Origin of the sequence: Streptomyces sp. NPDC051567 (assembly GCF_044454165.1) — a bacterium.
In the GTDB taxonomy this organism is placed as follows: Bacteria; Actinomycetota; Actinomycetes; order Streptomycetales; family Streptomycetaceae; genus Streptomyces.
The window spans coordinates 55,928-171,270 of the sequence record NZ_JBITDK010000008.1; the positions used below are offsets into that span (position 1 = coordinate 55,928).

The 115,343-nt window shown below is 72.2% G+C and carries 83 protein-coding genes, 2 tRNA genes and 6 pseudogenes (2 of these 91 running past the window's edge); 49 read left to right on the top strand and 42 right to left on the bottom strand.

Annotation, left to right across the window (positions count from 1 at the left end; genetic code table 11):
- A protein-coding gene (locus ACIA5F_RS11900) for a transglycosylase domain-containing protein (RefSeq protein ID WP_399351872.1) crosses the window boundary here: on the bottom strand, nt 1–141 show its 5' portion. The gene continues 2,013 nt to the left of window position 1, outside the view; only the first 141 of its 2,154 coding nucleotides appear in the window; its start codon is at nt 139–141; the stop codon falls past the left edge of the window.
- Between the two features lie 395 nt (nt 142–536).
- On the opposite strand from ACIA5F_RS11900, the gene ACIA5F_RS11905 reads away from it, so the two are divergent.
- Nucleotides 537–887 carry a WhiB family transcriptional regulator gene (locus ACIA5F_RS11905; protein WP_399351977.1) on the top strand — a complete coding sequence of 117 codons (351 nt, stop codon included), beginning with the start codon at nt 537–539 and terminating at the stop codon, nt 885–887.
- 29 nt (nt 888–916) lie between these two features.
- On the opposite strand, the gene ACIA5F_RS11910 is transcribed toward ACIA5F_RS11905, so the two are convergent.
- Nucleotides 917–2,350 (bottom strand): ArsA family ATPase, encoded by a 1,434-nt coding sequence (locus tag ACIA5F_RS11910; protein ID WP_399351874.1) that lies wholly within the window; start codon nt 2,348–2,350, stop codon nt 917–919.
- Complete coding sequence (locus tag ACIA5F_RS11915) at nt 2,347–3,333, bottom strand: ArsA family ATPase (protein WP_399351877.1); 987 nt, start codon at nt 3,331–3,333, stop codon at nt 2,347–2,349. Before ACIA5F_RS11915 ends, ACIA5F_RS11910 begins: the two co-directional genes overlap by 4 nt.
- A 96-nt stretch (nt 3,334–3,429) precedes the next feature.
- On the opposite strand from ACIA5F_RS11915, the gene ACIA5F_RS11920 reads away from it, so the two are divergent.
- From ACIA5F_RS11920 to ACIA5F_RS11935, 4 genes are all read left to right on the top strand, one after another.
- Nucleotides 3,430–3,591, top strand: coding sequence for a DUF4177 domain-containing protein (locus ACIA5F_RS11920; RefSeq protein ID WP_399351879.1), 162 nt, complete (start codon nt 3,430–3,432; stop codon nt 3,589–3,591).
- Entirely contained in the window at nt 3,588–4,061 is a 474-nt protein-coding gene (locus ACIA5F_RS11925; protein ID WP_399351881.1) for a RidA family protein, read from the top strand. Before ACIA5F_RS11920 ends, ACIA5F_RS11925 begins: the two co-directional genes overlap by 4 nt.
- A 188-nt stretch (nt 4,062–4,249) precedes the next feature.
- Nucleotides 4,250–5,155, top strand: coding sequence for an NUDIX hydrolase (locus ACIA5F_RS11930; protein ID WP_399351883.1), 906 nt, complete (start codon nt 4,250–4,252; stop codon nt 5,153–5,155).
- Nucleotides 5,152–5,997, top strand: a complete 846-nt coding sequence (locus tag ACIA5F_RS11935; RefSeq protein WP_399351885.1) for an MBL fold metallo-hydrolase — start codon at nt 5,152–5,154, stop codon at nt 5,995–5,997. Before ACIA5F_RS11930 ends, ACIA5F_RS11935 begins: the two co-directional genes overlap by 4 nt.
- 216 nt (nt 5,998–6,213) lie before the next feature.
- Here the strand turns inward: ACIA5F_RS11935 and ACIA5F_RS11940 are convergent, their stop codons facing one another.
- The gene (locus tag ACIA5F_RS11940; protein ID WP_003981529.1) at nt 6,214–6,888 is read right to left on the bottom strand and encodes a Crp/Fnr family transcriptional regulator; all 675 of its coding nucleotides are present in this window, start codon (nt 6,886–6,888) and stop codon (nt 6,214–6,216) included.
- A gap of 251 nt (nt 6,889–7,139) precedes the next feature.
- Between ACIA5F_RS11940 and nth the strand changes: the two genes are divergently transcribed.
- The 3 genes from nth to ACIA5F_RS11955 all read left to right on the top strand — a co-directional run bounded on the left by nth (nt 7,140) and on the right by ACIA5F_RS11955 (nt 10,135).
- Nucleotides 7,140–8,003 carry an endonuclease III gene (gene nth / locus ACIA5F_RS11945; RefSeq protein ID WP_399351887.1) on the top strand — a complete coding sequence of 288 codons (864 nt, stop codon included), beginning with the start codon at nt 7,140–7,142 and terminating at the stop codon, nt 8,001–8,003.
- A gap of 160 nt (nt 8,004–8,163) precedes the next feature.
- Nucleotides 8,164–8,919, top strand: a complete 756-nt coding sequence (locus ACIA5F_RS11950) for an NUDIX hydrolase (RefSeq protein WP_399351890.1) — start codon at nt 8,164–8,166, stop codon at nt 8,917–8,919.
- A 13-nt stretch (nt 8,920–8,932) separates the two neighbouring features.
- On the top strand, nt 8,933–10,135 hold the full coding sequence (locus tag ACIA5F_RS11955) for a MarP family serine protease (RefSeq protein ID WP_399351979.1): 1,203 nt from the start codon (nt 8,933–8,935) through the stop codon (nt 10,133–10,135).
- A gap of 537 nt (nt 10,136–10,672) precedes the next feature.
- Here the strand turns inward: ACIA5F_RS11955 and ACIA5F_RS11960 are convergent.
- The 5 genes from ACIA5F_RS11960 to ACIA5F_RS11980 form a co-directional block, all read right to left on the bottom strand.
- The gene (locus ACIA5F_RS11960) at nt 10,673–11,620 is read right to left on the bottom strand and encodes an alpha/beta fold hydrolase (protein ID WP_399351892.1); all 948 of its coding nucleotides are present in this window, start codon (nt 11,618–11,620) and stop codon (nt 10,673–10,675) included.
- Nucleotides 11,617–12,075: a phage holin family protein gene (locus tag ACIA5F_RS11965; RefSeq protein ID WP_399351894.1), complete on the bottom strand. Its 459-nt coding sequence runs from the start codon at nt 12,073–12,075 to the stop codon at nt 11,617–11,619. The genes ACIA5F_RS11960 and ACIA5F_RS11965 overlap by 4 nt, the downstream gene beginning before the upstream one ends.
- Before the next feature lie 92 nt (nt 12,076–12,167).
- Nucleotides 12,168–13,589 carry a Na+/H+ antiporter NhaA gene (nhaA, locus tag ACIA5F_RS11970; RefSeq protein WP_399351896.1) on the bottom strand — a complete coding sequence of 474 codons (1,422 nt, stop codon included), beginning with the start codon at nt 13,587–13,589 and terminating at the stop codon, nt 12,168–12,170.
- Between the two features lie 206 nt (nt 13,590–13,795).
- Complete coding sequence (gene acs / locus ACIA5F_RS11975) at nt 13,796–15,793, bottom strand: acetate--CoA ligase (RefSeq protein ID WP_399351898.1); 1,998 nt, start codon at nt 15,791–15,793, stop codon at nt 13,796–13,798.
- A gap of 148 nt (nt 15,794–15,941) precedes the next feature.
- Nucleotides 15,942–18,317, bottom strand: coding sequence for a bifunctional SulP family inorganic anion transporter/carbonic anhydrase (locus ACIA5F_RS11980; RefSeq protein ID WP_399351900.1), 2,376 nt, complete (start codon nt 18,315–18,317; stop codon nt 15,942–15,944).
- Between the two features lie 234 nt (nt 18,318–18,551).
- Between ACIA5F_RS11980 and ACIA5F_RS11985 the strand changes: the two genes are divergently transcribed.
- Nucleotides 18,552–19,865: a hypothetical protein gene (locus ACIA5F_RS11985; protein ID WP_399351902.1), complete on the top strand. Its 1,314-nt coding sequence runs from the start codon at nt 18,552–18,554 to the stop codon at nt 19,863–19,865.
- Here the strand turns inward: ACIA5F_RS11985 and ACIA5F_RS11990 are convergent.
- Nucleotides 19,819–20,841 (bottom strand): ATP-binding protein, encoded by a 1,023-nt coding sequence (locus ACIA5F_RS11990; protein WP_399351904.1) that lies wholly within the window; start codon nt 20,839–20,841, stop codon nt 19,819–19,821. The genes ACIA5F_RS11985 and ACIA5F_RS11990 overlap by 47 nt on opposite strands.
- Nucleotides 20,842–20,950: 109 nt before the next feature.
- On the opposite strand from ACIA5F_RS11990, the gene ACIA5F_RS11995 reads away from it, so the two are divergent.
- Complete coding sequence (locus tag ACIA5F_RS11995; RefSeq protein WP_399351905.1) at nt 20,951–21,772, top strand: oxidoreductase; 822 nt, start codon at nt 20,951–20,953, stop codon at nt 21,770–21,772.
- 514 nt (nt 21,773–22,286) lie between these two features.
- On the opposite strand, the gene ACIA5F_RS12000 is transcribed toward ACIA5F_RS11995, so the two are convergent.
- Nucleotides 22,287–23,153 carry an HAD family hydrolase gene (locus ACIA5F_RS12000; protein ID WP_399351907.1) on the bottom strand — a complete coding sequence of 289 codons (867 nt, stop codon included), beginning with the start codon at nt 23,151–23,153 and terminating at the stop codon, nt 22,287–22,289.
- A 490-nt stretch (nt 23,154–23,643) separates the two neighbouring features.
- Here ACIA5F_RS12000 and ssd point away from each other — a divergent pair, with 490 nt between their 5' ends.
- The 7 genes from ssd to ACIA5F_RS12035 are packed head-to-tail and all read left to right on the top strand — an operon-like array spanning nt 23,644 to nt 28,614.
- Nucleotides 23,644–24,795: a septum site-determining protein Ssd gene (gene ssd / locus ACIA5F_RS12005; protein ID WP_399351981.1), complete on the top strand. Its 1,152-nt coding sequence runs from the start codon at nt 23,644–23,646 to the stop codon at nt 24,793–24,795.
- A complete protein-coding gene (locus ACIA5F_RS12010; protein ID WP_399351909.1) occupies nt 24,792–25,940 on the top strand; it encodes a TadA family conjugal transfer-associated ATPase in 1,149 nt (382 codons plus the stop codon). Before ssd ends, ACIA5F_RS12010 begins: the two co-directional genes overlap by 4 nt.
- A complete protein-coding gene (locus ACIA5F_RS12015; protein WP_399351911.1) occupies nt 25,937–26,821 on the top strand; it encodes a type II secretion system F family protein in 885 nt (294 codons plus the stop codon). Before ACIA5F_RS12010 ends, ACIA5F_RS12015 begins: the two co-directional genes overlap by 4 nt.
- A 44-nt stretch (nt 26,822–26,865) precedes the next feature.
- Nucleotides 26,866–27,615 carry a type II secretion system F family protein gene (locus tag ACIA5F_RS12020; protein WP_399351913.1) on the top strand — a complete coding sequence of 250 codons (750 nt, stop codon included), beginning with the start codon at nt 26,866–26,868 and terminating at the stop codon, nt 27,613–27,615.
- A 36-nt stretch (nt 27,616–27,651) separates the two neighbouring features.
- The gene (locus ACIA5F_RS12025) at nt 27,652–27,849 is read left to right on the top strand and encodes a DUF4244 domain-containing protein (RefSeq protein WP_399351915.1); all 198 of its coding nucleotides are present in this window, start codon (nt 27,652–27,654) and stop codon (nt 27,847–27,849) included.
- 16 nt (nt 27,850–27,865) lie between these two features.
- On the top strand, nt 27,866–28,213 hold the full coding sequence (locus tag ACIA5F_RS12030; protein WP_399351916.1) for a TadE family type IV pilus minor pilin: 348 nt from the start codon (nt 27,866–27,868) through the stop codon (nt 28,211–28,213).
- A complete protein-coding gene (locus tag ACIA5F_RS12035) occupies nt 28,210–28,614 on the top strand; it encodes an Rv3654c family TadE-like protein (protein WP_399351918.1) in 405 nt (134 codons plus the stop codon). The genes ACIA5F_RS12030 and ACIA5F_RS12035 overlap by 4 nt, the downstream gene beginning before the upstream one ends.
- A 64-nt stretch (nt 28,615–28,678) precedes the next feature.
- Here the strand turns inward: ACIA5F_RS12035 and ACIA5F_RS12040 are convergent, their stop codons facing one another.
- On the bottom strand, nt 28,679–31,252 hold the full coding sequence (locus ACIA5F_RS12040; RefSeq protein ID WP_399351920.1) for a DEAD/DEAH box helicase: 2,574 nt from the start codon (nt 31,250–31,252) through the stop codon (nt 28,679–28,681).
- Nucleotides 31,253–31,333: 81 nt separating this feature from the next.
- On the opposite strand from ACIA5F_RS12040, the gene bldG reads away from it, so the two are divergent.
- The 10 genes from bldG to ACIA5F_RS12090 all read left to right on the top strand — a co-directional run bounded on the left by bldG (nt 31,334) and on the right by ACIA5F_RS12090 (nt 48,172).
- Nucleotides 31,334–31,675: an anti-sigma factor antagonist BldG gene (gene bldG, locus ACIA5F_RS12045; RefSeq protein ID WP_399351922.1), complete on the top strand. Its 342-nt coding sequence runs from the start codon at nt 31,334–31,336 to the stop codon at nt 31,673–31,675.
- Between the two features lie 98 nt (nt 31,676–31,773).
- On the top strand, nt 31,774–32,208 hold the full coding sequence (locus tag ACIA5F_RS12050) for an ATP-binding protein (RefSeq protein WP_399351924.1): 435 nt from the start codon (nt 31,774–31,776) through the stop codon (nt 32,206–32,208).
- 299 nt (nt 32,209–32,507) lie between these two features.
- Entirely contained in the window at nt 32,508–34,910 is a 2,403-nt protein-coding gene (locus ACIA5F_RS12055; protein ID WP_399351926.1) for a sodium-translocating pyrophosphatase, read from the top strand.
- 163 nt (nt 34,911–35,073) lie between these two features.
- On the top strand, nt 35,074–35,637 hold the full coding sequence (locus ACIA5F_RS12060) for a small secreted protein (protein WP_399351928.1): 564 nt from the start codon (nt 35,074–35,076) through the stop codon (nt 35,635–35,637).
- A 223-nt stretch (nt 35,638–35,860) separates the two neighbouring features.
- Nucleotides 35,861–37,387 carry a methyltransferase gene (locus tag ACIA5F_RS12065; RefSeq protein ID WP_399351930.1) on the top strand — a complete coding sequence of 509 codons (1,527 nt, stop codon included), beginning with the start codon at nt 35,861–35,863 and terminating at the stop codon, nt 37,385–37,387.
- Between the two features lie 679 nt (nt 37,388–38,066).
- Entirely contained in the window at nt 38,067–40,907 is a 2,841-nt protein-coding gene (gene topA / locus ACIA5F_RS12070; RefSeq protein ID WP_399351932.1) for a type I DNA topoisomerase, read from the top strand.
- Between the two features lie 234 nt (nt 40,908–41,141).
- Nucleotides 41,142–44,663, top strand: coding sequence for a dTMP kinase (tmk, locus tag ACIA5F_RS12075; RefSeq protein WP_399351934.1), 3,522 nt, complete (start codon nt 41,142–41,144; stop codon nt 44,661–44,663).
- 187 nt (nt 44,664–44,850) lie between these two features.
- Nucleotides 44,851–46,062: a DNA polymerase III subunit delta' gene (locus ACIA5F_RS12080; RefSeq protein ID WP_399351936.1), complete on the top strand. Its 1,212-nt coding sequence runs from the start codon at nt 44,851–44,853 to the stop codon at nt 46,060–46,062.
- 283 nt (nt 46,063–46,345) lie between these two features.
- Nucleotides 46,346–47,914, top strand: coding sequence for an alpha/beta hydrolase (locus ACIA5F_RS12085; RefSeq protein ID WP_399351938.1), 1,569 nt, complete (start codon nt 46,346–46,348; stop codon nt 47,912–47,914).
- A 184-nt stretch (nt 47,915–48,098) separates the two neighbouring features.
- Nucleotides 48,099–48,172, top strand: a tRNA-Thr gene (locus tag ACIA5F_RS12090).
- 377 nt (nt 48,173–48,549) lie between these two features.
- Here ACIA5F_RS12090 and ACIA5F_RS12095 read toward each other — a convergent pair.
- From ACIA5F_RS12095 to xerC (ACIA5F_RS12130), 8 genes and pseudogenes are all read right to left on the bottom strand, one after another.
- Entirely contained in the window at nt 48,550–50,742 is a 2,193-nt protein-coding gene (locus ACIA5F_RS12095; protein WP_399351940.1) for a hypothetical protein, read from the bottom strand.
- On the bottom strand, nt 50,742–51,602 hold the full coding sequence (locus ACIA5F_RS12100; protein ID WP_399351941.1) for a hypothetical protein: 861 nt from the start codon (nt 51,600–51,602) through the stop codon (nt 50,742–50,744). The genes ACIA5F_RS12095 and ACIA5F_RS12100 overlap by 1 nt, the downstream gene beginning before the upstream one ends.
- Nucleotides 51,603–51,607: 5 nt before the next feature.
- Nucleotides 51,608–52,450 (bottom strand): vWA domain-containing protein, encoded by an 843-nt coding sequence (locus tag ACIA5F_RS12105; protein ID WP_399351943.1) that lies wholly within the window; start codon nt 52,448–52,450, stop codon nt 51,608–51,610.
- Between the two features lie 229 nt (nt 52,451–52,679).
- Nucleotides 52,680–52,793, bottom strand: a pseudogene (locus ACIA5F_RS12110) (integrase); the annotation flags it as partial.
- 41 nt (nt 52,794–52,834) lie between these two features.
- Nucleotides 52,835–53,878 (bottom strand): hypothetical protein, encoded by a 1,044-nt coding sequence (locus ACIA5F_RS12115; RefSeq protein WP_399351945.1) that lies wholly within the window; start codon nt 53,876–53,878, stop codon nt 52,835–52,837.
- 1,364 nt (nt 53,879–55,242) lie between these two features.
- On the bottom strand, nt 55,243–55,587 hold the full coding sequence (locus ACIA5F_RS12120) for a helix-turn-helix domain-containing protein (protein WP_399351947.1): 345 nt from the start codon (nt 55,585–55,587) through the stop codon (nt 55,243–55,245).
- Nucleotides 55,587–56,711: a tyrosine-type recombinase/integrase gene (locus tag ACIA5F_RS12125; RefSeq protein ID WP_399351949.1), complete on the bottom strand. Its 1,125-nt coding sequence runs from the start codon at nt 56,709–56,711 to the stop codon at nt 55,587–55,589. The genes ACIA5F_RS12120 and ACIA5F_RS12125 overlap by 1 nt, the downstream gene beginning before the upstream one ends.
- Nucleotides 56,712–56,775: 64 nt before the next feature.
- Nucleotides 56,776–58,055, bottom strand: a pseudogene (xerC, locus tag ACIA5F_RS12130) (tyrosine recombinase XerC); the annotation flags it as partial.
- Nucleotides 58,056–58,639: 584 nt separating this feature from the next.
- Between xerC (ACIA5F_RS12130) and ACIA5F_RS12135 the strand changes: the two are divergent.
- The 4 genes from ACIA5F_RS12135 to ACIA5F_RS12150 all read left to right on the top strand — a co-directional run bounded on the left by ACIA5F_RS12135 (nt 58,640) and on the right by ACIA5F_RS12150 (nt 62,191).
- Entirely contained in the window at nt 58,640–58,783 is a 144-nt protein-coding gene (locus ACIA5F_RS12135) for a hypothetical protein (RefSeq protein WP_399351951.1), read from the top strand.
- Nucleotides 58,784–58,827: 44 nt separating this feature from the next.
- Nucleotides 58,828–60,111 carry a serine hydrolase domain-containing protein gene (locus ACIA5F_RS12140; protein ID WP_399351953.1) on the top strand — a complete coding sequence of 428 codons (1,284 nt, stop codon included), beginning with the start codon at nt 58,828–58,830 and terminating at the stop codon, nt 60,109–60,111.
- Between the two features lie 149 nt (nt 60,112–60,260).
- A complete protein-coding gene (locus ACIA5F_RS12145; RefSeq protein ID WP_399351955.1) occupies nt 60,261–60,710 on the top strand; it encodes a SigE family RNA polymerase sigma factor in 450 nt (149 codons plus the stop codon).
- Nucleotides 60,711–60,916: 206 nt separating this feature from the next.
- Nucleotides 60,917–62,191 (top strand): hypothetical protein, encoded by a 1,275-nt coding sequence (locus tag ACIA5F_RS12150; RefSeq protein ID WP_399351957.1) that lies wholly within the window; start codon nt 60,917–60,919, stop codon nt 62,189–62,191.
- Nucleotides 62,192–62,269: 78 nt separating this feature from the next.
- Here the strand turns inward: ACIA5F_RS12150 and ACIA5F_RS12155 are convergent, their stop codons facing one another.
- Nucleotides 62,270–63,889, bottom strand: coding sequence for a bifunctional 3'-5' exonuclease/DNA polymerase (locus ACIA5F_RS12155; protein WP_399351984.1), 1,620 nt, complete (start codon nt 63,887–63,889; stop codon nt 62,270–62,272).
- Nucleotides 63,890–64,278: 389 nt separating this feature from the next.
- Here ACIA5F_RS12155 and ACIA5F_RS12160 point away from each other — a divergent pair, with 389 nt between their 5' ends.
- The 3 genes from ACIA5F_RS12160 to ACIA5F_RS12170 all read left to right on the top strand — a co-directional run bounded on the left by ACIA5F_RS12160 (nt 64,279) and on the right by ACIA5F_RS12170 (nt 68,069).
- On the top strand, nt 64,279–65,496 hold the full coding sequence (locus ACIA5F_RS12160; protein WP_399351959.1) for a DUF2786 domain-containing protein: 1,218 nt from the start codon (nt 64,279–64,281) through the stop codon (nt 65,494–65,496).
- A gap of 174 nt (nt 65,497–65,670) precedes the next feature.
- Nucleotides 65,671–67,716, top strand: a complete 2,046-nt coding sequence (locus tag ACIA5F_RS12165) for an FUSC family protein (RefSeq protein ID WP_399351961.1) — start codon at nt 65,671–65,673, stop codon at nt 67,714–67,716.
- A 107-nt stretch (nt 67,717–67,823) separates the two neighbouring features.
- Nucleotides 67,824–68,069, top strand: coding sequence for a DUF397 domain-containing protein (locus tag ACIA5F_RS12170; RefSeq protein ID WP_399351963.1), 246 nt, complete (start codon nt 67,824–67,826; stop codon nt 68,067–68,069).
- Nucleotides 68,070–68,295: 226 nt separating this feature from the next.
- Here the strand turns inward: ACIA5F_RS12170 and ACIA5F_RS12175 are convergent, their stop codons facing one another.
- Nucleotides 68,296–68,805 carry an ATP-binding protein gene (locus ACIA5F_RS12175; protein WP_399351965.1) on the bottom strand — a complete coding sequence of 170 codons (510 nt, stop codon included), beginning with the start codon at nt 68,803–68,805 and terminating at the stop codon, nt 68,296–68,298.
- Nucleotides 68,806–69,106: 301 nt separating this feature from the next.
- Between ACIA5F_RS12175 and ACIA5F_RS12180 the strand changes: the two genes are divergently transcribed.
- From ACIA5F_RS12180 to ACIA5F_RS12200, 5 genes and pseudogenes are all read left to right on the top strand, one after another.
- Entirely contained in the window at nt 69,107–69,985 is an 879-nt protein-coding gene (locus ACIA5F_RS12180) for a helix-turn-helix domain-containing protein (protein WP_399351967.1), read from the top strand.
- A gap of 89 nt (nt 69,986–70,074) precedes the next feature.
- Nucleotides 70,075–71,532: an aldehyde dehydrogenase family protein gene (locus tag ACIA5F_RS12185; protein ID WP_399351969.1), complete on the top strand. Its 1,458-nt coding sequence runs from the start codon at nt 70,075–70,077 to the stop codon at nt 71,530–71,532.
- Between the two features lie 260 nt (nt 71,533–71,792).
- A complete protein-coding gene (gene cutA, locus ACIA5F_RS12190) occupies nt 71,793–72,131 on the top strand; it encodes a divalent-cation tolerance protein CutA (protein WP_399351971.1) in 339 nt (112 codons plus the stop codon).
- A 55-nt stretch (nt 72,132–72,186) separates the two neighbouring features.
- A pseudogene (gene mrdA, locus ACIA5F_RS12195) lies at nt 72,187–74,265 on the top strand (penicillin-binding protein 2); the annotation flags it as partial.
- Between the two features lie 220 nt (nt 74,266–74,485).
- Complete coding sequence (locus ACIA5F_RS12200) at nt 74,486–75,073, top strand: DinB family protein (RefSeq protein WP_399351973.1); 588 nt, start codon at nt 74,486–74,488, stop codon at nt 75,071–75,073.
- 70 nt (nt 75,074–75,143) lie between these two features.
- Here the strand turns inward: ACIA5F_RS12200 and ACIA5F_RS12205 are convergent, their stop codons facing one another.
- From ACIA5F_RS12205 to ACIA5F_RS12225, 5 genes and pseudogenes are all read right to left on the bottom strand, one after another.
- Complete coding sequence (locus ACIA5F_RS12205) at nt 75,144–75,731, bottom strand: DinB family protein (RefSeq protein ID WP_399351973.1); 588 nt, start codon at nt 75,729–75,731, stop codon at nt 75,144–75,146.
- 220 nt (nt 75,732–75,951) lie between these two features.
- A pseudogene (mrdA, locus tag ACIA5F_RS12210) lies at nt 75,952–78,030 on the bottom strand (penicillin-binding protein 2); the annotation flags it as partial.
- 55 nt (nt 78,031–78,085) lie between these two features.
- Complete coding sequence (gene cutA / locus ACIA5F_RS12215; RefSeq protein WP_399351971.1) at nt 78,086–78,424, bottom strand: divalent-cation tolerance protein CutA; 339 nt, start codon at nt 78,422–78,424, stop codon at nt 78,086–78,088.
- A gap of 260 nt (nt 78,425–78,684) precedes the next feature.
- Nucleotides 78,685–80,142, bottom strand: a complete 1,458-nt coding sequence (locus ACIA5F_RS12220) for an aldehyde dehydrogenase family protein (RefSeq protein ID WP_399351969.1) — start codon at nt 80,140–80,142, stop codon at nt 78,685–78,687.
- An 89-nt stretch (nt 80,143–80,231) separates the two neighbouring features.
- Nucleotides 80,232–81,110, bottom strand: a complete 879-nt coding sequence (locus tag ACIA5F_RS12225) for a helix-turn-helix domain-containing protein (protein ID WP_399351967.1) — start codon at nt 81,108–81,110, stop codon at nt 80,232–80,234.
- A 301-nt stretch (nt 81,111–81,411) separates the two neighbouring features.
- Here ACIA5F_RS12225 and ACIA5F_RS12230 point away from each other — a divergent pair, with 301 nt between their 5' ends.
- Entirely contained in the window at nt 81,412–81,921 is a 510-nt protein-coding gene (locus ACIA5F_RS12230; protein ID WP_399351965.1) for an ATP-binding protein, read from the top strand.
- Nucleotides 81,922–82,147: 226 nt separating this feature from the next.
- Here the strand turns inward: ACIA5F_RS12230 and ACIA5F_RS12235 are convergent, their stop codons facing one another.
- From ACIA5F_RS12235 to ACIA5F_RS12245, 3 genes are all read right to left on the bottom strand, one after another.
- The gene (locus tag ACIA5F_RS12235) at nt 82,148–82,393 is read right to left on the bottom strand and encodes a DUF397 domain-containing protein (RefSeq protein WP_399351963.1); all 246 of its coding nucleotides are present in this window, start codon (nt 82,391–82,393) and stop codon (nt 82,148–82,150) included.
- A gap of 107 nt (nt 82,394–82,500) precedes the next feature.
- Nucleotides 82,501–84,546 (bottom strand): FUSC family protein, encoded by a 2,046-nt coding sequence (locus tag ACIA5F_RS12240; RefSeq protein WP_399351961.1) that lies wholly within the window; start codon nt 84,544–84,546, stop codon nt 82,501–82,503.
- Between the two features lie 174 nt (nt 84,547–84,720).
- Nucleotides 84,721–85,938, bottom strand: coding sequence for a DUF2786 domain-containing protein (locus tag ACIA5F_RS12245; protein WP_399351959.1), 1,218 nt, complete (start codon nt 85,936–85,938; stop codon nt 84,721–84,723).
- A 389-nt stretch (nt 85,939–86,327) separates the two neighbouring features.
- Between ACIA5F_RS12245 and ACIA5F_RS12250 the strand changes: the two genes are divergently transcribed.
- Nucleotides 86,328–87,947 (top strand): bifunctional 3'-5' exonuclease/DNA polymerase, encoded by a 1,620-nt coding sequence (locus ACIA5F_RS12250; RefSeq protein ID WP_399351984.1) that lies wholly within the window; start codon nt 86,328–86,330, stop codon nt 87,945–87,947.
- Nucleotides 87,948–88,025: 78 nt separating this feature from the next.
- Here the strand turns inward: ACIA5F_RS12250 and ACIA5F_RS12255 are convergent, their stop codons facing one another.
- The 4 genes from ACIA5F_RS12255 to ACIA5F_RS12270 form a co-directional block, all read right to left on the bottom strand.
- Nucleotides 88,026–89,300 carry a hypothetical protein gene (locus tag ACIA5F_RS12255; RefSeq protein WP_399351957.1) on the bottom strand — a complete coding sequence of 425 codons (1,275 nt, stop codon included), beginning with the start codon at nt 89,298–89,300 and terminating at the stop codon, nt 88,026–88,028.
- Between the two features lie 206 nt (nt 89,301–89,506).
- A complete protein-coding gene (locus ACIA5F_RS12260) occupies nt 89,507–89,956 on the bottom strand; it encodes a SigE family RNA polymerase sigma factor (protein ID WP_399351955.1) in 450 nt (149 codons plus the stop codon).
- Between the two features lie 149 nt (nt 89,957–90,105).
- Nucleotides 90,106–91,389 carry a serine hydrolase domain-containing protein gene (locus tag ACIA5F_RS12265; protein ID WP_399351953.1) on the bottom strand — a complete coding sequence of 428 codons (1,284 nt, stop codon included), beginning with the start codon at nt 91,387–91,389 and terminating at the stop codon, nt 90,106–90,108.
- A gap of 44 nt (nt 91,390–91,433) precedes the next feature.
- Nucleotides 91,434–91,577 (bottom strand): hypothetical protein, encoded by a 144-nt coding sequence (locus tag ACIA5F_RS12270; protein ID WP_399351951.1) that lies wholly within the window; start codon nt 91,575–91,577, stop codon nt 91,434–91,436.
- Nucleotides 91,578–92,161: 584 nt separating this feature from the next.
- On the opposite strand from ACIA5F_RS12270, the pseudogene xerC (ACIA5F_RS12275) reads away from it, so the two are divergent.
- The 8 genes and pseudogenes from xerC (ACIA5F_RS12275) to ACIA5F_RS12310 all read left to right on the top strand — a co-directional run.
- Nucleotides 92,162–93,441: pseudogene (gene xerC, locus ACIA5F_RS12275) on the top strand (tyrosine recombinase XerC); the annotation flags it as partial.
- A gap of 64 nt (nt 93,442–93,505) precedes the next feature.
- Nucleotides 93,506–94,630 carry a tyrosine-type recombinase/integrase gene (locus tag ACIA5F_RS12280; RefSeq protein ID WP_399351949.1) on the top strand — a complete coding sequence of 375 codons (1,125 nt, stop codon included), beginning with the start codon at nt 93,506–93,508 and terminating at the stop codon, nt 94,628–94,630.
- Nucleotides 94,630–94,974 carry a helix-turn-helix domain-containing protein gene (locus tag ACIA5F_RS12285; RefSeq protein ID WP_399351947.1) on the top strand — a complete coding sequence of 115 codons (345 nt, stop codon included), beginning with the start codon at nt 94,630–94,632 and terminating at the stop codon, nt 94,972–94,974. The genes ACIA5F_RS12280 and ACIA5F_RS12285 overlap by 1 nt, the downstream gene beginning before the upstream one ends.
- A 1,364-nt stretch (nt 94,975–96,338) precedes the next feature.
- Complete coding sequence (locus ACIA5F_RS12290) at nt 96,339–97,382, top strand: hypothetical protein (protein ID WP_399351945.1); 1,044 nt, start codon at nt 96,339–96,341, stop codon at nt 97,380–97,382.
- A 41-nt stretch (nt 97,383–97,423) separates the two neighbouring features.
- Nucleotides 97,424–97,537: pseudogene (locus ACIA5F_RS12295) on the top strand (integrase); the annotation flags it as partial.
- 229 nt (nt 97,538–97,766) lie between these two features.
- Nucleotides 97,767–98,609, top strand: a complete 843-nt coding sequence (locus ACIA5F_RS12300) for a vWA domain-containing protein (RefSeq protein ID WP_399351943.1) — start codon at nt 97,767–97,769, stop codon at nt 98,607–98,609.
- A gap of 5 nt (nt 98,610–98,614) precedes the next feature.
- Nucleotides 98,615–99,475: a hypothetical protein gene (locus ACIA5F_RS12305; RefSeq protein WP_399351941.1), complete on the top strand. Its 861-nt coding sequence runs from the start codon at nt 98,615–98,617 to the stop codon at nt 99,473–99,475.
- On the top strand, nt 99,475–101,667 hold the full coding sequence (locus tag ACIA5F_RS12310) for a hypothetical protein (protein WP_399351940.1): 2,193 nt from the start codon (nt 99,475–99,477) through the stop codon (nt 101,665–101,667). Before ACIA5F_RS12305 ends, ACIA5F_RS12310 begins: the two co-directional genes overlap by 1 nt.
- A 377-nt stretch (nt 101,668–102,044) precedes the next feature.
- On the opposite strand, the gene ACIA5F_RS12315 is transcribed toward ACIA5F_RS12310, so the two are convergent.
- From ACIA5F_RS12315 to ACIA5F_RS12350, 8 genes are all read right to left on the bottom strand, one after another.
- Nucleotides 102,045–102,118 (bottom strand) — tRNA-Thr (locus ACIA5F_RS12315).
- A gap of 184 nt (nt 102,119–102,302) precedes the next feature.
- Nucleotides 102,303–103,871: an alpha/beta hydrolase gene (locus tag ACIA5F_RS12320; RefSeq protein ID WP_399351938.1), complete on the bottom strand. Its 1,569-nt coding sequence runs from the start codon at nt 103,869–103,871 to the stop codon at nt 102,303–102,305.
- A 283-nt stretch (nt 103,872–104,154) separates the two neighbouring features.
- Entirely contained in the window at nt 104,155–105,366 is a 1,212-nt protein-coding gene (locus ACIA5F_RS12325; RefSeq protein WP_399351936.1) for a DNA polymerase III subunit delta', read from the bottom strand.
- A gap of 187 nt (nt 105,367–105,553) precedes the next feature.
- Nucleotides 105,554–109,075 (bottom strand): dTMP kinase, encoded by a 3,522-nt coding sequence (gene tmk, locus ACIA5F_RS12330; RefSeq protein WP_399351934.1) that lies wholly within the window; start codon nt 109,073–109,075, stop codon nt 105,554–105,556.
- A gap of 234 nt (nt 109,076–109,309) precedes the next feature.
- Nucleotides 109,310–112,150: a type I DNA topoisomerase gene (gene topA, locus ACIA5F_RS12335; RefSeq protein WP_399351932.1), complete on the bottom strand. Its 2,841-nt coding sequence runs from the start codon at nt 112,148–112,150 to the stop codon at nt 109,310–109,312.
- 679 nt (nt 112,151–112,829) lie between these two features.
- The gene (locus ACIA5F_RS12340; RefSeq protein ID WP_399351930.1) at nt 112,830–114,356 is read right to left on the bottom strand and encodes a methyltransferase; all 1,527 of its coding nucleotides are present in this window, start codon (nt 114,354–114,356) and stop codon (nt 112,830–112,832) included.
- 223 nt (nt 114,357–114,579) lie between these two features.
- On the bottom strand, nt 114,580–115,143 hold the full coding sequence (locus ACIA5F_RS12345) for a small secreted protein (RefSeq protein ID WP_399351928.1): 564 nt from the start codon (nt 115,141–115,143) through the stop codon (nt 114,580–114,582).
- Between the two features lie 163 nt (nt 115,144–115,306).
- On the bottom strand, nt 115,307–115,343 hold the final stretch of the coding sequence (locus ACIA5F_RS12350) for a sodium-translocating pyrophosphatase (RefSeq protein WP_399351926.1). Its footprint extends 2,366 nt past the window's final position; only the last 37 of its 2,403 coding nucleotides appear in the window; its start codon lies off the right edge, out of view; its stop codon occupies nt 115,307–115,309.

Genomic DNA, 115,343 nt, shown 5'->3' on the forward strand with positions numbered 1-115,343 from the left:
GCCTTTGGCCGCGAGTCCCAGGGCGCCTGCGCCCGGGATCGCCATGCCGGCCAACACAACTCCGGAGAGAACGGACACTCCGAGGAACTTGGCGGCCTGCTGGCTCCCCGTGAGCCCGCCGCCCGAGCGCTTCTTTCCCATGAGGGCAGCCTACGTTCTCATTCACCGGACACACGTGAATGCCTTGGCCTAAGCTGTGCCCAACTGTCACAGCAGTGTGGCGCCGCATCAACCTCGCGGCTTGATTTTCACCCTTCCCGAATGGGTGGACGGATGTCCGAATCTCGTCCATCGCACGGAGTTCGGCCCCTCCACTCTTCGCCGATTTCACCCGAATCGCGCGAATGGTCGGGCATGTCGCCGGATCACTCCGTCGGGTGATCTGCCGCTTACCCATAGTCCGTTCGGACCATTCAAGATTGGGCCCGACGGGGGTGTTGCCGGGTGCTCGCCTTCCGTAACGTCCTCAACTGGCAGCGGTGAATATGCCGCTGCCGCCGTGGGGGAGCCTCGATTCGGGAGAGGACGGCGCCGGGATGGGCTGGGTTACCGACTGGAGTGCGCAGGCAGCCTGCCGCACTACCGATCCGGATGAACTGTTCGTTCAAGGAGCGGCACAGAACAGGGCCAAGGCGGTGTGCACCGGATGTCCGGTGCGGACCGAGTGCCTGGCCGACGCGCTCGACAACCGTGTCGAGTTCGGCGTGTGGGGTGGAATGACCGAGCGGGAACGACGCGCGCTGCTGCGCCGCCGTCCCACCGTCACTTCGTGGCGACGGCTGCTCGAAACCGCCCGCACGGAGTACGAACGCAGTACGGGCATCCTCACCGTGGATGTGGACGTGGAGATCGACGTTCCGTACGAAACCTACGCGGCGGCCGGGTAGACCACCCGCGCACCACGTCGTACGAACGCCTACGCTCCGGCCGGAACCCCGGCCGCGAGTCGCTCTCCGACGGCCCGCAGCCCGGTGAGATCGTGCACGTCGCCGGGCAGGGCGGCCACTTCGGCCACCGCCACCTCCGGATGCAGTGAGGTGAAGCGGTCGCGCGTACGCTGCTCGCGCGCGATCACCCGCATCCGTTCCGCGTGCAGGCGCAGCAGGCCCGCCGTGATCTTGTCCACGTCCGCCGCACGGCCGTCGGCACCGCTGCCGTCGCCGCCCTCGTCATCGCTGTCTCCGTCGTTCCCGCCGTCGGCGCGGTCGGGACGGTCGGCGTGGGGGGAGCCGGTACCGGGAGCGCCCGCGTCGGCGTCACGAAGTTCAGCTTTCCCGGACTCCTGATCGACCATGCCGCCTTCCTCAAGATTCTCTGCGGCGGCCAGTGCCCGCTCGGCGGAGAGCCGGTCGGCGCCGCTGCCGTGCACCCGGTTCAGGACCAGCCCGGCCAGCGGCATCCGCTCCGCGGCCAGCCGCTCCACGAAGTACGCCGCCTCGCGCAGGGCGTCCGGCTCGGGCGCCGCGACCACCAGGAAGGCCGTACCGGGAGCCTGCAGGAGCCGGAACGTCGCGTCCGCGCGGGTGCGGAACCCGCCGAACATCGTGTCCATCGCCGCCACGAAGGTCTGCACGTCCTTGAGGAGCGAGGCGCCCACCAGCTTGCTGAGCGTGCCCGTCATCATCGACATGCCGACATTGAGGAACTTCATCCCCGCCCGGCCGCCGACCTTCGCCGGAGCCGTCAGCACCCGGATGAGCTTCCCGTCCAGGAAGGACCCGAGGCGCTTCGGCGCGTCCAGGAAGTCCAGCGCGGACCGGCTCGGCGGGGTGTCCACGATGATCAGGTCCCAGTCGTCCCGGGCCCGCAGCTGCCCCAGCTTCTCCATCGCCATGTACTCCTGCGTGCCCGCGAAACCGGCCGACAGGGACTGGTAGAAGGGGTTGGCGAGGATGGCCCGCGCCCGCTCGCCGTCCGCGTGCGCCTCGACGATCTCGTCGAAGGTCCGCTTCATGTCGAGCATCATGGCGTGCAGTTCGCCGCCGTCGCGGCCGACACCGGGCCCACCGCCGTCCCGGCCGGCACCCTCACCGTCGCTCCCGGGGCCGCCGCCGTCGTTCCCGTGGCCGCCCCCGCCTGTTCCGTTCACGTCCCGCACCCTGCGCGGGGTGTTGTCCAGCGAGTCGATGCCCATCGACTGGGCGAGTCTGCGCGCCGGGTCGATGGTGAGGACGACCGCCTTCCGTCCGCGCTCCGCCGCCCGGACGCCCAGCGCCGCGGCGGTGGTGGTCTTGCCGACCCCGCCCGCCCCGCAGCACACGATGATCCGGGTCCCGCGATCGTCCAGCAGCCGGTCGACGGCCAGCCGCGGCGGTGTGTCCAGGCCCACGATGTCCCACCCCTCGCTCATGCGGTCCCCGCCCCCGCCTGCTCGCGGAGCGCGGCGGCCAGCTCGTACAGCCCGGCCACGTCCATCCCCGCGCCGAGCAGCGGGAGTTCGTACGCCGGTACGCGCAGCTCCTCCAGCACGGTGCGCTGGGCCCGCTCCAGCTCCACCCGGCCGGCGTGCTCCGCGGCCTGCGCCAGCAGCGGGTCCACCAGCTGCTCGGCCCGCTCGCCCCGGCCCGCGCCGCCCAGCCCGGCCCGGGACAGGGCCCCGGCCACGTCGGCGCGCCGCTCACCGGCCGCCGCGCGCAGGGTCCGCTCGTCGAGGTGGTGCGGCCGGACCATGTTGACGACGACCCGGCCGACCGGAAGCCCGGCCTCCGTCAGTTCCGCGATGCCGTCCGCGGTCTCCTGGACGGGCATCTCCTCCAGCAGCGTGACCAGGTGCACGGCCGTCTCCGGAGACTTGAGCACCTTCATGACGGCCTGTGCCTGGTGGTGGACCGGCCCGAACCGGGCCAGCCCCGCCACCTCGTCGTTGACGTTCAGGAACCGGGTGATCCGGCCGGTCGGCGGGGCGTCCATGACCACGTGGTCGTAGACGTACCGGCCCGTCCTGTCCTTGCGCCGCACCGCCTCGCACGCCTTGCCGGTCAGCAGGACGTCCCGCAGACCGGGCGCGACGGTCGTCGCGAAGTCGATGGCGCCGAGCTTCTTGAGCGCGCGTCCGGCGGAGCCGAGCTTGTAGAACATCTGGAGGTAGTCGAGCAGCGCCCGTTCGGCGTCGATGGCGAGCGCGAACACCTCCCCGCCACCGGGGGCGACGGCGATCTTCCGTTCCTCGTACGGGAGCGCCTGCGTACCGAAGAGCTGTGCGATTCCCTGCCTGCCCTCGACCTCCACCAGAAGAGTCCGCCGGCCCTCGCGTGCGAGGGCGAGCGCGAGTGCCGCGGCGACCGTGGTCTTGCCGGTGCCGCCCTTGCCGCTGACCACCTGGAGCCTGCTCACAGCGTCCGAGCCTAACGACCCGTCCCCGGAGGCGTGCAGGAGCCCCGGGGACGGGTGTGCGTGAGCCCTGCGGGGCGAGGCACTACGCTCGCCCCCATGACCAAGAAGTTCGAATACGCGACGGTCCCGCTGCTGGTCCACGCCACCAAGCAGATCCTGGACACCTGGGGCGAGGACGGCTGGGAGCTCGTCCAGGTCGTGCCCGGCCCGAACAACCCCGAGCAGCTCGTGGCCTACCTCAAGCGGGAGAGGGCATGAGCGGGGCGGTCGAGGCGAGGATCGCCGAGCTCGGCCTGATCCTGCCCGAGGTCGTCCCGCCGCTGGCCGCGTACCAGCCGGCCGTCCGGTCGGGCTCCTACGTGTACACCTCGGGGCAGCTCCCGATGGTCAAGGGCAGCCTGCCCGTCACCGGCAAGGTCGGCGCCGAGGTCTCGGCGGAGCAGGCCAAGGAGCTGGCCGCCACGTGCGCGCTGAACGCCCTGGCCGCCGTCAAGTCCGTGACCGGTGACCTCGACCTGATCGCCCGTGTCGTCAAGGTCGTCGGCTTCGTCGCCTCGGCCCCGGACTTCACGGGCCAGCCGGGCGTGATCAACGGGACGAGCGAGCTGCTGGGCGAGATCCTCGGCGACAAGGGCGTCCACGCCCGCAGCGCGGTCGGTGTGGCGGTCCTGCCGCTGGACGCGCCCGTCGAGGTCGAGATCCAGGTCGAGCTGGTTCCCGGGGCCTGACCTTCCCGATCCGGTGTTCACGGGCCACGGCCGCGCGCGGAGCGCGACCGTGGCCCGTTCCGCGTTCCGGGGGCCGGAGCCCTGGCGGGGCCTGGTCCGGGCCCCGCCAGGGCCGGTCCGGGCGGGTCCCGGGCGGGTCCGGGCGGGGGGCTCTCGAACATCGGGCCGGATGGCCGTAGCATCCCGTCATGCCGCCCCATGCTCAGAACGGTCAGCGACAGCCCTCCCCCGGAGGCCAGTGGTACCCGCCGGAGTGGCCCGACCGCATCCGCGCGCTCGCGGCCGGCTCGCTCACCCCGGCCGCGCCCCGCCGCGCCGCCACCGTCATGCTGCTGCGCGACACCCCTGCCGGACCCGCCGTGCACATGCTGCGCCGCCGGGCCTCCATGGCCTTCGCCGGGGGCGCGTACGCCTACCCCGGCGGCGGGGTCGACCCGCGCGACGAGGACCGTGCCGTCGGCTGGGCGGGTCCGTCGCGGCGGGAGTGGGCCGCGCGGCTCGGGACCGACACCGCCACCGCCCAGGCCATCGTGTGCGCGGCCGTGCGCGAGACCTTCGAGGAAGCGGGCGTCCTGCTCGCCGGGGAGGGCCCGGACACCGTCGTCGGCGACACCACCGGCGAGGAGTGGGAGGCCGGCCGGCGGGCGCTCGTGGCCAGGGAGCTGTCCTTCGCCGAGTTCCTCGGCAGCCGGGGCCTGCGGCTCCGCTCCGACCTGCTCGGGGCCTGGGCGCGCTGGATCACCCCGGAGTTCGAGCCCCGCCGCTACGACACCTGCTTCTTCGTCGCCGCGCTCCCCGGGGGCCAGCGCACCCGCAACGCCTCCACCGAGGCCGACCGGACCGTCTGGATCAGCCCGGCCGACGCCGCCGACGGCTACGACCGGGGCGAGCTGCTGATGATGCCGCCCACCATCTCCACCCTGCGCTCCCTGGAGCCTTACGCGCGCGCCGCCGAGGTGCTCGGCGCCGCCGCCGGGCGGGATCTCGCCCCGGTGCTGGCGCGGGCCGTGCTGGACGGGGACGAGCTGGTGCTCAGCTGGCCGGGCCACGACGAGTTCACCCGGCGGGTAAGCCCCGGAGGTACCCCCTCGTGACCGATGCCGCCGCCCTGCCCGGCCGGCCCCGCGCGGCCGTCACCTCCGGGCCCGCGACCGCCCGCGCGGTCAACGTGCTGGCCCCCAACGCCTCCGCGATGACCCTGGACGGGACCAACACCTGGATCGTCGCCGAGCCCGGCTCGGACCTGGCCGTCGTCATCGACCCCGGTCCGCTGGACGAGGCCCACCTGCGTGAGGTCGTCGCCACCGCCGGGCGGGCGGGCCGGCGGGTCGCCCTCACCCTGCTCACCCACGGCCACCCCGACCACGCCGAGGGCGCGGGCCGCTTCGCCGAACTCACCGGTACGAAGGTCCGCGCCCTCGACCCCGCGCTGCGCCTCGGCGACGAGGGGCTGGCCGCCGGGGACGTGATCCGGACCGGCGGGCTGGAGCTGCGCGTCGTGCCGACCCCCGGGCACACCTCCGACTCGCTCTGCTTCCACCTGCCCGCCGACGGGGCCGTCCTGACCGGGGACACCGTCCTCGGCCGCGGCACCACGCTCGTCGCCCACCCCGACGGCCGGCTCGGGGACTACCTGGACTCGCTGCGCCGGCTGCGCTCGCTCACCGTGGACGACGGGGTCCACACCGTCCTGCCGGGCCACGGGCCGGTGCTGGAGGACGCGCAGGGCGCCGTCGAGTACTACCTGGCCCACCGAGCGCACCGCCTCGCCCAGATCGAGACGGCGGTGGAGAACGGTTTCGTCACCCCCGAGGAGGTCGTGGCCCACGTCTACGCGGAGGTGGACCGCTCGCTGTGGCCGGCCGCGCGGTGGTCCGTACAGGCGCAGCTGGAGTACCTGCGGGAGCACGGCCTGATCCCGGGCGGACCGGAATGACCCGGCGGCCCCGGCCCGGCCCGGGCGGGGGCCTGACCGGCCCCTGACCCGGGGTACGGGCGCTCCGCGGCCTCCCGGGGCCGGGGAGCGGGCGGGGACGCGCGAAAGGGCCCCGCCCATCGGGCGGGACCCTTCACGACGGCCGGCCGGTCTCCGGGCGTCATCCCCCGGCCCTCAGCCGTCAGATGTCACACAGCACACGCCGTACGGCGTGTGTCAGCGGGACCGCTTCGCCAGCCGCTCCACGTCCAGCAGGATGACCGCGCGGGCCTCCAGCCGGAGCCAGCCACGGCCCGCGAAGTCGGCCAGGGCCTTGTTCACGGTCTCGCGGGAGGCGCCGACGAGCTGCGCGAGTTCCTCCTGCGTCAGGTCGTGGACGACGTGGATGCCCTCCTCCGACTGCACGCCGAAGCGGCGCGACAGGTCGAGGAGCGCCCGCGCCACGCGGCCCGGGACATCGGAGAAGACCAGGTCGGACATCTGGTCGTTGGTCTTGCGCAGGCGCCGGGCGACGGCGCGCAGCAGCGCGGTCGCGACCTCGGGCCGGGCGTTCAGCCAGGGCTGGAGGTCTCCGTGGCCCAGGCCGAGCAGCTTGACCTCGGTCAGCGCGGTGGCGGTGGCGGTGCGCGGGCCCGGGTCGAACAGCGACAGCTCGCCGATCAGCTCGCCGGGGCCGAGGACGGCCAGCATGTTCTCGCGGCCGTCGGGGGAGGTGCGGTGCAGTTTCACCTTGCCCTCGGTGACGACATACAGCCGGTCACCGGGGTCGCCCTCGTGGAACAGTGCGTCACCACGTGCGAGGGTCACCTCGCCCATGGAGGCGCGGAGCTCCGCGGCCTGCTCGTCATCGAGCGCCGCGAAGAGCGGGGCACGCCGCAGTACGTCGTCCACGAGTCTCTCTCCTATGTCGACCAGCTCAGGGGAGCGTGCTCCCCATTTTGCCGGACGGCTCAAACAGTGCGATCAGTCACAAGGATGCCGGACGTCAGGGCGTGGTGTGCGGCGAGAGGCCGATCGGGGTGGTGTTACCTGAGGTCCGGGCGGCTGTCGGCGACCGGCCCTAGGCTGGTCGGGTGTCCAATAACCCGGTGAGAGCACAGGCCAAGGGGTCCACAGGAGTGACGAGGCTCCGCGATTCAGCCGTGGGCGAACAACCCCCTGAGAAGGCGTCCACGAAGGCCCCGGCCCGTCCTCAGGGCAAAGGTTCGGCCAAGAAACCGAAGGCGGTCAGGCCCGAATCCCACCTGGCCATGGTCCGCCGGGCCCGCCGTATCAACCGCGAACTGGCCGAGATCTATCCGTACGCCCACCCGGAGCTCGACTTCCGCAACCCCTTCGAGCTGCTGGTGGCCACCGTGCTGTCCGCGCAGACCACCGACCTGCGCGTGAACCAGACCACCCCGGCCCTCTTCGCCGCCTACCCGACCCCCGAGGACATGGCCGCGGCGGCCCCCGAGCACCTGGAGGAGATCATCCGGCCGACCGGGTTCTTCCGGGCGAAGTCCAAGTCCCTGCTCGGCCTCTCGCAGGCCCTGCGGGACAACTTCGGCGGGGAGGTCCCGGGCCGCATCGAGGACCTGGTGACCCTGCCCGGAGTCGGCCGCAAGACGGCCAACGTGGTCCTGGGTAACGCCTTCGGTGTTCCGGGGATCACGGTGGACACCCACTTCGGCCGCCTGGTCCGCCGCTGGAAGTGGACCGGGCAGGAGGACCCGGTGAAGGTCGAGGCGGAGATCTGCGCGATCTTCCCCAAGAGCGAGTGGACGATGCTGTCGCACCGTGTCGTCTTCCACGGACGCCGGATCTGCCACGCGCGCAAACCGGCCTGCGGTGCCTGCCCGATCGCCCCGCTCTGCCCGGCGTACGGGGAGGGCGAGACCGATCCGGAGAAGGCGCGGCTGCTGCTGAAGTACGAGAAGGGCGGCCGTCCGGGCCAGCGGCTGAGCCCGCCCCCGGACTACCCGGGGCTTCCGGCGCCGCCGCTGGGCGGTGCCACGGAGTCCTGACCGGCCCGCGGCCCGCGGCGGACCGGCCCGGTGGAGCGGCGGACCGGAGCGGCGGACCGGCCCGGCGGAGCGGCGGGACAGGTCGGCGGACCGGCCCGGCGGAACGAATCGGTACCCGGACCGCGTTGGGCGGTGTGGGAGAACATGGACAGGGGTGCCTATGACTGGGGCGACGCAGAACCGGCCCACGGAGTTCGCGGGACCGGCCGGGGCCGAGGGGCCCGCCGCGCGCGCGAGACCGGCACCGGCCGCCCCCGCGGTCTCCGTCGCCGGTCTGCCCGGGTGGCTGGAACCGGTCGAGCGGGCCGCCCGGACCGTCGAGCCGCTCCAGCTCAGCAGCTTCCTGCCGCCCGAGGACGGCGGAGGCCGCCAGTCCGCTGTCCTCGTCCTCTTCGGCGAGGGTCCCCGCGGCCCCGAGCTGCTGCTCATGGAGCGCTCCGGGAGCCTCCGTTCGCATGCCGGTCAGCCGTCCTTCCCCGGTGGCGCCCTCGACCCGCAGGACGGCGACCCGCGGACCACCGGCCCGCTCCGCGCCGCCCTGCGCGAGGCCGAGGAGGAGACCGGCCTCGACCCCGCCGGGGTCCAGGTCTTCGGGGTGCTGCCCCGCCTCTACATCCCGGTCAGCGAGTTCGTCGTGACCCCCGTCCTCGGCTGGTGGCGGGCCCCCAGCCCGGTCGGCGCCGTGGACCCGGCCGAGACGGCGCGCGTCTTCACCGTCCCCGTGGCGGATCTCACGGACCCCGCGCACCGCGTCACCGTCGTCCACCCCGCCGGTTACCGCGGCCCGGCCTTCACCGTCGCATCGGCTCTGGTCTGGGGTTTCACCGCCGGGGTGATCGACCGGATTCTGTACTTCGCGGGCTGGGAGCGTCCGTGGGACCGCTCGCGGCAGGTCCCGCTGGACTGGAGCGCGTGAGACGGTGACCCACGTGAACGTGCTGGACATCCTGTTGCTGCTCGCCGCCGTGTGGTTCGCGATCGTCGGTTACCGCCAGGGGTTCGTCGTCGGCATCCTGTCGGTGACCGGCTTCCTCGGCGGTGGCCTCGTCGCCGTGGCCCTGCTCCCGCTGGTCTGGGACCGGGTGACCGACAACGGCACCCAGGTCTCGCCCACGGCCGTCGTCCTCGCCGTCGTCGTGGTCATCGTCTGCGCCTCGATCGGCCAGGCGTTCACCACCCACCTCGGCAACCGGCTCCGTCGCCACATCACCTGGTCACCGGCGCGCGCGGTCGACGCGACCGGCGGCGCGCTGGTCAACGTGGTCGCGATGCTGCTGGTGGCCTGGCTGATCGGTTCCGCGCTCGCCGGGACCTCCCTGCCCACCCTCGGCAAGGAGGTCCGCGCCTCCCAGGTGCTCCTCGGCGTGTCACGTGTGATGCCCAGCCAGGCGAACACCTTGTTCTCGGACTTCAGCTCCACCCTCGCGCGGAGCGGCTTCCCGCAGGTCTTCAGCCCGTTCGCCGACGAGCAGATCACCGAGGTCAAGGAGCCCGATCCGGCCCTCGCGCACGGCTCCGTAGCCGAGCAGGCCAAACGTTCGATCGTGAAGGTCGTCGGCACCGCGCCCACGTGCAGCAAGGTGCTGGAGGGCACGGGCTTCGTCTTCGCGCCCGGCAAGGTGATGACCAACGCGCATGTCGTCGGCGGGGTGATCGAGCCCACCGTGCAGGTCGGCGGCGAGGGCAAGCTCTACGACGGCAAGGTCGTGCTCTACGACTGGGCGCGCGACATCGCCGTCCTGGACGTGCCCAGCCTGAAGGCTCCGCCACTGGAGTTCACCGACAAGGACGCGGTGAGCGGCGGCGACGCGATCGTCGCGGGCTTCCCGGAGAACGGCGGCTACGACGTCCGCGCGGCCCGGGTCCGGGGCCGGATCAACGCCAACGGGCCGGACATCTACCACCGGGACACCGTCCGCCGCGACGTCTACTCGCTCTACGCGACGGTCCGCCAGGGCAACTCCGGCGGACCGCTGCTGGCGCCCGACGGCAAGGTGTACGGGGTCGTCTTCGCGAAGTCCCTCGACGACCCGAACACCGGCTACGCGCTGACGGCGGACGAGATCCGCGACGACATCCGGCTCGGCACGACCGCCGACCGCCGTGTCGACAGCCAGGGCTGCGCCCTCTAGGCCCTGTCGTCAAAGTGATGCCGGTAAGGCCCGTGGCGCCCGGTGCCGTGCATCGCAAGGCGGAGGGGTGCCCGTAGTACTGGAGTACTTGGGCGCTCCGGCAACGCGGTGAGGTGCGGTGCCGGGCGTCGCGGGCCAGGCATCACTTTGACGACAGGGCCTAGGCCCGTCCGACCGGAAAGGTCCACCGGCCCGCGCCGCCCGGTACGGCAGCAGGGCGGGCCGGTGGTGGTCATGTCCGGGTGTGGCGCAGGCGCGCGGAGACCCAGCGGGCCCTGCGGCGCAGGATGCGGGAGATTCCGAGTCGGGGGTCGTGGCCGTGCCGGCCCGCCCTCTCGTGGGGGCCCGGCGGGGTGGCCGGGCGGCTTTCGTGTGCGGTGTCACCGTAGTCGTCGTGCGTCCAGCCCATACATCGAGCTGTGCCCGTGGCCCAAGGTCGGTAATCCCGTCCGGGGCGGCCAATTGGCCTATGCGCGCGGCAAGTGAAGGAGGGCCCGGCGGGCGCCCCGGCGGGCGCCCCGGCGGGCCGACGGGTGGTCAGCGGTCCGGCTCGGAGTCCTTGAGCCAGTTGACCAGCTCGGCGGAGAAGGCCGCCGGGTCCTCCTCGTGCGGGAAGTGCCCCAGGCCGTCGAACAGCCGCCAGCGGTACGGGGCTTCGACGTACTCCCCGGAACCCGCCGCGCTCCGCGTCCGCATCACCGGATCGAGCGAGCCGTGCAGATGCAGCGTCGGCACGCGCACCGGCCGCTTCATGCGCCGGTTGAACTGGAGCCCGTCCGGGCGGGCCGTCGACCGCATCATCCAGCGGTACGGCTCGATCGAACAGTGCGCGGTGGACGGGATGCACATGGCGCGCCGGTAGACGTCGACGTCCTCGTCCTGCGGCGGGCGCGGCCCCGACCACTCCCTGATCAGGCGCCCCACGAGTTCCCCGTCGTCGGCGATGAGCTGCCGCTCGGGGACGAAGGGCCGCTGGAAGCCCCAGATGTGCGAACTCGCCCGGGTCTGCCCGAAGTCCGACAGCATCGCCGAGCGCCAGCGGCGCGGGTGCGGCATGGACGAGACCACGAGCCGGCGCACCAGCTTGGGCCGCATCACGGCCGCCGTCCAGGCGAGGTAGCCGCCCAGGTCGTGCCCGACGAGGGCGGCGTCCGGCTCGCCGAGGGAGCGGATGACCCCGGTGACGTCGAGGGCGAGGTTGGCGGGGTCGTAGCCGCGCGGGGTCCGGTCGCTGCCGCCCACCCCGCGCAGGTCCATCGCGACCGCCCGGTAGCCGGCGTCGGCGAGCGCGGTCAGCTGGTGGCGCCAGGTCCACCAGAACTGCGGGAAGCCGTGCAGCAGCAGCACCAGCGGCCCGTCGCCCAGTTCGGCCACGTGGAAGCGGGCGCCGTTGGCCGCGACGTCCCGGTGCGTCCAGGGGCCCTCCCGCCGGACCACCGAGGCGGCCGTGGGGGGAGTGCTGGAGTCCGGCGTGGGCGCTGTCATGAGGAGGAGCGTGTCACACCCAGGGCCTGCTCACTCACCGGTCGCGGGTGCGGCTTGACGGTCCCTACGATCGCCGCGGTCTGCTTGACCGAGGCGATGGTCCGCTCCGGCGGCTTGACCTTCTTGAACTTCGCCACGGCCAGCAGCACCAGCAGGAGCGCGATCAGCAGGAAGGCCGCGCCCACGATCAGGAAGCACCAGACCAGGCCGAGTCCGGTGCTGTGGATTCCATAGGCCGCGGAGAAGCTCAGCACCGGGAGGGAGAAGAGCGCGAGCACTCCGGCGGCCACGGCCGCGCCGCTGCCGATCCCCGCGCGCCTGACGTCCTGGCGGAGTTCCGCCTTGGCGAGGGCGATCTCGTCGTGCACCAGGGCGGACATCTCGGCGGTGGCCGAGGCGACCAGCTGGCCGAGTGTGCGCTCGGCTCCTCGCGCCTCTTGGTCCACTGCGCTCATCACTCTCTCCCTCTTGTCGTCTGCCGCCGGGGCCGTCCGTGACGTCTGTGCCGTCGGCGGCTTTCGGCGGCTGTCCCGCGTCGTCAGTCAGATCATGCCGGACGGTTGCCCCCGCCGCTGGACCCGGCGGTCGCTTCGGTCGCGGCGGCGGCCCTGCGGCGGTGTTCCGCGGCCTTCTCCTCGTAGATCCTGGCCATCCGCAGGTGGTAGTCGGGCTTGTCCTCCTCGTAGATGTCCGGGATGCCGTCGTGGTCCTCGTCGCGCTCCTCGGCCTCGGTGAGCGCCTGGTAGGTGCGGTTGCGGAGCTTGAGCATGACGGCCGCGAGCACGGCGGCGATGAGGGAGCCGATCAGGACGGCGGCCTTGACCTCGTCGGTGAGGACCTGGTCCCCGGCGAAGGCGAGTTCGCCGATCAGGAGGGAGACGGTGAAGCCGATGCCGGCGAGCGTGGCCACGGCGAAGACGTCGGGCCAGGCGAGGTCCTCGTTCAGTTCGGCCTTGGTGAAGCGGGCGGCCAGCCAGGTGCCGCCGAAGATGCCGACGGTCTTGCCGACGACCAGGCCGAGGACGACGCCGAGGGTCTCGGGCCGGGTGAAGACCTGGGCGATGGCGTGGTCGGAGAGGGAGACCCCGGCGGAGAAGAGGGCGAAGAGGGGCACGGCCAGCCCGGCCGAGAGCGGCCGGACCATGTGCTCGATGTGCTCGCCGGGGGAGTGCTCCTCGCCGTCCTTGCGGTGGCAGCGCAGCATCAGGCCCATGGCGACGCCCGCGATGGTCGCGTGGACGCCGCTGTTGTACATCAGGCCCCAGATGGCCAGGGCCAGCGGGACGTAGAGGTACCAGCCGCGGACGTTCTTGCGGATCAGGAACCAGAAGAGGACCAGGCCCGCGAGCGCGCCGCAGAGCGCCAGGAAGTCGATGTCGCTGGTGAAGAAGACCGCGATGATCAGGATGGCGAAGAGGTCGTCGACGACCGCGAGGGTCAGCAGGAAGGCGCGCAGGGCGGACGGCAGCGAGGTGCCGATGACCGCGAGGACGGCGAGCGCGAAGGCGATGTCGGTGGCGGTCGGGACCGCCCAGCCGCTCGTCGAGCCGTTGCCGAGGGTGGTGACCAGGGTGTAGACCAGCGCGGGCACGGCCATGCCGCACAGGGCGGCGACGACCGGGAGGGCGGCGGCCTTGGGGTCGCGCAGGTCGCCCGCGACGAGTTCGCGCTTGAGCTCGATGCCGGCGACGAAGAAGAAGACGGCGAGCAGGCCGTCGGCCGCCCAGTGCTGGAGCGAGAGGTCCAGTCCGAGGGCGGCGGGGCCTATGTGGAAGTTGCGGACGCTGTCGTAGCTGTCCGAGACGGCGGGGATGTTCGCCCACATCAGGGCGGCTATCGCGGCGACGAGGAGCAGCACACCGCCGACCGTCTCGGCGCGCAGGGCGTCGGCGACGAACCGGCGCTCGGGCAGCGAGAGCCGGCCGAGCAGCTTGCGGCTCTGGGGGTCGGTGGAGCGGGGCGCGGCCACGTGAGGAACCTCCGGGGTGGGTTGGACGGCATGGCGAAGCACTTGCCGACCAGACTTCCCGGCACACCCTGTGGACTTTCTTTACGCTTTCAATATTTTACAGGGTGCACGCAAGGTCGTATCCGGTGATCGTCACTTTATGCGCGAAAGGGGCATCCGGCGCGTTGCGCCGAATGCCCCTGCTCACCGCCGTGGGTGCGGGAGTGTCAGTCCTCGCTGCCCGCGGCAGGAAGCTTGGACTGAATCAGGTCCATGACCGAGGAGTCGGCCAGAGTGGTGACGTCACCGACCGCGCGGTTCTCCGCCACATCGCGCAGCAGCCGGCGCATGATCTTGCCCGAGCGGGTCTTCGGCAGCTCCTGGACCGGCAGAATCCGCTTCGGCTTGGCGATCGGGCCGAGCGTGGCACCGACGTGGTTGCGCAACTCCGCGACCAGGGTGTCGGTCTCGGAGGCGGTGCCGCGCAGGATGACGAAGGCCACGATGGCCTGGCCGGTGGTCTCGTCGTTGGCGCCGACGACGGCCGCCTCGGCGACCGAGGGGTGCGAGACGAGCGCCGACTCGACCTCGGTGGTCGAGATGTTGTGGCCGGAGACCAGCATCACGTCGTCCACCCGGCCGAGCAGCCAGATGTCGCCGTCCTCGTCCTTCTTGGCGCCGTCGCCCGCGAAGTACTTGCCCGCGAAGCGGGACCAGTAGGTGTCGATGAACCGCTGGTCGTCGCCCCAGATGGTGCGCAGCATCGACGGCCACGGCTCGGTGAGCACCAGGTAGCCGCCACCGCCGTTCGGGACCTCGCGCGCCTCGTCGTCCACGACGGTGGCGCAGATCCCGGGCAGCGCGCGCTGCGCGGAGCCCGGCTTGGTCTCGGTGACGCCCGGCAGCGGGGAGATCATCATCGCGCCGGTCTCGGTCTGCCACCAGGTGTCCACGATCGGACAGCGGTCGCCGCCGATGTGCTTGCGGTACCAGATCCAGGCTTCGGGGTTGATCGGCTCGCCGACGGAGCCCAGCACGCGCAGGCTCGACAGGTCGAACTTCGCGGGGATGTCGTCGCCCCACTTCATGAACGTACGGATGGCCGTGGGCGCCGTGTACAGGATGGTGACGCCGTACTTCTGCACGACCTCCCAGAACCGGCCCTGGTGCGGCGTGTCCGGCGTGCCCTCGTACATCACCTGGGTGGCGCCGTTCGCGAGCGGCCCGTAGACGATGTACGAGTGCCCGGTCACCCAGCCGATGTCGGCGGTGCACCAGTAGACGTCGCTCTCCGGCTTCAGGTCGAACACCGCGTGGTGGGTGTACGCGGCCTGCGTGAGGTAGCCGCCCGAGGTGTGCAGGATGCCCTTGGGCTTCCCCGTGGTCCCCGAGGTGTAGAGGATGAAGAGCGGGTGCTCGGCGTCGAACGCCTGCGGGGTGTGCTCGGCGGACTGGCGGCCGACGATGTCGTGCCACCAGACGTCGCGGCCCTCGCTGAAGGCGGTGTCCTGTCCGGTCCGGCGGACGACGAGGACGTGCTCCACCTGCGGACACTTGGCGACGGCCTCGTCGATGGCGGGCTTCAGCGCGGAGGGCTTGCCCCTGCGGTAGCCGCCGTCGGCGGTGATCACCAGCTTGGCGTCGGCGTCCTGGATGCGGGAGGCGACGGCGTCGGCGGAGAATCCGCCGAAGACCACCGAGTGCGCGGCGCCGACACGGGCGCACGCGAGCATCGCGACGACCGCCTCGGGAATCATCGGCAGGTAGACCGCGACCCGGTCACCGGCCTGGACGCCCAGCTCGGTCAAGGCGTTGGCGGCCTTGGAGACCTCGTCCTTGAGCTCCGCGTAGGTGATCGCGCGGCTGTCGCCGGGCTCGCCCTCGAAGTGGATGGCGACCCGGTCGCCGTTGCCCGCCTCGACGTGACGGTCCACGCAGTTGTACGCGACGTTCAGACTGCCGTCCGCGAACCACTTCGCGAAGGGCGGGTTGGACCAGTCCAGCGTCTCGGTGGGCTCGGTGGCCCAGGTCAGCCGCCGGGCCTGCTCGGCCCAGAAGCCCAGCCGGTCCGCGTCGGCCTGTGTGTACGCAGCCTCTGTGACATTGGCGGCGGCGGCCAGATCGGCAGGCGGTGCGAACCGCCGCTCCTCCTTGAGCAGATTGGCCAGGCTGTCATTGCTCACGACATCTCCCTTTCCCAGGGTGTCCGTTGTGTCCCCGGGCATAGCTCATCAGTCAGCGGCCCGGGTGACAAGGGGTAGCCGGAAATTGGTGTAGACCTATACCCCTTCCGGACCGACGCACAGTTGGCCTCCCCCCGCCACCAGGGCGGGAGGAGGCCAACCGATTGCACGGATACGGGAGGGTATCGGTTCAGACGTGCTGTCCCACGCTGTCGAAGACACGGCAGTCGAAGAAGTCCTCGCCCGCGGAGAGCAGGTAGGCCTGGGCCTCGCCCACGTGGAAGTACATCCCGTGCAGCTCCAGCGTGCCCTCGGCGAGCCGCCGGGCCACCGACTCGTGCGCCCGCAGGTGCTCCAGCTGCTGCACCACGTTGGTCAGGCACAACTGCTCCACGGCGTCCGCCGGGAGCCGCCCCGAGATCCGGGCCCAGGCGTGGTGGCGGCTGGCCATCCGTTCCAGGCTGGGCAGGCCGTGGCGCAGCCAGCGGCGCAGCGGGGTCACCGGCGCCCCGGGCACGGAGCTGAGCAGGGCCTGCATCGCCCCGCAGCCCGAGTGCCCGCAGACCGTGATGCTGTCCACCTTGAGCACGTCCACGGCGTACTCGATGGCCGCCGCGACCGAGTCGTCGGTGGACTCGGCCCCCGGCGGCGGGACCAGGTTGCCGACATTGCGGACGGTGAACAGGTCCCCCGGGCCGCTGGCCGTGATCATGCTGGTCACCAGCCGGGAGTCCGCGCAGGTGAGGAAGAGCTGCGAGGGCCGCTGGCCCTCGCGGGCCAGCCGGGCCAGCTCCTCGCGGACACGGGGTGCGGTGTCCCGCTGGAAGGCGCTGATCCCGCTGGCCAGCTGCCCGGCGCCGCGCTTGCGCGATGCGGGCGCCGCCGCCTCCTCGAAGGCGGTCCGCTCCGCCTCCGACGCCGTACGCGCGCCCGTGGGCCGGTGGTCGCAGTGGTTCTGCCAGGGGGTCCAGGGCCGGCAGCAGTGGTGCGCCGCGCGCGGGCTCCCGCCGTGGTCGGGTCCCGGCCCGGACTCCGGCCCGGCTTCGGAGATACGGGCCCCGGAGCGGCCGGTGACTTCGAGGGAGCCCCCGTGCGCCAGATGGGAGTCCTGCCAGTCCTGGAGCGTCTCGTACGCGGCGTGGTCCATGAACGAGCCGTCCAGCTCGACCACCGCGTGCCCGTAGGCCGGGATCTGGTTCAGCACCCGGCTCAGCCGAGGCACCGCCAGGAAGGTCAGCTGCCCGCGCGCGCACACCAGGTGGACCCCGCTGTCCAGTTCCTCCAGGGTGATCCGGGTCCGGGCCACCCGGTGCAGGGCGACGGCCACCGCCACCGCGATGCCGATGGCGACGCCCTCCAGGACCCCGCCGAGGACCACGGCGACGATCGTCGCCCCGTAGACCAGGATCTCCCGGTGCCGGGTGACGTTGCGCAGATGGGTGATGCTGACCATCTGCACCCCCACCGCCATCACCAGCGCGGCCAGCGCGGCCAGCGGGATCAGGTCGAGGACCGGGACGAACAGTCCGGCCGCCAGCAGGACCCAGAACCCGTGCAGCATGGACGACCTCCGGGTGACCGCGCCGGACTTGACGTTCGCCACGCTGCGGACGGCGACCCCGGTGACGGGGAGCCCGCCCAGCGCCCCGGAGACGATGTTCGCCGCACCCTGGCCGCGCAGCTCCCGGTCGAGGTCGGCGCGTGGCGGACGGTTCTCCGTACCCCGCTCGGAGGCGATCAGCTTGTCGGTGGCGACGGCGGAGAGCAGGGACTCCACGCTGCCGACGAGGGTGATGGTCAGGACAGCGGCGATGAGGCCGAGGACCGGCCCCTGGGGCAGCTCGGGCAGGGCGTGGCTGCGCCAGGAGGGCAGGTCCACCCGGGGCAGGGTGAGCCCGGCCAGCGCCGCGACGGTGGTGGCCGCGGTGACGGCGGCGAGCGCGGCCGGCACCTTGCGCAGGGCCCGGCCCGGTTTCCCGGGCAGCCGGGTCCAGCCGAGCAGGACGAGCATGGTCAGCAGGCTGATGCCGAGCGACGCGGGGTGCAGGTCGGCCAACTGGGCGGGCAGCCCCTTGACGTTGGCCACGGCGGAGCTCTGCGGGGTGCCGCCGAGCACGATGTGCAGCTGGGCCAGGGCGATGGTCACGCCGATGCCCGCGAGCATGCCGTGCACGATGGCCGGGCTCACCATGAGCGCCGACCGCGCGGTCCGCAGCGCGGCGAGGGCGAGCTGGCACACGCCGGCGAGCACCGTGATGGCGCACGTGGTACGCCATCCGTAACGCTGGATCAACTCGGCGGTGACGACGGTGAGTCCGGCGGCGGGCCCGCTGACCTGGAGCGGAGCCCCGCCGAGCCGCCCGGCCACGATTCCCCCGACGGCTGCCGCGACCAGGCCGGCCTGGAGCGGGGCGCCGGTGGCCAGGGCGATGCCCAGGGAGAGGGGCAGGGCGATCAGGAAGACGGCGACGGAGGCGGAGAGGTCTGCGGGCAGGTCCTTGCGGGGACGCGTGGGGGAGGTGGCCGTACGGACGCCTGAAGCGGTGTCCGGGGAGGTGGCTGTCATAGGTCCCGTCTCCTCGGTCGGAGGGGTGAAGCGGCGGGAGTCTCAACACTCGGTAAATGAACGGTAATGGAGAGTAAAGATCTGCGGTAGGTAATACGGGCAAATAGCCTACGAATTCCCCCGCAAGGGTGATTAAGTATTTAGTACGGCTTGTCACACCTTCTTCAAAGCAGACCGCATGGGACGTTGCGGCGCGGAAGTCCTGCGAAGGAACTGCGAGGGAGAGGTGGACGGATGATCGCCGCCACGAAGAAGATCGCCGGTGGCCTGGTCGCCACGGCGCTGGTCCTGGGGGTCGCCGGGTGCAGCACCTCGGGGCCCGCCAAGCCCACCGCCCCCGGCGGCCAGGCCACCAAGGAGGGCGCCGGAGCCCCGGAGGCACCCGCCCCCGGCACCGTCAAGCGGCCCATCGGCGACGGCTCGACCGTGTACACCGGCCAGCAGCCCCACGTGCAGAAGGCGCAGAAGCTCAAGCCCGGCGAGAAGCCGCCGCAGTTCGTGGTGTTCTCGTGGGACGGGGCCGGCGAGGACAGCCAGAAGCTCTTCTCGCACTTCCGCGAGGTCGGCAAGAAGTACAACGCCCGGATGACCTACTTCCTCAGCGGTGTGTACCTCCTGCCGGAGGAGAAGCGTTCCCTCTACACCGCGCCGCAGCACTCGCCCGGCCGCTCCGACATCGGCTTCGGCGACCTCCAGGGCATCAAGGACACCGTCACCCAGGTCCGCGGGGCCTGGCTGGAGGGCAACGAGATCGGCACGCACTTCAACGGCCACTTCTGCGGCCCCGACGGCGGCGTCGGCACCTGGTCCGTCGCCGAGTGGAAGAGCGAGATCAACCAGGCCAAGTCCTTCGTCAAGAACTGGAGGACCAACGCCGGCCTCAAGAACCAGGAGCCGCTCCCCTTCGACTACGACAAGGAGCTCATCGGCGCCCGGACCCCCTGCCTCGAAGGCCAGAAGAACTTCATGCTGGCGGCGAAGGACATGGGTTTCCGTTACGACTCCAGCGGCATCAGCAAGCAGATCTGGCCCAAGAAGACGGACGGGCTCTGGGACCTCCCGCTCCAGCTCGTACCCCTGCCGGGCCGCGCCTTCGAGACCCTGAGCATGGACTACAACTACCTCGTGAACCAGTCCGGCACGACGACGCAGGGCGACCCCTCGCAGCACGGTTACTGGGGGGACCAGATGCGCGACGGCCTGCTGCAGGCGTTCGATCGCACCTACCAGGGCAACCGCGCGCCGCTGATCATCGGCAACCACTTCGAGTCCTGGAACGGCGGCACCTACATGCGCGCCGTCGAGGAGTCCATCAAGAGCATGTGCACCCGCAAGGAGGTCCGCTGCGTGCCCTTCCGCGAGCTGGCCGACTGGCTGGACGCCCAGGACCCGAAGACCCTGGAATGGATGCGCACGCTCGACGTCGGCCAGACGCCGAAGGACGGCTGGGCCAAGTTCCTGACCGCGGGGCCGCCGGCCAAGCCGTCCGCCCCCGCGGATGTCAAGCCGGCTGCTGAGCCGGCTGATGCGGGTGCGAACGAGGGCTGACGAGCCCCTCGATCCCCTCGTGCAGGACGAAATCGGGGTCGACCTGGTCCGCCAGGTCGACCCCGGTCTTGGCGTTGCCCCAGCTCTGCGCGTTCCGCAGGTGGAAGTGGACCATCTGCTCCGTGTACCGGGCCCAGTCGCGGTGCGCGTACGAGTCGTCGGCGGCGTTCTGGAGCGTCTGGAGGGCGAGCCGGTTGGTCGCCTCCAGCAGCTCGAAGGCGGCCGGCCGGCCCTTCTCCATCGTCCGCACCCAGTCCGAGTGCCCCACGGTGACGAGCAGGTCCTCGCCCACCTCGTCCTGGAGGAAATCGACGTCCTCCGGCCCCTGGACCTTGTTGCCGACCACCTTGAGCGTGATCCCGAAGTCCCGCGCGTACTCCTTGTACTGGCGGTAGACGGAGACGCCCTTGCGGGTCGGCTCGGCGATCAGGAAGGTCACGTCGAACCGGGTGAACATGCCCGAGGCGAAGGAGTCGGAACCGGCCGTCATGTCGACGACGACGTACTCGTCCGGGCCGTCGACCAGGTGGTTGAGGCAGAGCTCGACCGCGCCGACCTTGGAGTGGTAGCAGGCCACCCCCAGATCGGACTCGGTGAACGGTCCGGTGGCCATGAGCCGTACGGGCTCCCCGTCGAGCAGCAGCGTGCGCGCGCAGGTCTCGTACACCGGGTTGTCCTCGGTGACCCGCAGCAGGCGCGATCCGGTGCCGGGCGGGGTGGTCTTGATCATCGCGTCGGCGGACGGGATGCGCGGGTTGGAGCCCCGCAGGTAGTCCTTGATCAGCGGCAGGTGCGCACCCAGGGCGGGCAGCGCGGCGGCCTCGTCCTCACCGAGTCCGAGCGCGGCACCCAGGTGCTGGTTGATGTCGGCGTCCACGGCGACGACGGCGGCTTCGTTGGCTGCGAGGTGGCGGATGAAGAGGGAGGACAGCGTCGTCTTGCCGCTGCCGCCCTTTCCCACGAAAGCGATCTTCATGTTCACCAAGAGTAGTGGATCGACCGCGTGGTGTGGTCAAGGTGAGTGAAGAAGACCACTCCAAGGAGGGGTCGGTGGCGGGGGTGCGCAGTGCGTAGGCTCCCTACTTATGAGTAGCGCTTCCGACCCGCTGGCCGCCCTGGGCGCCCTCCCGGGCGTCGCCGAGTCCGTGGATTCCGTACGCAAGGCCGTGGACCGGGTCTACGGACACCGGGTGATGCGCCGCCGCAGCCCGGAGATCGCCTCGGAGGCCGCACTGCGCGCCGCCCGCGGGAGCGCGGCGCTCTCCGGGGCGGACTGGGCGCTGGAGGAGGTGCGCCGCCGGACCGACTTCGGCTCGGAACCGCAGGCGCGCACGGTGGGCGCGGCCCTGCGGCTGACGGCGGAGGCCGGTCAGCTGCTGAGCATCTGGCGCCAGTCGCCGCTACGGGTCCTCGCGCGCCTGCACCTCGTGGCGTCGGGTTCGACGGCGGACGGGGACGTGGTGGGCCGTCCCCGGCTGGGCGACGAGCCGGTGGACGAACCCCTGGTGGAGCTGGAACTGCCCGACGCCCAGGAGGTGGCGGGGCGGCTGGAAGGCCTCTCCGGCCTGGTCGTCGCGGGCGGCTCGGCCCCGGCGCTGGTCACGGCCGCGGTGGTGCACGGCGAGCTGCTGGCGCTGCGCCCCTTCGCCTCGTACAACGGGCTGATCGCGCGGACGGCCGAACGCATCGTCCTGATCAACAGCGGCCTGGACCCGAAGGCGGTCTGCCCGGCGGAGGTGGGTCATGCGGAGCAGGGCCGGGCGGCGTACCTGGCGGCCTTCGAGGGCTATGTGTCCGGGACTCCGGAGGGGATGGCCGCCTGGATCGCCCACTGCGGCCGGGCGGTCGGACTCGGCGCCAGGGAGTCGACGGCGGTCTGCGAAGCGCTCCAGCGCGGCGCGGCGTGAGGTTCCTCCCCTGAACGGGGTTGCGGCGACACCGTCTTGCTCTGGTGTCGCCGCTGGCACTTGCGCCCAGGTACCAAGCGTCCTCGATGATTGCCCATCAGGCCGGGAACTCTGCCCGTCACCTGGTGCGGCTGGCCCGTATTCGACGGGTCGACGTCGCGTGGGTCCTCGGCGTTCATGCTTCGGTCCGTGGGCCTTACTGCGTTGTAAAGATGATCCTCTCGGATGTTCTTTGGTCTCGCGGGCCGTTGACTCCTTTGTACTCCGCTTCGGAGGTGAGCGAAAGCCCTGGCCGCACTTCTTTACTTTTCCGGACGAAACCGACTAAACCCGACAGGGTGTCTGTGCGTCACCCGCGCACGGACCCGTACCTGCCCCGACACGCCCCCGGGGTCGTATCCCCCCGCCCTTCCGGCGCCCGGCCAGGGCGCCTGGGCCCCCGCGCCGGGCCCGCCCGGGCGGGCCCGGCGCGGGGAAGCGGCGGAGCCGGACGGTCCGGGCCCGGGAGCGCGGCTCAGGTGACGATCGACGCGTGACCCCGGCGCCGGCTCAGGTACCAGACCAGCCCGGCGGTGGCCGCCGCCGCACCCACGGCCGCCGCGGCGGCCAGCGCGGGCCGGGGCGGCATCGACAGCCCCGGCAGCCGCTGCTTCAGCCGTACCGGCCGGTTGAACACCAGCACCGGCCACTCCCGCGCGACGGCTTCCCGCCGCAGCGCGCGGTCCGGGTTCACCGCGTGCGGGTGCCCGACCGCCTCCAGCATCGGCACGTCGGTGGCCGAGTCGCTGTACGCGTAGCAGCGCGCCAGGTCGTACCCCTCCGACTCCGCCAGCTCACGCACGGCCTCCGCCTTCGTGGGGCCGTAGGCGTAGTACTCGATCTCGCCGGTGAAACAGCCGTCCTCGCCCACCACCATCCGTGTCGCGACGACCCGGTCCGCGCCGAGCATCTCCCCGATCGGCTCGACCACTTCCGCCCCGGAGGTCGACACGATCACCACATCGCGTCCCGCCGTGTGGTGGGCCTCGATCAGCGAGGCCGCCTCGTCGTAGATGATCGGGTCGATCAGGTCGTGCAGGGCCTCCGCGACGATCTCCCGGACCTGCTGCACGTTCCAGCCCTTGCAGAGGGCTGAGAGGTACTCGCGCATCCGCTCCATCTGGTCATGGTCGGCGCCGCCGGCCAGGAAGATGAACTGCGTGTAAGCGGTACGCAGCACGGCTCGCCGGTTGATCAGCCCCCCGTGGTAGAAGGACTTGCTGAACGTCAGAGTGCTCGACTTCGCAATGACCGTCTTGTCCAGGTCGAAGAAGGCAGCGGTGCGGGGCAAGGAGCGCGGCAAGGGCTGATTTTCCACGCCTTGAGCATATGCGCCCACCATTCGGCGTAAGGTGTGGCGCGTGGGTTTGCCTGAGAAGCCTCTCGGGTACACCATGGAAGTCACGGATCGTTCGCGACCGTGCTAACCCGGTCTGGCTCCTCCCCCCCCGAGTCGGACCGTGGGGACGACCCCCGCTCTCCCCCCCGGCGGGGGTCGTCGCATGTCCGGACGCGGTTCGCGTCCCTGCCTTCGGCCCCAAGTGATCATCTCCTGGCCCCTTTCCCGTCCGTGGGCCTGCGTGTCGAAGACCCTCACCTCCCCCAACTCGTGACGCTGCGTAGTGGTTCCGCCGCGCTCCGGAAGTCACCTGTCGGGGTGACGGAGTTATTCACAATCGGCTCGTCGTCCACAGATTTCAAGCAAGATCCACTCCCTTTTCCCGATCACGGCACGGTGATTCCAGCCGCGAAGTCCGCGGTGCTGGATTTGCTGTGAGAAGGGGGCGGAGATCGTGGCTCGATCGAAGTCGTGTGAAGTCCCGAAGGCCCCGGTGACGGGAGCCGCGCCCGGTGCTGGGCGGCCGTTGATCATCACCGAGGACCCGCAGCTGCTCGACGACCTGCTGCGGCTGTGCGCCGCCGCGGGAGCCGAACCGCATGTGCGTCACACGGTGCCGGAGCAAAGCGGAACCGTCGGCGGGCCCGGCGGAGACGGGGAGGAGGAGTCCGCCGGGGACCGGGGCGGCATCGGCTGGGAATCCGCGCCGCTCGTCCTGGTCGGGGACGACGCCGCCCGGCGGGTGCGCGGGGCGCCGCGCAGGAGCGGGGTGTTCCTGGTCGGCCGGGACCTGGACGACCCCCTGGTGTGGCAGCGGGCGGTGGAGATCGGGGCCGAGGAGGTGCTGAGGCTTCCCGACGCCGAGAACCAGCTCGTCGACCGCATCGCCGACGTGGTGGAGGGCGCGGGGCGCCCCGCCCTCACCGTCGGCGTGATCGGAGGCAGCGGCGGAGCCGGAGCCTCCACCCTCGCCTGCGCCCTGGCCGTCCGCGCCGCCCGTGCCGGGCAGCGGACCATCCTCATCGACGGCGACCCGCTGGGCGGCGGCATGGACGTCCTGCTGGGCGGTGAGACCGCCGAAGGGCTGCGCTGGCCGGACTTCGCGGCCTCACGGGGACGGGTCGGCGCCGGAGCCCTGGAGGAGTCCCTGCCCGAACTGCACGCGCTGCGCGTGCTCAGCTGGGACCGCGGGGACCGGGTCGTGGTGCCGCCCGCCGCGATGCGGTCGGTGGTGGCCGCCGCCCGCCGCCGGGGCGGGGTGGTGGTGGTCGACCTGCCGCGGCGGGTGGACGAAACCGTGGCCGAGGTACTGGCGCAGCTGGATCTCGTCCTGATGGTGGTGCCGGGCGAGCTGCGGGCGGTGGCCGCCGCCGGCCGGGTGGCGGCCGGGGTCCGGATGGTGGCCCGGGACGTCCGCGTCGTCGTACGGGGCCGCTGCCCCGGCGGCCTCGACGCCGAGGCGGTGGCCGGACTGCTGGGTGCGCCGCTGGCCGGTGAGGTGCCGGCCGAGGTGGGGCTCCCGGGGCGGGTGGCCGAGGGGGAGCCGCCCGGGTCCCAGGGGCGGAGCGTGCTGGCCCGCTTCTGCGACGGCTTCTGGCAGCGCGCGCTCGGCTCCACCGGTTCCGCTCAGGGGGCGCCGGTATGAGTGCGGTACTCCTGGACGCGGTGCGCCAGCGGCTCGCCGAGAGCGGCGCCGAGCCGACCCCGGCCCGCGTGGCGGCGGCCCTGCGGGCCCAGGGGCGGTTGCTGGGGGACGCGGAAGTGCTCGGCGTGGCGGCCGAGTTGCGCTCCGAGCTGGTCGGCGCGGGCCCGCTGGAAGCACTGCTCCGTGACCCCGAGGTCACCGATGTGCTGGTGGCGGCCCCGGACCGGGTGTGGGTCGACCGCGGCGGCGGACTGGAACTGACCGGGGTGACGTTCGCCGGGGCCGAGGCGGTGCGCAGGCTCGCCCAACGGCTGGCCGCCGTCGCGGGGCGCAGGCTGGACGACGCCCGGCCCTGGGTGGACGCCCGGCTGCCGGACGGGACCCGGCTCCATGCCGTGCTGCCCCCGGTGGCGGTGGGCTCGGCCTGCCTCTCGCTGCGGGTGGTGCGGCCGAAGGCGTTCACGCTGGAGGAGCTGGTCGTGGCGGGGACACTGCCGCCCGGCGGCCAGCGGCTGCTGAGGGACATGGTCGAGGCCCGGCTGTCGTTCCTCGTCTCCGGTGGTACCGGGACGGGCAAGACCACCTTGCTCAGCGCCCTGCTGGGACTGGTCGGACCCGGTGAACGGATCGTGCTGGCGGAGGACTCGGCCGAGCTGCGGCCCGACCACCCCCATGTGGTGCGGCTGGAGAGCCGCCCCGCCAATCAGGAAGGGGCCGGGCTGGTCACCCTGGCGGACCTGGTCCGCCAGGCGCTGCGGATGCGGCCGGACCGGCTCGTGGTCGGGGAGGTCCGGGGCGCCGAGGTGGCGGACCTGCTCGCCGCCCTGAACACCGGGCACGAAGGTGGTTGCGGCACGGTCCACGCCAACGCCGCCGCGCACGTCCCGGCCCGTCTGGAGGCGCTCGGGACGGCCGCGGGACTGGACCGGGCCGCCCTGCACAGCCAGTTGGCCGCCGCCCTGACCCTGGTGGTCCACCTGGTCCGGGACCGGGGTGGACAACGCAGGGTGGCCGAGGTGCACGTGCTGGAGCGGGACGCCGCAGGACTGGTGTTCACCGTACCGGCGCTGCGCTGGGGCGCGCGGGGCTTCGTGCGGGAACGGGGCTGGGAGCGGCTGGAACCGCTGCTGCGAGGTGCGCGGTGAGCGCCGGGACGGTACTGCCGGTACCGGTGTTCGCCGGGGTGCTGTGTGCCGCGGCGGTCGCCGGGGCGCTGGCCGGAGGTGACCGGGCTTCCCGGCGCGCCCGGTTGGTCCTGGCCGGTGGCGGACCGGTGGTCCCGGGCGGGCCGGTCCTCCGGGAGCGGCTCGTGATCGCGGTCCGGGTGCGGGCCGCGCGGTGGCGGGAAGGGGCGTGCCTCGGCGCCGGGCTGGTGGTGGCGCTGCTGGGGTCGTCGGTGATCCCGCTGGTGGTGGGGGTCGCCGCGATGCCCCTGGTGCGGCGGTGGCTGCGGCGGCGCGAACGGGAGCGGGCCCGGACCGCGCGAGCCGCGGAGGTGGTGGCGCTGTGCGCAGCCGCGGCCGGGGAACTACGGGCCGGGGCGCAGCCGGGACAGGCGCTCACCGCGGCGATGCGCCGTACGGCCCCGGGCCCCGGCGGCCCCGGCGCGGCGGAGACGGGGGTACTGGCCGCCGCGGCGTTCGGCGGGGACGTGCCCGGGGCGCTGCGCCAGGCGGCGCGGGAGCCCGGCGCGGAGGGACTGGCGGGAATGGCCGCCTGCTGGCAGGTGTCGGTGGACGGCGGCGCGGGGCTGGCCGCCGGTCTGGACCGGCTGGAGGCCGCGCTGCGGGCCGAGCGGGACCGGCGGGAGTCGCTCCGGGCCCAGATGGCGGGGGCGAGGTCGACGGCGGTGGTGCTGGCCCTGCTGCCACTGGTGGGGCTGCTGATCGGCGCCGGGCTGGGGGCTGATCCGCTGCACGTGCTGCTGCACACCCCGATGGGATGGGGCTGTCTGCTGGCGGGCGGGGTGCTGGAAGCGCTGGGGTCGGTGTGGTGCCTGCGGATCGTACGGGCGGGGGAGCGGTGAGGGGCGGCTTCGCGGTCCACAGCCTGGGGGCGACGCTGTCTCTCGTGACAGCGGTGTGTCTCGCGACGGCGGTGCTGTGCGTGGCGTCGGAGGTGGCGTCCCGGGTCCGGGCGCGGGACGCCCGGCGCCGGATCGCGGTCCTGCTGGCCGTGGAACCGGTGCGCCGCGCACCGGCGCGGGGCAGGCGGAGCCGGGGCGTGGCGGTCACATGGGCGGGCCCGGCAGGGGCTCTGCTGGCGGGCTGGCTGCTGCTCGGCGGGGTCACGGGCGCGGCGGCGGGGTGCGCGGCGGCGTTCGGGGTGCGCCGGTGGCAGGCCAGGGCCCGGCCGCCGACCGGGGCGGACCTGCGGGAGGCGCGGCGGCAGTTGCCGTTCGCCGCCGATCTGCTGGCCGCGTGTCTGGCGGCCGGCGCCGGTCCGGTGGAGGCCGCGGAGGTGGTGGGGGAGTCCCTGGGCGGCCCGGTGGGTGAGCGGCTGACGCTGGCCGGGGCCGAGCTGAGGCTCGGCGGCGAACCGGGCGCCGCGTGGGGGAGGTTGGCGCAGTTACCGGGCGCCGGGCCCCTCGCGGAGTGTCTGGAGCGGGCCGCCCGGACGGGCGCACCGGCCGCGGAACCGGTCTCCCGCCTCGCGTCGGCCCTCCGGGAGGACCGGGCCCGGCGGGCCGGGGCCAGGGCCCAGCGGGCGGCGGTGCTCGTCACCGCTCCGGTGGGTCTGTGTTTCCTCCCCGCATTTCTCGCGATCGGGGTCGCACCCGTGGTGATCGGTATGGCTTCCGGTCTTCTCTCGAACACCTGACATCACTTCAACAACGGAAATCAACAGGAGGTTGCCATGAGGATCATCTGGTTTCGTGTGCGGGCGGTACTGAAGGGGCGTGGCGGTGATGACGGGATGTCGACTTCGGAATACGCCATGGGCACGATCGCGGCCTGTGCGTTCGCCGCTGTTCTGTACAAGGTGGTGACGAGCGAGGTGGTTTCCACGGCCCTTCAGTCGACCATCGGGAAGGCGCTTGATGTGCCGTTCTGAGGAAAAAGCCCGCGTAATGCGGGACCGGGGATTCGTGACGGCGGAGGCCGCCCTGGTGATCCCGGCACTGGTGCTGTTCGCGGCGCTGCTGGTGTGGGCGCTGATGGCGGCGGCCGCGCAGATCCGGTGCGTGGACGCGGCGCGGGCCGGTGCCCGGGCCGCGTCCCGGGCGGAGCCGGTGGAGGTGGCGGTGGCGGCGGCCCGGTCGGCCGCGCCGCCGGGGGCGGAGGTGGAGGTGGAGCGGGTGGGTGACCTGTGGCGGGTCCGGGTGGCGGCGCCCGCGCCGGGGCCGGGCGGGCTGCCCGTACGGCTCGGCGCGCAGGCGGCGGCCCTGGCGGAGGACAGCGTGGGGCCGCCGTCGTGAGCCGGGACCGGGGTTCGGCCACGGTGTGGGCGGCGCTGGTGGCCACCGTGCTGGGCGCGGTGTTCGGCGGGGTGCTTCTGCTGGGCCAGGCCGTCGTGGCCCGCCACCGCGCGGCTGCCGCCGCCGACCTGGCCTCGCTGGCCGCCGCCGCGACCTGGGCCCACGGGCCGGAGGCAGCCTGTGCCGCCGCGTTGCGGGTCGCCCGGGCCCAGAGCGCGACCGTGACGGCCTGCCGCCTCCACGGTGAGGTGGCCGAGGTGACGGCCCGCGTCGCGACGGGTCCCTTCGCTCCCGGCATCCGGGCCCGCGCGGGCCCGCCCCCGGCCTCATCACCGCCCCCGGCCTCATCACCGGCCCCGCCCGAAGGCCGTTCCCGGCCGGCCGGGGACCGGCCGCCCTGAGGCCGGCTGACCGCGTCCGTCGCGTGGCCGCTCCTCCCGGCGGCGGTCGGCCGATCCGCCGGGGTCAGGTCCGGGGCTCCGGAGCACGGGTGTCCGGAGTGCCAGTGTCCGGAGTGCCGGTGTCCAGGGTTTCGGTGTCCGGGGCGGGTACGGCCCCGGACATCCCCGAGGGGCCGGTGGTCGGGGTGGGGTCCTGAGCAGTGGAGAGGAGGTGGGTCAGGAGGCGGACGGCGCCGCGTTTGTGGAGGGGTTCGTTGCCGTTGCCGCACTTGGGGGACTGGATGCAGGAGGGGCAGCCGGCCTCGCATTCGCAGGCGGTGATCGCGTCGCGGGTCGCGGTCAGCCAGGCGCGGGCCGTGTGGAAGGCGCGTTCGGCGAAGCCGGCGCCGCCGGGGTGGCCGTCGTAGACGAAGACCGTGGGGAGGAGGGTGTCGGGATGCAGGGGGACGGAGACGCCGCCGATGTCCCAGCGGTCGCAGGTGGCGAAGAGCGGGAGCAGGCCGATGGAGGCGTGTTCGGCGGCGTGCAGGGCGCCGCCGAGGATCTCCGGGGTGATCCGGGCCTCGTCGAGCTGGTCCTCGGTGACCGTCCACCACACGGCCCGGGTGCGCAGGGTGCGGGGCGGCAGGTCGAGTTTCGCCTCGCCGAGCACCTCGCCGGTGATCAGTTTGCGGCGCAGATAGGAGACGACCTGGTGGGTGACCTCGACGGAGCCGTAGCAGAGCCGGGCCCGCCCCCACGCGACCTCGGTCTCGGTCTCCAGGACGGAGACGGAGGTGATGTCGCGGGCGGTGGTGGAGAAGGGTGGGGCCGCCTCCTCGACGAGGGCGACCGAGTCCTCCAGGTCCAGGCGCTTCACGAGATAGGTGCGGCCCTGGTGGAGGTGGACGGCCCCGTCGTGGACGGCGGTGTGGGCGGCCGACTCCTCGACCGTGCCGAGCAGCCGGCCCGTGGCGGCCTCCACGATCTGCACCGGGCGCCCGCCGTCGCCCCGGATGTCGGTCAGGTCCGAGGCCCGCTCCCGCCGGGTCCAGTGCCAGGCCGTGGCCCGCCTGCGCAGCAGCTTGGCCGCCTCCAGCTGGGGGATCAGCTCCGCCGCCGCCGGGCCGAACAGTGCCAGGTCCGCTTCGGTCAGCGGCAGCTCCGCCGCCGCCGCGCACAGGTGGGGGGCGAGGACGTAGGGGTTGTCGGGGTCGAGGACGGTGGCCTCCACGGGCCGGTCGAACAGTGCCTCCGGGTGGTGGACGAGGTAGGTGTCCAGCGGGTCGTCCCGGGCGACCAGCACGGCCAGGGCGCCCTGGCCCGCGCGTCCGGCCCGTCCGGCCTGCTGCCACAGGGAGGCCCGGGTGCCCGGGTACCCGGTGATCAGGACGGCGTCCAGCCCCGAGACGTCCACGCCCAGCTCCAGGGCGGTCGTGGCGGCCAGCCCCAGCAGCTCCCCGGAGTGCAGGGCCCGCTCCAGGGCCCGGCGTTCCTCGGGCAGGTAGCCGCCCCGGTAGGCGGCGACCCGCCCGGGCAGCGAGCGGTCCACCTCCGCGAGCCGCTCCTGGGCGATCACGGCGATCAGCTCGGCGCCGCGCCGGGAGCGGACGAAGGCGACCGTGCGGACGCCCTGGACGACCAGGTCGGTCAGCAGGCCGGCGGTCTCGGCGGTGGCGGTGCGGCGTACGGGCGCGCCCCGTTCGCCCCGCGCCTCGGTGAGCGGCGGCTCCCACAGGGCGAAGACCACCTCGCCGCGCGGTGAGGCGTCGTCGGTGATCTCGGTCACCGGGACCCCGGTCAGCCGGGAGGCGGCGATGGCCGGATCGCTCGCCGTGGCGGAGGCCAGGAGGAAGACCGGCTCGGAGCCGTAGCGGGCGCACAGCCGCCGCAGCCGGCGCAGCACCTGGGCCACGTGGGAGCCGAAGACCCCGCGGTAGGTGTGGCACTCGTCGATCACGACGTACCGCAGTGCCCGCAGGAAGGAGGACCAGCGCGGGTGGGCGGGAAGGATGCCCCGGTGCAGCATGTCGGGGTTGGTCAGGACGTAGTTGGCGTACTGGCGTACCCATTCACGCTCCTCGACGGGCGTGTCGCCGTCGTAGACCGCGGGGCGGACGGCGTTGCCGAGCGGGGCGGCCAGCGCCCGTACGGCGCGCCGCTGGTCGGCGGCGAGGGCCTTGGTCGGGGCCAGGTACAGGGCGGTGGCGCCCCGGCCGTTCGGGGCCTCGGCGCCGTCCGCGAGGGCCGAGAGGACGGGCGCGAGGTAGGCCAGCGACTTGCCCGAGGCCGTGCCGGTGGCGACGACCACCGACTCGCCGTCCAGGGCGTGCTCGGCCGCCGCGGCCTGGTGTTCCCAGGGATGCTCGATCCCCGCGGCCCGGACGGCGGCCACGACATCCGTCCGGATGCGGTCGGGCCAGACCGCATGACGGCCCTCCCGCGGGGGCAAGTGCTCCGTATGGGTGATGCGCGCAGCCCGGGAAGGCCCCCGTGAGAGCCGGTCCAGGACCGTGCCGGGGGTGGGTCGGAGGTCCGCGGGCGCCGTGGGCCGACCGGGACGGTGAGTATTGGCCATTGGAACCGAGTGTGTCACCGGCGTGCGGGACAATGGTCGGAAGGCGTCGTGCGCGCCTGCCGGTAAGTGATTGAATGCCATCGCGGCAGCCAATCCCTCCCCAACCTTCGGGCGGGGAGGCCCCTGGGGGGCGCCGCTCGATAGCAAGGTGCTGGAGGTTCCGTGGACCTGTCCCTGTCGACTCGCACTGTAGGCGACCGCACGGTCGTAGAGGTCGGTGGCGAGATTGATGTGTATACCGCGCCCAAGCTGCGCGAACAGTTGGTCGAGTTGGTGAACGACGGCAGCTACCACCTGGTCGTCGACATGGAGCGAGTGGACTTTCTCGACTCCACCGGACTCGGGGTGCTGGTGGGAGGTCTCAAGCGCGTCCGTGCGCACGAGGGCTCGCTGCGTCTGGTCTGCAACCAGGAGCGCATCCTGAAGATCTTCCGCATCACCGGTCTGACCAAGGTGTTCCCGATCCACCAGACCGTGGAAGAGGCGGTCAACGCCACCGACTGACGGCTCCGGGCACGTGGAGGAGCCGACGAGAAGCGAGGGGCACCGGGCCATGGCCCGGTGCCTCCGCAAGGCACGCCTGTAGTCCGAGGGGGACGCGCATGGCCACCGTTGAACTGCGCTTCAGCGCCCAGCCCGAACACGTCCGGACGGCCCGCCTGGTGGCGGCCGCCGTGGCGCGCCGGGCCGGGGTGGAGGAAGCCGTCCTCGACGAGGTCCGCCTCGCCGTGGGCGAGGCATGCTCGCGCGCCGTCGGGCTCCATCGCGGCAACGGACTGACCGCGCCCGTCCGGGTCGTCCTGACCGACGAGGAGAAGGTGTTCTCCATCGAGGTCGGCGACGAGGTTCCCGGCCCGGCCGGCGGTCCGGCCGGTGCCGTGCCCGGGAGGGACGCCGCCCTGGACCAGGACGGCGAGGACGAGATGGGTCTCGCCGTGATCAGCGGGCTCGTCGACGACGTCGAGGTGACCCGTGGGGATTCGGGCGGAACCATCCGGATGCGCTGGCCGCTGCACGGCGCCGCCGAAGCGGACTAGTCCGTTCGGGTCAGGCGCCCGTCACCCTGCGCGTGACGGTCCGTCGTATCGTCCGATCTCCACCAAGGCCCTGCTGAGCAGGGCCTTTTTCATGCTTTGCGATAATCCCCCGGCCGGCGACCGGGTGTCACCGGGTGTCAATGGTTTTGCCCCATTACTACTTTCGGGGGTAAAGGAGTGACGTGATCCATTGCTGAGGAGCAGGTGCGAGCCAATTCTGTTTCCGGCGCACTGTTTTGATCAGGATCTGCTCCCTACAATCCGTCCACATCTTGAGCTCATCACGTCAAGGAGGACGAATGACGGGGCTCTTCACCCCTATCGCGCCCGATCGCACCCATGATCTGGCATCCGCAGTACTCACCGATGACAATCGGCTCATCGTGATCGTCATCGCGGCCGTGGCACTCGCCGCGCTCGTCGTCGCGCAGATCCTGGTCCGCCAGGTCCTCGCCGCCGACGAGGGCACCGACTCGATGAAGAAGATCGCCGCGGCCGTCCAGGAAGGCGCCAACGCCTACCTCGGCCGGCAGTTGCGCACCCTGGCGGTCTTCGCCGTCCTGGTCTTCTTCCTGCTCTTCCTGCTCCCCGCCGACGACTGGTCGCAGCGGTCGGGACGCTCCGCCTTCTTCCTCGTCGGCGCCCTCTTCTCCGCGGCCACCGGCTACATCGGCATGCGCCTGGCGGTCCGGGCCAACGTGCGCGTCGCCGCCGCCGCGCGCGAGGCGACCCCCGCGCCGGGCGAGCCCGCCAAGGACCTCACCGACGTCTCCCACAAGGCGATGCGCATCGCCTTCCGCACGGGCGGCGTGGTCGGCATGTTCACCGTCGGCCTCGGTCTGCTCGGCGCCTCCTGCGTCGTGCTCGTCTACGCCGCCGACGCCCCCAAGGTGCTGGAGGGCTTCGGCCTCGGAGCCGCCCTGATCGCGATGTTCATGCGCGTCGGCGGCGGCATCTTCACCAAGGCCGCCGACGTCGGCGCCGACCTGGTCGGCAAGGTCGAACAGGGCATTCCGGAGGACGACCCGCGCAATGCCGCGACCATCGCCGACAACGTGGGCGACAACGTGGGCGACTGCGCCGGGATGGCGGCCGACCTCTTCGAGTCGTACGCCGTCACCCTGGTGGCCGCGCTCATCCTCGGCAAGGCCGCCTTCGGCGACCTGGGCCTGGCCTTCCCGCTGATCGTCCCCGCGATCGGCGTCGTCACCGCGATGATCGGCATCTTCGCGGTCTCCCCGCGCCGCTCCGACCGCAGCGGGATGACCGCGATCAACCGCGGCTTCTTCATCTCCGCCGCGATCTCCCTGGTCCTGGTCGCGGTCGCCGTCTACGCCTACCTGCCGTCCACGTACAAGGAGCTCGCGGGCGTCGAGGACCCCGCGATCGCCAACCACGCGGGCGACCCGCGCGTGCTGGCCGTCGTCGCCGTCGCCATCGGCATCGTGCTCGCGGCCCTGATCCAGCAGCTCACCGGCTACTTCACCGAGACCAGCCGCCGTCCCGTCCGGGACATCGGCAAGTCCTCGCTGACCGGCGCCGCCACCGTCGTGCTCGCCGGCATCTCCGTCGGCCTGGAGTCCGCCGTGTACACGGCGCTCCTGATCGGCCTCGGCGTCTACGGGGCGTTCCTGCTCGGCGGTACGTCGATCATGCTCGCGCTCTTCGCGGTGGCGCTGGCCGGCACCGGCCTGCTCACCACCGTCGGCGTCATCGTCGCCATGGACACCTTCGGGCCCGTCTCCGACAACGCGCAGGGCATCGCGGAGATGTCCGGCGACGTCGAGGGGGCCGGGGCGCAGGTCCTGACCGACCTGGACGCCGTCGGCAACACCACCAAGGCCATCACCAAGGGCATCGCCATCGCCACGGCCGTGCTCGCCGCCGCCGCGCTCTTCGGCTCGTACAACGACGCGATCGCCACCGCCGTCAAGCAGGTCGGGGCCAAGGCCGGGGAGATGAACCTCAGTCTGGACATCGCCCAGCCGAACAACCTGGTCGGGCTGATCCTGGGCGCGGCCGTCGTGTTCCTCTTCTCCGGCCTCGCCATCAACGCGGTCTCCCGCTCCGCCGGGGCCGTGGTCTACGAGGTGCGGCGCCAGTTCCGGGAACACCCCGGGATCATGGACTACACGGAGAAGCCCGAGTACGGCCGCGTCGTCGACATCTGCACCAAGGACGCGCTGCGCGAACTCGCCACGCCCGGCCTGCTCGCGGTCCTCACCCCGATCGCGGTCGGCTTCTCGCTCGGGGTCGGCGCGCTCGGCTCCTTCCTCGCCGGCGCCATCGGCACCGGCACCCTGATGGCGGTCTTCCTCGCCAACTCCGGCGGCGCGTGGGACAACGCGAAGAAGCTCGTCGAGGACGGTCACCACGGCGGCAAGGGCAGTGAGGCCCACGCCGCGGTCGTCATCGGCGACACGGTCGGCGACCCCTTCAAGGACACCGCCGGTCCGGCGATCAACCCGCTGCTCAAGGTCATGAACCTGGTGGCGCTGCTGATCGCTCCGGCGGTCGTGCAGTTCAGCTACGGCGTGGACGCCAACGCGACCGTACGGGCGGTCGTCGCGGGTCTCGCGATCGCCGTCATCATCGGTGCGGTGTACATCTCCAAGCGCCGCGGCATCGTGGTCGGCTCCGACAGCGAGGGCGGAGCCGCCGAGCGGGTGGGCCAGCAGGCCGATCCCGCGCCGGTCTCCTGACCCGGATTCCGGACGAGGGACGGGCGCGGGCCGGGCAGGGCCGGCCGTGCGCCCGAAAGGCGGACAGGCGGTGCGGACCGACGCGCCGTCTGTCCGCCTTTGCGCGTCCCCCGACGGCAGGCGTGTATCTTCCGGGCCGAGAGCCTTCGAAGGGACCAATCCGGTGAACAAGAAGCTTGCTGCCGCGTTGTCGGGCAGTGCGGTACTGATGCTCGTCCTCTCCGGCTGCGGCGGGGACGACAGCGACCAGAAGGCTGACGCCTGGGCCAAGAAGGTCTGTGACAAGTGGCAGCCCGAACTCAAGAAGATCGAGAACGCCAACGCCGACATCAAGCGCGTGGCGACGGAGAGCAGCAAGCCCGAGGAGGTCCAGAAGACGGACTCGGCGGCCTTCGCGACCATGTCCGAGTCCTACAAGGCGATGGGCAACGCCGTTCAGGAGGCAGGGGTTCCGCCGGTCAAGGACGGCAAGGGGACGCAGGACGCGGCGGTCAAGGGGTTCGAGTCGACCTCCAAGGGCTATGCCGACCTGAAGACGAAGATGGACGGGCTCGACGTCAAGGACCAGGGCAAGTTCGCCGAGGGCCTCAAGGAGGTGGCGGGCGGTCTCGACGCGGCGACCAAGGGCGGCAAGGACGCGCTCGGCAAGCTCAACTCGGGTGGTCTGGACAAGGCGATGAACAGCCAGAAGGGCTGCCAGGTCACGACCCAGTCGCCCGCGCAGTGAACTCCGGTGCGGGTGACTCCGGTGCGGTGACGGCCGCGTGGTGACGTCCGTGCGGTGACGTCCGTGCGGTGACGCCGGCGACCGTCCCCGGCCGTGCGCCCGGCCTGCGGTGCGGGCCGGGCACGCCGCTGTCCGGACCGGCCCGGGGACACGGGCGGGGCGGTCCCCACGCCGAGCGCCGCGTGGCGCACGCATTGTCGGCGCGGGCCGACACAATGGACGGGTGAGTACCACCAGCCTTCCCTCGCCCGACCGCGCCGCCGAACTCCGCAAGGCCCTGCTCGCCGCCGGCTTCACCGCCGACGGGCTGCTCGACCTGCTCGGCGCACCCGCCTACGCCGCGCTGGCCCGCAGCGAGACCGTTCCCGCCCTGCGCGCCACCCGTGGCCGCGGGGACGACCCGCTCGCCAGCCTGGTCCTGCTGTTCCTGCTCCAGCGGCCCGTCCCCGCCCGCCGCGCCGAGGCCGCGCTGCCCGTCGGGTCGGCCCTGGCCGACGGCTGGCTGCGGCGCGAGGGCGACGAGGTCCGCGCCACCGTCGACGTACGCCCCTACGGCGGCCCGGACGGGGAGGACTGGTTCATCGTCTCGGACCTCGGCTGCGCCGTGGGCGGGGCCGGCGGGATCGGCAGCCGTCAGGAGGGCGTGGTCCTCGGCGTCGGCGGTGCCTCGACCACCCTGGCCGGGATCACCGTCCGCACCCCGGTCGCCACCGCCCTCGACCTGGGCACCGGATCGGGCATCCAGGCCCTGCACGCGGCCCAGCACGCCACCCGGGTCACCGCCACCGACGTCAACCCCAGGGCCCTGGAGTTCACCCGGCTGACCCTGGCGCTGTCCGGTGCGCCGGAGGCCGAACTGCTCGCCGGGTCGCTCTTCGAACCGGTCGACGGGGCGACGTACGACCTGATCGTGTCGAACCCGCCGTTCGTGATCTCGCCCGGCGCCCGGCTGACCTACCGGGACGGCGGAATGGGCGGCGACGACCTGTGCCGGACCCTGGTCCAGGAGGCCGGTGCCCGGCTCAACCCGGGCGGGTACGCGCAGTTCCTCGGCAACTGGCAGCACGTGGAGGGCGAGGACTGGCACGACCGGCTCCGCTCCTGGGTACCGCGCGGCTGCGACGCCTGGATCGTGCAGCGCGATGTGCAGGACGTGACGCAGTACGCGGAATTGTGGCTGCGGGATGCGGGCGACCACCGCGAGGACCCGGCCGAGTACGCGCGGCGGTACGAGGCGTGGCTGGACGAGTTCGAGGCGCGCGGGACCAAGGCGGTCGGTTTCGGCTGGATCACCCTGCGGCGCAGTGACGCGGCCGAGCCCTCGATCGTGGTCGAGGAGTGGCCGCACTCGGTGGAGCAGCCGCTCGGCGACACCGTCGTGGCACATTTCGCCCGGCAGGACTACCTGCGCGCCCACGACGACGCGGCCCTGCTGGAGGAGTACTTCCTGCTGGCCGGAGAAGTGGTCCAGGAGCAGGTCGGAGCCCCCGGGGCGGAGGACCCGGAGCACGTGGTGCTCCGCCAGAACCGCGGGATGCGCCGCGCCACCAAGGTCGACACGGTCGGCGCGGGCTTCGCCGGGGTGTGCGACGGCTCACTGAGCGCGGGCCGCATCCTGGACGCGATCGCGCAGCTCGTCCAGGAGGACCCGGTCGTCCTGCGCGACCGGACCCCGGAGGCCATCCGGATGCTGGTGGAGCAGGGCTTCCTGGAGCCGCTGCCGAAGTCCGGGGGGCGGCCCAAGCCGTGAGGCACCCCCGGGTCCGCCCGGTGCGTTCCCCTGGCTGACGGGCCCCGGCCAGGGGGCCCGCGCGGGGCGTCCGGCAGGTCCGCGAGGGTCCGCGAAGGTCCGTACCGGCCTGGTGAACGGGTCGGCGCGGGGCCCTGCCGGGTCGTGGCGGGCCGTGGTGGGGGGCGTGCGTCCCGCGTCGCGCGCCGGTTGTCGAAGACGTGCGCCCCGCCGTGGCCGGACCGCTCCCACCGCAGGTCGGCGCGGTCCCGCCGTCCGCCGGCGTCCGTGGCCCCGCGCGGCCCCGACCCGCGCGGGGCCACGGACGGGCGACATGCCGGGCAGCGCCGGGCGGGCGCGGGCGGGCACCGACGGGCGCGCAGGCGCGCGGGAGGTGCCGGAAGGACAGGCCCCGAAGGGCGCGGAGGGGTGCGGAGGGGCGTGGTCCGGCCGGGAAAACCGGTGACGGCACACCGGCGGACCGGCGTACGCGGACGGGGCCAGACGGCCCCCGGGCCACCCGGCCCGGTGACCGGGAACGGGCCCGCGGGGCATCCGGGCGGCAGAAGTGGCACTTGTCGGGTTACCGTTCGAGTGGCCGTTGCGGGCTTGTGCCGTTTGACACGGGGGCGGGTTGTACCGTCACACTCCGCAGCGTCGCCGTACCGCGACCGAGTGCCGACCGGAGAGAAGAGCCAAGTTGTCCCCGACTAGCGAGACCGCAAAGGGCGGCCGCCGACTCGTCATCGTCGAGTCCCCTGCCAAGGCGAAGACGATCAAGGGCTACCTCGGCCCGGGATACGTCGTCGAGGCGAGCGTCGGGCACATTCGCGACCTCCCGAACGGCGCGGCCGAGGTTCCCGACAAGTACACCGGCGAGGTCCGTCGCCTCGGCGTGGACGTCGAACACGACTTCCAGCCGATCTACGTCGTCAACGCCGACAAGAAGGCGCAGGTCAGGAAGCTCAAGGAGCTGCTGGCCGAATCCGACGAGCTCTTCCTCGCCACCGATGAGGACCGCGAGGGCGAAGCCATCGCGTGGCACCTGCAGGAAGTCCTCAAGCCCAAGGTCCCCGTCCACCGGATGGTCTTCCACGAGATCACCAAGGACGCGATCCGTGACGCCGTCGCCAACCCGCGCGAGCTGAACCAGCGCATGGTCGACGCCCAGGAGACCCGCCGCATCCTCGACCGCCTCTACGGCTACGAGGTCTCGCCGGTCCTGTGGAAGAAGGTCATGCCCCGGCTGTCGGCCGGGCGCGTCCAGTCGGTGGCCACCCGCCTCGTCGTCGAGCGGGAGCGCGAGCGCATCGCCTTCCGGTCCGCCGAGTACTGGGACCTGACCGGCACCTTTTCCACCGGCCGCGCCGGTGACGTCTCCGACCCCTCGACCCTGGTCGCCCGCCTGAACGCGGTGGACGGCAAGCGCGTCGCCCAGGGCCGCGACTTCGGCTCGAACGGGCAGCTCAAGAGCGAGGTGCTGCACCTCGACGAGGCGAACGCACGGGCGCTGGCCGCCGCGCTGGAGGACACGTCCTTCGCCGTCCGGTCGGTCGAGTCCAAGCCGTACCGCCGTTCCCCGTACGCCCCGTTCCGCACGACCACGCTCCAGCAGGAGGCCTCGCGCAAGCTGGGCTTCGGGGCGAAGGCGACGATGCAGGTGGCGCAGAAGCTGTACGAGAACGGCTTCATCACCTACATGCGTACGGACTCCACCACGCTCTCCGAGACCGCCGTGACGGCGGCGCGGGCGCAGGTCACGCAGCTCTACGGGGCCGACTACCTGCCGGAGAAGCCGCGCGTCTACGCGGGCAAGGTCAAGAACGCGCAGGAGGCGCACGAGGCGATCCGGCCTTCGGGTGATCGTTTCCGCACGCCCGCCGAGACGAGCCTGTCCGGTGACCAGTTCCGCCTGTACGAGCTGATCTGGAAGCGGACCGTCGCCTCCCAGATGAAGGACGCGGTCGGCAACAGCGTCACCGTGAAGATCGCCGGACGGGCGAGCGACGGCCGGGACGCCGAGTTCAGCGCCTCCGGCAAGACGATCACCTTCCACGGCTTCATGAAGGCGTACGTCGAGGGCGCGGACGACCCGAACGCCGAGCTCGACGACCGCGAGAAGCGGCTCCCGCAGGTCGCGGAGGGCGACGCGCTCGCCGCCGAGGCGATCACGGTGGACGGCCACGCGACCAAGCCGCCGGCCCGCTACACCGAGGCCTCGCTGGTCAAGGAGCTAGAAGAGCGCGAGATCGGCCGCCCGTCGACGTACGCGTCGATCATCGGCACGATCCTCGACCGCGGATACGTCTTCAAGAAGGGCACGGCACTCGTGCCGTCCTTCCTGTCGTTCGCCGTGGTGAACCTGCTGGAGACGCACTTCGGCCGGCTCGTCGACTACGACTTCACCGCGAAGATGGAGGACGACCTCGACCGCATCGCGCGGGGCGAGGCCCAGTCCGTGCCGTGGCTGAAGCGGTTCTACTTCGGCGCCGAGAACGCCTCGGAGGTCGTACCGGCCGACGGCGACGCCCTCGGCGGCCTGAAGGAGCTGGTCACGGACCTGGGCGCGATCGACGCCCGGGAGATCTCCTCCTTCCCGGTCGGCGACGGCATCGTGCTGCGCGTCGGCCGCTACGGGCCGTACGTGGAGCGGGGCGAGAAGGACGCCGAGGGCCACCAGCGGGCCGACGTCCCGGAGGACATGGCCCCGGACGAGCTGACGACCGCGTACGCGGAGGAGCTGTTCGCGAAGCCGAGCGGCGAATTCGCGCTCGGCAAGGACCCGGTCAGCGGGAACGAGATCGTCGCCAAGGACGGCCGCTACGGGCCGTACGTGACGGAGATCCTCCCCGAGGGCACGCCGAAGACGGGCAAGAACGCGGTCAAGCCGCGGACGGCCTCCCTCTTCGCGTCGATGAGCCTGGACACGGTCACGCTCGACGACGCCCTGAAGCTGATGTCGCTGCCGCGCGTGGTCGGCGTGGACGCGGAGGGCGTGGAGATCACGGCCCAGAACGGCCGCTACGGCCCGTACCTGAAGAAGGGCACGGACTCGCGGTCGCTGGAGAACGAGGGCCAGCTCTTCTCGATCACGCTGGACGAGGCCCTCGCGATCTACGCGCAGCCCAAGCAGCGCGGCCGGGCGGCGGCCAAGCCGCCGCTGAAGGAGCTGGGGACCGACCCGGTGAGCGAGAAGCCGGTGGTGGTCAAGGACGGCCGCTTCGGGCCGTACGTGACGGACGGCGAGACCAACGCGACGCTGCGGCGCGACGACGACGTCGAGACCATCACGCCGGAGCGGGGCTACGAGCTGCTCGCGGAGAAGCGGGCGAAGAGTCCGGCGAAGAAGGTGGCCAAGAAGGCGCCCGCCAAGAAGGCCCCGGCCAAGAAGGCGCCCGCGAAGAAGACGGCGACGGCCAAGACCGCCGCCGCGAAGACGACGGCCGCGAAGAAGACGACGACGGCCAAGAAGACGGCCGCCAAGAAGGCACCCGCGAAGACGACGGCCGCCGTGGCCGTGGCCGTGGCCGTGGACGAGTAGCGAGCACGAGAATACGAGCACGAGCACGAGTACGAGTCACATGGGCGTGTGATGCGTGATGTGTGGCGCGTGACATGTGATGCGTGACGCGTGGACCGGCGGCGTCCGGTACGTCCGTCCCGTCCGGCAGGGCCCCGTGCACCGCACGGGGCCCTGCCGCGTCCCGGGCACCCGGCGGCGGGGCTCCGGGGCGGAGGACCGCATCGAGCCGGGCGCAGCGGATAGGCTGGGCGGATGACGCGAGCCGAGCAGCCAACGGTCGTGACCGCCTCCGAGCGCCCCACCTACGACGAAGCCCTAGCCGCGGACTCCCGCGAGCGTGCGGTGCGCGCACTGCTGCGCACCCCCGGGCTGCGCCGTCTGTGGAGCGCCCAGCTGGTGAGCGGTGTCGGCGATGCCCTCGCCCTGCTGGTGCTGGTGCTGCTGGCGTTCCAGGCGGCCCTCTCCGAGGGCTTCTTCGGAGGCCAGGGCGGTGCCCGCGACGCCGCCCTCGCCGTCGCCGCCGTCTTCGGCGTCCGCATCCTCGCCACGCTGGTCTTCGGCGCCGTGCTGCTGGGCCCGCTGGCCCGGCTCACCGCCGCGGGCGGCAGGCTCGACCGCCGCTGGACCATGATCGGCGCCGACGGGGTCCGCCTCGGGCTCTTCGTCGTCGCCCCGCTCTGGCTCGGCTGGCTGCCCGCGCACGCGCTCACCGCCCTGCTGGCCACCGTCCTCGTCTCCGGCGCGGCCGAGCGGCTGTGGACCCTGGCCAAGGAGAGCGCCGCTCCCGCGCTGCTGCCCGCGCCCCCGCCGGAGGGGGCGACCGTACGGCCGCTCCCGGACCACCTGGACACGCTCCGGCGCCTGACCCTGCGGACCGCGTTCGCGGCGATGCCCGTCGCCGCGGCGGTGCTCCTCGCCGCGACCCTGGTCGGCAAGGCCCTCGGGCTCGGCGTCGACTGGTTCGCCGAGAACCAGGCGGCGCTGGGCTCGTACGTGGCCTCCGGGCTCTTCGCGGCCTCCGTGTCGCTGCTGCTCCCGCTGGTCCTGCCCGGTACCCGGACCCCGCGCCCCCGTTCCCCGCTGGAGGGCCTGCGGGCCCCCAGGACGGGCGAGCGGCCCGAGAAGGGACGTACGGGGGCCGTCCGGCTCCTGGTGCTGGCCTGCGCGGCGGTCGCCGCGGCGGTGGCCTGCGCCGCGGCCGTGGCCGTCCTGCACGCCGTGGACCTCGGCGGGGGGCCGGCCGCCTTCGCGCTGCTCGTCCTCGCGCTGGTCGGCGGCACCGCCGCGGGCATCCGCGCCGACCAGGCCGGCAAGGTGCTGCCCGCGCTCTCCCGGCGCCGGATGCTCGCCCTCGCCCTCGCGGTCACCGGACTCGCGCTGCTGCTGACGGGCCTGGTCCCGGACATGGCGACCGTCCTGTTCCTCTCCCTGCTCGCCGGCACCGCCGCGGGCGTCGCGGCGAGCACCGGCCACACCCTGCTGGACCAGGAGACCGAGGAGTTCCGCCGGGCCCGGGTCACCGCACACCTCCAGGCCGTCGTACGGGTGGCCGTGGGCCTGGGCGCCGTCCTCGCCCCGCTCCTGGCCGCGCTGATCGGCCCGCACCGGCTGACCGGCGGCGAGGCCGTCCTCTCGCACGGCGGCGCGGCCTTCACCCTGATGCTGGTCGGCGCCCTGCTGCTGCCCGTCGCCGTGGTCGTCCTGGCCAAGGCCGACGACCGGGCCGGCGTGCCCCTGCGGCGCGACCTGCGCGAGGCGCTGCGCGGCGGGGAGCCGGTACAGGCCCCCTCCACCACCGGCTTCTTCATCGCCCTGGAGGGCGGCGACGGCGCGGGCAAGTCGACCCAGGTCGAGGCGCTGGCCGACTGGATACGGGACAAGGGCCACGAGGTCGTGGTGACGCGCGAGCCGGGGGCGACCCCGGTCGGCAAGCGGCTCCGCTCGATCCTCCTCGACATCTCCTCGGCCGGGCTCTCCGACCGTGCCGAGGCGCTGCTGTACGCCGCCGACCGGGCGGAACACGTGGACACCGTGGTCAGGCCGGCCCTGGAGCGCGGCGCGGTCGTCATCTCGGACCGCTACATCGACTCCTCGGTGGCCTACCAGGGCGCGGGCCGCGACCTCTCCCCGACCGAGATCGCCCGGATCTCGCGCTGGGCCACGGACGGGCTCGTCCCGAACCTGACCGTCCTGCTCGACGTGTCACCGGAGGCGGCGCGCGAGCGCTTCACGGAGGCCCCGGACCGGCTGGAGTCGGAGCCGACGGAGTTCCACCAGCGGGTGCGGGCCGGTTTCCTGACCCTGGCGGCGTCCGACCCCGGGCGCTACCTGGTGGTCGACGCCGGTCAGGACCCGGGCTCGGTGACCACGGTCGTACGGCACCGCCTGGACCGGATGCTTCCGCTCTCCGCGGCCGAGGTGGCCGCCCAGGCGGAGGCCAGGCGCCTCGCCGAGGCCGAGGCCCGGCGCAAGGCGGAGGAAGAGGCCGCGCGCAAGGCCGAGGAGGCCGAACGCAAGGCGGAGGCGGAGCGGCTGCGGGCCGAGGACGAGGCCCGCAGGGCCCGCGAGGCCGAGGAAGCCGCCCGGAAGGCCCGCGAGGCCGAGGAGGCGCGGATCGCCGCCGAGGCGGAGGCCGCGCGGAAGGCGGAGCAGGAACGGCTGCGGGCCGAGGCGGAGGAGGCCCGTGCGCGGGCCGAGGCCGAGCGGCTGCGCGCGGAGGCCGAGGAGCGGGCCCGGGAGGCCGAACAGGAACGGCTGCGCAAGCAGGCGGCGGAGGAGGCCCGGCTGCGGGCCGAGGCCGAGGAGCGGCGGCGGGAGAAGCAGCGGCGCGCGGAGGAGTCCCTGCTGAAGGCGGAGGCGGCGCGCAGGCTGGCGGAGGCCGCCGCGGCCGAGACGGCGGCGGCGAAGGCGAAGGCCGCCGCGGCGGCGGCGGCAGCCGCCCGGGCCGCTGCCCAGGCCGCTGCCCAGGCGGCCCAGGCCCAGGCGGCCCAGGCCCAGGCTCAGGCGGTTCCGGCAGCTCCGGCCCCGCGGGCCGGGACGGCTGGGACAGGCGGGACAGGCGGGACGGGCAGGACGGCCGGGAACCGGTACCCGGACGACGCCGTGACGGTCGAGACCCCGGTGGTCAAGCGGGTCGTCCAGCCGGACGACATCACCCAGACGGTTCCGGTGCCGAAGGTCGACCCGAGGGCGTCGTCCCGGGGGCCGGGTGCTGGTGGGGCCCGTGGGTCTGCCGGCACGCGTGGTGGCTCCAGGGCGGCCGGTTCGGCCGCGTCGGAGGACGCCACGGAGACCGCGGTCCTGCCGGCGGTCCGCCCGGTCGGCCCGGCCGACGAGACGGCCGTCCTGCCGTCCGTCCGCCCGGACGGCGGCCGGTACGAGGTGCTGTCGGACGCCCATCGTGCGGACGCCCACCGTGCGGACGCCGCGCAGGGTGGTCCGGTCCGGTCCTCGTCGCGGCCGACGGCACGGCGGCCGGAGGAGAACCCGGCCGACCGGGTTCCGCCGGGCATCTTCCGGGACGAGTCCGGCCGTGACGCGGGCAACGACGTGACCCGCGAGCTGCCGGTCCTCGGCGCGGACGGCCGCCCGCGCCGCCCCCGCCCGGACTGGGCCGAGGAGACCCCGCTCGACGACCTGCCGACGCTGGCGGACGAACTCCTGGGCCGCCACTGCGAGGACGACGGGGGCGACGAGTACGACGAGGACGGTGCCGGGGGCAACGGCGGCGGCAACGGCGGGGGCAAGGGCGGCGGCCCGCGCCGCCGGCGCTGACCGGCCGGAGCGCCGGTAGCGGGAACGGATTGTCAGTGGGGCGCGCCACACTGTGAACAGGCGCGCGACCCGGGCCGGCCGGGCGACCGGACGGGCCGGTTGCACGGACGGGCCGGGCGCACGGCCGCGCGGATACCCGGTGCGCGGGTACGGACGGAAAACGGAAACGTGAAAGGCGGTGGGCGGGATGCCCGTATGGGACGACCTGGTGGGACAGGAGCGGGTCCAGACGCAGCTGGCCGCCGCCGCCCGTGACGCGGACGCCCAGGTCACGGCCGTCGCGGCCGGGACGGAACCGCCCGCCGCGTCCAAGATGACCCACGCCTGGCTGTTCACCGGACCACCCGGCTCCGGGCGGTCCACCGCCGCCCGCGCCTTCGCGGCGGCCCTCCAGTGCACCAGCCCCGACCGTGCCCTCGGGGGCGAGCCCGGCTGCGGTTTCTGCGACGGCTGCCACACCACGGTGATCGGCACGCACGCCGATGTGGAGATCGTCCGTACCGACCTGCTGTCCATCGGTGTGAAGGAGACCCGCGCGCTGGTCCGCCGGGCCCAGCTCTCCCCGGCGGTCGGCCGGTGGCAGGTCATCGTCCTGGAGGACGCCGACCGGCTCACCGAAGGCGCGGGCAACGTGCTCCTCAAGGCGGTGGAGGAGCCCGCGCCACGGACCGTGTGGCTGCTCTGCGCGCCCTCGCTGGAGGACGTGCTGCCCACGATCCGCTCCCGCTGCCGGCACCTGACCCTGCGCACCCCGCCCGTCACCGCCGTCGCCGAGGTCCTGGTCCGGCGGGACGGCATCGAGCCCGCCGTCGCCGAGGCCGCCGCCCGCGCGACCCAGGGACACATCGGCCGGGCCCGGCGACTGGCCACCGACGCGGACGCCCGCTCCCGCCGGGCCGCCGTGCTGAAGCTCCCGCTCCGGGTCGACGACGTGGGCGGCTGTCTCAAGGCCGCGCAGGAACTCGTCGACGCCGCCGCCGAGGACGCCAAACAGGTCGCGGAGGAGGTCGACACCAAGGAGACCGAGGAACTGCGGGCCGCGCTCGGCGCCGGGGCGGGCGCCGGGAGCCGGATGCCGCGCGGTACGGCGGGCGTGATGAAGGAACTGGAGGACCGGCAGAAGCGCCGCCGCACCCGTACCCAGCGCGACAGCCTCGACCTGGCCCTGACCGACCTCACCGGCTTCTACCGGGACGTGCTGGCCCTCCAGCTCGGTTCGGCCGTGGCCATCGCCAACGAGGAGATACGGCCGGACCTCGACCGGATGGCCCGCGCCTGCGGCCCCGAGCGGACCCTGCGCCGGATCGAGGCGATCATCGCCTGCCGGGACGCCCTGGACCGGAACGTCGCCCCGCTCCTCGCGGTCGAGGCGATGACGATGGCCCTGCGCGCGGGCTGACACCCCGGCCGGCCGCCGGTGGCGGTGGTGCGGCCGGGTGCGGCCTCTGGCGGTGGTGGTGGCGGCCGGGGCCCGGCCCCGGGCGGCGCGTTCACCCGTACGAGCGACCTGGCCGTGTCGTCCGCAGCGGGGGCGGGAGCCGCCGGGGCGGGAGCCGGTCCGGCGGGACCCGGTCCGGGGACCGGCCAGGGGCCACCGGCCGGCCGGGAGACCCGTACCGGAGCGGCCGGGCGGGGGCCGGTTCCCGGATCATCCCGGCCCGCCGGGGCCGTACCCTCCGGGCATGGACACGAGTCGCCTGCTGCGCACCACCGGAACCGTGATCGCAGCCGCCGGGCTGCTGCTCTCCGGGTGCACCTCGGGAAGTTCGGGGGGACCCCGGGCCGCCGCGTCCCCGGCCAAGGGCAGCCCCGCGCAGTCGGCCACGCCCTCCGGTCCCCCGGCCGCGCTCCGCCCGTACTACGGGCAGAAGCCGAGCTGGCGCGACTGCGGTGTCCCGGAGTTCCAGTGCGCCACCATGAAGGCCCCGCTGGACTACGCGAACCCCGGCTCCGGCCAGGACATCGACCTCGCGGTGGCCCGCCGCCAGGCCACCGGCCCCGGCAAGCGGCTCGGCTCGCTGGTCGTCAACCCGGGCGGCCCCGGCGGCTCGGGCATCGGGTACCTCCAGGCGTACGCGGCCATCGGCTACCCCGCGCCCGTGCGCGCCCAGTACGACATGGTCTCCTTCGACCCGCGCGGGGTGGACCGCAGCAGTCCGGTCGAGTGCCTGACCGGACCGGCCATGGACCGGTTCACCCAGGTGGACCAGACCCCGGACGACCCGGCGGAGCGTTCCCTGCTGGTCTCCGCCTTCCAGGAGTTCGCGACCGGCTGCCAGGCCCGCTCGGAGCGCGTCCTGCCGCACGTCTCGACCGTCGAGGCCGCCCGTGACATGGACATCCTCCGCGCGGTCCTGGGCGACGAGAAACTGACGTACGTCGGAGCCTCGTACGGCACCTTCCTCGGGGCGACGTACGCGGACCTCTTCCCCGGCCGTGTCGGCCGCCTCGTCCTGGACGGCGCCATGGACCCCTCCCGGTCGGCCCTCGACCTCAACCGGGACCAGACGGCGGGCTTCGAGACCGCCTTCCGCTCCTTCGCCAAGGACTGCGCGAAGCAGCCCGACTGCCCGCTCGGCCAGGGCGGCCCGGACGAGGTGGCCGCGCGGCTGAAGAGCTTCTTCCGCAAGCTCGACGCCCAGCCCGTGCCCACCGGCGAGACGGCCCGCCCGCTGGGCGAGTCCCTCGCGACGACCGGGGTGATCGCCGCCCTCTACGACGCCGCCGCCTGGCCCCAGCTGCGCGAGGCGCTCACCACGGCGACGAACGGCGACGGGGCCGGGCTGCTGGCCCTGGCCGACAGCTACTACGAGCGCGAGCCGGACGGGAAGTACGCCAACCTGATGTTCGCGAACGCCGCCGTCAACTGCCTCGACCAGCCGCCGGCCTTCCGCGGCCCGGAGGACGCCGCGGCAGCCCTGCCCTCCTTCGAGAAGGCGTCGCCGGTCTTCGGCGCGGGCCTCGCCTGGGCCTCGCTGAACTGCACGTACTGGCCGGTGAAGGCGACCGGCACGGCCCACCCGCTGACCGCGAAGGGCGCCGCGCCGATCGTGGTGGTCGGCACGACCCGCGACCCGGCGACCCCGTACAAGTGGGCCCAGGCCCTGGCCGGCCAGCTCGAATCGGGTGTCCTGCTCACCTACGACGGCGACGGCCACACCGCGTACGGCCGCGGCAGCGACTGCGTCGACACCGCGATCAACGAGTACCTCCTCCAGGGCAGGCCGCCGGTCGACGGCAAGAAGTGCTGACCCACCACGACGACCACCCCGCACGAACCCCTCCCCAGGCCTCCGGACACCCGGACCCCGGCCCCGCCCCGGGCCCCGCCACCACGACATCCCCACGGTCAGGGGCACCCCCCCACACCCTGTAGACTTGGCGCCGCTGCTGATGAGAGCACCTCTCCGGGGGAATGCTTGTCTGACCAGCGGTGCCGCCTTAGCTCAGCTGGCCAGAGCAACGCACTCGTAATGCGTAGGTCTCGGGTTCGAATCCCGAAGGCGGCTCTGTAGAACCCCCAGGACTCACTCGCCGTGACCTGGGGGTTTTGCTATTTCCGGGGTCGGTCGGCGCGTGCGGTGGCTGGGGCTCGAAACCCCGTGCGTGAGCGATGCGTGAGCGGAGGGGGCGTCAGCCCTTCTTCGCGTCCTTCCTTGCCTTGGCCTTCCGGTGGCCTTGCGGGCCCGCTCTTCCTGCTCGGCCTTCCGCTGGAGGGAGACAAGCTTGGCGGTGGCCTCGGCGGCGCTCTTTCCCGGCCTGGGGGAGCACGCTCTGGTAGATGTCGCGCGTGATCCGGGTGTGGCTGTGCCCGATTGCCCGTCACGATCTTCACGTCGATGTCGGCGGCGAGCATGAGAGTGGCCGCTCCGTGGCAGGTGGCCGGTCAGTGTCCCGTCGCGACAAAGCGGAGGTAGCGGCGCAGGCCGAAGGCACGACGGTGCTCCGTGCCGACTGTGGCGAGCTGGGTGACCAGCAGGTCGTGGGTGGTGCTCGCGTCGGTGAGTTGAGCCTGGCGCTGGAGCAGCACCGCGCGCTGGCGTTGCGTGGCCGCCTGGTGCTGTTGCTTCTCCTTGCTGACCTGCTGCTGGCTGGTGGTGATGCGCTGCTGGAGCTGGTCGCGCTTCCGTCGGGCTACTCCCTCGGCCTGAGTGATCTCCGCTTCGTATTTCTTCTTCTGCGCGGCGAACTGCTGGCGGATCGCTGTCCGTTCCTGGGCGCTCACGCTGGAAGGAGCCGAATTCCGGGCACGCTGCTCCAGCGAGGTCCGCCAGCTCTCGAGCGCGGCGGCCCGGACCTCGCCGACACCCGAGACCTTGACCTGTTGACCGTTGGACCGGATGAGATACGCGTCGCGGTTGCTGTACCGGCTGCCCTGGACGTACCGGACCCCGGTGAAGTCATCGGCCGTCCGGATACCGGCGGCGGTCAGGGCCATGACCGTCCCGCTGCCCATGTTGGAGAGCTTCTTGACGTCCTGGATGGGAGTCCGGCGGAGTCTGTCCTGGACGTGCGTCTTGACCGCCGACGCCAGCGCAGCTTCCAGTTGTCTCTGCTCCTTGGCGGCCAGTCCGCTCAGCTTGGTCCTGAGATTGCCGGTCTCCTTGTTGAGTGTGACGGTGATCCGCGACTGCTCGTCGCGCAGTTCGGTCTGGAGGCTCTTGACCTGTTGGCTGATCTGGATGTCCCGGCTCGTGCTGGCCCGTGCCAGGGCTTCGATCTCCTGGCGGATCTTCTGTGCTGCCGCCACGGGGTCCTTCAGCGCACTCACCCGCTGCTGGAGGACCCGCAGCCGGGCCTTCGAGGCCCTGGCTTCTGGGCGGGAACGTCGGGTGGCGTGGAGGGCCCCGCCGGATACCAGCAGAGCTCCCAGCTGGGCGGCGGCCATGTAGCCGGTCGGCAGCACGCTGACGGCGGCCAGTGCAGCCGGTGCGGCAGATCCGGTCAGGGCGAAGACCCCGGAGAAGATGTCTGCGGGGCGCCGGCGTGCAAAGCCCGTACCGGTGGGCGTGCCCGCACTCCCGCTGCCCCCAGGGACGTTCTGCTGCGGCGGAATGTGCCCCGCCAGCCAGGAGGGGGCTCCACCCGCCGTAGCTGCGGCAGGGGCCGGACGCTGAGCCGGGACAGGGACCGGGATCGCCCCGGCCGCGGACAGCGGGGGCACCGTGTGGGCGGCCGTGGCGAGCAGGCCGTGCGTCTGAGCTGCTAGCGCCCGAAGGGCCGGGTCTGCATGGGTCAGCAGCAGACTCCAGGCCAGTGAGGACTGCGGTTCCTTGAAGTCGTCCTCTTTCAGGATCAGGAATTCTCCCTGACCGTCGTGCAGTTGATCCCAGAGGGTGGGATCGGTGGCGACCGCCACGAGGGTGAGGTAGATGACCCACTCCGAAAAGCGGTCCATCGAGGGGCCGAAGTCCGAGCTCGCGCGAGTCGGGGACTGGTAGTTGCGGTGACCGTTCTCCATGGCGCCCTGCCCTTTGAGCTCGGGCACGTACATTCCGTCGTAGTCGACGAGGCGGAGCGTGCCGTCGGCCGCGACCAGGAGATTGCCGTGCTGGAGATCGCCGTGGGCGATGCCGAGCTTCTCCAGATCGGCGGCCAGTGCCGCGAACCGCTCGGCCGCCTTGAGAACGGCCACCGCGTCCCGGACGTTCCGGTCGATCCACGTGATCAGGCTGGTGCCCTCCACCCAGGCCATCTTCAGGGCCGGGTACCAGTAACCGGCGACGAGGACGCCGTGCGGCAGATACTCCATGCCGACCGGCCAGGGCTGGGACAACTTGGCAGGCCTGAGGCCGGCGAGCTGCTTGCTGATGGCCTGGTAGCGGGCCTCCAGGGTGCTGCTGTCGCGGGTGAAGCATTTCAGCGCGTACCGCCGTCCGTCCGGGGCGGTGATGGAGAAGACGCTTGCGAAGTTCCCGGAGATCGCCTTCGGCCCGAGCATGGGGCTCTGCTGGACCGTCCCGTTCTTGAGGTCCGGGTCCTCGAAACACAGCGTGGGGTTCTGGAGGGCTTCCACGTAGTTCGCGCCGGTCGGGAATTTCCGTCCGGCGACAGGTCCGCCAGTGCGGGAGACCGCCATTACCCCTCCGTCTTCACCCGCACGCGAATGAGGGCTACGTCGTCGTTGCGCATCCGGGACCTGTTACGTTCGTTTTGAACCCACTCGGTGAAGCTTTCCTCATCCAGGTCGGCAAGTTTTCCGAGCTGCTTTCCGGCTTGGTCAGAACTGATTTCAGGGTGTGAGAGCAGCCACGCTGCCAGTGCGTCCGTCGAGAGCAGAAGTTCGTCACCCGCGCGCAGTCCACCGGTTGTGGTCGATGCCCGTTCGGTGATCAGCGCGGCGTCCCGGTTGCGGCTGCCGAGCAGCTGAGGGGTGATGCCGAAGCCATGGCCGTCCGTGATGGGGGATGAGGTGATCAGCCGGCCGCCGCGGAGATGGAAGAGACAACTGTCGCCGAGAGCGAAAGCCCGCCAGGTCCAGGGCCGCACAGCCTCCGGGTCTTTCGGATCCGCCGACGCCGCCCGTACGTGGACGGCCGCCAGCGTGGCGAAGGCCCCTTTTTCCAGGCCCGGCTGCTCGTACCAGGCGATTGGCCGACCGTGGGTCGCCCGCTCCTCCTGGTATTCCGCGATGTAGCCGTCCCACTGGTCGACGGTGCGGGCCAGGAGGTCCTCGACGAAGGACCCGGACAGGCCGTCCTGCCCGTCCCCTGGTTCGTCATCGGCAGCCGCCATCGACGCGACGGCGCCGTGTACCAGCTGCCTCGCCCATGCCCCGGCGAGCAGACTCTCGGACGCCCCGTCGGACACAGCGGCGAAGAGCGAACTCGCGTCGGGTGACCACGAGACGCCAATGGCGTCCTCACACTCCTCCGGCGAGTTACCTGTCTTGGGCACGAGGAAGCGCTGGACGTCGAGGGGCGTCGGGTGTGCGCCCATGCCGCTCAGCGCAGTTCCGTGGCGCGCGTACCGATGTCGAGGAACTCGACGATGGAGGTGATGTCGGCGTTGTAGACGAAACCGCGTGTGGCGTCGCTGACCCGGTGGCCCTGCGAAGCGGCGTAGGAACGCATGTGACCGGGCAGCACGCTCGACATGTGGAAGAGCAATCGGGAGTAGGTGTCCGGGAGGTCGCCCTCGCTGTCGGGGAACGTGACGGGAGTGCCGCTCGCCCCGGACACGTGAAGGTTGAAGAGGAGTACCGACCCATCGGCGGTGGCGTGCGAGGCGAGCCCGATGGCCGCACTCGTGGGATCGCCGTCAGTGGACTCGCCGTCGGTCAGGTTGAGGACGATGGGCGGGAAACCTCCCGGGTGCTCGTCGACCCAGCGGGCGACCAGGGAGTCGGCGTAGCCGAGGGCGCGAGTCATCGGAGTTCCGCCGTTGGTGACCGGGTCCATCCAGACCGGGAACTGCACGGTCGTCTCGACGAGACCGCCGGCGCCGTCCGGAACCTTCTTCGTGCGGCTCTCCAGGCGGGCGGGGTTGTTCGCGATGTCGCCCAGCGGTACGAGGTCACGCCCGGCGAGTGCGCCGGTGAAGGCGGAGCCGACCTGGGTGTGGCCGTAGCCGATCACCGCGACGTGGAAGTAGTCGCGGACGCCCTCTTCCTTTGCGCACTTGACCGACAGCTCGGTCAGCAGCCGGTTGATGGCGTCCGACACGACCTGGGCACGCTTCTGGACCATCTCGCCGCTGCCGATGGGATCGCTCATCGAGGCGGACTGGTCCACGAGGAAGATGAAGCAACCGGGGTTGGTGCGACTGATTTCGGCGGCGTACGGCATCTCGGCGACCCGGCTCCTCTTGCGCGACGGGGGACTTGAACGCCACGGCATGGGACGCGCGCGGAAACCTGACCCCCCAGGGAGGCCGATGGTAGCGGATACCGTGCTGCTCAGTGAGTGGCTGAAAAGCTCGACGTTGCGACGGCCTGGGTTCGAGACCTCGTGCGTGAGTGAAGCGGCTGTCAGCCCTTGCGTAAGGCTTTCTTCCCCTTGCCCTTCGTCTCTCGGCTCACCTGGCCTTCGCGGCGGCCTTGCGGGCCTTGTCCTCCTCGGACTTGCGTTGGAGGGGGACCAGCTTGGTGGTGGCCTCGGCGGCGCTCTTGCCGACGTGGGGGAGCACGCTTAATGGTGACGTCGGGTATTCGAACTGTCCGAATGCCTAGGTCATGGGGTGCCTCGGCGGGCGACGTCGGCGGCGTAGTTGGCCCAGTCTCCTGCGGAGAGTCGTTGCCAGGCGACGGCGACGTCGGTGTGGATGCCGAGGGTGCGGGCGAGGATCGCTGCGGGGATTTCGGTGGCGAGCTGGAAGAGCGCGGTGCTGCGGGCCTGGTTGGGTCGGATACCGAGCTGGTTCAACCGCTGGGTCAGCTGTGTGGTGCTGATCGGCCGTCCTGGTTGGCCGCCGGGGAAGAGCCATGGAGACGGGGTCAGGGCCCCGATGGTGGCGTGTCCCTTGCGGTTTGCGGCGACGATGCGGGCCAGTACCGCAACAGGTTCGGGCAGGTGGACGGGCGCATTGCCGAGGCTGATCCGTACCTTCTGAGGGTCGATCTTGACGTCCTCGATGGTCAGACGGCTGATCGCTGCTGGCCCTTGGGCGTAGAGGAGGAGAAGCAGCCCGGCGAGGCGGTCCTCGGGCTTGAGGGTGTCGTCGTGCAGGAGCTGACGTGCGACGTTCCAGCGGTGCTCGTCATCGAGTGGCTGGGTGGGGCCGTTCCAGCGGAGGGCGGGGACGTGGATGGTGGTGAGCTTGTTGGCGCGAGCCCAGCGGATGAAGTGCCCGGCTGTGTGGCGGTAGGTCGCGGAGTCGTCGGTGAGCCAGCGGTCGAGGTCGGCCTGTCGGCAATTGTCCAGCGTGAGGTCGTGTGCCCTCAGCCAGTTCAGGAAGGCGACGGCAGCGTTGGTGCGTTGGCGGATGGCGAGGAACTGCTGCGGGGTGGCGGGTCGGCCGTTGTTGCGTCGACGAAGGCGCCGGACTAGGTGCCAGAGTGTGTAGCGGTGCAGAAGTTTCCGCTGGTCGGGGCACTGCTGGGATGCGAGAAGACTCGTGAGGAAGCGTTCGGCGCGGACCATGTGCTCGTCCCGTTCGGGCAGGGCTCCGACGCCAACGAGAACTTGACGGAGATGGGCGAGGGGAGGACTGTCGGGCAGCTCGTCGAGGGCCTGGTGCGTCAGCGCCCGTCGGCCAGCAGCCAGGTCAGACAGCACAGGGCCGATCGTGGGCTTGTTCAGCCAGCGTCTCGCGGTGATGGGATGTTCGGCGGTGGAGATGTTGCGCCGCAGGGCTTCGATCCCGGGATGGATCGAGTCGGACGGAGGGCCCAGCAGTTCGTTGAGACGCTGGTTGATGAGGCACCGGACGCACTGGCCCGGGTGGGGATAGTCGGGGTCGGTGCAGGTGGAACAGGTGTGCCAGACCTCTGGGGCGGTGCAGTCAGCGCAGAGAGGTCGGGCAGAGGTGCCGGATGTGACCGTTGCGAGGCAGCCGCAGGCCGAGCACGGTGCGGAGTGACGCTGGCAGGAAGGACACCACGGGCGACCGGTGACGCGGGAGGTTCCGCAGGGCTTCCTTTCTGCGCAGATACTGCAGGTCAGGACAGGAAGGGCGGGGCAGCTCGGGCAGAGCGGACCGTCCAGGGTACGGGTGCCCACGGGCCGTCGTCGGCCGCAGTTGAGACAGGACTCCAGGTTCGCCGGGTCGGTGCTCAGGCAGTTCGGACACACAGGCCGCCCTTCAGCGTCGCGCGTGGCCGGCTCGCGGCGAGCTCCGCAGCCCGCGCACTCCTCAATACGGGAATGGGCGATACAGGTGCGGCAGACCCGCTCTCCGTCGAGCGGCTTGCTGATACGTACGACTCTGTGACAGCGGGGGCAGGCAGGCCGGACGACCCCGGCGACTCCGGCATCGACGAGCAGGTCGATCAGCCGCAGGATCACGGGGAACGGCGCGAGGTGCGCGTTGCCGGTCAGCAGGGAGGGGTCGGCTTCGAGAGACCAGGCCACTTTCTGCTGGTTGGCAGGCCGTAGTGCCGTGCGGCGGACCGCGTCAGCGACCATGCTCGTACCGACGTGCGGGTCCAACTTGGCGATGACGCTGTGAATCACCGCGAGCGGATCCCGCCCGTCGGAGTCGGGACACTTCACACAGCGCGGCCTCCCGGTTCGGTCTCGTGTAGTGACACGACGGGACTTTCCGCAGCTGGCGCAGTCCTCTGGCTGCGGCCCGCAGACCGAGCAGTACCAGTCCTGACCACGGCGCTGCATGGTCCGCATCTGCTTGCCGCACTCAGCACAACACGGCGGTGAAACGGTCGTTGCCCCGGCCTCACGAAGAGCGATGAGCAGGTCGCCAGCGGCTCTGGGAGCCGGAGAGCGGCCGTCCTTGATCACGCCGGGATGCTCGGCCAGATACGACGCGAGGCGACGCGACTTCGCGCGCCCGCCCGCGACGCTGGTGACTATGGTGCGGATCCGGTCAGGCTCCAACTGACTTTCGACGGCCGCGACCAGTTCCACGATCAGCCCGACCGGATCAGAGACGGCACGGTCGGGGTGCTCTGGCGCGTTCACGGTCACGACCGTTCGACACCGCGGATGCGGGCCCGCTTGGGCCGCAGATCACCGACACCGGCCTCGGCGCCGACGGCCTTCTTCGTCCGGGACGTGTTTGTTCCGGCACCGGCCGCGGCCATGGGCTCGATGAGGTCGTCCATGGTGCAGTCGAGGATGTCAAGCAGAGCCATGAGGATCTTCAGGCTCAACCGTTCCGGGCGCTCGACGACGAGCCGGTAGACCTGGCTGGAGGACAAGTTGATACCGCGCTCATTCAGCAACGGGATGAGGTCCGTGGTGGAGAACAGGCCCCGGTCGGCCATGATCTTGCGCAGATGCCAGTGGTAGTCGAGCTTGGCAGCCATCAGCGGTCCTTGTCTGCGGAGGAAGTCGCGGCAAGTGCGGGTGCGAGAGCCCTGTGGAGCATGGTGTTCATGAAGTCGTTGCTGACGTGCGTGTAGATGGCCGTGGAGCTGTCGTTCTCGTGGCCGACTTGCTGTTGCAGAAACCGCCGGTCGACTCCGTCCTCCGTCAGGTGGGTGACGTAGGCGTGGCGAGCGGAGTGGACGACCAGCGCCTTCGGGAGCTTCAGCGCGTCCCGGTAGGTGACGAACCTGGCGTTGATCTCCGCCGGCTTGATCCGGCCGCCCCGCTCGGTCACCCACAACGCGGGGTTGTCCTCGCAGCCGAACCGCGGCCTGACGTTCTCCACGTAGTCGGCGACGGCCTCCACTGCCCAGTCCATCACCGACAGTACGTTCCGCCGTCGGGGCGGCTGGCCCTTCTTCGCCTTGCCGTAGCGGACATTCAGCGTGCCGTACCGGCCAAACTGCGGAGCCGACGCGTTGCGTCCGAAGTCCACCAGGTCGAGCTTGGCCGCCTCTGTGCGGCGAAGCCCCCACCCGTAGATCACCTTGAAGAGGGTGGCGTCTCGGTAGGCGGCGAGAGCACCCTTGCGTTTGGACCGTATCGCCCGGTCGACCTGGTCGTCGGCGTAGTCGAGGAAACGCTGGATCTCCTCACGGGTGAACGGTCTCGCCTCCGGGCTGCCCTCATAGTCGTTGAGGTGAGCGATGGTGTTCCACTCATGGCAGATGGCCACCGGATGAGTTCCGAAGGCGTCCTCGCAGGCCACCGCCCAGCCGTACCGGCCATCGATCAGGAATTCACTGAACAGGCGCAGACCGCCCTGGTAGCCGCGGATCGTGGACGGCGCGAGGTGCTTCTCGCTGGTCAGCCAGAGCGACCACTCGTCCACATGCCCTGGCGTCCAGGCCCAGGGGTATTCGTTGGTGTAAGCCATGAATCGGCGCACGAGCCGTTCCCGGGGAGCGACCGTGTCCTCGCGGAGCCCGCGAGCGGCCTGCTGAGCTCGCCAGCCACGCAGCATCGCCTCGACCATCGCGTCCTGCGGACGCAACTGGACCACCCCGGAGACCAGCTCCAGATGAGCTGCCCCAGCCAGGTCGGCACGTCGCTGTAGAGCCACTCCAGCCCTCCCTTTCAGAGGGCAAATCCTGCATCAGACGGGATCTGATTGCCAAACCCCCAGGTCAGACGGCCAGGCGGTAGGTAGGTAGAGTCTCCATAGGGCATCGCCCTGACCTGGTGACCTGCGATTTCTCGCCCATCAGATGCAATACCCGAGGGTTCTGGTAGATGTCGTGCGTGATCCGGGTGTCGCTGTGCCCGAGCCTGTTCGGCACGATCTTGATGTCGGTGTCTGCGGCCAGTATGAGCGTGGCCGCCCCGTGTCGGAGATCGTGCAGCCGGATAGGCGGGAGCCACGAGGCGGCCACCAGCCGCTCGAAGAGATCGGTCACCTTCCCGGGGTGTAGCCAGGATCCGTCCTCCTGTGTGAAGACGAGCCCGGTGTTCACCCAGGCCGAGCCCCACTGGGCGCGGTCGGCTTCTTGCTGCATGGGGTGCCGCTCCAGGACGCCGACGGTGTCGTCGTCGAGCGCGACGACGCGGAAGCCGCTGTCCGTCTTCGGCTCGGACGCCTCGACCTCCCAGCCGTTCTGGACGAGCTGACCGGTCACGGTGAGGAAGTGCCGGTCGAGGTTGGTCTCCGACCAGGGCTGCCCGCACGCCTCCCCGCGCCGCAGGCCGCGGAACGCGATCAGGTGCCACATCGCGTACAGCCGGTCGTCGGCGACAAGGTCGAGGGAGGCGCCTGTCTGTTCCGGCGTCCGGACCATCACCGGGGAGGGCTTCTCGCCGGTCTGCTCCCACTTGACGACCCGCTCGTCCGTCCACACGAGCGCCTTCGGCTTGCGCACCGGGTCGATCTCGACGTGGGCAGCCGGGTTGAACGTGATGATCTGCTGCCCGATCGCGTCGTTCAGGGCCGCGCGGAGCGTGGCCTTCACGTGCTGGCGCGTGGCCGGACCCGTCGCCCGACGGAAGCCCGGCATCGCGTCGGGCGACGCCTTCAGCGCCTTCCGGCGAGCACGGCTCCCCACCCCCTTCTACGGGATCGTCGTCAACTCTTCTACAGCAGAACGTCGCTGGGCGTTCTGCCCCAGGACCTCGGCGTTGACGTCCGCGATGGCCGTGAACATCTCGCTCAGGTGGCTGACCCGCAGCCGGTCGAGGCGCCGGTGCCCGATGTACGGCTTGAGGTGTACGCGGACGTCGGTCGCGTACCGGCTGATACCAGACTTCCGGATCCGCTTGCCCGCCAGCCACCGGTCCAGCCACTCGGCGACGGTCAGGCTGCCGACCAGGTCCTGCCGGCCTTGAGTCGCCGCCGGGTCTCCTCGACGTCGGGCAGGGTCAGCTTCTCGCCGCTGACCTCGGCCAGCATCTCGACGACCAGCGGTATGCCCTCGACCCGGAGGTACTGGACAAGAAGCGAGCTGCCGAGGATTGGGCGCGTTTCGTCCGGGACTTCGGAGCGTTCGGTGTCTGGCGATACATCTTCGCCATGGAGAAGATGATCCAGGATGCTCTCGGTTCTCGGGAGGCCCTCCAGGCGTTCGCTCACCCTGAATGATCAGTGTGGGCGGGTAACGCCCAAGGGAGCCGGCTCGCTCGTTGGGCGTTCTGCCCCCCCCGCGTTGACGTCATCCCTTGGCTATGACCACCAGGGTGGGCTCATGCGTGAGCGGACGGGGTGGCACGGGGTGGATTGGGCGGCACTCAGGGCCCAGGCCGCACCTCGCTGACCTGGGGACTCGGGTTCGAATCCCGAAGGCGGCTCTGTAGAACCCCCAGGACTCACTCGCCGTGACCTGGGGGTTTTGCTATTTTCGGGGTCCGGTCGGGGCGGCGCTCGACGATCGCCGTGTGTCCCCGCGTGCCCATTGCGTGCCCATCTGTTCGCCGGGAACCGGTGTGAGCTCTGTGGCCTCGAACTCGGCTCGGCCACCGCAGGCCGGCCTGCGGCTCCCCTCGGCGGTGTTTCATGCGGCCTTGGGCGTGACCGACCTGGTGACGGCGGGCGCGGTGGAGGCCCTGGGCATCTCCCACTACACCGGCCAGGTCGGGGTGGGCCGCCGTGCCGGCCTCCTCGTCGTGGACGGTGACCCGCTCGCCGGGGGTAGGGGGGCGGGCTAGGTTGGGGGAGTGGGGCCGGGGCGTCGGGTGGCAGGAGGCCGGACATGACGGCACGGTGGCGCACGGTGGCGGCGGGGATGGCCGCGGTGGGGCTGGTGGTGGTGCCGGTGAGTATGGGGAACGGGGCGGTGGCCGCTGTTTCCGCCCCCGTTTCCATCCCTGCCCTCGTTTCCACCCCCGTCCGCGTTCTCGCCCCCGCATCCGTTTCCGTACCCGTCTTCACGCTTCCCCCTCCCGTACCCGTGCCCCTCCCCGCCTCCGGGGAGTTTCCGCAGCTCACCCCGGCTCTGGCGCGGCAGTTGGACGGGGTCGTCCAGAAGGTCATGGCCGAGGCGCGGGTGCCCGGGGTGATCGTGTCGCTGTCGGCGCCGGGCAAGGGGGAGTACGTCCGGGCCTTCGGGGAGGCGGACAAGGTGACGGACGAGCCCGTCCAGCCCGACATGAACATGCGGATGGGCAGCGAGACGAAGACGTTCACGGTGACCGCGCTGCTCAAGCTGGTGGACGAGGGCCGGGTCGGGCTGGACGACCCGATCGGGAGGTATGTGTCCGGGGTCCCGAACGGCGACCGGATCACCCTGCGCCAGCTGGCCGGGATGCGGAGCGGCCTGTTCAACTACTCCGACGACAGGGGCTTCTTCACCGCTCTGGTGAGCGACCCCCAGCGGCCGTTCACCCCGCAGGAGCTGCTCTCGTACTCCTTCCGCCACCCGGTGGAGTTCCCGCCGGGCGCGAAGTTCCAGTACAGCAACACCAACGCGATCCTGCTCGGGCTGGTGGTGGAGAAGGTCAGCGGGGTCGCCCTCGCCGACTACATCGACCGCGAGGTCGTGCGGCCGGCCGGGATGGGGCACACCGTCTTTCCCACGGGGGCGGAGTTCCCCGGTCCGCACGCCCACGGCTACACCCGTCAGACGGCTTCCGGGCTGACGGAGGACGCCACGGACTGGAATCCCTCCTGGGCCTGGGCGGCCGGGGCCATGATCTCCGAGGTCGGCGACCCGCGGACCGTGGCCACCGGGACGCTGCTGTCCCCCGCCACCCAGGCCGAGCGGCTGCGGACCAGCCCGAGCGGGCTCCCGGGGACCGGGTACGGCCTGGGCATCTTCGACGTCCAGGGGTGGATCGGGCACAACGGCTCGCTGCCCGGCTACCAGTCGCTGACCGTGTACCTGCCGGGCCCGCAGGCCACCCTGGTGGTGCTGCTCAACACCGATGTCTCCTACGAGGGAGCCGAGCCGAGCACCCTGTTCGGCAAGGCGGTCACCCAGGTCGTGACCCCGCAGCACGTCTTCGACCTGCCCAGCCAGGCAGCCACCGCCGGCTGAGTGCCGGCTGAGTACCGGCTGTGGCGGTGTGGTTCCGGTGGTTCCAGCTGTTTCCGGTTGGTTCCGGTGGTTCCGGAAGGGGCGGGGGGATGAAACACCGTTGCTCTCCCGTCGCGTCAGTGGGGTGGGGCGGACACGAGGGGGAGGACATGCGGCAGGGTCGCAGGGACGGGTTCCGTGAGTTCGCGGCGGCCCGGTCGGGGCAGCTGTACCGGTCGGCGTGTCTGCTCGCGAGCGGGGACACGCACCTCGCGGAGGATCTGGTCCAGGAGACCCTGGGGCGGATGTACCTGATCTGGGGCCGGATCGCCCGTATCGACAATCCGGCCGCGTACGCGCAGACGGTGCTGGTCCGGGCCTTCCTCACCCACCAGCGCCGCCGGTCGACCGGTGAGCGCCCGCTTCGGGGAGCTCCCCGAAGCGGGCGCGGTGGCGGCCGACGGCGATCCGGTGCTGCGGCTGACCTGCTGGAGGCCCTGGGGCGGCTGCCGCCCAAGGACCGGGCGGTACTGGTGCTGCGGTACGGGGAGGACCGTAGTGTCGAGGAGACCGCTGCCGCGATGAACGCCAGCTCGGCGGCGGTCCGGTCACAGCACTAGCGGGCGCTGGCCCGGTTACGGCAACAACTGGGCGGGAGCCTCGCCGAGTTCGCCGCGCTCTGAGCCCACCGTGTTCCGGGCCGTGTACGGGTGCGGGGGGCGGTGCAGGTCCCTGGTGTTTACTTTCCCGGCACTTTCTCTCCGGTGCCTCCTCTATTTCTCTGCCCTGCCCCCGATCCACCTGTGAACGGAAGGTTTGATTCCGCATGCCCTTCGAAGAGAAACTCGGCGAAGCCCTACGGCGCGCCGGGGACGATTTCACCCCCGACCCGACCGCGCTCGTGGAGGGCGGTGAGCGGCGCGGGCGGCGGATGGTGGCGCGGCGCCGGGCCGCCGTGGCCGGTGGGTCGGTGCTGGTCCTGGCCGTGATCGGGACGGCCGGTGTGTACACCGGCCGGCTCACGGGCGGCGAAGCGTCCCGTCCGGCCGACATGGCGGCCCGGTCCGGTCCGCCGTCGGCCGTACAGGAACCGCCGCCGCCGTTGTCGCCGCGCGAGGCGAGGACGGCGCGGACCGGTTCCGGGGCCGTCGGCGCCGACCAGATGGTCACCACCCTGACGGAACTGCTGCCGGACGGCACGCTGACGGACACGCAGGCGCGCGGTACCGGCGACCCGCTGGGCGCGTACGTCGCCGGGGTCTTCGACGAAGGCAAGGGCGGAGCCGCCGTCAGCGTCGGCCTCCGCCGGATCGATCCGAAGGGCAGGGCCTTCCACCAGGAGACCACCTGCCCCGACAAGAACCTGGTGGAAATCGACCACTGCACGGAGGAGGTCCTTCCGGACGGCTCCCGGCTGCTGTTCCTCCAGGGGTACGAGTACCCCGACCGCCGGGAGCCCACCAAGCGCTGGTGGGCCACGCTGGCCACGCCGCAGGGCTTCCTCGTGACCTTCCAGGAGCACAACGCGTCGGCCGAGAAGGGGGCCCCGGTCTCGCGGACCGACCCGCCGCTGGACCTCGTCCGGTCGAAGGAGCTCGTCCGCTCGGAGAGATGGCACGCGGCCCTGAACGATCTGCCGCCCGCCAAGCCGGACACCCCGACCACCGCACCCGCTCCGCCGGCCGGGAAGCCGGCCGAGGAGACGCTGGAGGTCCTGCTCCGCGCGTCCGGGATTCCGTCCGTCTCCCAGGGCGGCGAGGGCGAGTACGGGTACGCGGTCCTGGACGACGGCAAGGGCCGGTCCCTGGTACAGGTCAACGTCCAGCCGGGCGGCGCGGACCTGGTGGGCGAGCGCTTCACCGGGGCCGCCACGGAGCCGGACGGCACCCAGGTCAAGGAGGAGCAGCAGCCCGGCGAGAAGGGTGGCAAGGGGGTCGTCCGGTGGTCCGTGGACACGCTGCGGCCGGACGGGCTGCGCGTCGTGGTCTCGGCGTTCAACACGCCGAAGCAGTCCGGCGCGGCGACCCGCCCGGCCCCGGCGCTGACCATGGCGCAACTGCGGGAGATCGCGCTCAGCCCGCAGTGGACCACCGCCGACTAGCCCCTGACCCCGGTTCCACCCCTGGCCCCGGCACTAGCCCTGGCCCCGGAACCGGCCCCGCCCCCCGCCCCCGGCGGGTCATTTCGCGTCCGCGTAGCACTCGACCACCGCCGTGGTGAAGGGGAACCGGACCGGGGTCTCGCCGAAGGTGATCCGGCCGGCCAGGTCGGCGGCGGCCCGGATGGCCTCGGCGACCGCCCCGGCCTCCTCGGCGGGGCAGTGCACGATCACCTCGTCGTGCTGGAAGAAGACCAGCTCGGCCCGCATTCCGGCGGTGGCCCGCCGGAGCGCGGCGAGCAGGAGCAGGGCCCAGTCGGCGGCGCTGCCCTGCACGACGAAGTTGCGGGTGAACCGGCCACGGGCCCGCGCGCTCCCGCCGCCCGGGCCGGGGCCCGACCCCGGCCCCGGGCCCCCGCCACCGCCTCCGCCCGGCTCCGGTTCCTCCTCCGGCTCCTGGGGGAGCCCGGCCTCGCCGCTCTCCCCGGAGCCCGCCGGCGGCGGGCAGGTCCGGCCCAGCCAGGTCCGTACGAGCCGGCCCTCCTCCCCGGCGCGCGCCGCGTCGTCCACGTACGCCACGGCCCGGGGGAAGCGGCGGCGCAGCGCGGCCAGGTTCTTCAGGCCGTCCCCGGAGGTCTGGCCGTACACGGCGCCGAGGACGGCCAGCTTGGCCATGTCCCGGTCGCCGGAGAAGCCCTGGCGGGAGACGGCGGTGTAGAGGTCCTCCGGCCGCCCCGCCACCTCCATGAAGGCCGGGTCGCGGGAGATCGCGGCCAGGACCCGGGGTTCCAGCTGGTCGGCGTCGGCGACGACGAGGCGCCAGCCGGGGTCGGCGACGACGGCCCGGCGGATCACCTTCGGGATCTGTAGGGCCCCGCCGCCATGGGTGACCCAGCGGCCGGTGAGGGTGGAGCCGGGGAGGAACTCCGGGCGGAAGCGGCCCTCGTGGACCCAGTTCGCGAGCCAGCCCCAGCCGTGGGCGGTGTAGATCCGGTACAGCTTCTTGTGGGCGATGAGCGGTTCCACGGCGGGGTGGTCGAGCTCCTGGATCTCCCAGCGGCGGGTGGACCGGAGCTTGATCCCGGCCTCGGCGAAGGCGCGGACGACATCGGCGGGCAGGTCGGGCCGGACCCGCCGCCCGAACGCGGCCGAGACCTGGTCGGCCAGCTCGGCCAGGCGCCGGGGCTCCCCGCCGCCGCCGTACCGCTCGCCGAGCAGCTCGGTGAGGAGCGCGCGGTGGACGTCGGCCCGCCAGGGCAGCCCGGCCCGGTTCATCTCGGCGGCGACGAGGAAGGCGGCGGACTCGGAGGCGGTGAGCAGGCGCATCCGGTCGGGGTGGGCGGTGGCGGCGAGCCGTCGCGCCTGGTCGGCGTGGACCGCGAGGAGCGCCTCCAGGGGGAGCGGCGCGGGCTGCGGGTCGAAGAGGGAGGACTGGGTCCCGGGCGCGGCGGCCCGCTGCGGCGGATCGGCCGGTACGGGGCCCCCGGTGAGCCGGGCCCACGCGGCGGCGGCCGAGCGGGGCTCCCCGGAGCGGCCCTCGTGCCCGAGCAGCAGCAGCTCGGCGCCCTCGACGTCGTGGCACCGCTCGACGCGGACGCCCGCCCCGAGCAGCCGGGGGTACACGGCGGCGGTGGAGCGCCACACCCACCGCGTCCCGGCCGGGGCGGCCCGTACGGCCTCGGCGGGGTCGCGGACGACGATCCGCCCCCTGGCCCCGGCCGCCGCGAGGGCGTCACCGCCGGCCCCGGAACCGGCCGCCGCGCCGCCCGTGGGGTGCGCGGAAGCGGCGTACGCGTACCCGGGCGCGGCGGGTACGGACACGGGTGCGGGGGGCACGGGCGCGGGTACGGCGGGTACGGGCGCGGCGTGCCACCAGCCGTCCCCGTCCTCGGCCAGGGCCCACCGCTCCGCGTGGTCGCTCACGAGTACGAGTCTCCCACCGGGGTCTGACAGGGCCGGGGTCTGACAGGACCGGGGAACGAGGACCGGGAACGAGGGCCGGGAGCGCGCCGCCCGGAGCCGGTCGGCGGGCCGCCCCTCGGGAGCCGTGGCGACCGGGCCACCCGGGCGGACATGCCAAGCTGGACGGTGTGAACGAGCCTGCCGAGACCGTCGACCGTGCCTTCGCCGCCGCCCTCTACGCCCAGGACGACACCGGCCTGGACACCGGGGCCTCCCTCCTCGCGGCCGAGCCGGACCGGTGGGCCGGGGTCGGGCGGGAGCTGCTGGCGCGCGGGGAGGCGTACGTACGGCAGGCGTGGGAGCGGGGCTGGCGGCCGGCCGACGTGCTGCGGCTGGTCCGCCGGGACCTCGACGAGCGGCACCTGCGGATCGCCGGGGACGTCATGGCCGCCGAGGCGCGCCGCTACCCCCGGCTCCCCGCGCGGTGGACGGTGACCGTGCCCGGTCCCGGCCACGGCACCGGGGCCTGGTGGGGTGAGGACACGGCCTACGCCGACCGGCTCGCCGGGCGGGAGCGGACGGACCGGTTCACCCTCGCCACCGCCGTCCTGGAGGTGTTCCGGCTGCTGGTCCGGCTGCCGTCGATCGAGCCGGTGGGCCCGCTCCCCGGCGACCCGGCCGACCTGTCGGGCCTGTCGGGCCTGTCGGTGGGGGCCCACATCGAGCCGCGCATGCTGGGCCGGATACGGGCCCTGCTCGCGAAGGCGGAGGCCACCACCTTCCCGGAGGAGGCGGAGGCGCTCAGCGCCAAGGCCCAGGAGCTGATGGCCCGGCACACCGTGGACGAGGCGCTGCTCGCGGCGCGCGGTGGCCGCCCGGCCCAGGTGCCCGGGGCCTGCCGGATCGGCGTCGAGCCGCCGTACGAGGAGGCCAAGGCGGTCCTGCTCGACGCGGTCGCCACCGCCAACCGCTGCCGGGCGGTGTGGAACAGCGGCTTCGGGTTCTCCACCGTGGTCGGCTTCGAGAGCGACCTGGAGGCGGTGGAGCTGCTCCACACCTCGCTGCTCGTGCAGGGCACGGCGGCGATGACCCGCGCGGAGGCGGCGCAGCGCTCCGGCGGACGCAAGCGGACGAAGGCGTTCCGGCAGTCCTTCCTGCTCGCCTACGCCAGCCGTCTCGGCCAGCGGCTCACCGAGACCGCCGCGCACACGGCCGCCGAGGCCCCGGACAACCTGCCCGCCCTGGTCGCCCGCGACGTCGCGGTCACCTCCCGGGCGGACGAGATGTTCCCCCGGACCACCACCACCCGGCTGCGCGGCGCCACCGACCACGCGGGCTGGGAGGACGGCACGGCCGCCGCCGACCGCGCCCACATGGGCGCCGCCCGCCACCCGCTGCCGCGCTAGCCCCCGGCGCGCGCGGGCGGGCGGCGGGTACGGGGACCACCCGCCCGGGGTCGGAGCGGGCCGCCCCCGGCCGGCTGCCCGGCCCGAGTCCGGCCCCGGCCCGGCCCGGGGAACGGCCGCGCGGGAGTGCCGTACAAATCAGCAGAAGTGCCGAAAACAGCTACTCTCGGCGGCATGGGCTGGCTCCGGGCGCTGAGGGACACCACCCGGTCGGGCATGACGGTCGAGCGGGCCCGCCTGGAGCCGCTCGTCGCGCTGCGGTCCGCCTTCGGGCTCGCCCTCGTCATCGCCTTCGGGCTCCTCCTCCTCGGTCCGGCCGCCGCCGCCAGTTCCGCGTTCGGGGCCTTCATGGCCGCCGTCGCCACCTTCCAGAAGAGCTGGCGCCCGCGCCCCGTCCTGGCCCTCGCCGCCGGGCTGACCCTCTCCTTCTCCACCTTCGTCGGCTACCTCGTCGGCTCCTCGCTGACCGTGCTCTTCCTGGCCCTCCTCGCCGTCTGGACCTTCGCGTCGGGGCTGATGTGGGCGGCCGGGCCCACCGCCGGGATGATCGCCTCCGGCAACGTCGCGATCATGCTGGTCACCGTCACCCTGCCCACCTCCGTGCCGCAGGCCGCCGTGCACGCCGCGATGATCGCCGCGGGCGGGGTGGTGCAGGCGCTGCTGATCGTCCTCTTCCCCGTCCGCCGCTGGGGCGCCCAGCGCGACGCCCTCGCCGACGCGCTCGCCGCCGAGGCCGACTACGCCCGCCGTCTGCGCCACGACCCCGTCGCCCCCTTCGACCCGGAGCCCCTGATGCGGGCCCGCGCCGCCGCGACCGTCACCCGGGGCCAGGCCCGGCGGCGCCCCGCCGAGCTGCAAGGGGCGCGCGGGCTGGCGGAACGCGTCCGGCCGGTGCTGGCCTCGCTCGCCGACCCGGCCGTGGGCGCCCCCGCCGAGGGCCCGGCCCGGGACCGCGTACGGGAACTGCTCGCCGCCTCCGGGTCGGTCCTGGACGCCGCCGCGCGGGCGATCCGGCACGGGGAACCCGTACGCCTCCCCGCGCCCGCCCTCGCCGTGCTGAACGCCCCCGACACGGCGGAGCTCCTCCAGGGCGCGCCGCTGCGGGCCGCGCGCCGGCTCGCCGCCCTGCTGGACGACGTCCTGGAGACGGCCGCGCCGCGGTCGGGCCGGACCGCCGATCCCGGGTCGTCGATGCTGCGGCCCACGCTGCTCGCCATGGTGCCGGAGGTCCTGCGGGCGGTCCGGGCCGAGCTGCGCCCGGGCTCGCCCGTCCTGCGGCACGCCGTGCGGGTCACCGCCGTGGCCTGCGCGGGCTACCTGATCGGCCACGCGCTGCCGCTCGGGCACGCCTACTGGGCCCCGATGACCTCCGTCATGGTGATGCGGCCGGACTTCAGCCAGACCTACTCCCGGGCCGTCGCCCGCTTCGGCGGCACCCTGGTCGGGGTCGCCGCCGCCTCCGCCGTCGTGCAGCTCGCCCACCCCGGCACCTACCTGTCGGGGCTCCTCGCCGTGGTCAGCGCCGGCCTGATGTACGTCCTGATGCGCACCGGCTACGCCGTCACCCAGGTCTTCGTCTCCGCCTACGTCGTCTTCCTGCTCGGCATGGGCGGCGCCGACCTGGACCAGACCGTGCCCGACCGGGTCGCCCTCACCCTGGTCGGCGGGGTCCTCGCCATGCTCGGGTACGCCCTCTACCCGGCCTGGGAGACCCCCCGGCTGCGGACCCGGCTGGCCGACTGGGTCGCGGCCGACGGACGGTACGCGGCGGCCGTGCTCGGCCAGTACGCCGACCCGGCCGGGGCCCGTCGCGCCGATGTCCGCGAGGCCCTGCTCGCCGCCCGCGCCGCCCGGATCGCCTGGCAGGACGCGCTGGAGCGGGCCGCCGGGGAGCCGGTGCGCCACCGGGGTCTGTCCCGCGCGGCGGCAGACGGGGCGGGCGAGGCCCTGGCGGCGCTGGGCCGGGGCGCCATGCTCCTCGAAGCCCACCTCCCGGACCGCGCCCACGAGCCGGTCCCGGGCGCGGCACAGCTCGCGGAGGCCCTGCGTACGGCCACCGAGGCGGCGGCGAAGGCGGTGCGCGAACGCCGGGTCCCGGAGTGGGGCGGGGTCCGGTCCCTGCTGGCGACGTGGGAGGCTCCGGAGACGGGTGTGCTGAGGGGGGCGGCGGAGCAGCTCCTCGACTCCCTGGAGGAGGTTTCCGCAGCCCTCCGCCCCTGAGAGTGATCAAGGGAGCACCGCGCGTGCACGTGCATCTGCCCGTGCAGCCCCCTGTGAACACAGCTATGATCCGGTGCAGTTGACATCTGCACTATCGGGGGCTTCCTGTGGACCACGCGTACAACGGGATGGCGGCTGCAGAACTCGCTTCTTTGTTCGGGCTGACCTGGCAGAAGAGCAGACACAGCAACTCGCAGGGTTCTTGTGTGGAGTTCGCGAAGCTGCCGGGCGGAGCTGTCGCCGTACGCAACTCGCGCCATCCGGAAGGGCCGGCGCTCGTGTACACACCGGCCGAGATAGAGGCCATGCTGCTCGGCGTCAAGGACGGCGAGTTCGACCATCTGATCAGCTGACGGGGCCGAAGGCCGAAAGGCCGCAGGAGCCCGGCCGCGCGACGGAACAGTGCGCTGATTCGCGCCATGCACGTGCACTGGCCGGGACTGATCGCAATGATCAACCCCGGCCAGTTGTCCTGATCCCGGTCCTGTCCCGGTCCTGCTTCCCGGTCCTGCCCTCGCCCTGTCCGCCGCCCTGTCCGCGGCGGTTCCCCGCGCGCGGTGGCGGCGGCGGGCGGGCCGCTCAGTCGTGGAGCAGGAAGAGCGCCCAGACCACCTTGCCGGTCAGCCGCCCCGCGAGCGGGTGCCAGCCCCAGTTGTCGCTGTACGCGTCCACCAGGAAGAGCCCGCGCCCCGACTCCAGGTCGACGTTCTCCTCCGTCCGCTCCGGCGAGAAGGACCCGCCGGGCCGGTCCTCGCTGGGGTCCCGCACCGCGCACACCAGCCGGGTGCTCCACCGCATCAAGTGCAGCCGTACCGGCGGTTCCGCCTCGGCGGCGGGCCCCCGGACGTCGTCCGGCAGGGCATGGCGCAGCGCGTTGGTGACGAGTTCCGAGACGACCAGGGAGACATCGTCGAAACGATGGTCCAGGCCCCACTGGGCCAATGTCGAACGCGTGAACGAGCGCGCGCCGCGCACGGCTTCGTAGCGGGCGGGCAGAGCACACGACGCGGACCCGGAGACAGCCGTGGGGTCGACCGGGGGCAGCCCCTGCCGTAACGGCTCAAGCACGGTCGATCCATTCGTCCCCATGCGAGGCACTCCCGGGATTCGCGGACGGAGCGGAACAGCGGGGTGGGTCGGGCCCCGGCGTGAAGTACACGCAGGTGCGCGGCACCATCGTTCCGAATGCCGCAGCCGGATGCAAGGGCAGATGCACGTGCACGCGCCGGACCTGTCCGTTCCCGTGCCGGTTCTTGCTCATTTCTTCCTGCGCAGACTTACGAACTTCTTTTACCGTCGGATGGTTTCCGTTACGGAACGAGTACGGTCAGATGCGTTTTGGTGGCAGACTGCGGCCCTGGGGTACGGGGGCCCCGCGCACACCATTGCGATGGGGAGGGAAGGACAAGTGACCGCAGAAGCCAGCGGTTCCGTGGTGCGTCGCATCCTCCTGGGCTCGCAGCTCAGGCGGCTCCGTGAATCCCGCGGCATCACCCGGGAAGCGGCCGGCTACTCGATCCGCGCATCCGAATCGAAGATCAGCCGCTTGGAGTTGGGAAGGGTGAGCTTCAAGGCCAGGGACGTCGAGGACCTCCTCACGCTCTACGGAGTCACGGACGGCGCGGAGCGCGAGTCCCTGCTGGGACTGGTCCGGGAGGCCAACGCGGCGGGCTGGTGGCACAGCTACGGCGACGTGCTGCCCGGGTGGTTCCAGACCTACGTGGGCCTGGAGGGCGCCGCCTCCCTCATCCGCATCTACGAAGTCCAGTTCGTCCACGGCCTGTTGCAGACCGAGGCCTACGCCCACGCCGTCGTCAGCCGCGGCATGCCGGGCGCCACCCCCGCCGAGATCGACCGCCGCGTCGCCCTGCGGCTGGAGCGGCAGAAGGTCCTCGTCTCCGAGAGCACCACCATCTTTCACGCCGTTCTGGACGAGGCCGCGCTGCGCCGCCCCTACGGCGACCGCGAGGTGATGCGCGGTCAGCTGGAACACCTCGTCGAGATCTCGCAACGGCCCAACGTACGGCTCCAGGTGATGCCCTTCTCCTTCGGCGGACACGCGGGCGAGAGCGGAGCCTTCACCCTGCTGCGCTTCCCCGAGTCCGATCTCCAGGACATCGTCTATCTGGAACAGCTCACCAGCGCCCTCTACCTGGACAAGGACGAGGAAGTGGCGCAGTACGAGAAGGCGATGGAACGGCTCCAGGCGGACTGCCCCGAGCCGGAACAGACCAGGGATCTTCTCCGCGGACTGCTCCAACTGTCTTGATTCGCACGTAGTATGACGTCCGATCAGTGCGTGACGACCGATCGGTCTCCGGTGCAGCGCAAGGGTGCGCGCTCGCAGTAAGGGATGGCATGTCCATATTCACCGACCTGGCTCACCAGTACATCGACGGCGAATGGCTGGCCGGCACCGGTTCGTGGGACATCATCGACGTCAACCCGTACAACGGGGAGAAGCTCGCGGCCATCACCGTCGCCACCGTCGAGCAGGTGGACCAGGCGTACCGCGGCGCCGAGCGCGCCCAGCGGACCTGGGCCGCCACCAGCCCGTACGGCAGACGCGCGGTCCTGGAGCGGGCCCTTCGCATCACCGAGGAGCGCGAGAAGGAGATCGTCGAGGCGATGATCGACGAGCTCGGCGGGACCCGTCCCAAGGCCGAGTACGAGGTCCGCCTCGCCCAGGAGTTCATCCGCGAGGCGATCCAGCTGGCCATCCGCCCCGAGGGCCGCATCCTGGCCTCGCCGGTCGCGGGCAAGGAGAACCGGGTCCAGCGGCTCCCGGTCGGCGTCGTCACCGTGATCAGCCCCTTCAACTTCCCCTTCCTGGTCACCCTGAAGTCCGTCGCCCCCGCCCTGGCCCTGGGCAACGCGGTCGTGATCAAGCCGAACCAGAACGCCCCGGTGGTCGGCGGCGGGGTCATCGCCAAGATCTTCGAGGACGCGGGGCTCCCGGCCGGGCTGCTCAACGTCCTGGTCACCGACATCGCCGAGATAGGCGACGCCCTCCTGACCCACCCCGTCCCCAAGGTCATCTCCTTCGCCGGCTCCGACCGGGTCGGGCGCCACGTCGGCGCGGTCGCCGCCCGCCACTTCAAACGGACCGTCCTGGAGCTCAGCGGCAACAGCGCGCTGGTCGTCCTCGACGACGCCGACATCGACTACGCGGTGGACGCGGCCGTCTTCAGCCGGTTCGTCTACCAGGGCCAGGTCTGTATGGCCGCCAACCGCATCCTGGTCGACGCCTCGGTCGCGCCCGAGTTCACCGAGAAGTTCACGGCACGCGTGCGCGCCCTGAAGACGGGCGACCCGCACGACGCCGACACCCACATCGGCCCGCTGATCAACTCCTTCCAGGCCGACGCCCTGACCGCGCTCGTGGACCGCGCCGTGGCGTCCGGGGCGCAGGCCCTCGTCCGCGGGTCTACGCGCGGCAACCTGGTCGAACCCACCGTCCTGGCCGGGCTCCCCGAGGACTCCCCGCTGCTGGCGCAGGAGATCTTCGGCCCGGTGGCCCTGCTGATGGTCTTCGACGGCGAGGACGAGGCGGTCCGGCTGACCAACGCGACCCCGTACGGGCTGAGCGGCGCGGTGCACACCCGGGACGTGGAGCGCGGCGTCCGCTTCGCGCAGCGGATCGAGACCGGGATGATGCACGTCAACGACTCCACCATCGGGGACGACCCGCTGGCGGCCTTCGGCGGCGAGAAGGCGTCGGGCCTGGGCCGGCTGAACGGCGACGCGACGGTGGAGGCGTTCACCACCCAGAAGTGGATCTCGGTCCAGCACGGCCGCACCCACTTCCCTTTCTAGTGCTGTGACCGGAAAGGTTTGCCGGTAGGCCCGCGGCGTCCGGTGCGGTGGATCGCAAGGCGGAGGGCCACGGCTTGTACTGGACGTACTTGCGTGGTCCGACAACGCGGCGAGGCGCCGTGCCGGGCGTCGAGGGCCGGTGAACCTTTCCGGTCACAGCACTAGACACCGCCCGTTCTGGACACCGCCCGTTCCCGGCACGGGGTGTCCGGCCCGGGCGGATGGGTAGGGTCGGTGCCCACCGACCCGGGAGAGACGCAGTGGCCGCCGACATCGTGATCGTGCAGACGACCATCGACGACGAAGAGGACGCGAGGCACCTGGCCCGGGGCGCGGTGGAGGCCCGGCTGGCCGCGTGCGCGCACATCGACGCCCCTCTCACCGCGGTCTACCGCTGGAAGGGGACCATCGAGACGGCCAAGGAGTGGCGCGTCTCCTTCAAGACCACGCAGGGCCGTCTGCCGGCGCTCACGGAGTGGGTCGGCCAGGAACACGGCTACGCCGTGCCCGAGTGGACCGTCCTCCCGGTGGCCGGTGTCTCCGACGCCTACCGCGCGTGGGTCGTCGAGGAGACCACCGCCGTCCAGCCGGAACTTTGAGGACACGACCTAGACTCGGCCGGGCGTACGGCAGGCTTCCGGGGGAGAGACCGAGTTGAGCAACATACCGGAGACCGGGCGGACCCCTCGGGTCCAGAACCGGCTCGTCGTGATCCAGGTGGTCGTCCTCTCGCTCCTGCTCACCCTCGGCGGGCGCCTCTGGTACCTCCAGATACGCAACGGCCAGGAGTACACGGACCAGGCCCGCGACAACCACCTCCAACAGGTCGTCCAGCCCGCCGTGCGCGGCTCGATCCTGGACTCCCGCGGGGTCCCGCTCGCCGGCAACGAGGCCCGGCTCGTCGTCTCCGCGGGCCGCACCGAGCTGCTCGCCATGAAGGACAGGGGCAAGGCCGTCCTGACCCGCCTCGCCGGGGTCCTGGACCTGAAGCCCGAGGACGTCGTCAACAAGGTCCGGCTCTGCGACGCCAAGACCCCGCAGCCCTGCTGGAACGGCTCCCCGTACCAGCCCATCCCCGTCACCGACGAGGCGACCACCGAACAGGTCCTCCAGATACGCGAGCACGCCGAGGAGTTCCCGGGCATCACCGCCGAACCGGCCGCCCTGCGCCACTACCCCGCGCCCGAGGGCGCCAACACCTCCCAGGTGCTCGGCTACCTCTCCCCGGTCACCGACGCCGAGATCGCCAAGGCCAAGAACTCCGATTCCCCCTACCTCCGCTCCGACCAGGTGGGCCGCTCGGGTCTGGAGCGCACGTACGACAAGGAGCTGCGCGGCAAGGCCGGCATCACCCGCTATGAGGTGGACAACCTCGGCCGGGTCATTGGGCAGGGGGAGAGCGACCCGGCCCGGCCCGGCGCGAACATCGTGACCTCGCTCGACTCCCGGGTGCAGGCGGTGGCCGAGGCCGAGCTGAACCAGGCGATGGTCGAGGCCCGCAAGACGTACGACAAGAACACGAGCCGCACCTACGAGGCCGACTCGGGCGCCGTCGTCGTCATGGAGTCCCGGACCGGCCGCGTCGTCGCGATGGCCTCCAACCCGACCTACGACCCCAACGCCTGGGTCGGAGGCATCTCCGCCAAGGAGTACGCCGCGCTCACCGCCAAGAACTCCAACTACCCGCTGCTGAACCGGGCGATACAGGTCCAGGCGGCGCCCGGCTCCATCTTCAAGGTGGTCTCCTCGACCGCCGCGGTCAACGCCGGGTACCCCTTCCACAGCCGCTACCCCTGCCCGAGCGCGTACTCGGTCGGCAACCAGACCTTCACGAACTTCGAGTCCCAGGGGTACGGGGACATCACCATCGGCCGGGCCCTGGAAGTCTCCTGCGACACCGTCTACTACGCCCTCGCGGACAAGGAGTGGAAGAAGGACGGCGGGATCACCCCGAAGAAGAACCCGGCCGACTGGTTCCTGAGGACCGCCCACGAGTTCGGCCTCGGCCGGCCCACCGGCATCGACCTGCCGAACGAGGTCGCGGGCCGGGTCCCCGACCGGCAGTGGAAGCGGGACTTCTTCGAGGCCAACAAGGCCGCGTGGTGCCGGGACGGCAAGAAGAACGGCACCTTCGCGGAGAAGATCGCCTACGAGAACTGCCGCCAGGGCCACCAGATGCGCGAGGGCGACGCCATCAACTACTCCATCGGCCAGGGCGACACCCTGGTCACCCCGGTCCAGATGGCGTCCGTCTACGCGGCCATCGCCAACGGCGGCACCCTCCACCAGCCCGGCGTCGGCCGCGCGGTCGTCAGCGCCGACGGCACCTCGGTCCGGGAGATCGAGCCGAAGGTCCAGGGCCGGCTGCCGATGGACGGGAGGACCCGCGAGGACATCGAGGGCGCCCTCGCCTCCGTCGCCACCACGGGCAGCGCCGCCTGGCGGTTCGTCGGCTGGCCGCAGAAGCAGATTCCCATGCACGCCAAGACCGGCACGGCCGAGGTGCAGGGCAAGCAGACCACCTCGTGGTTCGCCTCGTACACCGAGGACTACACGATCGTCATGACGATCTCCCAGGGCGGCACCGGCTCCGGAGCCTCCGGCCCGGCCGTGCGCAAGATCTACGAGGCGATGTACGGGCTGGACGCGACGGGCAGGCAGGACCTCTCCAAGGCCCTGCTCCCGCAGCCCCGGACCGCCCTGCCGGCGATCCGCCCGGACGGCACGATCGACCCGGCGGCGTAGGGGCGGAGTAGCGCGGAGCGGGCGGAGCGGGCGGGGCAGCGCGGGGCGGGCCGCGTGGTGTCGGGGCCGTCGGGGGGATTGCGTCCTTCGGAACGCCGAATGCGGACAAAACCTGACCTATTTGCTCCGTAGCGTGGTCTTCGTCAGCAGCACGGGCCGGTGCGAGCCAGCACGAGCCGGTGCGAAGAAGCACGGAAAGGCGGTCGGCATGGTTACTTTTGTCTCCCCGGAGGTCCCCGGGGACGAGCGCGGCGCGCTCCTCTCCTTCGTGGAGTCCCAGCGCGGCGCCCTGCGCCGCTCGGTGCACGGCCTGAGCGAGGCACAGGCGGCATCCTGTCCCAGCGCGAGCGAGCTCACGCTGGCGGGGCTGCTCAAGCACTCCGCCGAGGTCGAGCTGAACTGGCTGCGCCTCGCCCAGCAGCAGCCGAACGAGAGGCAGCGGTCACAGGAGACCTGGGCCGACGGCTTCCGGCTGGTAGGGGCCGAGACGGTCGCGGAGGTCCTGGCCTTCTGGGACGACGTCGCGGCGCAGACGGAGCGGTTCGCCGCCGGGCTGCCCGCCGCGGGCGGCCTGGACCGGACCTTCCCGCTGCCACCGGCGCCGTGGTTCCCCGAGGACGGCAAGGTCTCGGTGCGCTGGATGCTGCTGCACCTGGTCGAGGAGTTCGCCCGGCACGCGGGGCACGCGGACATCGTCCGCGAGTCCCTGGACGGCAGGACCTCGCTGGAGCTGGTGGAGCTGGCCTCGGGACAGTCCTGGGGGCAGTCCGGCGACGCTTCCCCCGGCCCGGCCTGAGGACGGGTACCCAGGTCCCGCCGGGCGTGTTTCACGTGAAACACGCCCGGCGGGACCTGGGTACCCGTCCTCAGGCCGGGCCGGGGGAAGCGTCGCCGGACTGCCCCCAGGACTGTCCCGAGGCCAGCTCCACCAGCTCCAGCGAGGTCCTGCCGTCCAGGGACTCGCGGACGATGTCCGCGTGCCCCGCGTGCCGGGCGAACTCCTCGACCAGGTGCAGCAGCATCCAGCGCACCGAGACCTTGCCGTCCTCGGGGAACCACGGCGCCGGTGGCAGCGGGAAGGTCCGGTCCAGGCCGCCCGCGGCGGGCAGCCCGGCGGCGAACCGCTCCGTCTGCGCCGCGACGTCGTCCCAGAAGGCCAGGACCTCCGCGACCGTCTCGGCCCCTACCAGCCGGAAGCCGTCGGCCCAGGTCTCCTGTGACCGCTGCCTCTCGTTCGGCTGCTGCTGGGCGAGGCGCAGCCAGTTCAGCTCGACCTCGGCGGAGTGCTTGAGCAGCCCCGCCAGCGTGAGCTCGCTCGCGCTGGGACAGGATGCCGCCTGTGCCTCGCTCAGGCCGTGCACCGAGCGGCGCAGGGCGCCGCGCTGGGACTCCACGAAGGAGAGGAGCGCGCCGCGCTCGTCCCCGGGGACCTCCGGGGAGACAAAAGTAACCATGCCGACCGCCTTTCCGTGCTTCTTCGCACCGGCTCGTGCTGGCTCGCACCGGCCCGTGCTGCTGACGAAGACCACGCTACGGAGCAAATAGGTCAGGTTTTGTCCGCATTCGGCGTTCCGAAGGACGCAATCCCCCCGACGGCCCCGACACCACGCGGCCCGCCCCGCGCTGCCCCGCCCGCTCCGCCCGCTCCGCGCTACTCCGCCCCTACGCCGCCGGGTCGATCGTGCCGTCCGGGCGGATCGCCGGCAGGGCGGTCCGGGGCTGCGGGAGCAGGGCCTTGGAGAGGTCCTGCCTGCCCGTCGCGTCCAGCCCGTACATCGCCTCGTAGATCTTGCGCACGGCCGGGCCGGAGGCTCCGGAGCCGGTGCCGCCCTGGGAGATCGTCATGACGATCGTGTAGTCCTCGGTGTACGAGGCGAACCACGAGGTGGTCTGCTTGCCCTGCACCTCGGCCGTGCCGGTCTTGGCGTGCATGGGAATCTGCTTCTGCGGCCAGCCGACGAACCGCCAGGCGGCGCTGCCCGTGGTGGCGACGGAGGCGAGGGCGCCCTCGATGTCCTCGCGGGTCCTCCCGTCCATCGGCAGCCGGCCCTGGACCTTCGGCTCGATCTCCCGGACCGAGGTGCCGTCGGCGCTGACGACCGCGCGGCCGACGCCGGGCTGGTGGAGGGTGCCGCCGTTGGCGATGGCCGCGTAGACGGACGCCATCTGGACCGGGGTGACCAGGGTGTCGCCCTGGCCGATGGAGTAGTTGATGGCGTCGCCCTCGCGCATCTGGTGGCCCTGGCGGCAGTTCTCGTAGGCGATCTTCTCCGCGAAGGTGCCGTTCTTCTTGCCGTCCCGGCACCACGCGGCCTTGTTGGCCTCGAAGAAGTCCCGCTTCCACTGCCGGTCGGGGACCCGGCCCGCGACCTCGTTCGGCAGGTCGATGCCGGTGGGCCGGCCGAGGCCGAACTCGTGGGCGGTCCTCAGGAACCAGTCGGCCGGGTTCTTCTTCGGGGTGATCCCGCCGTCCTTCTTCCACTCCTTGTCCGCGAGGGCGTAGTAGACGGTGTCGCAGGAGACTTCCAGGGCCCGGCCGATGGTGATGTCCCCGTACCCCTGGGACTCGAAGTTCGTGAAGGTCTGGTTGCCGACCGAGTACGCGCTCGGGCAGGGGTAGCGGCTGTGGAAGGGGTACCCGGCGTTGACCGCGGCGGTCGAGGAGACCACCTTGAAGATGGAGCCGGGCGCCGCCTGGACCTGTATCGCCCGGTTCAGCAGCGGGTAGTTGGAGTTCTTGGCGGTGAGCGCGGCGTACTCCTTGGCGGAGATGCCTCCGACCCAGGCGTTGGGGTCGTAGGTCGGGTTGGAGGCCATCGCGACGACGCGGCCGGTCCGGGACTCCATGACGACGACGGCGCCCGAGTCGGCCTCGTAGGTGCGGCTCGTGTTCTTGTCGTACGTCTTGCGGGCCTCGACCATCGCCTGGTTCAGCTCGGCCTCGGCCACCGCCTGCACCCGGGAGTCGAGCGAGGTCACGATGTTCGCGCCGGGCCGGGCCGGGTCGCTCTCCCCCTGCCCAATGACCCGGCCGAGGTTGTCCACCTCATAGCGGGTGATGCCGGCCTTGCCGCGCAGCTCCTTGTCGTACGTGCGCTCCAGACCCGAGCGGCCCACCTGGTCGGAGCGGAGGTAGGGGGAATCGGAGTTCTTGGCCTTGGCGATCTCGGCGTCGGTGACCGGGGAGAGGTAGCCGAGCACCTGGGAGGTGTTGGCGCCCTCGGGCGCGGGGTAGTGGCGCAGGGCGGCCGGTTCGGCGGTGATGCCCGGGAACTCCTCGGCGTGCTCGCGTATCTGGAGGACCTGTTCGGTGGTCGCCTCGTCGGTGACGGGGATGGGCTGGTACGGGGAGCCGTTCCAGCAGGGCTGCGGGGTCTTGGCGTCGCAGAGCCGGACCTTGTTGACGACGTCCTCGGGCTTCAGGTCCAGGACCCCGGCGAGGCGGGTCAGGACGGCCTTGCCCCTGTCCTTCATGGCGAGCAGCTCGGTGCGGCCCGCGGAGACGACGAGCCGGGCCTCGTTGCCGGCGAGCGGGACCCCGCGGGAGTCCAGGATCGAGCCGCGCACGGCGGGCTGGACGACCTGTTGGAGGTGGTTGTCGCGGGCCTGGTCCGTGTACTCCTGGCCGTTGCGTATCTGGAGGTACCAGAGGCGCCCGCCGAGGGTGAGCAGGAGCGAGAGGACGACCACCTGGATCACGACGAGCCGGTTCTGGACCCGAGGGGTCCGCCCGGTCTCCGGTATGTTGCTCAACTCGGTCTCTCCCCCGGAAGCCTGCCGTACGCCCGGCCGAGTCTAGGTCGTGTCCTCAAAGTTCCGGCTGGACGGCGGTGGTCTCCTCGACGACCCACGCGCGGTAGGCGTCGGAGACACCGGCCACCGGGAGGACGGTCCACTCGGGCACGGCGTAGCCGTGTTCCTGGCCGACCCACTCCGTGAGCGCCGGCAGACGGCCCTGCGTGGTCTTGAAGGAGACGCGCCACTCCTTGGCCGTCTCGATGGTCCCCTTCCAGCGGTAGACCGCGGTGAGAGGGGCGTCGATGTGCGCGCACGCGGCCAGCCGGGCCTCCACCGCGCCCCGGGCCAGGTGCCTCGCGTCCTCTTCGTCGTCGATGGTCGTCTGCACGATCACGATGTCGGCGGCCACTGCGTCTCTCCCGGGTCGGTGGGCACCGACCCTACCCATCCGCCCGGGCCGGACACCCCGTGCCGGGAACGGGCGGTGTCCAGAACGGGCGGTGTCTAGTGCTGTGACCGGAAAGGTTCACCGGCCCTCGACGCCCGGCACGGCGCCTCGCCGCGTTGTCGGACCACGCAAGTACGTCCAGTACAAGCCGTGGCCCTCCGCCTTGCGATCCACCGCACCGGACGCCGCGGGCCTACCGGCAAACCTTTCCGGTCACAGCACTAGAAAGGGAAGTGGGTGCGGCCGTGCTGGACCGAGATCCACTTCTGGGTGGTGAACGCCTCCACCGTCGCGTCGCCGTTCAGCCGGCCCAGGCCCGACGCCTTCTCGCCGCCGAAGGCCGCCAGCGGGTCGTCCCCGATGGTGGAGTCGTTGACGTGCATCATCCCGGTCTCGATCCGCTGCGCGAAGCGGACGCCGCGCTCCACGTCCCGGGTGTGCACCGCGCCGCTCAGCCCGTACGGGGTCGCGTTGGTCAGCCGGACCGCCTCGTCCTCGCCGTCGAAGACCATCAGCAGGGCCACCGGGCCGAAGATCTCCTGCGCCAGCAGCGGGGAGTCCTCGGGGAGCCCGGCCAGGACGGTGGGTTCGACCAGGTTGCCGCGCGTAGACCCGCGGACGAGGGCCTGCGCCCCGGACGCCACGGCGCGGTCCACGAGCGCGGTCAGGGCGTCGGCCTGGAAGGAGTTGATCAGCGGGCCGATGTGGGTGTCGGCGTCGTGCGGGTCGCCCGTCTTCAGGGCGCGCACGCGTGCCGTGAACTTCTCGGTGAACTCGGGCGCGACCGAGGCGTCGACCAGGATGCGGTTGGCGGCCATACAGACCTGGCCCTGGTAGACGAACCGGCTGAAGACGGCCGCGTCCACCGCGTAGTCGATGTCGGCGTCGTCGAGGACGACCAGCGCGCTGTTGCCGCTGAGCTCCAGGACGGTCCGTTTGAAGTGGCGGGCGGCGACCGCGCCGACGTGGCGCCCGACCCGGTCGGAGCCGGCGAAGGAGATGACCTTGGGGACGGGGTGGGTCAGGAGGGCGTCGCCTATCTCGGCGATGTCGGTGACCAGGACGTTGAGCAGCCCGGCCGGGAGCCCCGCGTCCTCGAAGATCTTGGCGATGACCCCGCCGCCGACCACCGGGGCGTTCTGGTTCGGCTTGATCACGACCGCGTTGCCCAGGGCCAGGGCGGGGGCGACGGACTTCAGGGTGACCAGGAAGGGGAAGTTGAAGGGGCTGATCACGGTGACGACGCCGACCGGGAGCCGCTGGACCCGGTTCTCCTTGCCCGCGACCGGCGAGGCCAGGATGCGGCCCTCGGGGCGGATGGCCAGCTGGATCGCCTCGCGGATGAACTCCTGGGCGAGGCGGACCTCGTACTCGGCCTTGGGACGGGTCCCGCCGAGCTCGTCGATCATCGCCTCGACGATCTCCTTCTCGCGCTCCTCGGTGATGCGAAGGGCCCGCTCCAGGACCGCGCGTCTGCCGTACGGGCTGGTGGCGGCCCAGGTCCGCTGGGCGCGCTCGGCGCCGCGGTACGCCTGGTCCACCTGCTCGACGGTGGCGACGGTGATGGCCGCGAGCTTCTCCCCGTTGTACGGGTTGACGTCGATGATGTCCCACGAACCGGTGCCGGCCAGCCATTCGCCGTCGATGTACTGGTGAGCCAGGTCGGTGAATATGGACATGCCATCCCTTACTGCGAGCGCGCACCCTTGCGCTGCACCGGAGACCGATCGGTCGTCACGCACTGATCGGACGTCATACTACGTGCGAATCAAGACAGTTGGAGCAGTCCGCGGAGAAGATCCCTGGTCTGTTCCGGCTCGGGGCAGTCCGCCTGGAGCCGTTCCATCGCCTTCTCGTACTGCGCCACTTCCTCGTCCTTGTCCAGGTAGAGGGCGCTGGTGAGCTGTTCCAGATAGACGATGTCCTGGAGATCGGACTCGGGGAAGCGCAGCAGGGTGAAGGCTCCGCTCTCGCCCGCGTGTCCGCCGAAGGAGAAGGGCATCACCTGGAGCCGTACGTTGGGCCGTTGCGAGATCTCGACGAGGTGTTCCAGCTGACCGCGCATCACCTCGCGGTCGCCGTAGGGGCGGCGCAGCGCGGCCTCGTCCAGAACGGCGTGAAAGATGGTGGTGCTCTCGGAGACGAGGACCTTCTGCCGCTCCAGCCGCAGGGCGACGCGGCGGTCGATCTCGGCGGGGGTGGCGCCCGGCATGCCGCGGCTGACGACGGCGTGGGCGTAGGCCTCGGTCTGCAACAGGCCGTGGACGAACTGGACTTCGTAGATGCGGATGAGGGAGGCGGCGCCCTCCAGGCCCACGTAGGTCTGGAACCACCCGGGCAGCACGTCGCCGTAGCTGTGCCACCAGCCCGCCGCGTTGGCCTCCCGGACCAGTCCCAGCAGGGACTCGCGCTCCGCGCCGTCCGTGACTCCGTAGAGCGTGAGGAGGTCCTCGACGTCCCTGGCCTTGAAGCTCACCCTTCCCAACTCCAAGCGGCTGATCTTCGATTCGGATGCGCGGATCGAGTAGCCGGCCGCTTCCCGGGTGATGCCGCGGGATTCACGGAGCCGCCTGAGCTGCGAGCCCAGGAGGATGCGACGCACCACGGAACCGCTGGCTTCTGCGGTCACTTGTCCTTCCCTCCCCATCGCAATGGTGTGCGCGGGGCCCCCGTACCCCAGGGCCGCAGTCTGCCACCAAAACGCATCTGACCGTACTCGTTCCGTAACGGAAACCATCCGACGGTAAAAGAAGTTCGTAAGTCTGCGCAGGAAGAAATGAGCAAGAACCGGCACGGGAACGGACAGGTCCGGCGCGTGCACGTGCATCTGCCCTTGCATCCGGCTGCGGCATTCGGAACGATGGTGCCGCGCACCTGCGTGTACTTCACGCCGGGGCCCGACCCACCCCGCTGTTCCGCTCCGTCCGCGAATCCCGGGAGTGCCTCGCATGGGGACGAATGGATCGACCGTGCTTGAGCCGTTACGGCAGGGGCTGCCCCCGGTCGACCCCACGGCTGTCTCCGGGTCCGCGTCGTGTGCTCTGCCCGCCCGCTACGAAGCCGTGCGCGGCGCGCGCTCGTTCACGCGTTCGACATTGGCCCAGTGGGGCCTGGACCATCGTTTCGACGATGTCTCCCTGGTCGTCTCGGAACTCGTCACCAACGCGCTGCGCCATGCCCTGCCGGACGACGTCCGGGGGCCCGCCGCCGAGGCGGAACCGCCGGTACGGCTGCACTTGATGCGGTGGAGCACCCGGCTGGTGTGCGCGGTGCGGGACCCCAGCGAGGACCGGCCCGGCGGGTCCTTCTCGCCGGAGCGGACGGAGGAGAACGTCGACCTGGAGTCGGGGCGCGGGCTCTTCCTGGTGGACGCGTACAGCGACAACTGGGGCTGGCACCCGCTCGCGGGGCGGCTGACCGGCAAGGTGGTCTGGGCGCTCTTCCTGCTCCACGACTGAGCGGCCCGCCCGCCGCCGCCACCGCGCGCGGGGAACCGCCGCGGACAGGGCGGCGGACAGGGCGAGGGCAGGACCGGGAAGCAGGACCGGGACAGGACCGGGATCAGGACAACTGGCCGGGGTTGATCATTGCGATCAGTCCCGGCCAGTGCACGTGCATGGCGCGAATCAGCGCACTGTTCCGTCGCGCGGCCGGGCTCCTGCGGCCTTTCGGCCTTCGGCCCCGTCAGCTGATCAGATGGTCGAACTCGCCGTCCTTGACGCCGAGCAGCATGGCCTCTATCTCGGCCGGTGTGTACACGAGCGCCGGCCCTTCCGGATGGCGCGAGTTGCGTACGGCGACAGCTCCGCCCGGCAGCTTCGCGAACTCCACACAAGAACCCTGCGAGTTGCTGTGTCTGCTCTTCTGCCAGGTCAGCCCGAACAAAGAAGCGAGTTCTGCAGCCGCCATCCCGTTGTACGCGTGGTCCACAGGAAGCCCCCGATAGTGCAGATGTCAACTGCACCGGATCATAGCTGTGTTCACAGGGGGCTGCACGGGCAGATGCACGTGCACGCGCGGTGCTCCCTTGATCACTCTCAGGGGCGGAGGGCTGCGGAAACCTCCTCCAGGGAGTCGAGGAGCTGCTCCGCCGCCCCCCTCAGCACACCCGTCTCCGGAGCCTCCCACGTCGCCAGCAGGGACCGGACCCCGCCCCACTCCGGGACCCGGCGTTCGCGCACCGCCTTCGCCGCCGCCTCGGTGGCCGTACGCAGGGCCTCCGCGAGCTGTGCCGCGCCCGGGACCGGCTCGTGGGCGCGGTCCGGGAGGTGGGCTTCGAGGAGCATGGCGCCCCGGCCCAGCGCCGCCAGGGCCTCGCCCGCCCCGTCTGCCGCCGCGCGGGACAGACCCCGGTGGCGCACCGGCTCCCCGGCGGCCCGCTCCAGCGCGTCCTGCCAGGCGATCCGGGCGGCGCGGGCGGCGAGCAGGGCCTCGCGGACATCGGCGCGACGGGCCCCGGCCGGGTCGGCGTACTGGCCGAGCACGGCCGCCGCGTACCGTCCGTCGGCCGCGACCCAGTCGGCCAGCCGGGTCCGCAGCCGGGGGGTCTCCCAGGCCGGGTAGAGGGCGTACCCGAGCATGGCGAGGACCCCGCCGACCAGGGTGAGGGCGACCCGGTCGGGCACGGTCTGGTCCAGGTCGGCGCCGCCCATGCCGAGCAGGAAGACGACGTAGGCGGAGACGAAGACCTGGGTGACGGCGTAGCCGGTGCGCATCAGGACGTACATCAGGCCGGCGCTGACCACGGCGAGGAGCCCCGACAGGTAGGTGCCGGGGTGGGCGAGCTGCACGACGGCGGAGGCGGCGGCGACCCCGACCAGGGTGCCGCCGAAGCGGGCGACGGCCCGGGAGTAGGTCTGGCTGAAGTCCGGCCGCATCACCATGACGGAGGTCATCGGGGCCCAGTAGGCGTGCCCGAGCGGCAGCGCGTGGCCGATCAGGTAGCCCGCGCAGGCCACGGCGGTGACCCGCACGGCGTGCCGCAGGACGGGCGAGCCCGGGCGCAGCTCGGCCCGGACCGCCCGCAGGACCTCCGGCACCATGGCGAGCAGCGTGGGCCGCAGCATCGACGACCCGGGATCGGCGGTCCGGCCCGACCGCGGCGCGGCCGTCTCCAGGACGTCGTCCAGCAGGGCGGCGAGCCGGCGCGCGGCCCGCAGCGGCGCGCCCTGGAGGAGCTCCGCCGTGTCGGGGGCGTTCAGCACGGCGAGGGCGGGCGCGGGGAGGCGTACGGGTTCCCCGTGCCGGATCGCCCGCGCGGCGGCGTCCAGGACCGACCCGGAGGCGGCGAGCAGTTCCCGTACGCGGTCCCGGGCCGGGCCCTCGGCGGGGGCGCCCACGGCCGGGTCGGCGAGCGAGGCCAGCACCGGCCGGACGCGTTCCGCCAGCCCGCGCGCCCCTTGCAGCTCGGCGGGGCGCCGCCGGGCCTGGCCCCGGGTGACGGTCGCGGCGGCGCGGGCCCGCATCAGGGGCTCCGGGTCGAAGGGGGCGACGGGGTCGTGGCGCAGACGGCGGGCGTAGTCGGCCTCGGCGGCGAGCGCGTCGGCGAGGGCGTCGCGCTGGGCGCCCCAGCGGCGGACGGGGAAGAGGACGATCAGCAGCGCCTGCACCACCCCGCCCGCGGCGATCATCGCGGCGTGCACGGCGGCCTGCGGCACGGAGGTGGGCAGGGTGACGGTGACCAGCATGATCGCGACGTTGCCGGAGGCGATCATCCCGGCGGTGGGCCCGGCCGCCCACATCAGCCCCGACGCGAAGGTCCAGACGGCGAGGAGGGCCAGGAAGAGCACGGTCAGCGAGGAGCCGACGAGGTAGCCGACGAAGGTGGAGAAGGAGAGGGTCAGCCCGGCGGCGAGGGCCAGGACGGGGCGCGGGCGCCAGCTCTTCTGGAAGGTGGCGACGGCGGCCATGAAGGCCCCGAACGCGGAACTGGCGGCGGCGGCCGGACCGAGGAGGAGGAGCCCGAAGGCGATGACGAGGGCGAGCCCGAAGGCGGACCGCAGCGCGACGAGCGGCTCCAGGCGGGCCCGCTCGACCGTCATGCCCGACCGGGTGGTGTCCCTCAGCGCCCGGAGCCAGCCCATGCCGCCGAGAGTAGCTGTTTTCGGCACTTCTGCTGATTTGTACGGCACTCCCGCGCGGCCGTTCCCCGGGCCGGGCCGGGGCCGGACTCGGGCCGGGCAGCCGGCCGGGGGCGGCCCGCTCCGACCCCGGGCGGGTGGTCCCCGTACCCGCCGCCCGCCCGCGCGCGCCGGGGGCTAGCGCGGCAGCGGGTGGCGGGCGGCGCCCATGTGGGCGCGGTCGGCGGCGGCCGTGCCGTCCTCCCAGCCCGCGTGGTCGGTGGCGCCGCGCAGCCGGGTGGTGGTGGTCCGGGGGAACATCTCGTCCGCCCGGGAGGTGACCGCGACGTCGCGGGCGACCAGGGCGGGCAGGTTGTCCGGGGCCTCGGCGGCCGTGTGCGCGGCGGTCTCGGTGAGCCGCTGGCCGAGACGGCTGGCGTAGGCGAGCAGGAAGGACTGCCGGAACGCCTTCGTCCGCTTGCGTCCGCCGGAGCGCTGCGCCGCCTCCGCGCGGGTCATCGCCGCCGTGCCCTGCACGAGCAGCGAGGTGTGGAGCAGCTCCACCGCCTCCAGGTCGCTCTCGAAGCCGACCACGGTGGAGAACCCGAAGCCGCTGTTCCACACCGCCCGGCAGCGGTTGGCGGTGGCGACCGCGTCGAGCAGGACCGCCTTGGCCTCCTCGTACGGCGGCTCGACGCCGATCCGGCAGGCCCCGGGCACCTGGGCCGGGCGGCCACCGCGCGCCGCGAGCAGCGCCTCGTCCACGGTGTGCCGGGCCATCAGCTCCTGGGCCTTGGCGCTGAGCGCCTCCGCCTCCTCCGGGAAGGTGGTGGCCTCCGCCTTCGCGAGCAGGGCCCGTATCCGGCCCAGCATGCGCGGCTCGATGTGGGCCCCCACCGACAGGCCCGACAGGCCCGACAGGTCGGCCGGGTCGCCGGGGAGCGGGCCCACCGGCTCGATCGACGGCAGCCGGACCAGCAGCCGGAACACCTCCAGGACGGCGGTGGCGAGGGTGAACCGGTCCGTCCGCTCCCGCCCGGCGAGCCGGTCGGCGTAGGCCGTGTCCTCACCCCACCAGGCCCCGGTGCCGTGGCCGGGACCGGGCACGGTCACCGTCCACCGCGCGGGGAGCCGGGGGTAGCGGCGCGCCTCGGCGGCCATGACGTCCCCGGCGATCCGCAGGTGCCGCTCGTCGAGGTCCCGGCGGACCAGCCGCAGCACGTCGGCCGGCCGCCAGCCCCGCTCCCACGCCTGCCGTACGTACGCCTCCCCGCGCGCCAGCAGCTCCCGCCCGACCCCGGCCCACCGGTCCGGCTCGGCCGCGAGGAGGGAGGCCCCGGTGTCCAGGCCGGTGTCGTCCTGGGCGTAGAGGGCGGCGGCGAAGGCACGGTCGACGGTCTCGGCAGGCTCGTTCACACCGTCCAGCTTGGCATGTCCGCCCGGGTGGCCCGGTCGCCACGGCTCCCGAGGGGCGGCCCGCCGACCGGCTCCGGGCGGCGCGCTCCCGGCCCTCGTTCCCGGTCCTCGTTCCCCGGTCCTGTCAGACCCCGGCCCTGTCAGACCCCGGTGGGAGACTCGTACTCGTGAGCGACCACGCGGAGCGGTGGGCCCTGGCCGAGGACGGGGACGGCTGGTGGCACGCCGCGCCCGTACCCGCCGTACCCGCGCCCGTGCCCCCCGCACCCGTGTCCGTACCCGCCGCGCCCGGGTACGCGTACGCCGCTTCCGCGCACCCCACGGGCGGCGCGGCGGCCGGTTCCGGGGCCGGCGGTGACGCCCTCGCGGCGGCCGGGGCCAGGGGGCGGATCGTCGTCCGCGACCCCGCCGAGGCCGTACGGGCCGCCCCGGCCGGGACGCGGTGGGTGTGGCGCTCCACCGCCGCCGTGTACCCCCGGCTGCTCGGGGCGGGCGTCCGCGTCGAGCGGTGCCACGACGTCGAGGGCGCCGAGCTGCTGCTGCTCGGGCACGAGGGCCGCTCCGGGGAGCCCCGCTCGGCCGCCGCCGCGTGGGCCCGGCTCACCGGGGGCCCCGTACCGGCCGATCCGCCGCAGCGGGCCGCCGCGCCCGGGACCCAGTCCTCCCTCTTCGACCCGCAGCCCGCGCCGCTCCCCCTGGAGGCGCTCCTCGCGGTCCACGCCGACCAGGCGCGACGGCTCGCCGCCACCGCCCACCCCGACCGGATGCGCCTGCTCACCGCCTCCGAGTCCGCCGCCTTCCTCGTCGCCGCCGAGATGAACCGGGCCGGGCTGCCCTGGCGGGCCGACGTCCACCGCGCGCTCCTCACCGAGCTGCTCGGCGAGCGGTACGGCGGCGGCGGGGAGCCCCGGCGCCTGGCCGAGCTGGCCGACCAGGTCTCGGCCGCGTTCGGGCGGCGGGTCCGGCCCGACCTGCCCGCCGATGTCGTCCGCGCCTTCGCCGAGGCCGGGATCAAGCTCCGGTCCACCCGCCGCTGGGAGATCCAGGAGCTCGACCACCCCGCCGTGGAACCGCTCATCGCCCACAAGAAGCTGTACCGGATCTACACCGCCCACGGCTGGGGCTGGCTCGCGAACTGGGTCCACGAGGGCCGCTTCCGCCCGGAGTTCCTCCCCGGCTCCACCCTCACCGGCCGCTGGGTCACCCATGGCGGCGGGGCCCTACAGATCCCGAAGGTGATCCGCCGGGCCGTCGTCGCCGACCCCGGCTGGCGCCTCGTCGTCGCCGACGCCGACCAGCTGGAACCCCGGGTCCTGGCCGCGATCTCCCGCGACCCGGCCTTCATGGAGGTGGCGGGGCGGCCGGAGGACCTCTACACCGCCGTCTCCCGCCAGGGCTTCTCCGGCGACCGGGACATGGCCAAGCTGGCCGTCCTCGGCGCCGTGTACGGCCAGACCTCCGGGGACGGCCTGAAGAACCTGGCCGCGCTGCGCCGCCGCTTCCCCCGGGCCGTGGCGTACGTGGACGACGCGGCGCGCGCCGGGGAGGAGGGCCGGCTCGTACGGACCTGGCTGGGCCGGACCTGCCCGCCGCCGGCGGGCTCCGGGGAGAGCGGCGAGGCCGGGCTCCCCCAGGAGCCGGAGGAGGAACCGGAGCCGGGCGGAGGCGGTGGCGGGGGCCCGGGGCCGGGGTCGGGCCCCGGCCCGGGCGGCGGGAGCGCGCGGGCCCGTGGCCGGTTCACCCGCAACTTCGTCGTGCAGGGCAGCGCCGCCGACTGGGCCCTGCTCCTGCTCGCCGCGCTCCGGCGGGCCACCGCCGGAATGCGGGCCGAGCTGGTCTTCTTCCAGCACGACGAGGTGATCGTGCACTGCCCCGCCGAGGAGGCCGGGGCGGTCGCCGAGGCCATCCGGGCCGCCGCCGACCTGGCCGGCCGGATCACCTTCGGCGAGACCCCGGTCCGGTTCCCCTTCACCACGGCGGTGGTCGAGTGCTACGCGGACGCGAAATGACCCGCCGGGGGCGGGGGGCGGGGCCGGTTCCGGGGCCAGGGCTAGTGCCGGGGCCAGGGGTGGAACCGGGGTCAGGGGCTAGTCGGCGGTGGTCCACTGCGGGCTGAGCGCGATCTCCCGCAGTTGCGCCATGGTCAGCGCCGGGGCCGGGCGGGTCGCCGCGCCGGACTGCTTCGGCGTGTTGAACGCCGAGACCACGACGCGCAGCCCGTCCGGCCGCAGCGTGTCCACGGACCACCGGACGACCCCCTTGCCACCCTTCTCGCCGGGCTGCTGCTCCTCCTTGACCTGGGTGCCGTCCGGCTCCGTGGCGGCCCCGGTGAAGCGCTCGCCCACCAGGTCCGCGCCGCCCGGCTGGACGTTGACCTGTACCAGGGACCGGCCCTTGCCGTCGTCCAGGACCGCGTACCCGTACTCGCCCTCGCCGCCCTGGGAGACGGACGGAATCCCGGACGCGCGGAGCAGGACCTCCAGCGTCTCCTCGGCCGGCTTCCCGGCCGGCGGAGCGGGTGCGGTGGTCGGGGTGTCCGGCTTGGCGGGCGGCAGATCGTTCAGGGCCGCGTGCCATCTCTCCGAGCGGACGAGCTCCTTCGACCGGACGAGGTCCAGCGGCGGGTCGGTCCGCGAGACCGGGGCCCCCTTCTCGGCCGACGCGTTGTGCTCCTGGAAGGTCACGAGGAAGCCCTGCGGCGTGGCCAGCGTGGCCCACCAGCGCTTGGTGGGCTCCCGGCGGTCGGGGTACTCGTACCCCTGGAGGAACAGCAGCCGGGAGCCGTCCGGAAGGACCTCCTCCGTGCAGTGGTCGATTTCCACCAGGTTCTTGTCGGGGCAGGTGGTCTCCTGGTGGAAGGCCCTGCCCTTCGGATCGATCCGGCGGAGGCCGACGCTGACGGCGGCTCCGCCCTTGCCTTCGTCGAAGACCCCGGCGACGTACGCGCCCAGCGGGTCGCCGGTACCGCGCGCCTGCGTGTCCGTCAGCGTGCCGTCCGGCAGCAGTTCCGTCAGGGTGGTGACCATCTGGTCGGCGCCGACGGCCCCGGAACCGGTCCGCGCCGTCCTCGCCTCGCGCGGCGACAACGGCGGCGGCGGTTCCTGTACGGCCGACGGCGGACCGGACCGGGCCGCCATGTCGGCCGGACGGGACGCTTCGCCGCCCGTGAGCCGGCCGGTGTACACACCGGCCGTCCCGATCACGGCCAGGACCAGCACCGACCCACCGGCCACGGCGGCCCGGCGCCGCGCCACCATCCGCCGCCCGCGCCGCTCACCGCCCTCCACGAGCGCGGTCGGGTCGGGGGTGAAATCGTCCCCGGCGCGCCGTAGGGCTTCGCCGAGTTTCTCTTCGAAGGGCATGCGGAATCAAACCTTCCGTTCACAGGTGGATCGGGGGCAGGGCAGAGAAATAGAGGAGGCACCGGAGAGAAAGTGCCGGGAAAGTAAACACCAGGGACCTGCACCGCCCCCCGCACCCGTACACGGCCCGGAACACGGTGGGCTCAGAGCGCGGCGAACTCGGCGAGGCTCCCGCCCAGTTGTTGCCGTAACCGGGCCAGCGCCCGCTAGTGCTGTGACCGGACCGCCGCCGAGCTGGCGTTCATCGCGGCAGCGGTCTCCTCGACACTACGGTCCTCCCCGTACCGCAGCACCAGTACCGCCCGGTCCTTGGGCGGCAGCCGCCCCAGGGCCTCCAGCAGGTCAGCCGCAGCACCGGATCGCCGTCGGCCGCCACCGCGCCCGCTTCGGGGAGCTCCCCGAAGCGGGCGCTCACCGGTCGACCGGCGGCGCTGGTGGGTGAGGAAGGCCCGGACCAGCACCGTCTGCGCGTACGCGGCCGGATTGTCGATACGGGCGATCCGGCCCCAGATCAGGTACATCCGCCCCAGGGTCTCCTGGACCAGATCCTCCGCGAGGTGCGTGTCCCCGCTCGCGAGCAGACACGCCGACCGGTACAGCTGCCCCGACCGGGCCGCCGCGAACTCACGGAACCCGTCCCTGCGACCCTGCCGCATGTCCTCCCCCTCGTGTCCGCCCCACCCCACTGACGCGACGGGAGAGCAACGGTGTTTCATCCCCCCGCCCCTTCCGGAACCACCGGAACCAACCGGAAACAGCTGGAACCACCGGAACCACACCGCCACAGCCGGTACTCAGCCGGCACTCAGCCGGCGGTGGCTGCCTGGCTGGGCAGGTCGAAGACGTGCTGCGGGGTCACGACCTGGGTGACCGCCTTGCCGAACAGGGTGCTCGGCTCGGCTCCCTCGTAGGAGACATCGGTGTTGAGCAGCACCACCAGGGTGGCCTGCGGGCCCGGCAGGTACACGGTCAGCGACTGGTAGCCGGGCAGCGAGCCGTTGTGCCCGATCCACCCCTGGACGTCGAAGATGCCCAGGCCGTACCCGGTCCCCGGGAGCCCGCTCGGGCTGGTCCGCAGCCGCTCGGCCTGGGTGGCGGGGGACAGCAGCGTCCCGGTGGCCACGGTCCGCGGGTCGCCGACCTCGGAGATCATGGCCCCGGCCGCCCAGGCCCAGGAGGGATTCCAGTCCGTGGCGTCCTCCGTCAGCCCGGAAGCCGTCTGACGGGTGTAGCCGTGGGCGTGCGGACCGGGGAACTCCGCCCCCGTGGGAAAGACGGTGTGCCCCATCCCGGCCGGCCGCACGACCTCGCGGTCGATGTAGTCGGCGAGGGCGACCCCGCTGACCTTCTCCACCACCAGCCCGAGCAGGATCGCGTTGGTGTTGCTGTACTGGAACTTCGCGCCCGGCGGGAACTCCACCGGGTGGCGGAAGGAGTACGAGAGCAGCTCCTGCGGGGTGAACGGCCGCTGGGGGTCGCTCACCAGAGCGGTGAAGAAGCCCCTGTCGTCGGAGTAGTTGAACAGGCCGCTCCGCATCCCGGCCAGCTGGCGCAGGGTGATCCGGTCGCCGTTCGGGACCCCGGACACATACCTCCCGATCGGGTCGTCCAGCCCGACCCGGCCCTCGTCCACCAGCTTGAGCAGCGCGGTCACCGTGAACGTCTTCGTCTCGCTGCCCATCCGCATGTTCATGTCGGGCTGGACGGGCTCGTCCGTCACCTTGTCCGCCTCCCCGAAGGCCCGGACGTACTCCCCCTTGCCCGGCGCCGACAGCGACACGATCACCCCGGGCACCCGCGCCTCGGCCATGACCTTCTGGACGACCCCGTCCAACTGCCGCGCCAGAGCCGGGGTGAGCTGCGGAAACTCCCCGGAGGCGGGGAGGGGCACGGGTACGGGAGGGGGAAGCGTGAAGACGGGTACGGAAACGGATGCGGGGGCGAGAACGCGGACGGGGGTGGAAACGAGGGCAGGGATGGAAACGGGGGCGGAAACAGCGGCCACCGCCCCGTTCCCCATACTCACCGGCACCACCACCAGCCCCACCGCGGCCATCCCCGCCGCCACCGTGCGCCACCGTGCCGTCATGTCCGGCCTCCTGCCACCCGACGCCCCGGCCCCACTCCCCCAACCTAGCCCGCCCCCCTACCCCCGGCGAGCGGGTCACCGTCCACGACGAGGAGGCCGGCACGGCGGCCCACCCCGACCTGGCCGGTGTAGTGGGAGATGCCCAGGGCCTCCACCGCGCCCGCCGTCACCAGGTCGGTCACGCCCAAGGCCGCATGAAACACCGCCGAGGGGAGCCGCAGGCCGGCCTGCGGTGGCCGAGCCGAGTTCGAGGCCACAGAGCTCACACCGGTTCCCGGCGAACAGATGGGCACGCAATGGGCACGCGGGGACACACGGCGATCGTCGAGCGCCGCCCCGACCGGACCCCGAAAATAGCAAAACCCCCAGGTCACGGCGAGTGAGTCCTGGGGGTTCTACAGAGCCGCCTTCGGGATTCGAACCCGAGTCCCCAGGTCAGCGAGGTGCGGCCTGGGCCCTGAGTGCCGCCCAATCCACCCCGTGCCACCCCGTCCGCTCACGCATGAGCCCACCCTGGTGGTCATAGCCAAGGGATGACGTCAACGCGGGGGGGGCAGAACGCCCAACGAGCGAGCCGGCTCCCTTGGGCGTTACCCGCCCACACTGATCATTCAGGGTGAGCGAACGCCTGGAGGGCCTCCCGAGAACCGAGAGCATCCTGGATCATCTTCTCCATGGCGAAGATGTATCGCCAGACACCGAACGCTCCGAAGTCCCGGACGAAACGCGCCCAATCCTCGGCAGCTCGCTTCTTGTCCAGTACCTCCGGGTCGAGGGCATACCGCTGGTCGTCGAGATGCTGGCCGAGGTCAGCGGCGAGAAGCTGACCCTGCCCGACGTCGAGGAGACCCGGCGGCGACTCAAGGCCGGCAGGACCTGGTCGGCAGCCTGACCGTCGCCGAGTGGCTGGACCGGTGGCTGGCGGGCAAGCGGATCCGGAAGTCTGGTATCAGCCGGTACGCGACCGACGTCCGCGTACACCTCAAGCCGTACATCGGGCACCGGCGCCTCGACCGGCTGCGGGTCAGCCACCTGAGCGAGATGTTCACGGCCATCGCGGACGTCAACGCCGAGGTCCTGGGGCAGAACGCCCAGCGACGTTCTGCTGTAGAAGAGTTGACGACGATCCCGTAGAAGGGGGTGGGGAGCCGTGCTCGCCGGAAGGCGCTGAAGGCGTCGCCCGACGCGATGCCGGGCTTCCGTCGGGCGACGGGTCCGGCCACGCGCCAGCACGTGAAGGCCACGCTCCGCGCGGCCCTGAACGACGCGATCGGGCAGCAGATCATCACGTTCAACCCGGCTGCCCACGTCGAGATCGACCCGGTGCGCAAGCCGAAGGCGCTCGTGTGGACGGACGAGCGGGTCGTCAAGTGGGAGCAGACCGGCGAGAAGCCCTCCCCGGTGATGGTCCGGACGCCGGAACAGACAGGCGCCTCCCTCGACCTTGTCGCCGACGACCGGCTGTACGCGATGTGGCACCTGATCGCGTTCCGCGGCCTGCGGCGCGGGGAGGCGTGCGGGCAGCCCTGGTCGGAGACCAACCTCGACCGGCACTTCCTCACCGTGACCGGTCAGCTCGTCCAGAACGGCTGGGAGGTCGAGGCGTCCGAGCCGAAGACGGACAGCGGCTTCCGCGTCGTCGCGCTCGACGACGACACCGTCGGCGTCCTGGAGCGGCACCCCATGCAGCAAGAAGCCGACCGCGCCCAGTGGGGCTCGGCCTGGGTGAACACCGGGCTCGTCTTCACACAGGAGGACGGATCCTGGCTACACCCCGGGAAGGTGACCGATCTCTTCGAGCGGCTGGTGGCCGCCTCGTGGCTCCCGCCTATCCGGCTGCACGATCTCCGACACGGGGCGGCCACGCTCATACTGGCCGCAGACACCGACATCAAGATCGTGCCGAACAGGCTCGGGCACAGCGACACCCGGATCACGCACGACATCTACCAGAACCCTCGGGTATTGCATCTGATGGGCGAGAAATCGCAGGTCACCAGGTCAGGGCGATGCCCTATGGAGACTCTACCTACCTACCGCCTGGCCGTCTGACCTGGGGGTTTGGCAATCAGATCCCGTCTGATGCAGGATTTGCCCTCTGAAAGGGAGGGCTGGAGTGGCTCTACAGCGACGTGCCGACCTGGCTGGGGCAGCTCATCTGGAGCTGGTCTCCGGGGTGGTCCAGTTGCGTCCGCAGGACGCGATGGTCGAGGCGATGCTGCGTGGCTGGCGAGCTCAGCAGGCCGCTCGCGGGCTCCGCGAGGACACGGTCGCTCCCCGGGAACGGCTCGTGCGCCGATTCATGGCTTACACCAACGAATACCCCTGGGCCTGGACGCCAGGGCATGTGGACGAGTGGTCGCTCTGGCTGACCAGCGAGAAGCACCTCGCGCCGTCCACGATCCGCGGCTACCAGGGCGGTCTGCGCCTGTTCAGTGAATTCCTGATCGATGGCCGGTACGGCTGGGCGGTGGCCTGCGAGGACGCCTTCGGAACTCATCCGGTGGCCATCTGCCATGAGTGGAACACCATCGCTCACCTCAACGACTATGAGGGCAGCCCGGAGGCGAGACCGTTCACCCGTGAGGAGATCCAGCGTTTCCTCGACTACGCCGACGACCAGGTCGACCGGGCGATACGGTCCAAACGCAAGGGTGCTCTCGCCGCCTACCGAGACGCCACCCTCTTCAAGGTGATCTACGGGTGGGGGCTTCGCCGCACAGAGGCGGCCAAGCTCGACCTGGTGGACTTCGGACGCAACGCGTCGGCTCCGCAGTTTGGCCGGTACGGCACGCTGAATGTCCGCTACGGCAAGGCGAAGAAGGGCCAGCCGCCCCGACGGCGGAACGTACTGTCGGTGATGGACTGGGCAGTGGAGGCCGTCGCCGACTACGTGGAGAACGTCAGGCCGCGGTTCGGCTGCGAGGACAACCCCGCGTTGTGGGTGACCGAGCGGGGCGGCCGGATCAAGCCGGCGGAGATCAACGCCAGGTTCGTCACCTACCGGGACGCGCTGAAGCTCCCGAAGGCGCTGGTCGTCCACTCCGCTCGCCACGCCTACGTCACCCACCTGACGGAGGACGGAGTCGACCGGCGGTTTCTGCAACAGCAAGTCGGCCACGAGAACGACAGCTCCACGGCCATCTACACGCACGTCAGCAACGACTTCATGAACACCATGCTCCACAGGGCTCTCGCACCCGCACTTGCCGCGACTTCCTCCGCAGACAAGGACCGCTGATGGCTGCCAAGCTCGACTACCACTGGCATCTGCGCAAGATCATGGCCGACCGGGGCCTGTTCTCCACCACGGACCTCATCCCGTTGCTGAATGAGCGCGGTATCAACTTGTCCTCCAGCCAGGTCTACCGGCTCGTCGTCGAGCGCCCGGAACGGTTGAGCCTGAAGATCCTCATGGCTCTGCTTGACATCCTCGACTGCACCATGGACGACCTCATCGAGCCCATGGCCGCGGCCGGTGCCGGAACAAACACGTCCCGGACGAAGAAGGCCGTCGGCGCCGAGGCCGGTGTCGGTGATCTGCGGCCCAAGCGGGCCCGCATCCGCGGTGTCGAACGGTCGTGACCGTGAACGCGCCAGAGCACCCCGACCGTGCCGTCTCTGATCCGGTCGGGCTGATCGTGGAACTGGTCGCGGCCGTCGAAAGTCAGTTGGAGCCTGACCGGATCCGCACCATAGTCACCAGCGTCGCGGGCGGGCGCGCGAAGTCGCGTCGCCTCGCGTCGTATCTGGCCGAGCATCCCGGCGTGATCAAGGACGGCCGCTCTCCGGCTCCCAGAGCCGCTGGCGACCTGCTCATCGCTCTTCGTGAGGCCGGGGCAACGACCGTTTCACCGCCGTGTTGTGCTGAGTGCGGCAAGCAGATGCGGACCATGCAGCGCCGTGGTCAGGACTGGTACTGCTCGGTCTGCGGGCCGCAGCCAGAGGACTGCGCCAGCTGCGGAAAGTCCCGTCGTGTCACTACACGAGACCGAACCGGGAGGCCGCGCTGTGTGAAGTGTCCCGACTCCGACGGGCGGGATCCGCTCGCGGTGATTCACAGCGTCATCGCCAAGTTGGACCCGCACGTCGGTACGAGCATGGTCGCTGACGCGGTCCGCCGCACGGCACTACGGCCTGCCAACCAGCAGAAAGTGGCCTGGTCTCTCGAAGCCGACCCCTCCCTGCTGACCGGCAACGCGCACCTCGCGCCGTTCCCCGTGATCCTGCGGCTGATCGACCTGCTCGTCGATGCCGGAGTCGCCGGGGTCGTCCGGCCTGCCTGCCCCCGCTGTCACAGAGTCGTACGTATCAGCAAGCCGCTCGACGGAGAGCGGGTCTGCCGCACCTGTATCGCCCATTCCCGTATTGAGGAGTGCGCGGGCTGCGGAGCTCGCCGCGAGCCGGCCACGCGCGACGCTGAAGGGCGGCCTGTGTGTCCGAACTGCCTGAGCACCGACCCGGCGAACCTGGAGTCCTGTCTCAACTGCGGCCGACGACGGCCCGTGGGCACCCGTACCCTGGACGGTCCGCTCTGCCCGAGCTGCCCCGCCCTTCCTGTCCTGACCTGCAGTATCTGCGCAGAAAGGAAGCCCTGCGGAACCTCCCGCGTCACCGGTCGCCCGTGGTGTCCTTCCTGCCAGCGTCACTCCGCACCGTGCTCGGCCTGCGGCTGCCTCGCAACGGTCACATCCGGCACCTCTGCCCGACCTCTCTGCGCTGACTGCACCGCCCCAGAGGTCTGGCACACCTGTTCCACCTGCACCGACCCCGACTATCCCCACCCGGGCCAGTGCGTCCGGTGCCTCATCAACCAGCGTCTCAACGAACTGCTGGGCCCTCCGTCCGACTCGATCCATCCCGGGATCGAAGCCCTGCGGCGCAACATCTCCACCGCCGAACATCCCATCACCGCGAGACGCTGGCTGAACAAGCCCACGATCGGCCCTGTGCTGTCTGACCTGGCTGCTGGCCGACGGGCGCTGACGCACCAGGCCCTCGACGAGCTGCCCGACAGTCCTCCCCTCGCCCATCTCCGTCAAGTTCTCGTTGGCGTCGGAGCCCTGCCCGAACGGGACGAGCACATGGTCCGCGCCGAACGCTTCCTCACGAGTCTTCTCGCATCCCAGCAGTGCCCCGACCAGCGGAAACTTCTGCACCGCTACACACTCTGGCACCTAGTCCGGCGCCTTCGTCGACGCAACAACGGCCGACCCGCCACCCCGCAGCAGTTCCTCGCCATCCGCCAACGCACCAACGCTGCCGTCGCCTTCCTGAACTGGCTGAGGGCACACGACCTCACGCTGGACAATTGCCGACAGGCCGACCTCGACCGCTGGCTCACCGACGACTCCGCGACCTACCGCCACACAGCCGGGCACTTCATCCGCTGGGCTCGCGCCAACAAGCTCACCACCATCCACGTCCCCGCCCTCCGCTGGAACGGCCCCACCCAGCCACTCGATGACGAGCACCGCTGGAACGTCGCACGTCAGCTCCTGCACGACGACACCCTCAAGCCCGAGGACCGCCTCGCCGGGCTGCTTCTCCTCCTCTACGCCCAAGGGCCAGCAGCGATCAGCCGTCTGACCATCGAGGACGTCAAGATCGACCCTCAGAAGGTACGGATCAGCCTCGGCAATGCGCCCGTCCACCTGCCCGAACCTGTTGCGGTACTGGCCCGCATCGTCGCCGCAAACCGCAAGGGACACGCCACCATCGGGGCCCTGACCCCGTCTCCATGGCTCTTCCCCGGCGGCCAACCAGGACGGCCGATCAGCACCACACAGCTGACCCAGCGGTTGAACCAGCTCGGTATCCGACCCAACCAGGCCCGCAGCACCGCGCTCTTCCAGCTCGCCACCGAAATCCCCGCAGCGATCCTCGCCCGCACCCTCGGCATCCACACCGACGTCGCCGTCGCCTGGCAACGACTCTCCGCAGGAGACTGGGCCAACTACGCCGCCGACGTCGCCCGCCGAGGCACCCCATGACCTAGGCATTCGGACAGTTCGAATACCCGACGTCACCATTAAGCGTGCTCCCCCACGTCGGCAAGAGCGCCGCCGAGGCCACCACCAAGCTGGTCCCCCTCCAACGCAAGTCCGAGGAGGACAAGGCCCGCAAGGCCGCCGCGAAGGCCAGGTGAGCCGAGAGACGAAGGGCAAGGGGAAGAAAGCCTTACGCAAGGGCTGACAGCCGCTTCACTCACGCACGAGGTCTCGAACCCAGGCCGTCGCAACGTCGAGCTTTTCAGCCACTCACTGAGCAGCACGGTATCCGCTACCATCGGCCTCCCTGGGGGGTCAGGTTTCCGCGCGCGTCCCATGCCGTGGCGTTCAAGTCCCCCGTCGCGCAAGAGGAGCCGGGTCGCCGAGATGCCGTACGCCGCCGAAATCAGTCGCACCAACCCCGGTTGCTTCATCTTCCTCGTGGACCAGTCCGCCTCGATGAGCGATCCCATCGGCAGCGGCGAGATGGTCCAGAAGCGTGCCCAGGTCGTGTCGGACGCCATCAACCGGCTGCTGACCGAGCTGTCGGTCAAGTGCGCAAAGGAAGAGGGCGTCCGCGACTACTTCCACGTCGCGGTGATCGGCTACGGCCACACCCAGGTCGGCTCCGCCTTCACCGGCGCACTCGCCGGGCGTGACCTCGTACCGCTGGGCGACATCGCGAACAACCCCGCCCGCCTGGAGAGCCGCACGAAGAAGGTTCCGGACGGCGCCGGCGGTCTCGTCGAGACGACCGTGCAGTTCCCGGTCTGGATGGACCCGGTCACCAACGGCGGAACTCCGATGACTCGCGCCCTCGGCTACGCCGACTCCCTGGTCGCCCGCTGGGTCGACGAGCACCCGGGAGGTTTCCCGCCCATCGTCCTCAACCTGACCGACGGCGAGTCCACTGACGGCGATCCCACGAGTGCGGCCATCGGGCTCGCCTCGCACGCCACCGCCGATGGGTCGGTACTCCTCTTCAACCTTCACGTGTCCGGGGCGAGCGGCACTCCCGTCACGTTCCCCGACAGCGAGGGCGACCTCCCGGACACCTACTCCCGATTGCTCTTCCACATGTCGAGCGTGCTGCCCGGTCACATGCGTTCCTACGCCGCTTCGCAGGGCCACCGGGTCAGCGACGCCACACGCGGTTTCGTCTACAACGCCGACATCACCTCCATCGTCGAGTTCCTCGACATCGGTACGCGCGCCACGGAACTGCGCTGAGCGGCATGGGCGCACACCCGACGCCCCTCGACGTCCAGCGCTTCCTCGTGCCCAAGACAGGTAACTCGCCGGAGGAGTGTGAGGACGCCATTGGCGTCTCGTGGTCACCCGACGCGAGTTCGCTCTTCGCCGCTGTGTCCGACGGGGCGTCCGAGAGTCTGCTCGCCGGGGCATGGGCGAGGCAGCTGGTACACGGCGCCGTCGCGTCGATGGCGGCTGCCGATGACGAACCAGGGGACGGGCAGGACGGCCTGTCCGGGTCCTTCGTCGAGGACCTCCTGGCCCGCACCGTCGACCAGTGGGACGGCTACATCGCGGAATACCAGGAGGAGCGGGCGACCCACGGTCGGCCAATCGCCTGGTACGAGCAGCCGGGCCTGGAAAAAGGGGCCTTCGCCACGCTGGCGGCCGTCCACGTACGGGCGGCGTCGGCGGATCCGAAAGACCCGGAGGCTGTGCGGCCCTGGACCTGGCGGGCTTTCGCTCTCGGCGACAGTTGTCTCTTCCATCTCCGCGGCGGCCGGCTGATCACCTCATCCCCCATCACGGACGGCCATGGCTTCGGCATCACCCCTCAGCTGCTCGGCAGCCGCAACCGGGACGCCGCGCTGATCACCGAACGGGCATCGACCACAACCGGTGGACTGCGCGCGGGTGACGAACTTCTGCTCTCGACGGACGCACTGGCAGCGTGGCTGCTCTCACACCCTGAAATCAGTTCTGACCAAGCCGGAAAGCAGCTCGGAAAACTTGCCGACCTGGATGAGGAAAGCTTCACCGAGTGGGTTCAAAACGAACGTAACAGGTCCCGGATGCGCAACGACGACGTAGCCCTCATTCGCGTGCGGGTGAAGACGGAGGGGTAATGGCGGTCTCCCGCACTGGCGGACCTGTCGCCGGACGGAAATTCCCGACCGGCGCGAACTACGTGGAAGCCCTCCAGAACCCCACGCTGTGTTTCGAGGACCCGGACCTCAAGAACGGGACGGTCCAGCAGAGCCCCATGCTCGGGCCGAAGGCGATCTCCGGGAACTTCGCAAGCGTCTTCTCCATCACCGCCCCGGACGGACGGCGGTACGCGCTGAAATGCTTCACCCGCGACAGCAGCACCCTGGAGGCCCGCTACCAGGCCATCAGCAAGCAGCTCGCCGGCCTCAGGCCTGCCAAGTTGTCCCAGCCCTGGCCGGTCGGCATGGAGTATCTGCCGCACGGCGTCCTCGTCGCCGGTTACTGGTACCCGGCCCTGAAGATGGCCTGGGTGGAGGGCACCAGCCTGATCACGTGGATCGACCGGAACGTCCGGGACGCGGTGGCCGTTCTCAAGGCGGCCGAGCGGTTCGCGGCACTGGCCGCCGATCTGGAGAAGCTCGGCATCGCCCACGGCGATCTCCAGCACGGCAATCTCCTGGTCGCGGCCGACGGCACGCTCCGCCTCGTCGACTACGACGGAATGTACGTGCCCGAGCTCAAAGGGCAGGGCGCCATGGAGAACGGTCACCGCAACTACCAGTCCCCGACTCGCGCGAGCTCGGACTTCGGCCCCTCGATGGACCGCTTTTCGGAGTGGGTCATCTACCTCACCCTCGTGGCGGTCGCCACCGATCCCACCCTCTGGGATCAACTGCACGACGGTCAGGGAGAATTCCTGATCCTGAAAGAGGACGACTTCAAGGAACCGCAGTCCTCACTGGCCTGGAGTCTGCTGCTGACCCATGCAGACCCGGCCCTTCGGGCGCTAGCAGCTCAGACGCACGGCCTGCTCGCCACGGCCGCCCACACGGTGCCCCCGCTGTCCGCGGCCGGGGCGATCCCGGTCCCTGTCCCGGCTCAGCGTCCGGCCCCTGCCGCAGCTACGGCGGGTGGAGCCCCCTCCTGGCTGGCGGGGCACATTCCGCCGCAGCAGAACGTCCCTGGGGGCAGCGGGAGTGCGGGCACGCCCACCGGTACGGGCTTTGCACGCCGGCGCCCCGCAGACATCTTCTCCGGGGTCTTCGCCCTGACCGGATCTGCCGCACCGGCTGCACTGGCCGCCGTCAGCGTGCTGCCGACCGGCTACATGGCCGCCGCCCAGCTGGGAGCTCTGCTGGTATCCGGCGGGGCCCTCCACGCCACCCGACGTTCCCGCCCAGAAGCCAGGGCCTCGAAGGCCCGGCTGCGGGTCCTCCAGCAGCGGGTGAGTGCGCTGAAGGACCCCGTGGCGGCAGCACAGAAGATCCGCCAGGAGATCGAAGCCCTGGCACGGGCCAGCACGAGCCGGGACATCCAGATCAGCCAACAGGTCAAGAGCCTCCAGACCGAACTGCGCGACGAGCAGTCGCGGATCACCGTCACACTCAACAAGGAGACCGGCAATCTCAGGACCAAGCTGAGCGGACTGGCCGCCAAGGAGCAGAGACAACTGGAAGCTGCGCTGGCGTCGGCGGTCAAGACGCACGTCCAGGACAGACTCCGCCGGACTCCCATCCAGGACGTCAAGAAGCTCTCCAACATGGGCAGCGGGACGGTCATGGCCCTGACCGCCGCCGGTATCCGGACGGCCGATGACTTCACCGGGGTCCGGTACGTCCAGGGCAGCCGGTACAGCAACCGCGACGCGTATCTCATCCGGTCCAACGGTCAACAGGTCAAGGTCTCGGGTGTCGGCGAGGTCCGGGCCGCCGCGCTCGAGAGCTGGCGGACCTCGCTGGAGCAGCGTGCCCGGAATTCGGCTCCTTCCAGCGTGAGCGCCCAGGAACGGACAGCGATCCGCCAGCAGTTCGCCGCGCAGAAGAAGAAATACGAAGCGGAGATCACTCAGGCCGAGGGAGTAGCCCGACGGAAGCGCGACCAGCTCCAGCAGCGCATCACCACCAGCCAGCAGCAGGTCAGCAAGGAGAAGCAACAGCACCAGGCGGCCACGCAACGCCAGCGCGCGGTGCTGCTCCAGCGCCAGGCTCAACTCACCGACGCGAGCACCACCCACGACCTGCTGGTCACCCAGCTCGCCACAGTCGGCACGGAGCACCGTCGTGCCTTCGGCCTGCGCCGCTACCTCCGCTTTGTCGCGACGGGACACTGACCGGCCACCTGCCACGGAGCGGCCACTCTCATGCTCGCCGCCGACATCGACGTGAAGATCGTGACGGGCAATCGGGCACAGCCACACCCGGATCACGCGCGACATCTACCAGAGCGTGCTCCCCCAGGCCGGGAAAGAGCGCCGCCGAGGCCACCGCCAAGCTTGTCTCCCTCCAGCGGAAGGCCGAGCAGGAAGAGCGGGCCCGCAAGGCCACCGGAAGGCCAAGGCAAGGAAGGACGCGAAGAAGGGCTGACGCCCCCTCCGCTCACGCATCGCTCACGCACGGGGTTTCGAGCCCCAGCCACCGCACGCGCCGACCGACCCCGGAAATAGCAAAACCCCCAGGTCACGGCGAGTGAGTCCTGGGGGTTCTACAGAGCCGCCTTCGGGATTCGAACCCGAGACCTACGCATTACGAGTGCGTTGCTCTGGCCAGCTGAGCTAAGGCGGCACCGCTGGTCAGACAAGCATTCCCCCGGAGAGGTGCTCTCATCAGCAGCGGCGCCAAGTCTACAGGGTGTGGGGGGGTGCCCCTGACCGTGGGGATGTCGTGGTGGCGGGGCCCGGGGCGGGGCCGGGGTCCGGGTGTCCGGAGGCCTGGGGAGGGGTTCGTGCGGGGTGGTCGTCGTGGTGGGTCAGCACTTCTTGCCGTCGACCGGCGGCCTGCCCTGGAGGAGGTACTCGTTGATCGCGGTGTCGACGCAGTCGCTGCCGCGGCCGTACGCGGTGTGGCCGTCGCCGTCGTAGGTGAGCAGGACACCCGATTCGAGCTGGCCGGCCAGGGCCTGGGCCCACTTGTACGGGGTCGCCGGGTCGCGGGTCGTGCCGACCACCACGATCGGCGCGGCGCCCTTCGCGGTCAGCGGGTGGGCCGTGCCGGTCGCCTTCACCGGCCAGTACGTGCAGTTCAGCGAGGCCCAGGCGAGGCCCGCGCCGAAGACCGGCGACGCCTTCTCGAAGGAGGGCAGGGCTGCCGCGGCGTCCTCCGGGCCGCGGAAGGCCGGCGGCTGGTCGAGGCAGTTGACGGCGGCGTTCGCGAACATCAGGTTGGCGTACTTCCCGTCCGGCTCGCGCTCGTAGTAGCTGTCGGCCAGGGCCAGCAGCCCGGCCCCGTCGCCGTTCGTCGCCGTGGTGAGCGCCTCGCGCAGCTGGGGCCAGGCGGCGGCGTCGTAGAGGGCGGCGATCACCCCGGTCGTCGCGAGGGACTCGCCCAGCGGGCGGGCCGTCTCGCCGGTGGGCACGGGCTGGGCGTCGAGCTTGCGGAAGAAGCTCTTCAGCCGCGCGGCCACCTCGTCCGGGCCGCCCTGGCCGAGCGGGCAGTCGGGCTGCTTCGCGCAGTCCTTGGCGAAGGAGCGGAAGGCGGTCTCGAAGCCCGCCGTCTGGTCCCGGTTGAGGTCGAGGGCCGACCGGGAGGGGTCCATGGCGCCGTCCAGGACGAGGCGGCCGACACGGCCGGGGAAGAGGTCCGCGTACGTCGCCCCGAGGAAGGTGCCGTACGAGGCTCCGACGTACGTCAGTTTCTCGTCGCCCAGGACCGCGCGGAGGATGTCCATGTCACGGGCGGCCTCGACGGTCGAGACGTGCGGCAGGACGCGCTCCGAGCGGGCCTGGCAGCCGGTCGCGAACTCCTGGAAGGCGGAGACCAGCAGGGAACGCTCCGCCGGGTCGTCCGGGGTCTGGTCCACCTGGGTGAACCGGTCCATGGCCGGTCCGGTCAGGCACTCGACCGGACTGCTGCGGTCCACCCCGCGCGGGTCGAAGGAGACCATGTCGTACTGGGCGCGCACGGGCGCGGGGTAGCCGATGGCCGCGTACGCCTGGAGGTACCCGATGCCCGAGCCGCCGGGGCCGCCCGGGTTGACGACCAGCGAGCCGAGCCGCTTGCCGGGGCCGGTGGCCTGGCGGCGGGCCACCGCGAGGTCGATGTCCTGGCCGGAGCCGGGGTTCGCGTAGTCCAGCGGGGCCTTCATGGTGGCGCACTGGAACTCCGGGACACCGCAGTCGCGCCAGCTCGGCTTCTGCCCGTAGTACGGGCGGAGCGCGGCCGGGGGACCGGAGGGCGTGGCCGACTGCGCGGGGCTGCCCTTGGCCGGGGACGCGGCGGCCCGGGGTCCCCCCGAACTTCCCGAGGTGCACCCGGAGAGCAGCAGCCCGGCGGCTGCGATCACGGTTCCGGTGGTGCGCAGCAGGCGACTCGTGTCCATGCCCGGAGGGTACGGCCCCGGCGGGCCGGGATGATCCGGGAACCGGCCCCCGCCCGGCCGCTCCGGTACGGGTCTCCCGGCCGGCCGGTGGCCCCTGGCCGGTCCCCGGACCGGGTCCCGCCGGACCGGCTCCCGCCCCGGCGGCTCCCGCCCCCGCTGCGGACGACACGGCCAGGTCGCTCGTACGGGTGAACGCGCCGCCCGGGGCCGGGCCCCGGCCGCCACCACCACCGCCAGAGGCCGCACCCGGCCGCACCACCGCCACCGGCGGCCGGCCGGGGTGTCAGCCCGCGCGCAGGGCCATCGTCATCGCCTCGACCGCGAGGAGCGGGGCGACGTTCCGGTCCAGGGCGTCCCGGCAGGCGATGATCGCCTCGATCCGGCGCAGGGTCCGCTCGGGGCCGCAGGCGCGGGCCATCCGGTCGAGGTCCGGCCGTATCTCCTCGTTGGCGATGGCCACGGCCGAACCGAGCTGGAGGGCCAGCACGTCCCGGTAGAAGCCGGTGAGGTCGGTCAGGGCCAGGTCGAGGCTGTCGCGCTGGGTACGGGTGCGGCGGCGCTTCTGCCGGTCCTCCAGTTCCTTCATCACGCCCGCCGTACCGCGCGGCATCCGGCTCCCGGCGCCCGCCCCGGCGCCGAGCGCGGCCCGCAGTTCCTCGGTCTCCTTGGTGTCGACCTCCTCCGCGACCTGTTTGGCGTCCTCGGCGGCGGCGTCGACGAGTTCCTGCGCGGCCTTGAGACAGCCGCCCACGTCGTCGACCCGGAGCGGGAGCTTCAGCACGGCGGCCCGGCGGGAGCGGGCGTCCGCGTCGGTGGCCAGTCGCCGGGCCCGGCCGATGTGTCCCTGGGTCGCGCGGGCGGCGGCCTCGGCGACGGCGGGCTCGATGCCGTCCCGCCGGACCAGGACCTCGGCGACGGCGGTGACGGGCGGGGTGCGCAGGGTCAGGTGCCGGCAGCGGGAGCGGATCGTGGGCAGCACGTCCTCCAGCGAGGGCGCGCAGAGCAGCCACACGGTCCGTGGCGCGGGCTCCTCCACCGCCTTGAGGAGCACGTTGCCCGCGCCTTCGGTGAGCCGGTCGGCGTCCTCCAGGACGATGACCTGCCACCGGCCGACCGCCGGGGAGAGCTGGGCCCGGCGGACCAGCGCGCGGGTCTCCTTCACACCGATGGACAGCAGGTCGGTACGGACGATCTCCACATCGGCGTGCGTGCCGATCACCGTGGTGTGGCAGCCGTCGCAGAAACCGCAGCCGGGCTCGCCCCCGAGGGCACGGTCGGGGCTGGTGCACTGGAGGGCCGCCGCGAAGGCGCGGGCGGCGGTGGACCGCCCGGAGCCGGGTGGTCCGGTGAACAGCCAGGCGTGGGTCATCTTGGACGCGGCGGGCGGTTCCGTCCCGGCCGCGACGGCCGTGACCTGGGCGTCCGCGTCACGGGCGGCGGCGGCCAGCTGCGTCTGGACCCGCTCCTGTCCCACCAGGTCGTCCCATACGGGCATCCCGCCCACCGCCTTTCACGTTTCCGTTTTCCGTCCGTACCCGCGCACCGGGTATCCGCGCGGCCGTGCGCCCGGCCCGTCCGTGCAACCGGCCCGTCCGGTCGCCCGGCCGGCCCGGGTCGCGCGCCTGTTCACAGTGTGGCGCGCCCCACTGACAATCCGTTCCCGCTACCGGCGCTCCGGCCGGTCAGCGCCGGCGGCGCGGGCCGCCGCCCTTGCCCCCGCCGTTGCCGCCGCCGTTGCCCCCGGCACCGTCCTCGTCGTACTCGTCGCCCCCGTCGTCCTCGCAGTGGCGGCCCAGGAGTTCGTCCGCCAGCGTCGGCAGGTCGTCGAGCGGGGTCTCCTCGGCCCAGTCCGGGCGGGGGCGGCGCGGGCGGCCGTCCGCGCCGAGGACCGGCAGCTCGCGGGTCACGTCGTTGCCCGCGTCACGGCCGGACTCGTCCCGGAAGATGCCCGGCGGAACCCGGTCGGCCGGGTTCTCCTCCGGCCGCCGTGCCGTCGGCCGCGACGAGGACCGGACCGGACCACCCTGCGCGGCGTCCGCACGGTGGGCGTCCGCACGATGGGCGTCCGACAGCACCTCGTACCGGCCGCCGTCCGGGCGGACGGACGGCAGGACGGCCGTCTCGTCGGCCGGGCCGACCGGGCGGACCGCCGGCAGGACCGCGGTCTCCGTGGCGTCCTCCGACGCGGCCGAACCGGCCGCCCTGGAGCCACCACGCGTGCCGGCAGACCCACGGGCCCCACCAGCACCCGGCCCCCGGGACGACGCCCTCGGGTCGACCTTCGGCACCGGAACCGTCTGGGTGATGTCGTCCGGCTGGACGACCCGCTTGACCACCGGGGTCTCGACCGTCACGGCGTCGTCCGGGTACCGGTTCCCGGCCGTCCTGCCCGTCCCGCCTGTCCCGCCTGTCCCAGCCGTCCCGGCCCGCGGGGCCGGAGCTGCCGGAACCGCCTGAGCCTGGGCCTGGGCCGCCTGGGCCTGGGCCGCCTGGGCAGCGGCCTGGGCAGCGGCCCGGGCGGCTGCCGCCGCCGCCGCGGCGGCCTTCGCCTTCGCCGCCGCCGTCTCGGCCGCGGCGGCCTCCGCCAGCCTGCGCGCCGCCTCCGCCTTCAGCAGGGACTCCTCCGCGCGCCGCTGCTTCTCCCGCCGCCGCTCCTCGGCCTCGGCCCGCAGCCGGGCCTCCTCCGCCGCCTGCTTGCGCAGCCGTTCCTGTTCGGCCTCCCGGGCCCGCTCCTCGGCCTCCGCGCGCAGCCGCTCGGCCTCGGCCCGCGCACGGGCCTCCTCCGCCTCGGCCCGCAGCCGTTCCTGCTCCGCCTTCCGCGCGGCCTCCGCCTCGGCGGCGATCCGCGCCTCCTCGGCCTCGCGGGCCTTCCGGGCGGCTTCCTCGGCCTCGCGGGCCCTGCGGGCCTCGTCCTCGGCCCGCAGCCGCTCCGCCTCCGCCTTGCGTTCGGCCTCCTCGGCCTTGCGCGCGGCCTCTTCCTCCGCCTTGCGCCGGGCCTCGGCCTCGGCGAGGCGCCTGGCCTCCGCCTGGGCGGCCACCTCGGCCGCGGAGAGCGGAAGCATCCGGTCCAGGCGGTGCCGTACGACCGTGGTCACCGAGCCCGGGTCCTGACCGGCGTCGACCACCAGGTAGCGCCCGGGGTCGGACGCCGCCAGGGTCAGGAAACCGGCCCGCACCCGCTGGTGGAACTCCGTCGGCTCCGACTCCAGCCGGTCCGGGGCCTCCGTGAAGCGCTCGCGCGCCGCCTCCGGTGACACGTCGAGCAGGACGGTCAGGTTCGGGACGAGCCCGTCCGTGGCCCAGCGCGAGATCCGGGCGATCTCGGTCGGGGAGAGGTCGCGGCCCGCGCCCTGGTAGGCCACCGAGGAGTCGATGTAGCGGTCCGAGATGACGACCGCGCCGCGCTCCAGGGCCGGCCTGACCACGGTGTCCACGTGTTCCGCCCGGTCGGCGGCGTACAGCAGCGCCTCGGCACGGTCGGAGAGCCCGGCCGAGGAGATGTCGAGGAGGATCGAGCGGAGCCGCTTGCCGACCGGGGTCGCCCCCGGCTCGCGCGTCACCACGACCTCGTGGCCCTTGTCCCGTATCCAGTCGGCCAGCGCCTCGACCTGGGTCGACTTGCCCGCGCCGTCGCCGCCCTCCAGGGCGATGAAGAAGCCGGTGGTGGAGGGGGCCTGTACCGGCTCCCCGCCGCGCAGCGCCTCGCGCAGGTCGCGCCGCAGGGGCACGCCGGCCCGGTCGTCGGCCTTGGCCAGGACGACCACGGCGACGGGCAGCAGCAGGGCGCCGACCAGCATCAGGGTGAAGGCCGCGCCGCCGTGCGAGAGGACGGCCTCGCCGCCGGTCAGCCGGTGCGGGCCGATCAGCGCGGCCAGGAGCGGGGCGAGGACGGCGCCCAGGCCCACGGCCACCCGTACGACGGCCTGGAGGTGTGCGGTGACCCGGGCCCGGCGGAACTCCTCGGTCTCCTGGTCCAGCAGGGTGTGGCCGGTGCTCGCCGCGACGCCCGCGGCGGTGCCGGCGAGCAGGGAGAGGAACAGGACGGTCGCCATGTCCGGGACCAGGCCCGTCAGCAGCAGCGCGAGTCCGGTGACCGCGAGGGCGAGGGCGAGCATCCGGCGCCGGGAGAGCGCGGGCAGCACCTTGCCGGCCTGGTCGGCGCGGATGCCCGCGGCGGTGCCGCCGACCAGCGCGAGGACGAGCAGCGCGAAGGCGGCCGGCCCCCCGCCGAGGTCCACGGCGTGCAGGACGGCCACGGCCGCGGCGCAGGCCACCGCCGCGGCGACCGCCGCGCAGGCCAGCACCAGGAGCCGGACGGCCCCCGTACGTCCCTTCTCGGGCCGCTCGCCCGTCCTGGGGGCCCGCAGGCCCTCCAGCGGGGAACGGGGGCGCGGGGTCCGGGTACCGGGCAGGACCAGCGGGAGCAGCAGCGACACGGAGGCCGCGAAGAGCCCGGAGGCCACGTACGAGCCCAGCGCCGCCTGGTTCTCGGCGAACCAGTCGACGCCGAGCCCGAGGGCCTTGCCGACCAGGGTCGCGGCGAGGAGCACCGCCGCGGCGACGGGCATCGCCGCGAACGCGGTCCGCAGGGTCAGGCGCCGGAGCGTGTCCAGGTGGTCCGGGAGCGGCCGTACGGTCGCCCCCTCCGGCGGGGGCGCGGGCAGCAGCGCGGGAGCGGCGCTCTCCTTGGCCAGGGTCCACAGCCGCTCGGCCGCGCCGGAGACGAGGACGGTGGCCAGCAGGGCGGTGAGCGCGTGCGCGGGCAGCCAGCCGAGCCAGAGCGGGGCGACGACGAAGAGCCCGAGGCGGACCCCGTCGGCGCCGATCATGGTCCAGCGGCGGTCGAGCCTGCCGCCCGCGGCGGTGAGCCGGGCCAGCGGGCCCAGCAGCACGGCGCCGAAGACCAGCGTGGCGAGGATGCGGACGCCGAAGACGGCGGCGACGGCGAGGGCGGCGTCGCGGGCACCGCCCTGGCCTCCGAAGAAGCCCTCGGAGAGGGCCGCCTGGAACGCCAGCAGCACCAGCACCAGCAGGGCGAGGGCATCGCCGACACCGCTCACCAGCTGGGCGCTCCACAGACGGCGCAGCCCGGGGGTGCGCAGCAGTGCGCGCACCGCACGCTCGCGGGAGTCCGCGGCTAGGGCTTCGTCGTAGGTGGGGCGCTCGGAGGCGGTCACGACCGTTGGCTGCTCGGCTCGCGTCATCCGCCCAGCCTATCCGCTGCGCCCGGCTCGATGCGGTCCTCCGCCCCGGAGCCCCGCCGCCGGGTGCCCGGGACGCGGCAGGGCCCCGTGCGGTGCACGGGGCCCTGCCGGACGGGACGGACGTACCGGACGCCGCCGGTCCACGCGTCACGCATCACATGTCACGCGCCACACATCACGCATCACACGCCCATGTGACTCGTACTCGTGCTCGTGCTCGTATTCTCGTGCTCGCTACTCGTCCACGGCCACGGCCACGGCCACGGCGGCCGTCGTCTTCGCGGGTGCCTTCTTGGCGGCCGTCTTCTTGGCCGTCGTCGTCTTCTTCGCGGCCGTCGTCTTCGCGGCGGCGGTCTTGGCCGTCGCCGTCTTCTTCGCGGGCGCCTTCTTGGCCGGGGCCTTCTTGGCGGGCGCCTTCTTGGCCACCTTCTTCGCCGGACTCTTCGCCCGCTTCTCCGCGAGCAGCTCGTAGCCCCGCTCCGGCGTGATGGTCTCGACGTCGTCGTCGCGCCGCAGCGTCGCGTTGGTCTCGCCGTCCGTCACGTACGGCCCGAAGCGGCCGTCCTTGACCACCACCGGCTTCTCGCTCACCGGGTCGGTCCCCAGCTCCTTCAGCGGCGGCTTGGCCGCCGCCCGGCCGCGCTGCTTGGGCTGCGCGTAGATCGCGAGGGCCTCGTCCAGCGTGATCGAGAAGAGCTGGCCCTCGTTCTCCAGCGACCGCGAGTCCGTGCCCTTCTTCAGGTACGGGCCGTAGCGGCCGTTCTGGGCCGTGATCTCCACGCCCTCCGCGTCCACGCCGACCACGCGCGGCAGCGACATCAGCTTCAGGGCGTCGTCGAGCGTGACCGTGTCCAGGCTCATCGACGCGAAGAGGGAGGCCGTCCGCGGCTTGACCGCGTTCTTGCCCGTCTTCGGCGTGCCCTCGGGGAGGATCTCCGTCACGTACGGCCCGTAGCGGCCGTCCTTGGCGACGATCTCGTTCCCGCTGACCGGGTCCTTGCCGAGCGCGAATTCGCCGCTCGGCTTCGCGAACAGCTCCTCCGCGTACGCGGTCGTCAGCTCGTCCGGGGCCATGTCCTCCGGGACGTCGGCCCGCTGGTGGCCCTCGGCGTCCTTCTCGCCCCGCTCCACGTACGGCCCGTAGCGGCCGACGCGCAGCACGATGCCGTCGCCGACCGGGAAGGAGGAGATCTCCCGGGCGTCGATCGCGCCCAGGTCCGTGACCAGCTCCTTCAGGCCGCCGAGGGCGTCGCCGTCGGCCGGTACGACCTCCGAGGCGTTCTCGGCGCCGAAGTAGAACCGCTTCAGCCACGGCACGGACTGGGCCTCGCCCCGCGCGATGCGGTCGAGGTCGTCCTCCATCTTCGCGGTGAAGTCGTAGTCGACGAGCCGGCCGAAGTGCGTCTCCAGCAGGTTCACCACGGCGAACGACAGGAAGGACGGCACGAGTGCCGTGCCCTTCTTGAAGACGTATCCGCGGTCGAGGATCGTGCCGATGATCGACGCGTACGTCGACGGGCGGCCGATCTCGCGCTCTTCTAGCTCCTTGACCAGCGAGGCCTCGGTGTAGCGGGCCGGCGGCTTGGTCGCGTGGCCGTCCACCGTGATCGCCTCGGCGGCGAGCGCGTCGCCCTCCGCGACCTGCGGGAGCCGCTTCTCGCGGTCGTCGAGCTCGGCGTTCGGGTCGTCCGCGCCCTCGACGTACGCCTTCATGAAGCCGTGGAAGGTGATCGTCTTGCCGGAGGCGCTGAACTCGGCGTCCCGGCCGTCGCTCGCCCGTCCGGCGATCTTCACGGTGACGCTGTTGCCGACCGCGTCCTTCATCTGGGAGGCGACGGTCCGCTTCCAGATCAGCTCGTACAGGCGGAACTGGTCACCGGACAGGCTCGTCTCGGCGGGCGTGCGGAAACGATCACCCGAAGGCCGGATCGCCTCGTGCGCCTCCTGCGCGTTCTTGACCTTGCCCGCGTAGACGCGCGGCTTCTCCGGCAGGTAGTCGGCCCCGTAGAGCTGCGTGACCTGCGCCCGCGCCGCCGTCACGGCGGTCTCGGAGAGCGTGGTGGAGTCCGTACGCATGTAGGTGATGAAGCCGTTCTCGTACAGCTTCTGCGCCACCTGCATCGTCGCCTTCGCCCCGAAGCCCAGCTTGCGCGAGGCCTCCTGCTGGAGCGTGGTCGTGCGGAACGGGGCGTACGGGGAACGGCGGTACGGCTTGGACTCGACCGACCGGACGGCGAAGGACGTGTCCTCCAGCGCGGCGGCCAGCGCCCGTGCGTTCGCCTCGTCGAGGTGCAGCACCTCGCTCTTGAGCTGCCCGTTCGAGCCGAAGTCGCGGCCCTGGGCGACGCGCTTGCCGTCCACCGCGTTCAGGCGGGCGACCAGGGTCGAGGGGTCGGAGACGTCACCGGCGCGGCCGGTGGAAAAGGTGCCGGTCAGGTCCCAGTACTCGGCGGACCGGAAGGCGATGCGCTCGCGCTCCCGCTCGACGACGAGGCGGGTGGCCACCGACTGGACGCGCCCGGCCGACAGCCGGGGCATGACCTTCTTCCACAGGACCGGCGAGACCTCGTAGCCGTAGAGGCGGTCGAGGATGCGGCGGGTCTCCTGGGCGTCGACCATGCGCTGGTTCAGCTCGCGCGGGTTGGCGACGGCGTCACGGATCGCGTCCTTGGTGATCTCGTGGAAGACCATCCGGTGGACGGGGACCTTGGGCTTGAGGACTTCCTGCAGGTGCCACGCGATGGCTTCGCCCTCGCGGTCCTCATCGGTGGCGAGGAAGAGCTCGTCGGATTCGGCCAGCAGCTCCTTGAGCTTCCTGACCTGCGCCTTCTTGTCGGCGTTGACGACGTAGATCGGCTGGAAGTCGTGTTCGACGTCCACGCCGAGGCGACGGACCTCGCCGGTGTACTTGTCGGGAACCTCGGCCGCGCCGTTCGGGAGGTCGCGAATGTGCCCGACGCTCGCCTCGACGACGTATCCCGGGCCGAGGTAGCCCTTGATCGTCTTCGCCTTGGCAGGGGACTCGACGATGACGAGTCGGCGGCCGCCCTTTGCGGTCTCGCTAGTCGGGGACAACTTGGCTCTTCTCTCCGGTCGGCACTCGGTCGCGGTACGGCGACGCTGCGGAGTGTGACGGTACAACCCGCCCCCGTGTCAAACGGCACAAGCCCGCAACGGCCACTCGAACGGTAACCCGACAAGTGCCACTTCTGCCGCCCGGATGCCCCGCGGGCCCGTTCCCGGTCACCGGGCCGGGTGGCCCGGGGGCCGTCTGGCCCCGTCCGCGTACGCCGGTCCGCCGGTGTGCCGTCACCGGTTTTCCCGGCCGGACCACGCCCCTCCGCACCCCTCCGCGCCCTTCGGGGCCTGTCCTTCCGGCACCTCCCGCGCGCCTGCGCGCCCGTCGGTGCCCGCCCGCGCCCGCCCGGCGCTGCCCGGCATGTCGCCCGTCCGTGGCCCCGCGCGGGTCGGGGCCGCGCGGGGCCACGGACGCCGGCGGACGGCGGGACCGCGCCGACCTGCGGTGGGAGCGGTCCGGCCACGGCGGGGCGCACGTCTTCGACAACCGGCGCGCGACGCGGGACGCACGCCCCCCACCACGGCCCGCCACGACCCGGCAGGGCCCCGCGCCGACCCGTTCACCAGGCCGGTACGGACCTTCGCGGACCCTCGCGGACCTGCCGGACGCCCCGCGCGGGCCCCCTGGCCGGGGCCCGTCAGCCAGGGGAACGCACCGGGCGGACCCGGGGGTGCCTCACGGCTTGGGCCGCCCCCCGGACTTCGGCAGCGGCTCCAGGAAGCCCTGCTCCACCAGCATCCGGATGGCCTCCGGGGTCCGGTCGCGCAGGACGACCGGGTCCTCCTGGACGAGCTGCGCGATCGCGTCCAGGATGCGGCCCGCGCTCAGTGAGCCGTCGCACACCCCGGCGAAGCCCGCGCCGACCGTGTCGACCTTGGTGGCGCGGCGCATCCCGCGGTTCTGGCGGAGCACCACGTGCTCCGGGTCCTCCGCCCCGGGGGCTCCGACCTGCTCCTGGACCACTTCTCCGGCCAGCAGGAAGTACTCCTCCAGCAGGGCCGCGTCGTCGTGGGCGCGCAGGTAGTCCTGCCGGGCGAAATGTGCCACGACGGTGTCGCCGAGCGGCTGCTCCACCGAGTGCGGCCACTCCTCGACCACGATCGAGGGCTCGGCCGCGTCACTGCGCCGCAGGGTGATCCAGCCGAAACCGACCGCCTTGGTCCCGCGCGCCTCGAACTCGTCCAGCCACGCCTCGTACCGCCGCGCGTACTCGGCCGGGTCCTCGCGGTGGTCGCCCGCATCCCGCAGCCACAATTCCGCGTACTGCGTCACGTCCTGCACATCGCGCTGCACGATCCAGGCGTCGCAGCCGCGCGGTACCCAGGAGCGGAGCCGGTCGTGCCAGTCCTCGCCCTCCACGTGCTGCCAGTTGCCGAGGAACTGCGCGTACCCGCCCGGGTTGAGCCGGGCACCGGCCTCCTGGACCAGGGTCCGGCACAGGTCGTCGCCGCCCATTCCGCCGTCCCGGTAGGTCAGCCGGGCGCCGGGCGAGATCACGAACGGCGGGTTCGACACGATCAGGTCGTACGTCGCCCCGTCGACCGGTTCGAAGAGCGACCCGGCGAGCAGTTCGGCCTCCGGCGCACCGGACAGCGCCAGGGTCAGCCGGGTGAACTCCAGGGCCCTGGGGTTGACGTCGGTGGCGGTGACCCGGGTGGCGTGCTGGGCCGCGTGCAGGGCCTGGATGCCCGATCCGGTGCCCAGGTCGAGGGCGGTGGCGACCGGGGTGCGGACGGTGATCCCGGCCAGGGTGGTCGAGGCACCGCCGACGCCGAGGACCACGCCCTCCTGACGGCTGCCGATCCCGCCGGCCCCGCCCACGGCGCAGCCGAGGTCCGAGACGATGAACCAGTCCTCCCCGTCCGGGCCGCCGTAGGGGCGTACGTCGACGGTGGCGCGGACCTCGTCGCCCTCGCGCCGCAGCCAGCCGTCGGCCAGGGCCGACCCGACGGGCAGCGCGGCCTCGGCGCGGCGGGCGGGGACGGGCCGCTGGAGCAGGAACAGCAGGACCAGGCTGGCGAGCGGGTCGTCCCCGCGGCCACGGGTGGCGCGCAGGGCGGGAACGGTCTCGCTGCGGGCCAGCGCGGCGTAGGCGGGTGCGCCGAGCAGGTCGAGCAGCCCGTCGGCGGTGAAGCCGGCGGCGAGCAGGGCCTTGCGGAGTTCGGCGGCGCGGTCGGGCGAGGGAAGGCTGGTGGTACTCACCCGTCCATTGTGTCGGCCCGCGCCGACAATGCGTGCGCCACGCGGCGCTCGGCGTGGGGACCGCCCCGCCCGTGTCCCCGGGCCGGTCCGGACAGCGGCGTGCCCGGCCCGCACCGCAGGCCGGGCGCACGGCCGGGGACGGTCGCCGGCGTCACCGCACGGACGTCACCGCACGGACGTCACCACGCGGCCGTCACCGCACCGGAGTCACCCGCACCGGAGTTCACTGCGCGGGCGACTGGGTCGTGACCTGGCAGCCCTTCTGGCTGTTCATCGCCTTGTCCAGACCACCCGAGTTGAGCTTGCCGAGCGCGTCCTTGCCGCCCTTGGTCGCCGCGTCGAGACCGCCCGCCACCTCCTTGAGGCCCTCGGCGAACTTGCCCTGGTCCTTGACGTCGAGCCCGTCCATCTTCGTCTTCAGGTCGGCATAGCCCTTGGAGGTCGACTCGAACCCCTTGACCGCCGCGTCCTGCGTCCCCTTGCCGTCCTTGACCGGCGGAACCCCTGCCTCCTGAACGGCGTTGCCCATCGCCTTGTAGGACTCGGACATGGTCGCGAAGGCCGCCGAGTCCGTCTTCTGGACCTCCTCGGGCTTGCTGCTCTCCGTCGCCACGCGCTTGATGTCGGCGTTGGCGTTCTCGATCTTCTTGAGTTCGGGCTGCCACTTGTCACAGACCTTCTTGGCCCAGGCGTCAGCCTTCTGGTCGCTGTCGTCCCCGCCGCAGCCGGAGAGGACGAGCATCAGTACCGCACTGCCCGACAACGCGGCAGCAAGCTTCTTGTTCACCGGATTGGTCCCTTCGAAGGCTCTCGGCCCGGAAGATACACGCCTGCCGTCGGGGGACGCGCAAAGGCGGACAGACGGCGCGTCGGTCCGCACCGCCTGTCCGCCTTTCGGGCGCACGGCCGGCCCTGCCCGGCCCGCGCCCGTCCCTCGTCCGGAATCCGGGTCAGGAGACCGGCGCGGGATCGGCCTGCTGGCCCACC

Excerpts from the sequence above, each read along its gene's own strand:
- ACIA5F_RS12150 (WP_399351957.1), top strand. The coding sequence starts at position 60,917 with ATGCCCTTCGAAGAGAAACTCGGCGAAGCCCTACGGCGCGCCGGGGAC.
- ACIA5F_RS11965 (WP_399351894.1), bottom strand. The coding sequence starts at position 12,075 with ATGAGCGCAGTGGACCAAGAGGCGCGAGGAGCCGAGCGCACACTCGGC.
- ACIA5F_RS11990 (WP_399351904.1), bottom strand. The coding sequence starts at position 20,841 with ATGAAGATCGCTTTCGTGGGAAAGGGCGGCAGCGGCAAGACGACGCTG.
- ACIA5F_RS12120 (WP_399351947.1), bottom strand. The coding sequence starts at position 55,587 with ATGGCTGCCAAGCTCGACTACCACTGGCATCTGCGCAAGATCATGGCC.
- ACIA5F_RS12185 (WP_399351969.1), top strand. The coding sequence starts at position 70,075 with ATGTCCATATTCACCGACCTGGCTCACCAGTACATCGACGGCGAATGG.
- ACIA5F_RS12050 (WP_399351924.1), top strand. The coding sequence starts at position 31,774 with ATGGCCACCGTTGAACTGCGCTTCAGCGCCCAGCCCGAACACGTCCGG.
- ACIA5F_RS11920 (WP_399351879.1), top strand. The coding sequence starts at position 3,430 with ATGACCAAGAAGTTCGAATACGCGACGGTCCCGCTGCTGGTCCACGCC.
- ACIA5F_RS12105 (WP_399351943.1), bottom strand. The coding sequence starts at position 52,450 with ATGCCGTACGCCGCCGAAATCAGTCGCACCAACCCCGGTTGCTTCATC.
- ACIA5F_RS11960 (WP_399351892.1), bottom strand. The coding sequence starts at position 11,620 with ATGACAGCGCCCACGCCGGACTCCAGCACTCCCCCCACGGCCGCCTCG.
- ACIA5F_RS12000 (WP_399351907.1), bottom strand. The coding sequence starts at position 23,153 with ATGGTGGGCGCATATGCTCAAGGCGTGGAAAATCAGCCCTTGCCGCGC.
- ACIA5F_RS11995 (WP_399351905.1), top strand. The coding sequence starts at position 20,951 with ATGAGTAGCGCTTCCGACCCGCTGGCCGCCCTGGGCGCCCTCCCGGGC.
- ACIA5F_RS12260 (WP_399351955.1), bottom strand. The coding sequence starts at position 89,956 with ATGCGGCAGGGTCGCAGGGACGGGTTCCGTGAGTTCGCGGCGGCCCGG.
- ACIA5F_RS12200 (WP_399351973.1), top strand. The coding sequence starts at position 74,486 with ATGGTTACTTTTGTCTCCCCGGAGGTCCCCGGGGACGAGCGCGGCGCG.
- ACIA5F_RS12255 (WP_399351957.1), bottom strand. The coding sequence starts at position 89,300 with ATGCCCTTCGAAGAGAAACTCGGCGAAGCCCTACGGCGCGCCGGGGAC.
- ACIA5F_RS11980 (WP_399351900.1), bottom strand. The coding sequence starts at position 18,317 with ATGACAGCCACCTCCCCGGACACCGCTTCAGGCGTCCGTACGGCCACC.
- tmk (WP_399351934.1), bottom strand. The coding sequence starts at position 109,075 with ATGACGCGAGCCGAGCAGCCAACGGTCGTGACCGCCTCCGAGCGCCCC.
- ACIA5F_RS12240 (WP_399351961.1), bottom strand. The coding sequence starts at position 84,546 with ATGGGCTGGCTCCGGGCGCTGAGGGACACCACCCGGTCGGGCATGACG.
- ACIA5F_RS12325 (WP_399351936.1), bottom strand. The coding sequence starts at position 105,366 with ATGCCCGTATGGGACGACCTGGTGGGACAGGAGCGGGTCCAGACGCAG.
- ACIA5F_RS12055 (WP_399351926.1), top strand. The coding sequence starts at position 32,508 with ATGACGGGGCTCTTCACCCCTATCGCGCCCGATCGCACCCATGATCTG.
- ACIA5F_RS12175 (WP_399351965.1), bottom strand. The coding sequence starts at position 68,805 with ATGGGGACGAATGGATCGACCGTGCTTGAGCCGTTACGGCAGGGGCTG.
- ACIA5F_RS11950 (WP_399351890.1), top strand. The coding sequence starts at position 8,164 with ATGACTGGGGCGACGCAGAACCGGCCCACGGAGTTCGCGGGACCGGCC.
- ACIA5F_RS12320 (WP_399351938.1), bottom strand. The coding sequence starts at position 103,871 with ATGGACACGAGTCGCCTGCTGCGCACCACCGGAACCGTGATCGCAGCC.
- ACIA5F_RS12300 (WP_399351943.1), top strand. The coding sequence starts at position 97,767 with ATGCCGTACGCCGCCGAAATCAGTCGCACCAACCCCGGTTGCTTCATC.
- ACIA5F_RS11925 (WP_399351881.1), top strand. The coding sequence starts at position 3,588 with ATGAGCGGGGCGGTCGAGGCGAGGATCGCCGAGCTCGGCCTGATCCTG.
- ACIA5F_RS12030 (WP_399351916.1), top strand. The coding sequence starts at position 27,866 with ATGCGGGACCGGGGATTCGTGACGGCGGAGGCCGCCCTGGTGATCCCG.
- tmk (WP_399351934.1), top strand. The coding sequence starts at position 41,142 with ATGACGCGAGCCGAGCAGCCAACGGTCGTGACCGCCTCCGAGCGCCCC.
- ACIA5F_RS12080 (WP_399351936.1), top strand. The coding sequence starts at position 44,851 with ATGCCCGTATGGGACGACCTGGTGGGACAGGAGCGGGTCCAGACGCAG.
- ACIA5F_RS12305 (WP_399351941.1), top strand. The coding sequence starts at position 98,615 with ATGGGCGCACACCCGACGCCCCTCGACGTCCAGCGCTTCCTCGTGCCC.
- ACIA5F_RS11985 (WP_399351902.1), top strand. The coding sequence starts at position 18,552 with ATGATCGCCGCCACGAAGAAGATCGCCGGTGGCCTGGTCGCCACGGCG.
- ACIA5F_RS12085 (WP_399351938.1), top strand. The coding sequence starts at position 46,346 with ATGGACACGAGTCGCCTGCTGCGCACCACCGGAACCGTGATCGCAGCC.
- ACIA5F_RS12145 (WP_399351955.1), top strand. The coding sequence starts at position 60,261 with ATGCGGCAGGGTCGCAGGGACGGGTTCCGTGAGTTCGCGGCGGCCCGG.
- ACIA5F_RS12205 (WP_399351973.1), bottom strand. The coding sequence starts at position 75,731 with ATGGTTACTTTTGTCTCCCCGGAGGTCCCCGGGGACGAGCGCGGCGCG.
- ACIA5F_RS12285 (WP_399351947.1), top strand. The coding sequence starts at position 94,630 with ATGGCTGCCAAGCTCGACTACCACTGGCATCTGCGCAAGATCATGGCC.
- ACIA5F_RS12310 (WP_399351940.1), top strand. The coding sequence starts at position 99,475 with ATGGCGGTCTCCCGCACTGGCGGACCTGTCGCCGGACGGAAATTCCCG.
- ACIA5F_RS12025 (WP_399351915.1), top strand. The coding sequence starts at position 27,652 with ATGAGGATCATCTGGTTTCGTGTGCGGGCGGTACTGAAGGGGCGTGGC.
- ACIA5F_RS12040 (WP_399351920.1), bottom strand. The coding sequence starts at position 31,252 with ATGGCATTCAATCACTTACCGGCAGGCGCGCACGACGCCTTCCGACCA.
- ACIA5F_RS12180 (WP_399351967.1), top strand. The coding sequence starts at position 69,107 with ATGGGGAGGGAAGGACAAGTGACCGCAGAAGCCAGCGGTTCCGTGGTG.
- acs (WP_399351898.1), bottom strand. The coding sequence starts at position 15,793 with ATGCCCGGGGACACAACGGACACCCTGGGAAAGGGAGATGTCGTGAGC.
- ACIA5F_RS11910 (WP_399351874.1), bottom strand. The coding sequence starts at position 2,350 with ATGAGCGAGGGGTGGGACATCGTGGGCCTGGACACACCGCCGCGGCTG.
- ACIA5F_RS12165 (WP_399351961.1), top strand. The coding sequence starts at position 65,671 with ATGGGCTGGCTCCGGGCGCTGAGGGACACCACCCGGTCGGGCATGACG.
- ACIA5F_RS12230 (WP_399351965.1), top strand. The coding sequence starts at position 81,412 with ATGGGGACGAATGGATCGACCGTGCTTGAGCCGTTACGGCAGGGGCTG.
- ACIA5F_RS12220 (WP_399351969.1), bottom strand. The coding sequence starts at position 80,142 with ATGTCCATATTCACCGACCTGGCTCACCAGTACATCGACGGCGAATGG.
- ACIA5F_RS12225 (WP_399351967.1), bottom strand. The coding sequence starts at position 81,110 with ATGGGGAGGGAAGGACAAGTGACCGCAGAAGCCAGCGGTTCCGTGGTG.
- ACIA5F_RS12140 (WP_399351953.1), top strand. The coding sequence starts at position 58,828 with ATGACGGCACGGTGGCGCACGGTGGCGGCGGGGATGGCCGCGGTGGGG.
- ACIA5F_RS11930 (WP_399351883.1), top strand. The coding sequence starts at position 4,250 with ATGCCGCCCCATGCTCAGAACGGTCAGCGACAGCCCTCCCCCGGAGGC.
- ACIA5F_RS12100 (WP_399351941.1), bottom strand. The coding sequence starts at position 51,602 with ATGGGCGCACACCCGACGCCCCTCGACGTCCAGCGCTTCCTCGTGCCC.
- ACIA5F_RS12095 (WP_399351940.1), bottom strand. The coding sequence starts at position 50,742 with ATGGCGGTCTCCCGCACTGGCGGACCTGTCGCCGGACGGAAATTCCCG.
- ACIA5F_RS12265 (WP_399351953.1), bottom strand. The coding sequence starts at position 91,389 with ATGACGGCACGGTGGCGCACGGTGGCGGCGGGGATGGCCGCGGTGGGG.
- ACIA5F_RS12010 (WP_399351909.1), top strand. The coding sequence starts at position 24,792 with ATGAGTGCGGTACTCCTGGACGCGGTGCGCCAGCGGCTCGCCGAGAGC.
- ACIA5F_RS11905 (WP_399351977.1), top strand. The coding sequence starts at position 537 with ATGGGCTGGGTTACCGACTGGAGTGCGCAGGCAGCCTGCCGCACTACC.